General features: G+C 64.0%; 93 protein-coding genes and 1 pseudogene (2 of these 94 running past the window's edge). 52 read left to right on the top strand and 42 right to left on the bottom strand.

Annotated features, from left to right (window positions below; translation table 11 throughout):
• Positions 1 to 1,034 carry the 5' portion of an amidohydrolase family protein gene (locus BN60_RS18360; RefSeq protein WP_020697584.1) on the bottom strand. 109 nt of this gene lie to the left of the window's left edge, so only the first 1,034 of its 1,143 coding nucleotides appear in the window; it begins with the start codon at positions 1,032 to 1,034; its stop codon lies off the left edge, out of view.
• Between the two features lie 96 nt (positions 1,035 to 1,130).
• Positions 1,131 to 1,676, bottom strand: a complete 546-nt coding sequence (locus BN60_RS18355; protein WP_020697583.1) for a GNAT family N-acetyltransferase — start codon at positions 1,674 to 1,676, stop codon at positions 1,131 to 1,133.
• 64 nt (positions 1,677 to 1,740) lie between these two features.
• Between BN60_RS18355 and BN60_RS18350 the strand changes: the two genes are divergently transcribed.
• The 3 genes from BN60_RS18350 to BN60_RS18340 all read left to right on the top strand — a co-directional run bounded on the left by BN60_RS18350 (position 1,741) and on the right by BN60_RS18340 (position 6,611).
• On the top strand, positions 1,741 to 3,372 hold the full coding sequence (locus tag BN60_RS18350; RefSeq protein ID WP_020697582.1) for a GMC family oxidoreductase: 1,632 nt from the start codon (positions 1,741 to 1,743) through the stop codon (positions 3,370 to 3,372).
• A gap of 3 nt (positions 3,373 to 3,375) precedes the next feature.
• Positions 3,376 to 4,956, top strand: a complete 1,581-nt coding sequence (locus tag BN60_RS18345) for an ABC transporter substrate-binding protein (RefSeq protein ID WP_020697581.1) — start codon at positions 3,376 to 3,378, stop codon at positions 4,954 to 4,956.
• 80 nt (positions 4,957 to 5,036) lie between these two features.
• Positions 5,037 to 6,611, top strand: a complete 1,575-nt coding sequence (locus tag BN60_RS18340) for an ABC transporter substrate-binding protein (RefSeq protein ID WP_043284077.1) — start codon at positions 5,037 to 5,039, stop codon at positions 6,609 to 6,611.
• 6 nt (positions 6,612 to 6,617) lie between these two features.
• Here the strand turns inward: BN60_RS18340 and BN60_RS18335 are convergent, their stop codons facing one another.
• The 3 genes from BN60_RS18335 to BN60_RS18325 all read right to left on the bottom strand — a co-directional run bounded on the left by BN60_RS18335 (position 6,618) and on the right by BN60_RS18325 (position 9,517).
• Positions 6,618 to 8,111, bottom strand: coding sequence for a CoA-acylating methylmalonate-semialdehyde dehydrogenase (locus BN60_RS18335; RefSeq protein ID WP_020697579.1), 1,494 nt, complete (start codon positions 8,109 to 8,111; stop codon positions 6,618 to 6,620).
• Between the two features lie 75 nt (positions 8,112 to 8,186).
• Positions 8,187 to 9,119 (bottom strand): cation diffusion facilitator family transporter, encoded by a 933-nt coding sequence (locus BN60_RS18330; protein ID WP_020697578.1) that lies wholly within the window; start codon positions 9,117 to 9,119, stop codon positions 8,187 to 8,189.
• Between the two features lie 137 nt (positions 9,120 to 9,256).
• Positions 9,257 to 9,517, bottom strand: coding sequence for a hypothetical protein (locus BN60_RS18325; RefSeq protein WP_020697577.1), 261 nt, complete (start codon positions 9,515 to 9,517; stop codon positions 9,257 to 9,259).
• A 193-nt stretch (positions 9,518 to 9,710) separates the two neighbouring features.
• Between BN60_RS18325 and BN60_RS18320 the strand changes: the two genes are divergently transcribed.
• The gene (locus tag BN60_RS18320; protein ID WP_215905917.1) at positions 9,711 to 10,685 is read left to right on the top strand and encodes a serine hydrolase domain-containing protein; all 975 of its coding nucleotides are present in this window, start codon (positions 9,711 to 9,713) and stop codon (positions 10,683 to 10,685) included.
• 4 nt (positions 10,686 to 10,689) lie between these two features.
• On the opposite strand, the gene BN60_RS18315 is transcribed toward BN60_RS18320, so the two are convergent.
• On the bottom strand, positions 10,690 to 12,375 hold the full coding sequence (locus BN60_RS18315; protein WP_020697575.1) for an N-acyl-D-amino-acid deacylase family protein: 1,686 nt from the start codon (positions 12,373 to 12,375) through the stop codon (positions 10,690 to 10,692).
• A gap of 69 nt (positions 12,376 to 12,444) precedes the next feature.
• Between BN60_RS18315 and BN60_RS18310 the strand changes: the two genes are divergently transcribed.
• The gene (locus tag BN60_RS18310) at positions 12,445 to 13,416 is read left to right on the top strand and encodes a Bug family tripartite tricarboxylate transporter substrate binding protein (RefSeq protein WP_043286114.1); all 972 of its coding nucleotides are present in this window, start codon (positions 12,445 to 12,447) and stop codon (positions 13,414 to 13,416) included.
• Positions 13,417 to 13,419: 3 nt separating this feature from the next.
• Here BN60_RS18310 and BN60_RS18305 read toward each other — a convergent pair whose 3' ends face one another.
• Positions 13,420 to 13,752: an EthD family reductase gene (locus BN60_RS18305; RefSeq protein ID WP_020697573.1), complete on the bottom strand. Its 333-nt coding sequence runs from the start codon at positions 13,750 to 13,752 to the stop codon at positions 13,420 to 13,422.
• 35 nt (positions 13,753 to 13,787) lie between these two features.
• Here BN60_RS18305 and BN60_RS18300 point away from each other — a divergent pair, with 35 nt between their 5' ends.
• Entirely contained in the window at positions 13,788 to 14,573 is a 786-nt protein-coding gene (locus BN60_RS18300; RefSeq protein WP_020697572.1) for a dienelactone hydrolase family protein, read from the top strand.
• A 78-nt stretch (positions 14,574 to 14,651) separates the two neighbouring features.
• On the opposite strand, the gene BN60_RS18295 is transcribed toward BN60_RS18300, so the two are convergent.
• The gene (locus tag BN60_RS18295) at positions 14,652 to 15,545 is read right to left on the bottom strand and encodes a LysR family transcriptional regulator (RefSeq protein ID WP_020697571.1); all 894 of its coding nucleotides are present in this window, start codon (positions 15,543 to 15,545) and stop codon (positions 14,652 to 14,654) included.
• Positions 15,546 to 15,641: 96 nt separating this feature from the next.
• On the opposite strand from BN60_RS18295, the gene BN60_RS18290 reads away from it, so the two are divergent.
• Positions 15,642 to 16,511 carry a pirin family protein gene (locus BN60_RS18290; protein ID WP_020697570.1) on the top strand — a complete coding sequence of 290 codons (870 nt, stop codon included), beginning with the start codon at positions 15,642 to 15,644 and terminating at the stop codon, positions 16,509 to 16,511.
• Positions 16,512 to 16,560: 49 nt separating this feature from the next.
• Positions 16,561 to 17,160, top strand: a complete 600-nt coding sequence (wrbA, locus tag BN60_RS18285) for an NAD(P)H:quinone oxidoreductase (RefSeq protein WP_020697569.1) — start codon at positions 16,561 to 16,563, stop codon at positions 17,158 to 17,160.
• Positions 17,161 to 17,241: 81 nt separating this feature from the next.
• On the opposite strand, the gene BN60_RS18280 is transcribed toward wrbA, so the two are convergent.
• The gene (locus BN60_RS18280; protein WP_020697568.1) at positions 17,242 to 18,378 is read right to left on the bottom strand and encodes an alpha/beta hydrolase; all 1,137 of its coding nucleotides are present in this window, start codon (positions 18,376 to 18,378) and stop codon (positions 17,242 to 17,244) included.
• A gap of 195 nt (positions 18,379 to 18,573) precedes the next feature.
• Here BN60_RS18280 and BN60_RS18275 point away from each other — a divergent pair, with 195 nt between their 5' ends.
• The 5 genes from BN60_RS18275 to BN60_RS18255 all read left to right on the top strand — a co-directional run bounded on the left by BN60_RS18275 (position 18,574) and on the right by BN60_RS18255 (position 23,921).
• Complete coding sequence (locus BN60_RS18275; RefSeq protein ID WP_020697567.1) at positions 18,574 to 18,996, top strand: VOC family protein; 423 nt, start codon at positions 18,574 to 18,576, stop codon at positions 18,994 to 18,996.
• 54 nt (positions 18,997 to 19,050) lie between these two features.
• Positions 19,051 to 19,407 carry an ArsR/SmtB family transcription factor gene (locus BN60_RS18270; protein WP_020697566.1) on the top strand — a complete coding sequence of 119 codons (357 nt, stop codon included), beginning with the start codon at positions 19,051 to 19,053 and terminating at the stop codon, positions 19,405 to 19,407.
• A complete protein-coding gene (locus BN60_RS18265; protein ID WP_020697565.1) occupies positions 19,404 to 19,946 on the top strand; it encodes an SRPBCC family protein in 543 nt (180 codons plus the stop codon). Before BN60_RS18270 ends, BN60_RS18265 begins: the two co-directional genes overlap by 4 nt.
• Before the next feature lie 113 nt (positions 19,947 to 20,059).
• On the top strand, positions 20,060 to 21,229 hold the full coding sequence (locus BN60_RS18260) for a helix-turn-helix transcriptional regulator (protein ID WP_020697564.1): 1,170 nt from the start codon (positions 20,060 to 20,062) through the stop codon (positions 21,227 to 21,229).
• A gap of 94 nt (positions 21,230 to 21,323) precedes the next feature.
• Positions 21,324 to 23,921 carry an autotransporter outer membrane beta-barrel domain-containing protein gene (locus tag BN60_RS18255; protein WP_051150154.1) on the top strand — a complete coding sequence of 866 codons (2,598 nt, stop codon included), beginning with the start codon at positions 21,324 to 21,326 and terminating at the stop codon, positions 23,919 to 23,921.
• Between the two features lie 24 nt (positions 23,922 to 23,945).
• On the opposite strand, the gene BN60_RS18250 is transcribed toward BN60_RS18255, so the two are convergent.
• On the bottom strand, positions 23,946 to 24,404 hold the full coding sequence (locus BN60_RS18250; RefSeq protein ID WP_148283475.1) for a hypothetical protein: 459 nt from the start codon (positions 24,402 to 24,404) through the stop codon (positions 23,946 to 23,948).
• A 36-nt stretch (positions 24,405 to 24,440) separates the two neighbouring features.
• Here BN60_RS18250 and BN60_RS18245 point away from each other — a divergent pair, with 36 nt between their 5' ends.
• Positions 24,441 to 25,553, top strand: coding sequence for an FUSC family protein (locus BN60_RS18245; RefSeq protein WP_043284074.1), 1,113 nt, complete (start codon positions 24,441 to 24,443; stop codon positions 25,551 to 25,553).
• On the opposite strand, the gene BN60_RS18240 is transcribed toward BN60_RS18245, so the two are convergent.
• From BN60_RS18240 to BN60_RS18205, 8 genes are read right to left on the bottom strand one after another with little or no spacing between them, the layout of a single operon-like run.
• The gene (locus BN60_RS18240; RefSeq protein WP_020697560.1) at positions 25,547 to 26,713 is read right to left on the bottom strand and encodes an acyl-CoA dehydrogenase family protein; all 1,167 of its coding nucleotides are present in this window, start codon (positions 26,711 to 26,713) and stop codon (positions 25,547 to 25,549) included. The two genes, BN60_RS18245 and BN60_RS18240, sit on opposite strands and share 7 nt — an antisense overlap.
• Before the next feature lie 4 nt (positions 26,714 to 26,717).
• Positions 26,718 to 27,512, bottom strand: coding sequence for a 3-oxoadipate enol-lactonase (gene pcaD, locus BN60_RS18235; RefSeq protein ID WP_020697559.1), 795 nt, complete (start codon positions 27,510 to 27,512; stop codon positions 26,718 to 26,720).
• 9 nt (positions 27,513 to 27,521) lie between these two features.
• Positions 27,522 to 28,292 carry a glucose 1-dehydrogenase gene (locus tag BN60_RS18230; RefSeq protein ID WP_020697558.1) on the bottom strand — a complete coding sequence of 257 codons (771 nt, stop codon included), beginning with the start codon at positions 28,290 to 28,292 and terminating at the stop codon, positions 27,522 to 27,524.
• Positions 28,289 to 29,203 carry a DMT family transporter gene (locus BN60_RS18225; RefSeq protein WP_020697557.1) on the bottom strand — a complete coding sequence of 305 codons (915 nt, stop codon included), beginning with the start codon at positions 29,201 to 29,203 and terminating at the stop codon, positions 28,289 to 28,291. The genes BN60_RS18230 and BN60_RS18225 overlap by 4 nt, the downstream gene beginning before the upstream one ends.
• 55 nt (positions 29,204 to 29,258) lie before the next feature.
• A complete protein-coding gene (locus tag BN60_RS18220) occupies positions 29,259 to 30,395 on the bottom strand; it encodes an ABC transporter permease (protein ID WP_020697556.1) in 1,137 nt (378 codons plus the stop codon).
• Between the two features lie 2 nt (positions 30,396 to 30,397).
• Positions 30,398 to 31,330, bottom strand: a complete 933-nt coding sequence (locus BN60_RS18215; protein WP_020697555.1) for an ABC transporter ATP-binding protein — start codon at positions 31,328 to 31,330, stop codon at positions 30,398 to 30,400.
• Positions 31,327 to 32,328, bottom strand: a complete 1,002-nt coding sequence (locus BN60_RS31670) for an HlyD family secretion protein (RefSeq protein WP_020697554.1) — start codon at positions 32,326 to 32,328, stop codon at positions 31,327 to 31,329. Before BN60_RS31670 ends, BN60_RS18215 begins: the two co-directional genes overlap by 4 nt.
• 2 nt (positions 32,329 to 32,330) lie before the next feature.
• On the bottom strand, positions 32,331 to 32,960 hold the full coding sequence (locus BN60_RS18205; protein ID WP_020697553.1) for a TetR/AcrR family transcriptional regulator: 630 nt from the start codon (positions 32,958 to 32,960) through the stop codon (positions 32,331 to 32,333).
• 90 nt (positions 32,961 to 33,050) lie between these two features.
• On the opposite strand from BN60_RS18205, the gene BN60_RS18200 reads away from it, so the two are divergent.
• Positions 33,051 to 33,662 (top strand): VOC family protein, encoded by a 612-nt coding sequence (locus tag BN60_RS18200; RefSeq protein ID WP_020697552.1) that lies wholly within the window; start codon positions 33,051 to 33,053, stop codon positions 33,660 to 33,662.
• A gap of 7 nt (positions 33,663 to 33,669) precedes the next feature.
• Here the strand turns inward: BN60_RS18200 and BN60_RS18195 are convergent, their stop codons facing one another.
• Entirely contained in the window at positions 33,670 to 34,038 is a 369-nt protein-coding gene (locus BN60_RS18195; protein ID WP_020697551.1) for a YidH family protein, read from the bottom strand.
• Between the two features lie 74 nt (positions 34,039 to 34,112).
• The gene (locus BN60_RS18190) at positions 34,113 to 35,336 is read right to left on the bottom strand and encodes an acyl-CoA dehydrogenase family protein (RefSeq protein ID WP_020697550.1); all 1,224 of its coding nucleotides are present in this window, start codon (positions 35,334 to 35,336) and stop codon (positions 34,113 to 34,115) included.
• A 190-nt stretch (positions 35,337 to 35,526) separates the two neighbouring features.
• On the opposite strand from BN60_RS18190, the gene BN60_RS18185 reads away from it, so the two are divergent.
• From BN60_RS18185 to BN60_RS18170, 3 genes are all read left to right on the top strand, one after another.
• A complete protein-coding gene (locus tag BN60_RS18185) occupies positions 35,527 to 36,978 on the top strand; it encodes a thioredoxin family protein (protein WP_202949824.1) in 1,452 nt (483 codons plus the stop codon).
• Between the two features lie 12 nt (positions 36,979 to 36,990).
• Positions 36,991 to 37,503, top strand: coding sequence for a UGSC family (seleno)protein (locus tag BN60_RS31665; RefSeq protein ID WP_273701382.1), 513 nt, complete (start codon positions 36,991 to 36,993; stop codon positions 37,501 to 37,503).
• A gap of 105 nt (positions 37,504 to 37,608) precedes the next feature.
• Positions 37,609 to 39,456, top strand: a complete 1,848-nt coding sequence (locus BN60_RS18170; RefSeq protein WP_020697546.1) for an AMP-binding protein — start codon at positions 37,609 to 37,611, stop codon at positions 39,454 to 39,456.
• Positions 39,457 to 39,471: 15 nt separating this feature from the next.
• On the opposite strand, the gene BN60_RS18165 is transcribed toward BN60_RS18170, so the two are convergent.
• Positions 39,472 to 40,242 (bottom strand): acetoacetate decarboxylase family protein, encoded by a 771-nt coding sequence (locus BN60_RS18165; protein WP_020697545.1) that lies wholly within the window; start codon positions 40,240 to 40,242, stop codon positions 39,472 to 39,474.
• Between the two features lie 2 nt (positions 40,243 to 40,244).
• On the bottom strand, positions 40,245 to 41,354 hold the full coding sequence (locus BN60_RS18160) for an LLM class flavin-dependent oxidoreductase (RefSeq protein ID WP_020697544.1): 1,110 nt from the start codon (positions 41,352 to 41,354) through the stop codon (positions 40,245 to 40,247).
• 84 nt (positions 41,355 to 41,438) lie between these two features.
• On the opposite strand from BN60_RS18160, the gene BN60_RS18155 reads away from it, so the two are divergent.
• Positions 41,439 to 42,317, top strand: coding sequence for an SDR family NAD(P)-dependent oxidoreductase (locus BN60_RS18155; RefSeq protein WP_020697543.1), 879 nt, complete (start codon positions 41,439 to 41,441; stop codon positions 42,315 to 42,317).
• The gene (locus BN60_RS18150; protein WP_020697542.1) at positions 42,314 to 43,459 is read left to right on the top strand and encodes a DSD1 family PLP-dependent enzyme; all 1,146 of its coding nucleotides are present in this window, start codon (positions 42,314 to 42,316) and stop codon (positions 43,457 to 43,459) included. The genes BN60_RS18155 and BN60_RS18150 overlap by 4 nt, the downstream gene beginning before the upstream one ends.
• A gap of 31 nt (positions 43,460 to 43,490) precedes the next feature.
• Here the strand turns inward: BN60_RS18150 and BN60_RS18145 are convergent, their stop codons facing one another.
• The 4 genes from BN60_RS18145 to BN60_RS18120 all read right to left on the bottom strand — a co-directional run bounded on the left by BN60_RS18145 (position 43,491) and on the right by BN60_RS18120 (position 48,211).
• Positions 43,491 to 44,090, bottom strand: coding sequence for a hypothetical protein (locus BN60_RS18145; protein ID WP_148283474.1), 600 nt, complete (start codon positions 44,088 to 44,090; stop codon positions 43,491 to 43,493).
• A 493-nt stretch (positions 44,091 to 44,583) separates the two neighbouring features.
• Positions 44,584 to 45,645 carry a hypothetical protein gene (locus BN60_RS18135; protein WP_043284068.1) on the bottom strand — a complete coding sequence of 354 codons (1,062 nt, stop codon included), beginning with the start codon at positions 45,643 to 45,645 and terminating at the stop codon, positions 44,584 to 44,586.
• A 269-nt stretch (positions 45,646 to 45,914) separates the two neighbouring features.
• Positions 45,915 to 47,087 (bottom strand): MFS transporter, encoded by a 1,173-nt coding sequence (locus tag BN60_RS18130; protein ID WP_020697539.1) that lies wholly within the window; start codon positions 47,085 to 47,087, stop codon positions 45,915 to 45,917.
• Complete coding sequence (locus tag BN60_RS18120) at positions 47,087 to 48,211, bottom strand: CaiB/BaiF CoA transferase family protein (RefSeq protein WP_020697538.1); 1,125 nt, start codon at positions 48,209 to 48,211, stop codon at positions 47,087 to 47,089. The genes BN60_RS18130 and BN60_RS18120 overlap by 1 nt, the downstream gene beginning before the upstream one ends.
• 97 nt (positions 48,212 to 48,308) lie before the next feature.
• Here BN60_RS18120 and BN60_RS18115 point away from each other — a divergent pair, with 97 nt between their 5' ends.
• The 6 genes from BN60_RS18115 to BN60_RS18090 all read left to right on the top strand — a co-directional run bounded on the left by BN60_RS18115 (position 48,309) and on the right by BN60_RS18090 (position 55,038).
• Positions 48,309 to 49,511 carry a CaiB/BaiF CoA transferase family protein gene (locus tag BN60_RS18115; protein ID WP_020697537.1) on the top strand — a complete coding sequence of 401 codons (1,203 nt, stop codon included), beginning with the start codon at positions 48,309 to 48,311 and terminating at the stop codon, positions 49,509 to 49,511.
• Positions 49,512 to 49,536: 25 nt separating this feature from the next.
• Positions 49,537 to 50,253: an FkbM family methyltransferase gene (locus BN60_RS18110; protein WP_020697536.1), complete on the top strand. Its 717-nt coding sequence runs from the start codon at positions 49,537 to 49,539 to the stop codon at positions 50,251 to 50,253.
• A gap of 208 nt (positions 50,254 to 50,461) precedes the next feature.
• Positions 50,462 to 51,658, top strand: coding sequence for an acyl-CoA dehydrogenase family protein (locus tag BN60_RS18105; protein ID WP_020697535.1), 1,197 nt, complete (start codon positions 50,462 to 50,464; stop codon positions 51,656 to 51,658).
• Positions 51,658 to 52,854: an acyl-CoA dehydrogenase family protein gene (locus tag BN60_RS18100; RefSeq protein WP_020697534.1), complete on the top strand. Its 1,197-nt coding sequence runs from the start codon at positions 51,658 to 51,660 to the stop codon at positions 52,852 to 52,854. The genes BN60_RS18105 and BN60_RS18100 overlap by 1 nt, the downstream gene beginning before the upstream one ends.
• Positions 52,855 to 52,883: 29 nt before the next feature.
• The gene (locus BN60_RS18095) at positions 52,884 to 54,026 is read left to right on the top strand and encodes an acyl-CoA dehydrogenase family protein (protein ID WP_020697533.1); all 1,143 of its coding nucleotides are present in this window, start codon (positions 52,884 to 52,886) and stop codon (positions 54,024 to 54,026) included.
• Positions 54,027 to 54,078: 52 nt separating this feature from the next.
• Positions 54,079 to 55,038, top strand: coding sequence for an AEC family transporter (locus BN60_RS18090; protein ID WP_020697532.1), 960 nt, complete (start codon positions 54,079 to 54,081; stop codon positions 55,036 to 55,038).
• A gap of 19 nt (positions 55,039 to 55,057) precedes the next feature.
• Here BN60_RS18090 and BN60_RS29120 read toward each other — a convergent pair whose 3' ends face one another.
• The 5 genes and pseudogenes from BN60_RS29120 to BN60_RS18060 all read right to left on the bottom strand — a co-directional run bounded on the left by BN60_RS29120 (position 55,058) and on the right by BN60_RS18060 (position 62,077).
• On the bottom strand, positions 55,058 to 55,561 hold the full coding sequence (locus tag BN60_RS29120) for a DUF992 domain-containing protein (RefSeq protein WP_020697531.1): 504 nt from the start codon (positions 55,559 to 55,561) through the stop codon (positions 55,058 to 55,060).
• 143 nt (positions 55,562 to 55,704) lie between these two features.
• The gene (locus tag BN60_RS18080) at positions 55,705 to 56,427 is read right to left on the bottom strand and encodes a sulfite exporter TauE/SafE family protein (RefSeq protein ID WP_043286093.1); all 723 of its coding nucleotides are present in this window, start codon (positions 56,425 to 56,427) and stop codon (positions 55,705 to 55,707) included.
• Between the two features lie 28 nt (positions 56,428 to 56,455).
• Positions 56,456 to 60,189, bottom strand: a pseudogene (gene metH, locus BN60_RS18075) (methionine synthase).
• Positions 60,186 to 61,100, bottom strand: coding sequence for a methylenetetrahydrofolate reductase [NAD(P)H] (metF, locus tag BN60_RS18065; RefSeq protein ID WP_020697527.1), 915 nt, complete (start codon positions 61,098 to 61,100; stop codon positions 60,186 to 60,188). Before metF ends, metH begins: the two are co-directional and overlap by 4 nt.
• Positions 61,097 to 62,077 carry an ArsR/SmtB family transcription factor gene (locus tag BN60_RS18060; protein ID WP_020697526.1) on the bottom strand — a complete coding sequence of 327 codons (981 nt, stop codon included), beginning with the start codon at positions 62,075 to 62,077 and terminating at the stop codon, positions 61,097 to 61,099. The genes metF and BN60_RS18060 overlap by 4 nt, the downstream gene beginning before the upstream one ends.
• A 247-nt stretch (positions 62,078 to 62,324) precedes the next feature.
• Between BN60_RS18060 and BN60_RS18055 the strand changes: the two genes are divergently transcribed.
• The 4 genes from BN60_RS18055 (at position 62,325) to BN60_RS18040 (ending at position 65,564) form a co-directional block, all read left to right on the top strand.
• The gene (locus BN60_RS18055; protein ID WP_020697525.1) at positions 62,325 to 63,110 is read left to right on the top strand and encodes an MlaA family lipoprotein; all 786 of its coding nucleotides are present in this window, start codon (positions 62,325 to 62,327) and stop codon (positions 63,108 to 63,110) included.
• An 81-nt stretch (positions 63,111 to 63,191) separates the two neighbouring features.
• Entirely contained in the window at positions 63,192 to 63,779 is a 588-nt protein-coding gene (locus BN60_RS18050; RefSeq protein WP_020697524.1) for an MlaC/ttg2D family ABC transporter substrate-binding protein, read from the top strand.
• A gap of 120 nt (positions 63,780 to 63,899) precedes the next feature.
• Positions 63,900 to 64,721: a serine O-acetyltransferase gene (gene cysE / locus BN60_RS18045; protein ID WP_043286079.1), complete on the top strand. Its 822-nt coding sequence runs from the start codon at positions 63,900 to 63,902 to the stop codon at positions 64,719 to 64,721.
• Between the two features lie 18 nt (positions 64,722 to 64,739).
• Positions 64,740 to 65,564, top strand: a complete 825-nt coding sequence (locus BN60_RS18040) for a sugar phosphate isomerase/epimerase family protein (RefSeq protein ID WP_043284062.1) — start codon at positions 64,740 to 64,742, stop codon at positions 65,562 to 65,564.
• Here the strand turns inward: BN60_RS18040 and ettA are convergent.
• The gene (gene ettA, locus BN60_RS18035; RefSeq protein ID WP_020697521.1) at positions 65,561 to 67,237 is read right to left on the bottom strand and encodes an energy-dependent translational throttle protein EttA; all 1,677 of its coding nucleotides are present in this window, start codon (positions 67,235 to 67,237) and stop codon (positions 65,561 to 65,563) included. The genes BN60_RS18040 and ettA overlap by 4 nt on opposite strands.
• 98 nt (positions 67,238 to 67,335) lie before the next feature.
• On the opposite strand from ettA, the gene BN60_RS18030 reads away from it, so the two are divergent.
• Entirely contained in the window at positions 67,336 to 70,773 is a 3,438-nt protein-coding gene (locus BN60_RS18030; protein ID WP_020697520.1) for a NahK/ErcS family hybrid sensor histidine kinase/response regulator, read from the top strand.
• Here BN60_RS18030 and BN60_RS18025 read toward each other — a convergent pair.
• Entirely contained in the window at positions 70,763 to 71,410 is a 648-nt protein-coding gene (locus tag BN60_RS18025; protein WP_020697519.1) for a response regulator, read from the bottom strand. The genes BN60_RS18030 and BN60_RS18025 overlap by 11 nt on opposite strands.
• 159 nt (positions 71,411 to 71,569) lie before the next feature.
• On the opposite strand from BN60_RS18025, the gene BN60_RS18020 reads away from it, so the two are divergent.
• A complete protein-coding gene (locus BN60_RS18020; RefSeq protein ID WP_020697518.1) occupies positions 71,570 to 73,237 on the top strand; it encodes an MFS transporter in 1,668 nt (555 codons plus the stop codon).
• Positions 73,238 to 73,328: 91 nt separating this feature from the next.
• On the top strand, positions 73,329 to 73,868 hold the full coding sequence (ppa, locus tag BN60_RS18015; protein WP_020697517.1) for an inorganic diphosphatase: 540 nt from the start codon (positions 73,329 to 73,331) through the stop codon (positions 73,866 to 73,868).
• A gap of 87 nt (positions 73,869 to 73,955) precedes the next feature.
• Here ppa and BN60_RS18010 read toward each other — a convergent pair whose 3' ends face one another.
• On the bottom strand, positions 73,956 to 75,422 hold the full coding sequence (locus tag BN60_RS18010) for a ketol-acid reductoisomerase (protein WP_043284059.1): 1,467 nt from the start codon (positions 75,420 to 75,422) through the stop codon (positions 73,956 to 73,958).
• A gap of 144 nt (positions 75,423 to 75,566) precedes the next feature.
• Here BN60_RS18010 and BN60_RS18005 point away from each other — a divergent pair, with 144 nt between their 5' ends.
• Positions 75,567 to 76,379: an IclR family transcriptional regulator gene (locus BN60_RS18005; RefSeq protein WP_020697515.1), complete on the top strand. Its 813-nt coding sequence runs from the start codon at positions 75,567 to 75,569 to the stop codon at positions 76,377 to 76,379.
• 47 nt (positions 76,380 to 76,426) lie between these two features.
• Here BN60_RS18005 and BN60_RS18000 read toward each other — a convergent pair whose 3' ends face one another.
• The 3 genes from BN60_RS18000 to BN60_RS17990 form a co-directional block, all read right to left on the bottom strand.
• A complete protein-coding gene (locus BN60_RS18000) occupies positions 76,427 to 76,612 on the bottom strand; it encodes a hypothetical protein (protein ID WP_148283473.1) in 186 nt (61 codons plus the stop codon).
• A 199-nt stretch (positions 76,613 to 76,811) separates the two neighbouring features.
• Positions 76,812 to 77,507 (bottom strand): response regulator, encoded by a 696-nt coding sequence (locus tag BN60_RS17995; protein WP_020697513.1) that lies wholly within the window; start codon positions 77,505 to 77,507, stop codon positions 76,812 to 76,814.
• Positions 77,508 to 77,518: 11 nt separating this feature from the next.
• A complete protein-coding gene (locus BN60_RS17990; RefSeq protein WP_148283472.1) occupies positions 77,519 to 78,979 on the bottom strand; it encodes a sensor histidine kinase in 1,461 nt (486 codons plus the stop codon).
• 262 nt (positions 78,980 to 79,241) lie between these two features.
• Here BN60_RS17990 and BN60_RS31195 point away from each other — a divergent pair, with 262 nt between their 5' ends.
• The 4 genes from BN60_RS31195 to BN60_RS17970 all read left to right on the top strand — a co-directional run bounded on the left by BN60_RS31195 (position 79,242) and on the right by BN60_RS17970 (position 92,751).
• Complete coding sequence (locus tag BN60_RS31195; protein WP_020697511.1) at positions 79,242 to 87,470, top strand: peroxidase family protein; 8,229 nt, start codon at positions 79,242 to 79,244, stop codon at positions 87,468 to 87,470.
• 87 nt (positions 87,471 to 87,557) lie between these two features.
• Complete coding sequence (locus tag BN60_RS17980; RefSeq protein WP_020697510.1) at positions 87,558 to 89,309, top strand: type I secretion system permease/ATPase; 1,752 nt, start codon at positions 87,558 to 87,560, stop codon at positions 89,307 to 89,309.
• Positions 89,306 to 91,435, top strand: a complete 2,130-nt coding sequence (locus BN60_RS17975; RefSeq protein WP_020697509.1) for a cadherin-like domain-containing protein — start codon at positions 89,306 to 89,308, stop codon at positions 91,433 to 91,435. Before BN60_RS17980 ends, BN60_RS17975 begins: the two co-directional genes overlap by 4 nt.
• A complete protein-coding gene (locus BN60_RS17970) occupies positions 91,432 to 92,751 on the top strand; it encodes an HlyD family type I secretion periplasmic adaptor subunit (RefSeq protein ID WP_020697508.1) in 1,320 nt (439 codons plus the stop codon). The genes BN60_RS17975 and BN60_RS17970 overlap by 4 nt, the downstream gene beginning before the upstream one ends.
• A gap of 171 nt (positions 92,752 to 92,922) precedes the next feature.
• On the opposite strand, the gene BN60_RS30515 is transcribed toward BN60_RS17970, so the two are convergent.
• Entirely contained in the window at positions 92,923 to 93,162 is a 240-nt protein-coding gene (locus BN60_RS30515; RefSeq protein WP_148283471.1) for a hypothetical protein, read from the bottom strand.
• Positions 93,163 to 93,763: 601 nt separating this feature from the next.
• On the opposite strand from BN60_RS30515, the gene BN60_RS17965 reads away from it, so the two are divergent.
• From BN60_RS17965 to BN60_RS17910, 12 genes are all read left to right on the top strand, one after another.
• Positions 93,764 to 95,416 carry a tetratricopeptide repeat protein gene (locus BN60_RS17965; RefSeq protein WP_020697506.1) on the top strand — a complete coding sequence of 551 codons (1,653 nt, stop codon included), beginning with the start codon at positions 93,764 to 93,766 and terminating at the stop codon, positions 95,414 to 95,416.
• A gap of 148 nt (positions 95,417 to 95,564) precedes the next feature.
• A complete protein-coding gene (locus BN60_RS17960; RefSeq protein WP_020697505.1) occupies positions 95,565 to 96,548 on the top strand; it encodes a Bug family tripartite tricarboxylate transporter substrate binding protein in 984 nt (327 codons plus the stop codon).
• Between the two features lie 174 nt (positions 96,549 to 96,722).
• Entirely contained in the window at positions 96,723 to 98,855 is a 2,133-nt protein-coding gene (locus BN60_RS17955) for a VTT domain-containing protein (protein ID WP_020697504.1), read from the top strand.
• Complete coding sequence (locus BN60_RS17950) at positions 98,852 to 99,544, top strand: endonuclease/exonuclease/phosphatase family protein (protein WP_020697503.1); 693 nt, start codon at positions 98,852 to 98,854, stop codon at positions 99,542 to 99,544. The genes BN60_RS17955 and BN60_RS17950 overlap by 4 nt, the downstream gene beginning before the upstream one ends.
• Positions 99,545 to 99,608: 64 nt before the next feature.
• Positions 99,609 to 100,481 (top strand): YihY/virulence factor BrkB family protein, encoded by an 873-nt coding sequence (locus BN60_RS17945; RefSeq protein WP_020697502.1) that lies wholly within the window; start codon positions 99,609 to 99,611, stop codon positions 100,479 to 100,481.
• Positions 100,482 to 100,524: 43 nt separating this feature from the next.
• Positions 100,525 to 102,429: an AsmA family protein gene (locus tag BN60_RS17940; protein ID WP_020697501.1), complete on the top strand. Its 1,905-nt coding sequence runs from the start codon at positions 100,525 to 100,527 to the stop codon at positions 102,427 to 102,429.
• A 151-nt stretch (positions 102,430 to 102,580) separates the two neighbouring features.
• Complete coding sequence (locus tag BN60_RS17935; RefSeq protein WP_020697500.1) at positions 102,581 to 103,717, top strand: aromatic ring-hydroxylating oxygenase subunit alpha; 1,137 nt, start codon at positions 102,581 to 102,583, stop codon at positions 103,715 to 103,717.
• A gap of 47 nt (positions 103,718 to 103,764) precedes the next feature.
• Positions 103,765 to 104,529, top strand: coding sequence for a hypothetical protein (locus BN60_RS17930; protein WP_148283470.1), 765 nt, complete (start codon positions 103,765 to 103,767; stop codon positions 104,527 to 104,529).
• A gap of 213 nt (positions 104,530 to 104,742) precedes the next feature.
• Complete coding sequence (locus BN60_RS17925; protein ID WP_020697498.1) at positions 104,743 to 105,756, top strand: TRAP transporter substrate-binding protein; 1,014 nt, start codon at positions 104,743 to 104,745, stop codon at positions 105,754 to 105,756.
• Positions 105,757 to 105,823: 67 nt separating this feature from the next.
• Entirely contained in the window at positions 105,824 to 107,689 is a 1,866-nt protein-coding gene (locus tag BN60_RS17920; protein ID WP_020697497.1) for a TRAP transporter large permease, read from the top strand.
• A 356-nt stretch (positions 107,690 to 108,045) separates the two neighbouring features.
• Positions 108,046 to 109,683 (top strand): tetratricopeptide repeat protein, encoded by a 1,638-nt coding sequence (locus BN60_RS17915; protein ID WP_051150152.1) that lies wholly within the window; start codon positions 108,046 to 108,048, stop codon positions 109,681 to 109,683.
• Positions 109,680 to 110,105, top strand: coding sequence for a hypothetical protein (locus BN60_RS17910; protein WP_148283469.1), 426 nt, complete (start codon positions 109,680 to 109,682; stop codon positions 110,103 to 110,105). Before BN60_RS17915 ends, BN60_RS17910 begins: the two co-directional genes overlap by 4 nt.
• Before the next feature lie 19 nt (positions 110,106 to 110,124).
• Here BN60_RS17910 and BN60_RS17905 read toward each other — a convergent pair whose 3' ends face one another.
• Positions 110,125 to 111,738: a GMC family oxidoreductase gene (locus BN60_RS17905; RefSeq protein WP_020697494.1), complete on the bottom strand. Its 1,614-nt coding sequence runs from the start codon at positions 111,736 to 111,738 to the stop codon at positions 110,125 to 110,127.
• A 78-nt stretch (positions 111,739 to 111,816) separates the two neighbouring features.
• Between BN60_RS17905 and BN60_RS17900 the strand changes: the two genes are divergently transcribed.
• Positions 111,817 to 112,890, top strand: a complete 1,074-nt coding sequence (locus BN60_RS17900) for a M23 family metallopeptidase (RefSeq protein WP_202949823.1) — start codon at positions 111,817 to 111,819, stop codon at positions 112,888 to 112,890.
• 30 nt (positions 112,891 to 112,920) lie between these two features.
• On the opposite strand, the gene BN60_RS30510 is transcribed toward BN60_RS17900, so the two are convergent.
• Positions 112,921 to 113,331, bottom strand: coding sequence for a hypothetical protein (locus BN60_RS30510; RefSeq protein WP_148283468.1), 411 nt, complete (start codon positions 113,329 to 113,331; stop codon positions 112,921 to 112,923).
• Positions 113,332 to 113,704: 373 nt separating this feature from the next.
• Between BN60_RS30510 and BN60_RS17890 the strand changes: the two genes are divergently transcribed.
• Positions 113,705 to 113,920, top strand: coding sequence for a hypothetical protein (locus BN60_RS17890; protein ID WP_148283467.1), 216 nt, complete (start codon positions 113,705 to 113,707; stop codon positions 113,918 to 113,920).
• 94 nt (positions 113,921 to 114,014) lie between these two features.
• Here BN60_RS17890 and BN60_RS17885 read toward each other — a convergent pair whose 3' ends face one another.
• Entirely contained in the window at positions 114,015 to 114,929 is a 915-nt protein-coding gene (locus BN60_RS17885) for a hypothetical protein (protein WP_020697490.1), read from the bottom strand.
• A 323-nt stretch (positions 114,930 to 115,252) separates the two neighbouring features.
• Positions 115,253 to 115,343, bottom strand: the 3' end of a protein-coding gene (locus tag BN60_RS17880) for a GntR family transcriptional regulator (RefSeq protein WP_020697488.1). The gene runs 578 nt beyond the window's last position; only the last 91 of its 669 coding nucleotides appear in the window; its start codon lies beyond the right edge, outside the window; its stop codon occupies positions 115,253 to 115,255.

Raw genomic sequence — 115,343 nt, 5'->3', positions numbered from 1 at the left:
CACACGCCGTCGCCGTGGGGGTAATCGGAGCCCCACATCAGGCTCTCCGCGCCCATGTCGTCGATCAGCTTCGCGCCGATACGGTCGAACTGGAAGGTGGCCTTGCACTGGCGACGCCAGTAGTCGCTGGGCTTCATCTTCAGTCCGAGGTCGGTGAAGCGGTCCTCCCATTCGAAGTCCATGCGGTCGAGCGCATAGGGAATCCAGCCGCAGCCGCTTTCGCCGAAGGCGATGCGGACATGGGGGTAACGCTCCAGAACGTTGGCCGCGATGATGGCAGCCAGGATGTTCACCAGATTCATCTGAAAGCCGGAGACGACGGTGAAGAACACCGAGCGTCCGACACGGCCGGGGTGCTTGCTGATCGTGTCGGGCGGCACGGCGGGGAAAGTGTGGAAGTGCAGCGGCAACTGCACGTCGTTGACGGCCTTCCACAACGGCTCCCACATCGGATGCCACATCGGCTCCATGTCCCAGGAGCAGGAGAGCTCCAGCCCGCGCAGTCCCATCTTGGCGGCGCGATGGACTTCCTTCACGGCGGCGTCGATGTCGCCATAGGGCAGGCAGGCGAGGCCGATATGCCGGTCGGGATAGTGGCTGCAGAAGTCCTTCAGCCAGTCGTTGTAGATGCGCAGCATCTCGTTCGACGCATCCTTGTCGTTCAGGCGGCTCGATGCGCCGAGGATGCCGTAGATCACTTCGGCGTCGACGCCGTCGCGATCGAGATCCTTGATGCGCAGGTGCGGATCGGACACGCGGCGAATGTCCTTGGCGCCGTCGGCGTAGAGGCCGGTCTCGGCCATGATGTCGACGCGATGATGCTTGCCGGGCACGTACTTGGCGCCCGCCGGGCCGACGCCGTTCTTGAAGCCGAAGGTCGCGCCGTTTTTGGCCGTCCACTTCGGGCCGTCGTCGGTCTCCACGACGTACGGCATGCGATCCTTCATGTCGCGCGGCGCCATTGACGTGAAAAGGTCGGGCGGCATCCAGGGCAGGTCGAGGTGGCAATCGGCCGATATGCGCTTGTACTGCATGGCGTTGACTCCCTTTGGGCTTCCTTGGGCTTTGCTGATCGAATTATGCGCCACCTAATTTGCTGGGCAACGGTCGATCGTTTCGCGTATCGGCAGTTATCGGATGGCGGGATTGCCGATGCGGTAGAGGACATGAGGGCGGAGCGCGTCGCCCTCCGGCACTGTCGAGTCCTCGAAATCGTCTGCCGGCGATCGCCTCATGCCGAGCTTTTCCATCAATCGGCGCGACGGTTCGTTGATGGTCGAGGTGTAGGCGATCACTTCCTTGGCACCCAGAGCCGCCCAGGCATGGGCAAGGCAGGCAGATGCCGCTTCGAAGGCATAACCGCGCCGCCAGTTGGCGCGACCGAGGATCCAGCCGATTTCCATGTCCGGCGAACCCGGCACTTCGGGGCCGGGCCTGGAGAGGCCGAGGCCGCCGATCAGGCAACCATCGTCGCGCCGCTCGACGGCAACGAAGCCGAACCCATGCCGGTCGAGATGCTCGTTGCAGCGGTCGATCAGCTCGTCCGATTGGGCGCGGGACAGGATCGACGGGAAGTAATAGCGCCGGACCTCGGCATCGGCATTGATTGCCGCGAAGGCCGCCCGATCGCGATCTTCCCAGGGGCGCAGCAGCAGTTGCGAAGTTTCCAGGCGCATTCAGATACAGCAGGCTTGTTGAAAATCGCGGAACAGTCTAGCCCTGACAGGCAAGGAGTGCTGGATGACTGCGGATACGGCCACTCGTCTCGAAGGGGATTTCGACTACATCGTCGTCGGCGCCGGCTCAGCCGGCTGCGTGATGGCGAACCGGCTTTCGGCCAATTCGAACTCGCGCGTTCTGCTGCTGGAAGCCGGCGGCAAGGACAACTGGATCTGGTTCCACATCCCGGTAGGCTATCTCTACGCGATGGGCAATCCGCGAGCTGACTGGTTGTTCCAGACGGAGAAGGAGCCGGGGCTCAACGGCCGCGCGCTCAACTATCCGCGTGGCAAGGTGATCGGTGGCTGTTCGGCGATCAACGGCATGATCTCCATGCGTGGCCAGGCACAGGACTACGACCACTGGCGGCAGCTTGGCCTCACCGGCTGGGGCTGGGACGATGTTGCGCCGATTTTCAAGCGGCTCGATGGGCATTTTCTCGGCGACACCGAACATCATGGCGGCAGCGGCGAATGGCGCGTCGAACAGATGCGCGTGAAGTGGGACGTGCTGGATGCCGTCACCAAGGCAGCGACGGAAATGGGCGTGCCGACGACGCAGGACTTCAACACCGGCGACAACGAAGGCGTCGGTTACTTCCACGTCAATCAGAAGCGCGGGCTGCGCATGTCGGTCGCGACCGCCTTCCTGAAGCCTGTGCTCAGTCGTCCGAACCTGCGGCTGGAAACAGGCGTGCTGGTCGAGAGGATCGTCTTCGAGGGCAAACGCGCCGTCGGCGTGCAGTTCCGCCAGAACGGAAAGCTCGTCGAGGCGCGCGCCAGGGGCGAGGTCGTGCTTTCGGCGGGCGCCATCGGCTCGCCGCAGATCCTGCAGCTCTCGGGCGTTGGCGCGCCCGACTGGCTGACGGCGCTGGGCCTGCCGACGCTGCACGAAAGGCCCGGTGTCGGCCGCAACCTTCAGGACCATCTGCAGCAGCGCGCCATCTTCAAAGTGACGGGCGTCAAGACGCTGAACGGGACCTATCATTCGCTGATCGGCCGGGCCCTCATGGGCATGGAGTATGCATTGTTCCGTTCGGGCCCGCTCACGATGGCGCCCTCCCAACTCGGCATCTTCACGAAATCTTCGCCCGATCACGAACGTGCCAACATCGAGTTCCATGTGCAGCCGCTGTCGCTCGACAAGTTCGGTGAGCCGCTCCATCGCTTTCCCGCGATCACCGTCAGCGCCTGCAACCTGCGGCCGACATCGCGCGGCACGGTGCGCCTGCGTTCGGGCGATCCGGCAGCCAAGCCGGTTATCGCGCCGAACTATCTGTCGACGCCGGAGGATCGGCGCGTGGCCGCCGATGCGATCCGCGTCACGCGCCGCCTCATGAAGCAACCGGCGATGCAGGCCTACCGGCCCGAAGAGTATCTGCCGGGGGCGAGCGTCGGTGACGACGAGGCCTCGCTTGCCAAGGCGGCCGGCGACATCGGCACTACGATCTTCCATCCTGTCGGAACGGCGAAGATGGGCTTGCCTTCTGATCCGATGACGGTAGTGGATAACAGGTTGCGGGTCATCGGCCTCGAAAGACTGCGGGTGGTCGATGCATCGGTGATGCCGACGATCACCTCAGGCAACACCAACACACCAACGATCATGATCGCCGATAAGGCGGCGCAAATGATGATTGAGGAAGGACGTTAGACTATGCGTAAACGGATACTCGGACTGTTCACGGCACTGGCGCTTTCGACGCCGGTCGTCGCCCCAGTGACGGCGATTGCCCAACAGCCCAAGACCCTCCGGGCGGTCATGCATTCGGATCTCAAGATCCTGGACCCGATCTGGACGACAGCGTTCATCGTGCGCAACCACGGTTACATGGTTTACGACACGCTGTTTGCGCTGGATGGGAACCTCAAGATCCAGCCGCAGATGGTCGATACTTGGAAGATGAGCGACGACAAGCTCACCTGGACCTTCACTCTGCGCGATGGGCTAGAGTTCCACGACGGCCAGCCGGTCACGTCCGACGACGTCATCGCTTCGCTGAAGCGCTGGGCTGCCCGCGATTCGCTGGGCCAGATCCTGTGGGCCAAGGTCGCCGAAGCCAAGGCTGTCGATCCCAAGACCTTTCAACTCGTGCTCAAGGCGCCGACCGGCATCGTGCTGCAGGCGCTGGCCAAGCCGTCGGGCAATCCGTTCATCATGCCGAAGCGGGTGGCGGAGACCGACCCCAGCAAGCAAATCGACGACTATACGGGTTCGGGTCCGTTCATCTTCAAGAAGGACGAATGGAAGCCCGGCGACAAGACGGTCTACGTCAAGAATCCCAAATACAAGCCGCGCGCCGAGCCGCCATCGGGCCTCGCTGGCGGCAAGATCGCCAAGGTCGATCGCGTCGAGTGGGTGGCGATGCCCGACCAGCAGACCGCGGTCAACGCGCTGCAGGCCGGTGAGATCGACATCATCGAGCAGCCTCAGCACGACCTCTATCCGATCCTGAAGAGCGACAAGAACATCCGGCTGGTCACCACCAACAAGTGGGGCAACCAGTACATCTACCGCTTCAACCAGCTCCATAAGCCGTTCGACAATCCCAAGAACCGGCAGGCGATGCTCTATGCGTTGAACCAGAAGGACTTTCTCGAAGGCGTGATCGGCGATCCCGACTACTACAAGCTCTGCAAGGCGCTGTTCGTCTGTGGCGGACCCTACGAGACGGCCGCCGGCTTCGAGGACAAGTACGGCAGCGACTTCGCCAAGGCCAAGGAACTCCTGAAGGAGGGCGGCTACGACGGCACGCCGGTCGTGCTGCTGCACTCGACCGATCTCTACGTGCTGACCAACATGGCGCCGATCGCTAAGTCGCTGATGGAGAAGGCCGGCCTCAAGGTCGACATGCAGTCGATGGATTGGCAGACCCTTGTCGCCCGCCGCGCCAAGAAGGACGCTCCGGACAAAGGCGGCTGGAACATCCTGATTACCTCGACCAGCAGCGTCGATTCGCTCGACCCGGTGAACTCGAGCTTCATCAGTACGAGCTGCGACAAGGCATGGTTCGGCTGGCCCTGCGACGAGGAGATCACGCGGCTGCGTCAGGCCTTCGCCGACGAGACCGACGAGGCCAAGCGCAAGGAACTCGTCGAGAAGATCCAGCTCCGCGCCGCCCAAGTGCCGACACACGCCGTGCTCGGCCAGTACACGGGCGCGATGGGAACCCGCAATAATATCAGCGGCAACGTCACTTCGCCGGTGCCGGTGTTCTGGAACGTCGAGAAGAAGTAGAGCCGCTCTTCCGGTAGTGCTTGCCAATACCCGCCTCCCTGGACAACGATGCACGTTGTCTGCAAATGGGGAGGCGGGTGATGCGCAAGCGTGTCCTTAGTTTAGCAGTAGCGTGCGTGATCGGCGTGGCGTCGGGCATTCTCGGGAGTGTTCAGGCGCAAACGACTTTGAGAGTGGTCAAACACTCCGACCTCAAGATCCTCGATCCGATCTGGACGACGGCCTACATCGTCCGCAACCACGGCTACATGATCTACGACACGCTGTTCGCGCTGGACGGCAATCTCGAGGTCAAGCCGCAGATGGTCGACACATGGAAGGTGAGCGACGATAAGCTCACCTGGACCTTCACCCTGCGCGACGGGCTCGAGTTTCACGACGGCACGCCGGTCACCTCGGCCGATGTCATTCCCTCGCTCAAGCGCTGGGCGGTGCGCGATCCGCTGGGCCAGATGCTCTGGGCCAAAGTGGTCGATGCCAAAGCCGTCGACCCCAAGACCTTCCAGATCGTGCTGAAGGCGCCGACCGGCATCATGCTGCAGGCGTTGGGCAAGCCGTCGGGCAATCCGTTCATCATGCCGAAGAAGGTCGCCGAGACCGATCCTGGCAAGCAGATCGACGATACCACCGGCTCCGGCCCCTTCATCTTCAAGAGGGAGGAATGGAAACCCGGCGACAAGACGGTTTACGTCAAGAATCCGAAGTACAAGCCCCGCGCCGAGCCGCCGTCGGGCCTCGCTGGCGGCAAGATCGCCAAAGTCGATCGCGTCGAATGGGTCGCGATGTCAGACCAGCAGACCGTGGTGAATGCTCTGATCAAGGGCGAAATCGACATGATCGAGAGCCCGCAGCACGATCTGTTCAAGGTCATGGAGGCCGATCCCAATATCAAGCTGGAGAACCTGAACAAGTGGGGCAATCAGTACATCTTCCGCTTCAACCAGCTCTTCAAGCCGTTCGACAACGCCAAGATCCGTCAGGCCGTCATCACCGCCTTCAACCAGAAGGACTTTCTCGACGGTGTGATCGGTGATCCCAAGTACTACAAGGTCTGCAAGGCGATGTTCATGTGCGACACGCCCTATGCCACCACCAAGGGCATGGAGGCGATGTACGACAGCAACTTCGTGAAGGCACGCGAGCTGTTGAAGGAAGGCGGCTATGACGGTACGCCGGTGGTTCTGATGCACTCGACGGACCTTTACGTGCTGACGAACCTGGCGCCGGTCGCCAAGTCGCTGATGGAGCGGGCCGGCCTCAAGGTCGACATGCAGTCGATGGATTGGCAGACCCTGGTCAGCCGTCGCGCCCGCAAGGATCCGCCGGACAAGGGCGGCTGGAACGCCTTTCTGACCTCGTCGGCTGCCGTCGACATCGTCGATCCGCTGGCCAACACCTACATCAACGCGGTGGGCGCGAATGCCTGGTTCGGCTGGCCGAAGGATGACGAGCTTCTACGGTTGCGCGCCGCCTTTGCCGACGAGACCGATCCGGCCAAGCAGAAGGAACTGGCCACTGCCATGCAGGTGCGCGTGTCGGAGAATCCGACGCACGGCTATGTCGGCCAATGGTACGCGCCGGTGGCGTTGCGCAAGAATGTGACCGGCAATCTCGTCTCGCCGGTCACGATCTTCTGGAACATCGAAAAGAAGTAACGAGGCCTATCGCGCCTTGAAGTTGAACTCCGCGCCCGACCGGATGCCGGTCGGCCAGCGGGCGGTCACGGTCTTGAGCTTGGTGTAGAAGCGCACGCCTTCCATGCCGTAGATGCCGTGATCGCCGAAGACCGAGGCCTTCCAGCCGCCGAAGCTGTGATAGGCCACCGGCACGGGGATCGGCACGTTGATGCCGACCATGCCGATCTTCACGTTGCTGGCGAAGGCGCGAGCGGCATCGCCGTCGCGCGTGAAGATCGCCGTGCCGTTGCCATAGGCGTGGTCGTTCACCAGCTTCACGGCGTCGTCGAAGGTCTTCGACCGCACGACCGAGAGCACGGGACCGAAGATCTCGTCCTTGTAGATCGTCATGTCGGGCGTCACCTGGTCGAACAGGCAGCCGCCCATGAAGTTGCCGTTCTCGTAGCCCTGCAGCTTCAGGCCACGGCCATCGACCACCAGCTTGGCGCCTTCCTTCACGCCCTGGTCGACATAGCCCATCACCTTGTCGCGATGCTGGCGCGTCACCAGCGGACCCATCTCCGACTGCGGATCGAGGCCGGGGCCGACCTTCAGCGCCTGGACGCGAGGCACCAGCTTCTCGATGAGCCGGTCGCCGACATCGCCCACCGCGACGGCCACCGAGATCGCCATGCAACGCTCGCCGGCGGCACCGTAGGCCGCCCCCATCAGGGCGTCGGCCGTCTGGTCGAGATCGGCATCGGGCATCACCACCATATGGTTCTTGGCGCCGCACAGGGCCTGCACGCGCTTATTCTGCTGCGTGCCGGTGTGATAGACATATTCGCCGATCGCGGTCGATCCTACGAACGAGATCGCCGGCACGTCGGGGTGCTTCAGGAGTGCGTCGACCGCGACCTTGTCGCCATTCAGCACCTGGAAGATGCCGGCCGGCGCGCCCGCCTCGGCGTAGAGTTCCGCCAGCAGCATCGGCGCGCTGGGGTCCTTCTCCGAGGGCTTCAGGATGAAGGCGTTGCCGGTGGCCACGGCCATGGCGCCCATCCAGCAGGGGATCATGATCGGGAAGTTGAACGGCGTGATACCCGCCACGACGCCGAGCGGCTGGCGGACCGACCAGGTATCCATGTCCGACGCGACCTGCTCGGAGAAGTCGCCGCGCAGATGATGGGCAATACCGCAGGCGAACTCCACGACCTCGAGGCCGCGTCCGACTTCGCCCTTGGCATCGTCGAAGGTCTTGCCGTGCTCGAGCGACAGGTGCCGAGCCAGATCGTCGATGCGCTTCTCGATTAGCCCCTTCAGGTTGAACATGACCCGCTGGCGGCGCATCGGCGGTGTTGCTGCCCAGGCGAGCTGCGCCTTCTTCGCGATCTGGACGGCGGCATCGATCTCGTCGACCGAGGCGAAGGCGACCTTGGCGGTTACTTCGCCGGTCGCCGGGTTCGTGATGTCGCCGGTGCGACCGCTCTTTCCTGCCACCAGCTTGTTGTCGACATAGTGCCCAATACTCACGACCATCTTTATCCTCCGCCAATTGGCGGGTTTTAGCATGGAACCGGCGTAACCAAGGATGAACTATCCTAGGGATAGACCCTAGGGATGGACCGTCTCGTGCGCGATACAGGCTTCCCGCTCGGTCTGGATCGTCGCGTGCTCGATCTTGAACCGATCATGCAGCAGCGCCGCAACGTCGCGTCGAACGGTTTCCGCGTCTGCGCCCTCGGTCAGGACGACATGGACCGAGAGGCTGACATCGTCGCTGCTCATCGACCAGACGTGGAGGTCGTGTACGCTGGCAACGCCCGGCGTACCGGCCATGGCGGCCCGTATCTCGCCTAGCTCGAGGTGACCGGGAACGCCTTCGAGCAGGATCTGCGTCGTGTCCTTCAACAGGGTCCAGGTGCGCGGCACCACCCAGAGACCGATGGCGATGGCGACGATGGGATCCACCCAGGTCCAGCCGGTCGCCATGATGATGAGCGCCGCCGCAACGACACCGGCGGAGCCCAGCATATCGGCCCAGACTTCGAGATAGGCGCCTTTGACGTTCAGGCTCCGGTCCTTGCCGGCGGACAGGAGGCGCATGGCGATGAGATTGACGACCAAACCCGCCACGGCGATCACCAGCATGCCGCCCGATTCGACGGGCTGTGCGACCATCAGGCGGCTGATTCCTTCCCAGAGCACGAAGGCCGCGACGGCAAACAGCAGAAGAGCGTTGAAGGCGGCGGCCAGAATCTCGAAACGGCGGTAGCCGAAAGTTCGGCGTTCGTCCGCCGGACGTTGGCCGATTTTCACGGCCGCGAGGGCGATCGCCAGGGCCGCGGCATCGGTGAACATGTGTGCTGCATCGGAGAGCAGGGCGAGGCTGTTGAACAGATAAGCGCCGACCAGCTCGACGATCAGAAAGGTGGCCGTGAGGGCGAGCGCGATGCCCAGCATCTTGCTGTTGGCGCCTGCGGCATGATTGTGGGAGTGACCGCCACTGCCGTGGCTGTGACCTGTATGATCGTGGCCTGCAGACATGGGGTTCCTGTGGCGCGACGCGGCAGTGTGATGGCTTGCCGACAGATTCGCAATCGCACGTCGAACGGGAGGCGGTGCAAGGCTTCGCTAGGCGCGCCCCCACTCGATGGCGGCCCGCAGGCGCTTCCATCCAGGGATCAGAAGCCGGCCTTGTCGATCAGGAAGGCCTTGAAGGTGATGATGTCGCTGGGCTTGCCGGTCTTTGCGCAATGGTCGGCAAATTCTTTGGGAGTAATGGCGACCATCTTGATGGTGTGCCGCCGGGCGCGCCACTCCGCCATCCGTGCGGCCTCGCGAATGTGCCAGTCCGAATAGCTCGAGGCAGGATAGTGTTTCACGGTACGCTGAAACACTTCATGATCGCTCGCCGTGACCTTGGCGAAGTACTGTATGGCCATGCCGGCGGGTCTCCTTAGGATTGCGGCCCGCGCGTTTGTACCCGTCAAAGAGATGATTTTCCATGCCCTTGCCGCCATGCGTCGCGTCGTTGTTCTGACGATTTTTGCTGCCGTCCTGAGTCTTTGTTTTGCCGTGGGCGGAGCAGCAGAGGCTCAGACCGTCCAGGATATCGAACAGGCTTGGCGCGGCTGGATGGCCAGGCAACAGCGCTCGACCGGCGGGTTGGTCGTGGTCCATGGTGGCCGGCCTGTGCATTCAGCCGAGATGGGCCGGCTGGCGGCCGGTACGCCGGTGCCGCTGGCAAGCCTCTCCAAGGCGGTGACCGGCGTCTGCATTGCCTCCCTGATCGATCGCGGTCGTCTCGATTTCGACACGCGCGTCGCCGAAGCGATGGCAAGGACCCTGACGCGCATCGGACCGCCTGCCGATCCGCGTCTGCTGCAGGTGACGATCGGCGAACTGCTCGCTCATCGTGCGGGCTTCGACGGCAAGAACGATGCGACCTCGGGGGCCTTAGCCACCTACTTGCGGACCCATACCGCACGGGAAACCGCCTTCGATGCCCAACTGAAATGGGTGATCGCCCAAAGGCTGCCCCTGCAACCCGGCACGAAATACGCCTACTCGAATGCAGCCTATCTGCTGCTGGGCGCGATCATCGAGGAAGCGACGGGCCAATCGTACGAAACCTTTTGCCGGCAAACCGTGCTGGTGCCGCTGGGCGCGCGCGACGCCGAACTCGATCCGGCATGGCGCATTCTCTCAAGCTACGGTGGCTGGCGCATGCCGCTGGCGGACTATGGCCGCTTCTACCAGGCCTTCGCCGTCGACAATCCCGCCATCGGTCCCGTGGCGCGGCGCTGGATGATGCAGCCGCCCTTCGCAGGCGAGGAGCGCGCCGCCACGCACTATGGACTGGGCACCTTCGTCCGGCCGACGCGGCAGGGCGGCGGCAATTTCTGGCACTGGGGCCGCTGGACCTACACGATGAACAACAGCTTCGACGGACCGTTGCGCATCTCCTATTCGACCTTCGCTGTCCGGCTCGGCGCCCTCGACGTCAACATGGTGGTCTATCTAGAGCCCGGCCTTCAGGCCGGGCCCGCGCATGGCGAACTCGACCGCCTCCTGGGCGACGCGGCGCGCGCCGTTACGCGCTGGCCGTAATCTACTAGGCCGCGAAGCGGCGCAGCACCTCGCCGGGCCGCGCCTTGGGATCGGCGCAGAAGCCCTTCTCGTCGGCGGCCCTGGTGCCGTTGATCCAAACGCCGTGCAAGCCCACGGCCGAGGCCGTGAGCCGAGCGGCGCCGGCCGGGAGGTCGTGGGCGCGACGCTTCGGTCCGCGTGCCACCGTCGCGGGATCGAACAGCATCAGGTCGGCGGCGTAGCCTTCGCGCAGGAGACCACGGCCTTCGATGCCGAACAGCTTCGCCGGCTGCCCCGTGAGGCGATGCACCGCCTGGGCCAGGTCGAGCACGCCGAGATCGCGGCTCCAATGGCCCATCAGATGCAGGCCGAACCCGGCATCGCAGAAGAAGGTGAGGTGGGCGCCGGCGTCGCTCAGCGAGATGTGCGTATTGGGATCGGCCAGGATCTTGCCGACGGCCGCATCGTCGTTGTGCAGGAGTTGCGCCACGAACATCGTGTCGAGCTTCTCCGACAGGGCGAAGTCGAGGATGAAATCCAGTGGCTCCTTGCCCGCCTGCTTGGCCAGCACATCGAGGGTCGCGCCTTCGAGAGCACGGTTCTCCGCCTTCGCCGTCTCGACGACGAAGAGCTTGTTCCATTCGCTGTTGAACAGCAGCCGGCCACGCTTTGCCTCCAGTTCGGCGCGCACCGAGGCACGCCAGGCCGGATCGCGGTAGATCTTCTCGAGTTCCGCGGGATCGTGGGCGGCCATTGCGGGTTTCCACGCCTGCATGCTCTCGAACAGGTAGGGGCTCTTGAAAGTGAAATCCATGCTGAGCGGACAGCACGACGTCTGCGCCACCAGTTGGTGCCCGCGGGCGCGTGCCTCGTTCACCTGGCGCAGCCAGTCGAAGGAGGCCGCCGGATTGGTGTTGGAATGGAAGAGCGCGGCGATCACGACCGGCCGCTTGGCCTCGGCGGCGATTTCTTCGAGATAGGGGATCGAGGTTTTGCTGCCCTTGGTCAGCATGTAGACGCCTTTGCCGCTTTCGCTCATGGCGCGGACCAGGGTGCGCAGCTCGCGATCGTCGGCGAGGCGCGAGGGCATGGGCGTCCCGCCCTCGCCGTTATGGGCTTCCGCCGTGCTGGAGGCGAAGCCGACCGCGCCGGCCTTCATAGCGTCGCGCACCAGATCGGCCATCTGGGCGACTTCGGTTTCGGTCGCCGCTCGTTCGGTTGCGTCGGCCCCCATCACGAAGGTGCGGATGGCCGAGTGGCCGGCGAAGCAGGCGACATTGGGACCGACGCCGTTCTTCTCCAGCATGTCGAGATACTGCGGAAAGCTCTCGAACTCCCAGCGGATGCCGGCGCGCAAGGCATCGAGCGACATGCCCTCGACATGGGTCAGGTGGCGCATCGTGAGGTCGCGGTCCTGCGGCTTGCAGGGCGCGATGGTGAAGCCGCAATTGCCGAGGACGGTCGTCGTGACGCCGAGCGCAGGGGAGGGATCGACGAACGGGTCCCAGGTGATCTGCGCATCGTAATGCGTATGGCCGTCGATGATGCCGGGCGCGAGGGCCAGCCCGCTCGCTTTCACCGTTTCCTTCTCCGCGCCGAGCTTGGGGCCGATGGCGGCGATCCTGCCGTTGGTGACGCCGACGTCACCGTGAACCGGCTTGGTGCCCGAGCCGTCGAAGATTTCAGCGTCCCTGATGACAAGGTCGAACATCTTGGTTTCCTCCACGGGGAACCCTAGTCTGGCGGCAATAAAATGGAACCGGAGGATTGCATGCCTGGCATGAAGCGTCGTGGATTCGTCGCTGGGACCACCGCCTTTGGGCTTGCGAGCGGGCTCACTCCCGCAATCGTCCGTGCGCAGGATTTTCCGACGAAGCAGGTCCGGGTCGTGGTGCCCTATCCGGCGGGCGGTGGCACGGACCTGGTGGCTCCCCTGATCGTTCCGCGTCTTGCCGATCGCTGGAAGCAGACCGTCATCATCGACAACAAGGGCGGCGCGAGCGGCATTCTGGGGAGTGAGATCGTCGCAAAGGCGGCCCCCGACGGCTACACGCTTCTGGTGATGACCAGCGCGCACACGATCAATCCCTACACGACGAAGACCCTGCCCTACGATACGGAGCGCGACTTCACGCCCGTGACGCCGTTGATCGAGGGCGCCATCGCGCTGGTCGGCTCGCCCAAGGCGGGCTTCGATGCGATGGAGAAATTCCTGACGGCGGCGCGCGCCAATCCCGGCAAGTACCAGTTCGGCAGCACCGAGAATACGACCCGCCTGATCGGCGAACTCTTCCGGCTACGCAGTGGGCTCAAGATCGAGAATGTCGCCTACAAGGGGGCAGCGCCAATGATGCAGGAACTTGCCGGCGGCCACATCCCGGTCGGCTTTACCAGCCCGCTCACGGTGATGTCGCATCACCGCGCCGGCACGCTGCGCATGTTGGCGGTCAGCACCGGCAAGCGGCTGGCAGCATTGCCCGATATTCCGACCATGGCCGAGGCAGGCGTGGCGGGCGTCGAGCAGGGGGCGTGGTTCTCGCTGTTCGGCCCCGGCAATATGCCGCCGGCATTGACGCAGCGCCTGCGCGACGATGTGGTCGCCGTGCTGGCCGAGCCGGAGACGCTGGCCAAGATTCGCGATCTTGCGAGCGAGCCGGGCGGCGAGGCGCCGGATGCCTTTGCGCAGCGTATCAAGAAGGAGTTGGTGGCCTGGGGCGAGATCGCCAAACAGGCGGGCATCGAGCCTGAGTGATCGTCAGCCGACGATCGTCTTCTCCTCGACGATATAGCTCTTGATGCGGCCGATGAACTTCGCGCCGTCGGCGTGCAGCGCTTCCATTTCGGGCGTATGCGACGCCGCCTCGAGGGCGGCGCGATCGGCGAACCACAGTTCGGCAATGCCATCGATCTCGATGACCGTCTCGCCGACGTCGGCCCGGCGGCGCACGCCCTCTATGTGGTTCTGCACGTAACGCAAGAGGCCAGGCACGGCGCGCGCCAGCGGTGCGTGGACGTCGACCCAATGCGCCACGAACTGCTCGTGGGTCCAGTCGTCGCGGCGTGTCAGCAGGCCGATTGTCTTGATCATGGATGGCGGTCCTCCTGTTGCCTAATACTAGTGCCATGATTCGGGCCATTGCGATTGCCGTTCTTGTGCTGTTCGGCGGCCACGCCTGGGCGCAGGGCGTGAGCTTCCCGAGTGTCGCGGTCGGCACCAGCCAGGCCGGACCGGAGGTGAAGGGCTGGATCTCCCGGCCGCCGGGCGATGGTCCGTTTCCCGCGATCATTCTGGCGCATAGCTGTGCCGGTGTCGGTCGGCATACCGACGGATGGGCGAAGTTGCTGGTGGGGTGGGGCTATTTCGTGCTGGTGCCGGCTTCGTTCAATCCGCGCGGCACCAAGGCGGTGTGCACGACGCCCGGCGTGGTGACGCCGAACATGCGTGTCGCCGACATCGCGGGTGCTCTCGACTATCTCGCGACGCGGCCCGATGTGGTGAAGGGCAAGGTCGGGATCATCGGCCACAGCCATGGCGGCTCGACGGTGATCCGGTCCGCACAGTCGAGCTTTGCGCTCGCCAAGCGTGGGCTCGTGGCCGGTGTCGCCTACTATCCGGGCTGTAACCCGCAGTTCGATGCCGGCATCGACATCCCGGTCCTGCTGCTGGCTGGCGACAAGGACGATTGGACGCCCTCGGACCGTTGTCGAAAGCTGGTCGGGAGTCTCGCCCGCGGCGATCTCGTCGAAGCTGTCTACTATCCCGAGGCCTACCACAGCTTCGATGCGAAGGCCGTGGATCGCACCGTGTCGGGTGCCGGCGGCAAGCCGCACCGGCTGGTCTACGACACCGTAGCCGCGCCAGACGCCGAAGCGCGGACCCGGGCGTTCCTGGCGAAGTACCTGCATTAGGCGGCATTCCCGAGTGCGGGGAGGATCGGTCAAAACCGATCCGGGTTCCGGCGTATCGGCACGATCCCGTCGGTATCGTCAGATCTGACTCTTGAACCGCTCGATCAACCATTGCGCGGCGGGGCCGGGCGGCGTGTCGGTGCGATACAGCGCTTTCAGCGGATAGATACTCTCCGACCATTCGGGCAGGTCGAGTTTGACCAGCCGGCCGGCGTCGAGGTCGCCTTGCACCATCGCCGCCGGCATGTTGCCCCAGCCGACACCCGCCAGCAGCAGGGCGTGCTTGGCGCCGAGGTCGGCGAGGCGCCAGCTCTTCGTGCTGATGACCCCGAAATCCTGTCCTTCGGTGAGCTTCGATCGGTCGGTCAGGACGAGCTGGATGTGGTTGCGCGCGGCACCGGGCGTCTGCGCGCCAAGGCGTGCCAGTGGATGAAACGGCGCCGCCACGGGGACGAACTCGACGTGACCGATGGTGATGCGTTCGAGGCCGGTCGTATCGACATGCAGCGGACCGCTGATGCCGACGACAGCCGCACGTTCGGAGACGAGCTGGGTGATCGCGCCCAGCGTTTCGACATGAAGTCGCAAGGGGACGGTCGGGAACGTGGCCTGAAATGCCTGGAGGGCGTCGACCAGGCGGCTGGTCGGCAGCATGACGTCGACGGCGACCGAGACCTCGGCCTCCAGGCCTTCGAGCAGGCCCTTCACCTTGGCCCGCAGCATGTCGACGCTGTGAGTTACGGTTCGCGCCTCAGCGACGATGGCGCGGCCGGCCTGGGTCAGCTCCGGCTTGCGCGTCGCCACGCGGTCGAACAGTGGCAGGCCGAGCTGGGCCTCGAGATTGTCGATCGCATAGGTGATGGCCGATGTGGCGCGGTTCAGCCGGCGGGCCGCCGCCGCGAAGCTTCCGGCGTCGACCACGGTGAGCAGGACCTGAAGCTGGCTGAGGGAGGGAAAGCCGGGCTCTGACATTTCTAAAATACTGAAAAGATCATTAAATATTATACAGATTTTAAGGTGAGAAGGTAGCCCCTACATAGGTCCTCGACAGGAAGGAGGGCGTCTCACATGAAAAACTCAAAGCGGACCGTCGCTTCGGTCCACGAGGCTTTCCGGGCCCTCGAAGGCGACGGATTCGAAGTCCGCCGGGCCATCCCGTCGACGGCCTACGAGGGCATCGGCCCCTTCATCTTTCTCGATCAGTTCGGCCCGATCGACGTCCGGCCGGGCGAGGCGAAGGGCGCGTCGGCGCACCCGCATGCCGGCATCGAGACGCTGACCCTGCTGCTGGAAGGCAGTCAGCGGCACAAGGACAGTCTCGGTAACACCAGCGCCATGCGCCCGGGCGAGGTCCAGTGGATGCGCGCCGGCCGCGGCGTGATCCACGACGAAGGTCCCGACGAGGCGATGCGCCGCGACGGCGGACATGTCCATGGTGTGCAGCTCTGGATCAACATGCCCAAGGGCGAGAAGCATGCGGCGCCATCGTACCGCCATGTGCGGGCGTCCGAGATTCCAACCCTGCAAAGCGGGGATGGGCGCGTGCGGACCCGCCTTGTTGCCGGAACGCTCGGCGATCTGGTCGGGCCGATCGCGACCTCGGGCAATCCCTTCGTCGTGCATGCGTCGCTGAAGGCCGGTGCCGAAACCGAACTCGAAACAGGCAACGTAGCGGAGCTTGCGGTCTACGTCATGGTCGGGGCCGTGCGCATCGGCGGCGACGGCAGGCGCATCGCCGCTGGCCAGCTGGCGCGGCTGACGGCCGGCCAGGTCGTAGCCCTTGTCGCGGCGGAAGACAGTGAAGTGTTGCTGATCGGCGGCGATCCGCTCGACGCGCCGATCCTGCGTCATGGACCGTTCGTCATGAACTCGATCGCCGACCTCGAGCGCGCGGTTCGCGACTATCACGCCGGCCGCATGGGCCGCATCGACACCTGAGTTTCTGCAACCCCCAACCCTCAACAGCGAAAGACGAGTGGAGAGTGTGATGACCAAGGTTCTTGTTCTCTATTATTCGAGCTATGGCCACATCGAGACGATGGCCAAGGCCGTGGCCGAGGGTGCCCGCGAGGCCGGCGCCCAGGTCGATATCAAGCGCGTTCCCGAGACCGCGCCGGAGGCGGTGGCCAAGGCCGCCCACTTCAAGCTCGACCAGGAAGCGCCGATCGCCAAGGTCGAGGACCTGGCCAACTACGATGCCGTGATCGTCGGCACGGGCACGCGCTTTGGCCGCATGTCCTCGCAGATGGCGAGCTTCCTCGACCAGGCCGGCAGCCTGTGGGCCAAGGGGGCGTTGCACGGCAAGGTGGGCGGGGCCTTCACCTCGACGGCGACGCAGCATGGCGGCCAGGAGACGACGCTGTTCTCCATCATCACCAACCTGCTGCACTTCGGCTTGGTGATCGTCGGCCTCGACTACGGCCACGCCGGCCAGATGACGCTCGACGAGATCACCGGCGGCAGCCCCTACGGCGCCACGACCATCACGGGCGGTACCGGACAGCGCCAGCCTTCGGAGAACGAGCTGGTCGGTGCGCGTTATCAGGGCCGCAAGGTCGCCGAGACGGCGAAGAAGCTCGCGGCATAGCGCTCGCCGGGCATTTCGAGAAAGGGAGGAAACAGCCGGCCACCTCGGGCCGGCTGTTTGCTATCTGGTCGCGGCCAGCGCTCAAGTCTTCAGGAAGGCCAGGAGGAGCCGGTTGACTTCGTCCGGCTGTTCCTGCTGCACCCAGTGTCCGGCACCTTCGATCAAGTGGATCGCTTTCATGTTGGTGCAGACGCTCTTCTGCATCTTCTCCAGGGCGCCGGGAGCCTGATAGTTGCCCCAGTCGCTCTTGCCCGAAATGAAGGTCGAGGGCTGATCGATGGTGCGGCCGGTGAAGATCTCGAGTTCCGGCGTGACGCGGCCGCTGGTCCGCGCGCGATACCAGTTCAGTCCACCCTGGAAGCCGGTGCGCTGATACTCGCCGCTGTAGACTTTGAGTTCGGCCTCCGTCAGCCATTTGTTGGCCGCGATCTCGGCCGCGCTCGGCATTTCCTTGGCGACCGACTCGGCCATGCCTTCGGCAAGATCCATGATGTAGTAGGTCGGCATCTTGGCCAGCTCTTCGGCGATCCAGCCCTTGAGTTCGTACGGCTTGTTCGCCTTCCAGTCGGCGCTCTTGTAGTGATAGTAGGCGCGCAGGAAGTCGTGCAGGCCCTGCTTGGCACGCCACTGGTTTTCGTTGGCCTCGCGCGTCGACTGATACCACTGGTAATGCTTGCGCGGCCGCGGCAGCGCCGCCAGTGCGGCATGGATGTCCGGCGCCTTTGCGGCCGGTGGCTTGCCGTCGGTGTCGAACGGTACCGCCGTAGGTCCTGCGAAGGGCGCACTCATCAACGCCATGCGCTTGAAGATGTCGGGCCGCGCCAGAGACGAGTAGGAGGCGACTGCCGAGCCGAAATCGTGGCCGACCGCAGCCTCGGCCGTGCGATGGCCCAGCGCATAGAGCACGCCGATAGCGTCGCGCAGCAGATTGGTGAAGCGAAAGCCGCTTTGATCGGCATCGTAGTCTGCGTCCCATCCGGTCGTGCGACCATAGCCGCGCAGGTCCGGCGCGATCGCGTGATAGCCAGCGGCACCGAGGGCCGGCAGCACCTTGCGCCAGCTGTAGGCAAGTTCGGGGAAGCCGTGGAACAGCATCACGGCCGGCCGGCCGCGCGGCTCGAAGCCGGCTTCCAGGATGTGGATGTCGAGGCCGTTGATGTCGGGAAGAATACGGCTGCGCACACCGGCGGGCAGGACGGAAGAGGGAAGCGGTTCCATGGTCTTTGTGTCCGAGGCTTGAACGAAAGGAACCGCGAGCCTACTTTGATGACGTCGAAAAAGGCAGGCCGGTGTGGTTTAGTCCGGCGCTTTCGTCCGCTCTGCGGGCGTCAGTCCTGACGGGAGCGTCGCTCCCTTGCCCCGCGACCTCGCGCCTGCGCACTCCCGCGTCGGCGAACAAGAGGAACGTGGACCATGCAGCAGCAGATTTCTCTGATCACCCTGGGCGTCGCCGATCTCGGTCGCTCCAAGCGTTTCTACGGCGAGGGTTTCGGCTGGAAGCCCGTGTTCGAGACACCGGGAATTGTCTTCTATCAAATGAATGGGTTGGTGCTCGGCCTCTGGCCGACATCGGACCTCGAAGGAGACATGCAACGTCCCGGTTTGGTGCGGCCCGGCGCCTTTGCCTTGGCACACAACGTTCCCGCCAAAAAAGACGTGCAGCCCGTGCTCGATCGGCTGGCGGCCGCCGGCGGGCGGATTCTGCGGCCGGCCGATGAGCCGCCGCACGGCGGTTTCCGCGGCTATGTCGCCGATCCCGACGATCACGCCTGGGAGATCGCCTGGAACCCATCCTGGGCGATCGCAGAGGACGGAAGGATCACCTTCCGCATCTGAGCTTTAATCAACTGAATGGTTGAATATTGAGAGTGGTGTATTATATTCAACTCAATGGTTGAATATAATACACCCGCCCTGGATCGCGTGTTTCATGCGCTCGCCGATCCAACCCGTCGCGCGATGCTGCGTCAGCTGGCTGACGGTGAGCACAGCGTGGGCGAACTGGCGCGGCCATTCGACATGTCCTTCGCAGCTGCGGCCAAGCACGTGAAGGTGCTGGAAGAGGCCGGGCTTCTCAGCCGAACCATCGAAGGCCGCACCCATCGCTGCCGCATCGAGGCGGGGCCTCTGGCCCAAGCCGACCGCTGGATCGCTTACTACCAGCGCTTCTGGACGGCCCGCCTCGACGATCTCGAAACCGCGATGCTGCGTCACGCGCATCAGAAGAAGAGGAGGAGTCGCAAATGACGGCTGCACCCGACGGCTACGGCCGGATCATCGCGCCTGCCGAAGTGCGCTTCGAGCGGCTGTTGCCGGGGCCGATCGAGACGGTCTGGGCATTTCTGACGGACGAGAAGAAGCGCGGCGAATGGCTGGCGCCCGGACCGATGGAACTCAAGGTCGGCGGCAAGGTCAAACTTGCCTTCAAGCATGCCGATCTCTCGCCCCATCAAGCGCCGGCGCCGGAGAAGTACAAGAGCCTCGACTCCAAGGGACACGAGAGCCACCACGAGATCACGCAGATCGATCCGCCGCGCCTGCTGGCGATGACCTGGCCGGAGAGCTCGGAAGTGATCTTCGAGCTGAAGCCGCAAGGCAGCCAGGTCCTGCTGACGGTGACGCATCGCCGGCTGGCAAGCCGAGAGGAGATGCTCGACGTCAGCGGCGGCTGGCATACGCATCTCGACATACTGGTCGAACGCGCCAATGGGCGGACGCCGCCTGCCTTTTGGATCGTCTTCGGCGACATCGAGCAGGAATACGAGAGGCGCTACCCCAAAGACTGAATTGTCGTCCCAGGTTGCCCATATTCGCTCTGTGCGGCTGCGCTCTCGCGAATATAATCAACGAGCGCGAGAGCCGACGGTCGCAAGGCCCGGTAGTTGGAGGCGTTTTTTCCTTGGCGGCGACGGACAACTCGAAACTGTTGGAGGCCATCGGCACTCTTTACGACTGCGTTGCCGAGCCTGATCGCTGGCAAGCCGCTCTGGGCCAGATCACGGAGATGACGGACAGCGTCCTCACCATGCTGGCCGTCATGGATCCAGCGAGGAAGACGGCGCGCTTCTCGGCGGTTGACGGCGATCCGATCGTGCTCGAGCCGCTCGTTTCGACCTATGCGGCTCACGTGCCGTTCTATTCGATCCTGCCCAAGTTCGAACTCGACGTTCCGCTCGACTTCGATGCGCTGTGCAATCTGTACGGTCCCGATGGTCGTGACGTCTGGTACGCAAGCCGCACCTACACGGAATGGATGCAGCCCAATCGCTTTCGTACGGGCTTCAATCTTGCTGTGATGAAGCGTAACGAGTTTGTTGGCGCGCTTACCACCATCACCCACGACGACATGCCGGCGACGCCGGCTAGCAAAGCGCGGCTGGCGCAGCTCGCGCCGCACATCCGGCGCGCCGTCAGCATCACGGACCTGTTCGAGGTGGAGCGGCGCAGATCCCGGATCTTCCAGGAAGTGATCGACAATCTGGCGCATCCCGTCCTCATCGTGACGGGCGACATGCGCCTCCTCTACGCCAATACGGCGGCCGAGGTCCTCCTGCGGGACGAAGCGTTCATCCGGCAGACCGAAGGCCGGCTGACCATTGCCTATGCGCAGGCACAGGCGTCGATAGCGCACGCCGTGGAACTCGGGAACCGCGACGAGGTTCTCCTTGGAACGGTCGGAATCGGCGTCCCGCTCGTCAAGACAGACCGACCGTCGATCGTCCATGTGCTGCCGCTGGCGCAACGCCATCACGCGGTCATGTCTCCCCAGGCGACAGCCGCGATCTTCATTGCGACGCCCGGGACCAATCCCATCCCGGCCATCGAGGCGATCGCGGCCCTGTTCGGGCTGACGGCTGCGGAAAAGCGGGTCGCTGCCCTCGCAGCCGAAGGCATGACGCGCAACGAGATCGCCAGGGCAAGCGGCGTCTCGGATCATACCGTGAAGACGCAGCTCGGCGTCGTCTACGACAAGACAGGCACCCGCGACCAGCGGCAGCTGCAGTTGCTGATGCGTGAACTCACGCCCCCGATCCGGACGGGCCAGCCGGAGGGATACGACGAGGCCTGACCGGCTTCTGGCCGCGCATCACCCTATCGGGCGATGCCTGCGGCATCGGCCATCCGATATTGCCTCCCGCCGGTTTGTTGTCGGGAGAGTGCAAGTGTCGGTCAATCGTTGGAAGCTACGTCTCTCGGTGTCCGCATTGGCGCTCATGGCCACGACGGCCCCGCTATCGGCGCAGAGCGTCTGGACCGGAGCGATCGACAACGACTGGTTCAAGGCCGGGAACTGGGCGCCGGCGATCCTTCCCACCGGCCCCACATGGGTCAATTCCGATACGCCGGGCCCCATCATCGACGGCGGGCCGGCAGTGTCTCTGACGGGCCTTACGGTCATTGCCCGCGACGTCGGCACGACAGGCAGCCTGATCGTTCGTAACTTCGGCTCCCTTACCACCGAATCCGCCAGGATCGCCTTTTCGCCCGGTTCGGCCGGGACGGTGACCGTCGACTCGGCGGGCTGGCACGTAGACACCAGCCTGGTTGTCGCCAGCGCCGCCAGCGGCGCCTTGAGGGTCGTCAACGGCGGTACCGTGTCGACCGGTACCTATCTCACGATCGGCGATCAGGAAATTGCCACCGGCGTCGTGACCGTCGACGGATTGGGGTCGACCTTGCTTGTGGGGCAGGCGCTCGAGGTCGGATGGTCCGGCAAGGGCACGCTCGATATTCGCAACGGCGGTGTCGTGATCAGTGGCGTCGGACGGATCGCTTCGGGTGAAGGTTCGTCCGGCACCGTGACGATCGATGGCGCCGGTTCGACCTGGACCAGCAGCGACGTCGTCACGATCGGCAACTTCGGCAACGGCATCGTGACGGTTCGCAACGGCGGGGCACTCTCCGCGGCGGGCAGCTTCGCCATTGCCGTGGATGCCCAGTCTACGGGCGCCCTCAATATCGGTGCGGCCGCGGGCGATGCGGCCGCGGCGCCCGGGACGGTGGCGGCAGCGATCATCCAGTTCGGTGCGGGGGATGGCAGGGTCATCTTCAATCACACCAGTGCAGGCTACGCCTTTGCGCCGGTCATGATCGGCGACGGCAGGATCGATCAGATCGCCGGCACGACGATCCTGACCGGGAACTCCGGCGGGTTCACCGGAAACACCAGGGTAAGCGGCGGGCAGCTCATCGTGAACGGCTCGCTCGCCGGGTCGAACATCACCGTGTCGGGTGGTGTGCTGGGAGGTACGGGAACACTCGGCGATGTCGGCATCCATCCCGGCGGCACGGTGGCGCCCGGCTTTGCATCGATCGGCACGCTGACCGCCGGCAACTTCGGCCAGGCGCCCGGTTCGGTCTATCAGGTCGAGCTTGCCTCCAACGGGACGGGCGACCGCATCAACGTGACCGGCGTCGGCCAACTCATCGACGGCGCGGCACTGCAGGTCGTCAAGGCGGACGGCGGACCCTACGTGCTCGGCACGCGCTACACGGTGCTGACGGCGAACGGCGGTCTCTCCGGGACTTACGTACTCACGGGCGACACCCAGCTGACGGCGTTCGTGGGCTTCGTCGCGGCCTACGATCCCAACAATGTCTATGTCGACGTGCTGCAGACTCGCTCCTTCACGGCGGCCGCCCAGACATCGAACCAGCTCAATACAGCGGCCGGTCTCGGGACGCTGCCGACATCGGGTTCGCTTTCGTCGGCCATCCTCGCCCTTCCGAGCGATGCCGTGGCCCAGTATGCCTTCGATCAGCTCTCGGGCGAGGTCCATGCCTCGATCAAGAGCGTCCTGATCTCCGACAGCCAGTTCGTGCGCGACGCCGCATTCGGCCGCCTGCGCAGTACATCCGGCAACCCGGGGACGGCGCTGGCATCGACAGCGGGTCAGACCGAGTGCGAGGCGGCGACGTCGTGCGCCACCATCGATCGCGTGACTTTCTGGACACGCGCCTTTGGGTCCTGGGGGCGCTGGAACAGCAATGGTAATGCCGCCGCTCTGTGGCGCGATACGGGTGGCTTCTATCTGGGCGCCGATGTTCCGGTCATGGAGGACAAAGCGCGCGCAGGCCTTCTTGTCGGCTACAGCCGATCGAGCTTTCAGGTCAGCGACCGCAACTCTTCCGGCACCAGCGACAACTTTCATCTCGGCCTCTATGGCGGCACGCAATGGGGCGATCTCGCTGTTCGCCTGGGCGTTGCCCATACGTGGCATGCGCTCTCGACCAGCCGCTCTGTTGTCTTCCCCGGCTTCGCCGACACGGCCAAGGGCAGCTACACGGCCGGTACCACCCAGGTGTTCGGCGAGCTGGGCTATGGCCTGCGGATGGGCGGGGCTTCCTTCGAGCCTTTCGCCAATGCGGGTTATGTTAGCCTGCGGACCGACGGTTTTAGCGAGACGGGCGGAGCAGCCGCTTTGACGAGTTGGGGATCGGTCAGCAGCGCCACCTTCACCACGCTGGGAATACGTGCGTCGACCGGCTTTACGTTGGGTAGTGTCGAGGCCACCGCAAAGGCCAGTGCCGGCTGGCGGCATGCCTTCGGCGACACGACCCCCGCCGCGCTCTTCGCCTTTGCGGGCGGCGGAACATTCACCATACTGGGCGTGCCGATCGCACAAGACGCTGCCGTCGTTGACGCGGGCTTCGACTTCCGCCTCGCCCCCAATGCCACGCTCGGGATCTCCTATGGCGGGCAGTTCGGCGCCGGCGCGCTCGATCAATCCGTCCGCGGCAACCTCAGCATAAAGTTCTGACCGACATGGGGCGCCAGTCGCGTCTTACGGGGTGGCGATCTGGTGCTCGTACTGCGGTTCGTCGCTGTAGATGACTTGACTGCGCGCATGCGTCTCGCGCTCCAGGCACGCCCGGTAGTCGGTGGTGGTCGGCGCCAGGCCATAGGACATGCAAGCGTCACGTGAATCGGCTGTCATGCGTGCCAGCGAATAGGCCAGTTCCGGTTTGCCCCATTCGAGTGCACGTGTAGCCCGCGACAGGCAATACTCATAGCCGGCCGACGAAGACCCAATGCCTTGCCCCAAGCAGATGCGATCCGCCTGACTTTGGGCCGAAGCAGGTGGCGTCGACGGCACAATCGAAACCGCCAACGCGACGAGAAGGGTGCTGCCGAGGGCGAGGCCCGCCCAGTGGTGGGTGCGAGTCATGGACTCCTCCACGCTGATGAATTGAAAGTGGTCCTTAAGGAACGCGCCGGCAAGGGGGCGGTTGCCCTTGTCCACTTTCCGCCGCATTCGTGACGTGGTTCCTTGTCGGGAATGAATTTGTCCCGCCTTGAGGTCCTTCGGCGCTGGTTGCGCGCCCGTACGCGCGCCTATCGTGTGCAACTGGCGCTCACCCTGCGGATGACCCTGGCCGCGATCCTGAGCCTCCTCCTGGCCCAGGCGCTCGACCTGCCGCTGCCGCTCTGGACGGTGCTGACGGCCATGATCGTGACGCAGATGAGTGTCGGTCGTTCCCTCAAGGCTTCGATCGACTACATGCTGGGCACGGTTGCCGGCACGATCTACGGCGGCGCACTGGCCATCCTGATTCCGCATCAAAGCGAATGGTCGCTCCTCCTCGTTCTCTTCCTGGCGGTGGCGCCGCTGGCGCTGCTGGCCGCACTCAAGCGCAATCTCAACGCCGTGCCGGTCGCGTCGATCATCATCGTGCTGATGCCGGCCATCGCTCATACGAGTGGCCCCCTCGCCACCGCCGTCTATCGCGTACTCGAAGTATCGCTGGGTGTGATCGTGGGGTTTTTGGTGTCCTTCCTCGTCCTGCCGGCAGGCGGCCACCGGCTGGCCCGACAGGAGGCGGCCCGCGTGCTCGACCTGCTGGCCAGGGTGCTTGGGCGTCTGCTGCCGGGGCCGATGGCTGACACCGAAGCCGAGGAACTGCGGCGGCTCTACGACCGCATCGGTCAGGCACTCAGCGACTTGACAGTGAGTGCCGATGAGGGCGAGCGAGAACGCGCCGCCCGACTTTCTGGTGAACCCGATGTTCGCCCGTTGCGCCAGACGCTGGCGCGCCTGCGTCACGACGTGGTTACCGTCCGCCGCATCGTGCGCGGCGATCCATTGCCCGAACCCCTGCAGGCCCGGCTCACGCCCAAGCTTGTCGAGGTCGGCCGCGCCGGCGGCGAATATCTCCGGGCTGCAAGCATCGAGCTGCTGGCCCGCCGCCCGGCGCCTTCCGCCGATCGCCTGGAGGCGGCGTTCGTCGCCGCCGCCGCGGAGATCGCCGCCCTGCGCGGCGAGGGGCTGACACGTGGCCTGTCCGACGACATGGTTGGCCGCTTCTTTGCGCTGAGTTTTGCGCTCGAGCAGTTGCGGCAGAACCTGCGCGAGCTCGGCCGCGAGATCGAGCGCTCGGCCCGCGTTCAGTAGCTCTTGGGCAGGCCCAGCACGCGCTCGGCGACATAGCAGAGGATGAGCTGTTCGCTCACCGGCGCGATGCGCGCGATCATGACTTCGCGCAGGAAGCGTTCGACGTGGAATTCCTTGGCGTAGCCGTAGCCGCCGTGCGTCAGGATCGCCCGTTCGCAGGCGTCGTAGGCCGCACGCGCGCCGAGATACTTGGCCGAGTTCGCCTCGGCACCGCAATCCTTGCCGTTGTCGTAGAGCCAGGCGGCCTTGAAGGCCATCAGGTTGGCGGCTTCGAGGGCCATCCAGCTCTCGGCCAGCGGGTGCTGGATCGCCTGGTTCTTGCCGATGGGCCGGCCGAACACGACACGCTCCTTGGCATACTGCGTCGCCCGCGCCAGGGCGGCCTTGCCGATGCCGATCGCCTCCGCGCCGATCAGCACGCGCTCGGGGTTCAGCCCGTGCAGGAGGTAATGGAAGCCTTTGCCTTCCTCGCCGATGCGGTCTTCCAGCGGCACCTTCAGGCCGTCGATGAACACCTGGTTGGTGTCGATCGCCTTGCGGCCCATCTTGTCGATTTCGGTGACTTCGACCTTCGAGCGGTCGAGGTCAGTGTAGAAGAGCGACAGCCCGTCGGTCGGTTTCTTGCACTTCTCCTTGGGCGTGGTGCGCGCGATCAGCAGCATCTTGTCGGCGACCGAGGCGGTCGTCGTGAAGGTCTTCTTGCCGTGCACGATGTAGCCGTTGCCGTCGCGTTCGGCCTTGGTGTCGAGCGCCGTGGTGTTGAGCCCGGCGTCGGGCTCGGTGACCGCGAAGCAGCCCTTGACCTTGCCCGCGATGATATCCGGGAGGATGCGCTTCTTCTGCTCCTCCGTGCCGAACACCACGATCGGGTTCGGCCCGAAGATGTTGAGATGGATCGCCGATGCGCCTTGCAGCGCCGCGCCCGACTCCGCCACCGTCTGCATGACCAGCGCCGCTTCGGTGATGCCGAGGCCGGAGCCGCCATATTCCTCCGGCATGGCGATGCCCAGCCAGCCGGCATCGGCCATCGCCTTGTAGAAGTCGTTGGGGAAGCCGCCTTCCTTGTCCTTCTTCAGCCAGTACTTGTCGTCGAACTGGGCACAGAGCTTGGCCACGCTGTCCTTGATGGCGAGCTGGTCTTCGGTGAAGGCGAATTCCATGGTGTTACCTGTTGAGTCCTAGCCACTGCATCATGATCGGGTTGAACTGTTCCGGCCGCTCGACATTCGGCAGATGGCGCGCCTTGGCGATGTCTTCGTAACGCGCGCCCGGGATCTTGGACGCGATCAGCCTGTTGCGGTCCGGCGGCGTCGCTTGATCGTCGTCGCCGCAGACGACAAGCGTCGGCACCTTGATGGTGGCGAGCCGGTCGAGATAGTCGAAGTTCTGGATGGCCGCCGCGCAGCCCAGGAAGCCTGCGCTCGACGTGCCACAGATCGTCGAATGGATTTCCTTCCAGCGCTGCGGGTTCGCGCCTTTGAACTCGGCCGTGAACCAGCGCTCCATGTTGCCGTCGGCCAGCAGCGCTGTACCGCCCTTGCGAACCGCTGCCTTGCGTTGATCCCAGAGGCCTGCCGAGTCGTCGGGCGAGGAAGGATGTGTGTCGCAGAGCATCAGCGACTTCAGCCGGTCGGGGTAGGCCAGTGCAAAGCCCTGGCCGATCATGCCGCCGATCGACAGGCCGATGTAATGCACCCTGGCGATCCCCAGGAAATCGAGCGCGGCTTTCACGTCGGCCGCCAGCGCGTCCATCGTGTAGTCGCCGTCGACCGGCTGGCTGCCGCCGTGGCCGCGCATATCCAGCCGCAGGACGCGATAGCCGGCGGCCAGCAGCGGCACGAGCTGCTCGTTCCACATGCCGCCATCGGCCGCCAGCGAATGGGTGAAGCAGACCACCGGCGCGTTCTGGGGGCCAGCGAGGTCGAAGTAGATCTTGTGGCCGTTAAGGGAGAGGAGCATGGCCCTTCCTCACATCGCCGAGATGCCGCCGTCGATCACGACTTCTGAGCCGGTCATGAAGCTCGATTCGTCGGAGGCGAGGAAGACGAGCGCCCAGCCCACTTCCTCGGGCCGGCCGAGGCGGCCGATCGGGACCTGCTTGCCGAGCTTTTGCTGCATCAGGTCCTGGCCGAAGCGGTCGCGATACTTGTCGAGGATCGGTGTGTCGATGAAGGTGGGATGGACCGAATTGCAGCGGATGTTGTAGCCCGACTTGGCGCAATGCAGCGCCACCGACTTGCTGAGGAGGCGCACGCCGGCCTTGGCCGAGTTGTAGGCCGCCATGTTGGCGCCGGCGATGATGCCGGAGATCGACGAGATGTTGATGATCGAGCCGCCGAGCCGGCCGGTATGCTTCTTGATCTCGGCGACGCCGTGCTTGCAGCCGAGGAAGACGCCGTCGAGGTCGATGGCATGGACCTTGCGCCACTCCGCAAGTTCGATCTCCTCGACGGTCTTGCTGAGGCCGATGCCGGCGGAGTTCACCAGCACGTGCAGGGCACCGAACTTGTCGACGGTTTCCCGGATCGCGGCCTTCCAGTTGTCTTCGCTCGTGACGTCGAGCTTCACGAAATGACCCGAGGAGCCCAGCTTGTCGGCCATGGCCTTACCGCGGTCCTGGGCGATATCGGCAACGACGACCTTGGCGCCTTCCTGCACCATCAGCGCGGCGGCGTTGGCGCCGAGACCCGATGCGGCACCCGTGATCAAAGCCACCTTGCCGGCCAGACGATCCGTCATTTCTTCTTTCCTCCCGAAACAGCTTCCCGATGAGCGATGTAGGTCGTGGCGGCCACGATGATCGCGGCGCCGACGAAGGTCCAGACGTCGGAGGTCTTGCCCCAGACTGCCACGTCCATCAAGGCAGCCCAGACGATGCCCAGGAAGGTGATGGGTTGCAGGGCGGAAATGTCGAGGAGGCGGTAGGCCCAGGTGAGGAAGAAGTAGCCCATGGTGCCGAAGAAGCCGGCGGCCAGGAACAGCAGGAGCTGGGTCAGGGTCGGCGTCTGCCAGAACCACAGCCCGAAGGGCGCAAAGCAGATCGTGGCGATCATCGTTTGCCAGAAGACGACCAGGGCGGGACTGTCGCGGCCCGACACCGCCTTGGCGACGAGGTTCGAGCCGGCGATCAGCGGCACCGCCCCCAGCATCAGCCATATGCCGGCGTTGGCATCGGCCAGACCGGGGCGGACGATGACGAGCATCCCGAGGAAGCCGATGGCGACGGCCGTCCAGCGGCGGGCATGGACCTTCTCGCCGAGAAAGAGCACGGCGCCCAGTGTCACGAAGATCGGACCGGTGAAGCCCAGCGCCGCCATGGTGGCGAGCGGCAGCCAGACGACGGCCTCGTACCACAGGGCGTAGCCGGAGGTATGGAACACGCCGCGAAAGCAGTGCAGCTTGAAATCACGCGTCGCCAGACCTGCGATACCGCCGTACCACAGCATCGCCGGCGCAATGACGACGACACCGGCCAGCCAGCGTCCCCACGAGACGAGGAGCGGCGGCAGTTCGGTCGCCAGCTCCTTCACCGAGGTGTTGAGCAGCGTGAAGAAGATGCCGGACACCACGGCCACGACGAAGCCACGGACCGTGCGCGACGGGATGAACCGAGATAGCGAGTCGGGAGCGTCGACGACGGGAGCAGACATCGGGCAACCGGCTTGCCTGCGCCGCGAACGCCGGTCAACCCACAGGTTTTGCAGGTCAGTCCAGCGTTACCCGGTAGCGGCTGATCGCCAGGATCGAGACCAGCAACAGCATGGCCAGCAGGGCGGCGAGCTCGGTCGCGATGTCGTCGAAGCCGGCGCCCTTCAACATGACTCCCCGAACGACCCGCATGAAATGAGTGGCGGGCAGCGCCTCGCCGATCCATTGCGCCCAGACCGGCATGCCGCGGAAGGGAAACACGAAGCCCGACAGTAGGATCGACGGTAGCATCATGAAGAACGAAGCCTGCATGGCCTGGAGCTGGTTCTGCGTCAGCGTCGAGATGGTGAAGCCGATGGCCAGGTTCACGGTGATGAAGAGCGCCGTTCCGATCGAGAGCAGGGCGACGCTGCCCTCGATCGCCACGTCGAAGAGCAGGCGCGAAACGATCAGGATGACGGCAACCTGCACCGCGCCGATCACGATGTAGGGCACGATCTTGCCGACCATGACCTCGAGCGGCCGCACCGGCATGGCGAGCAGGTTCTCCATGGTGCCGCGCTCGCGTTCGCGGGTGACGGCGAGCGCCGTCATCATCACCATGGTCATGGTGAGGATCACGGCAAGTAGGCCGGGCACGACGTTGAGCCGCGACTTGCCCTCCGGATTGTACCGGCGCTGCACCACCAGCTCGACCGCGTCGGGCTTGGTGCGCAGGCTGCTCAGCGGACCGACGAAATCGTGGGCGGACAGTGCCTGGTTGATTGCACGCCCGGCGGCGGCCAGCGGGTTGGCCGTAGCCAGAGGATCGGTCGCGTCGGCGTCGATCAGGACCTGCGCGCGCTCGCCGCGGACCAGCCGGCGCGTGAAGTCCGAGGGGATGGTTACGACGAATTGCACGTCGCCCTGTTGCAGGAGCGCGCTTGCCTCGTCGTTGCTTTTCGGCCGGTGTGTGAATTTCATGTAGCCGGTGTTGGCGAGCGCCGACAGAACGGTGCGCGTGATCTGGCTCTGGTCGGCAGCGATGACGGCGGTCGGCAGGCGGTGCGGGTCGGTGTCGATTGCGTAGCCGAACAACAGGAGCTGCATGATCGGCATGCCGAACATCATCGCGAAAGTGAGGCGGTCGCGGCGGAGCTGGAGCACCTCCTTCACGATGATGGCCGCAAGCCGCTTCCAGGCGCCGCGCCACATGATCAGGCCTTTGCACCAGGTGCGTTGTCGCGTGCCTGTCCCATGAGGTGGATGAAAATGTCCTCCAGTGTCGGTTCGGCCTCCTGCCAGACGAGGTTGGGATCGCTACGGAAGGGTTCTATGGCATGTTTGAGATCGACGCGGTCGGGGCCGCAGACATGGAGCGTCGTCCCGAACGCGGCCGCGGCGGTCACGCCCGGTTCGTCACGCAACTTGAGGGCAAGCCGATCCGCGCCCGGCCCGGTCGCTATGTACGCGAACAGCCCGGATTGCCGGATAATGTCCTCGGCCGTGCCGCGCGCCATCAGTTCGCCATAGGCGATGTAGGCGATCTCGTGACAGCGCTCGGCTTCGTCCATGTAGTGCGTCGACACCAGCACCGTCATGCCTTCGGCGGCATAGGTGTGAATTTCGTCCCAGAACGCGCGGCGCGCCTTGGGATCAACCCCAGCGGTCGGTTCGTCGAGCAGCAGCAGCTTGGGCTCGTGCAAGACGCAGGCCGCGAGGGCCAGGCGTTGCTTCCAGCCGCCGGACAGCGATCCGGCCAGTTGGCTCTGGCGTGTCGTCAGCCCCAACTGTTCCAGCGATTGGTCGACGCGGGCTTTCAGCCGGTCGAGCCCATAGACGCGACCGACGAATTCGAGGTTTTCGCGAATGGTGAGATCCTCGTAGAGACCGAAGCGCTGGGTCATGTAGCCGGTCAGGCGCTTGATCGCCTCGCGGTCGTGAACGAGGTCGTGACCCAGGCACGTGCCGCCTCCGGCGTCGGGGGTCAGCAGACCGCAGATCATGCGCAGGGTCGTGGTCTTGCCCGAACCGTTCGGTCCGAGGAAGCCGCAGATGCGGCCCCGTTCGACGGCGAGACTGAAGCGATCGACGACGGTGCGCTTGCCGTAGCGCTTCACCAGATCGTGGACGTCGATCGCCAGTGTCATGGCGCCGTTCCGAATGACTCGACGGCGACGGGAAGGCCGGGCTGCAGGGGCATCGCCGGCTTCGTGGGGCGCGCTTCGACCAGGAACACGAGCTTGGTCCGGGCGCTTTGGGAATAGATGACGGGTGGTGTGTACTCGGCGCGCGGCGAAACATAGATAATCGTGGCCTTGAGGCCGGATGGGCAGGAATCGCAGGTAAAGGACACCTCGTTGCCGGGGCGGGCCCGCGCCACATCCTCTTCGGGTACAAAGAAGCGCAGTTTCACCCGGAAGTCCGGCAGCAGGGAGATGACAGGCGATCCGGCCGGCACCCATTCGCCGACGTTGAAGAAGGTGTTCTCGACCAGCGCATCCTCGGGCGCGACGGGCATCAGATCGTCGAGCTTCTTCTTCGCCTGGTCGACGTTGGCCTGGTTTTGGACAACCAGCGCTCTGGCGGCATCGATCTCGTCGGGGCGTGCGGCGAGGTCGCCGACCTTCTCCTGCGCGGCGAGCGACGCGGCACGCGAACGGAGCTGGCGCACCTGGGCGTCGGCCTGGTCGTAGGCCTGGCGCGTCGTGTAGGCGCGTTCGAGAAGCTGTGCCTGACGCTTGAGCTCGATCTCGGCCAGGGCCAGCGACGCTTCGACCTCTCGGCGTTGGCCCCGGACGACGTCCTGCTCTTCCTGCCGCTTGCCGGTCAGCATGTTCTCGTAGCGCGCCGTAGCTTCGGCGAGTGCTGCTTCGGCACGTGCGACCTCGGCCCTGGCGACCACGGGGTCGATCACGAACAGCCGGTCGCCTTTCTTCACGCTGCTGCCGCGGTCGACCGGCCGTTCGAGCAGCCGTCCGGCGATGGGCGGCGCGATCAGGCTGGTCTCGCCTTCGACATAGCCGAGATAGGTCGATGTGTCGGAGCCGATGCCAAGGAGAGCAAGCATGCGCTCGCCCCAGACGACATAGGACACGAGCATGGCGGCGAGCAGTACTGCGATCACGACGAAGGGCGCGCGTTTCATGATCAAGCCTCCGGAGCGGGGCGCAACGCGTGCAACATCAGGTCGGCATGATGGCGGGCCATCGCCCGCACATCGAGTTTCTCCGCGCCAATCGGCTCGAACACCGTGCGCCACAGGCCGGCGAGCAACAGGGCTCCCATCAGAGAACGCACCGTCATCGCCGGGTCGACCTTGCGAAACTCGCCTTGCGCGATGCCACGCGAGATCAACCCTTCGAGAAGGGGCAGGCCGCGGCCGATCACTTCCTTGAGGTAGAAATGGCCGATCTCGGGGAAGGCGCGGGATTCGGCGATCACCAGCTTGGCGATCGAGGCCGCGGACGTGTCCTCGATGCGTCCGGCCATGAACTCCAGGATGCGAGGCAGCAGGTCGGCCACGGGGCCGCGATGGGCGGCCAGCATCGTTTCCACCGTCATGAGGTTGGCCGTGATGGCTTGCCGGATGACGCCCTGGAAGAGGGAGAGCTTGTCGTCGAAGTAGAGATAGATCGCCGCCTTGCTGAGGCCGGCCCGTCGGGCGACATCGTCCAGCCGCGTCCCTGCGAAGCCCGTTTCGACGAATTGGGCGAGGGCGGCATTCAATATTTCCTGCGGCCGTTCGGCCGGGGCGCGACGCTGCTTGACCGGCTTCATTTAACTAACTTACCAGTCAGTTAGTTGAAATGCAAGAGGGTGCCGCTCCGGCGGACGGCAGCCTAGACTGATTGTCTGGAGGGACCTCCCATGGACACAATGCTCGAAACGTCGTCGCGCGCGCGCCGCACGCTCGATCCGAAGCCGGCGACTCCCATCCTGTTCGCCCACTTCGTGCTGCGCTCCTCGAACATCCAGCCGATGATCGATTGGTATTCGACGGTGCTGAACATGCACGTGGTCCAGCGCACCGACTATATCTGCTTCCTGACCTACGACGACGAGCATCACCGGCTGGGCATCGTGAACCTCGCGGGCCTCACGGCGCCCGATGCGAAGACGGCCGGCCTCGCCCACGTCGCCTACACCATGGTCGATATCGGGGCGCTGCTTTCGACCTATCGTCGTGTGAAGGGGCTCGGCATCGAACCATCGCGCTGCATTCATCACGGCCCGACCGTGTCGATCTACTATCGCGATCCCGACGGCAATGGCGTCGAACTGCAGGTCGACCGTTACGCGACGAAGGAAGCGACGGCGGCCTATTTCCAGACGGCCGAATTCAAGAAGAATCCGATCGGCGTCGCCTTCGATCCGGAGGCGCTGGTTCAGGCCTACGAGGCCGGCGCGCCCGAAAGTGAATTGCTCACCATGCCCGAAGGACCGCCGGCGGCGCCGCAATCGCCGCCCACGCCGAATTGAGCCCGGTCTAGAACAGCCAGGCGAGGGCGGTTCCGCCCATGAGGATGAAGAGGATCGCCGTGCCCACGACGAGGCGGTTGGCTGGGCGATAGCTGCCGCTTTCGATCATCCGGCCGACATGCAGATAGTGCCCGATCGCGCCGCAAAGCATCGCGATGCCCAGGATGACGAGTCCGATCCCCAGCTTCTCGACATGGCGGTTGGTGATCTGGCGCACTTCCGGCACGACCTGATGGATTTCCACGAGAAAGAGGCTGAAGCGGTTGATCGCGACGCCGAGCGTCATCACGGCGATCGATGTCCGTATCCAGGCGAGGAACGTCCGCTCGTTGGCAAGGTGATCGCTGACATGTCGGTTGCTCGGCGCATTTTCCACGGCAGTCCCTCCGGACAACAAAAAGGGCGCGACCCCGAAGGATCGCGCCCCGTTTGTCTCCGTCAAGCGACGGCTTAGTTGTACTTCGAGATCTCGAGGCGGCCGACCTGGTCGCGATGAACCTCGTCCGGACCGTCGGCCAGGCGCAGCGTGCGCTGGTGGGCGTACATGCTGGCCAGCTTGAAGACCTGGCTGACGCCGCCGGCGCCGTGGAGCTGCAGGCAGCGGTCCACCACCTTGGAGGTGATGTTCGGCACCGCCACCTTGATCATCGCGATCTGCTGGCGGGCTTCCTTGTTGCCGTACTTGTCCATCGCCCAAGCGGCCTTGAGGACCAGCAGGCGGGCCATGTCGATCTCCATGCGCATGTCGGCGACATGGGCCTTGGTGACGCCCATCTCCGAGATGCGCTGGCCGAAGGCGACGCGGCTCTTGGCGCGCTTGATCGCCATTTCGAGCGCACGCTCGGCAACGCCGATGGCGCGCATGCAGTGATGGATACGGCCCGGACCGAGGCGGCCCTGGGCGATCTCGAAGCCGCGGCCTTCACCCAGCAGGATGGCCGACTTCGGCACGCGCACGTTGTCGTAGACCACTTCGGCGTGGCCGTGCGGGGCATCGTCGTAGCCGAACACGTGCAGCATCTTGACGATCTTGATGCCCTTGGCGTCGCGCGGCACGACGATCATCGACTGCTGGCGGTAGGCCGGCGCGTTGGGATCGCTCTTGCCCATCAGGATGATGACCTGGCAGCGCGGATCGCCCATGCCCGACGACCACCACTTGCGGCCGTTGATGACATAGTCGTTGCCGTCGCTCTCGATGCGGCACTCGACGTTGCGGGCGTCGGACGAGGCCACCGCCGGTTCGGTCATGGCGAAGCAGGAACGGATCTCGCCGTTCAGCAGCGGCTTCAGCCACTTCTCCTTGTGCTCCTTCGAGCCGTAGCGGGCGAACACTTCCATGTTGCCGGTGTCGGGCGCGGAGCAGTTGGTCGATTCCGACGCGATCGAGGAGCGGCCCAGGACTTCGCAGATCGGCGCGTATTCCAGGTTGGAAAGGCCCATCGTGCCGTGGGTATCGCCGGAATCGCGGTCGGCCGGCAGGAACATGTTCCATAGGCCGCGCTTCTTCGCCTCAGCCTTGCATTCCTCGATGATCGGCGGGAGCTGCCAGCGATCCTTGGCCTTCTCCATCTGCTCTTCGTAGACGGGCTCGGCCGGATAGATGACCTCGTCCATGAACTTGTTGAGCTTCTCCAGAAGCGCCTTGGTGCGATCCGAATATTCGAAATCCATCGCTCTTTCTCCCTTTGTGCTGCGGCGCACTCTGGCCGAAAACGCCGCCAATGTGAACGGGCATTCAGGTCGGAGACCCCGCCCACGACGCCGCAGTTGTCGCGGTTTCGGATTGCGGACGACGCCGATTCTCACCGCGAGTGCATGACGTCTCAGACCGGCTAATATCCGCCCCTGAGGGAGAATGCCGGTGAACCTTGTCGGGATGAACGAGGGCTTCGTGCTGGTCGCCAAGCGCGACTGCCAGACTTGCGAGCTGGTGCAGCCGGTGGTGCGCGAACTGGCCGCCGGGGCGCGGCCGCTTGCAGTCTACAGCCAGGACGATCCGACCTTCCCCGAAGGCGTGGCCGGCGTGCGCGACGACCGGGCGCTGGAAGTCTCCTTCCGGCTGGGCATCGAAACCGTGCCGACCCTGATCCGCATCGAAGCGGGCCGCGAGGTCGAGCGTGTGGTCGGCTGGCAGCGCGACGAGTGGCGGGCTCTCACCGGCGTCAATTCGCTGGGTGAGGGGTTGCCGGCGTGGCGGCCGGGCTGCGGCTCCAAATCGGTCGAACCCGGCATCGTCGACGAACTCGAGATCAAGTACGGCGACGTGCCGTTCCAGGCGCGGCGCGTGGTGGTCGGCGAGCACGAGGACGAATTCGAGGCCATGTACTCGCGCGGCTGGTCGGACGGATTGCCGACGGTGCCGCCGACGCGGCTGCGCGTGCATCGCATGCTGAAGGGCACCAGCCGCGATCCCAAGGAAGTACTGGGCCTGCTGCCGCCCGACTTGCAGCCGATCACGGTCGAGAAGGTTGCCATCAATGCTGTCATGGCAGGCTGCGCGCCGGAGTACATGCCGGTGGTGATCGGCGCGGTCGAAGCTGCCCTGTCCGAGCCCTTCAACATGCATGGCGTGCTGGCGACCACCATGTTCTGCGGGCCCATCGTGATCGTGAACGGGCCGATCGCCCGGGCCATCGGCATGAACGGCCGCGGCAACGCGCTGGGCCAGGGCAACCGGGCCAATGCCACTATCGGCCGCGCGTTGCAGCTCTGCGTGCGCAATGTCGGCGGTGGCCGACCGCAGGGTGTGGACCGCTCGACCCTGGGAACGCCGGGCAAGTACACCTTCTGTTTCGCCGAGGACGAGGCGGGTTCGTACTGGGAGTCGCTGTCGGTCGAACGCGGCTTCGCCAGGGGCAGCAATACCGTGACCCTGTTCGCGGGCGACGGGGTGCATGGCGTCGTCGATCAGCAATCGCGCACGCCGGAGTCGCTGGCGCGCACCTTTGCCCTTAGCCTGCGCGGCGTAAATCATTGGAAGCTGGCCCAGGGCGCCGATGCCATCCTGGTGGTGAGCCCCGAACACGAGCGCACCTTCAAGGCCGCGGGCTGGGACAAGGCGCGACTGCGCCAGGAACTCGACTCGCTGCTCGAACTGCCGGCGGAAGAGATTGTCCGCGGTGCAGGCGGTATCGCCGAAGGTATACCGGCCGCGGCGCTGGGCGAGCGCAAGACCATTCCGAAGTTCCGCAAGGGCGGACTGCTGATCGTGCGCGCCGGTGGCGATGCCGGCATGTTCTCGGCCGTGATTGCCGGCTGGGGCGCCTCGGGGCCGGTCGGCAGCACGCCGGTCACCGTTGCCATCAAGGATTGAGGAGGAAACAGGATGGAACTGCTCGACCCGACATCGGAAATTTCGCCCATACGGCGTGCACGCAAGGCGCCGCCCGACAAGATCTCCGGCTTGACCGTGGGCCTTCTCGATATCTCCAAGCCGCGCGGCAACATCTTCCTCGACCGCATCGAACAGCGGCTGACGGAAAAAGGCGTGGCGGTGAAACGCTACAAGAAGCCCACCTTTACGCGGCCTGCGCCCAACGACCTCTCGCAGAAGATCGCCAGCGAGGTCGATCTGGTGATCGAAGGCCTCGCTGATTGAGGGTCCTGCACATCGTGCAGTCTGCACGACATCAAGACCCTCGACGACAAAGGTATTCCCGGCGGCTACGTCGCTTCTTCCGTGTTCGTTGAAGCAAGCGAGGCGCAGGCCCAGTCGCTCGGCTTCGAGCCCGGCGTCGTCTACGTCCCGCATCCCATCCAGGACCGCACCGACGACGAGATGCGGGCCCTGGCCGACCAGGCGTTCGAGCAGGTGCTGGCGCTGATCCAGCGCGAATAGCGAGCCGCTTGCCCGTCCGGGCGACGATGCCTCTTGCTGATGGCGCCATCGCATCCCTAAATCGTCTTTAATGACGATTTAGGGAGAAGCGTGTTGGACAGCATTATGCAAGCACCGTTCAAGCCCATCGACTTTCTCAGCCGCGACGTGAAGGTGGAGCGACGGGCCGACGGCACGATCGTGCTGCAGTCGAACCATAAGCTGAAGCCCTACGAGAAGCACGTACCCGCTTTCCTTGCCCGCTGGGCGGCCGAGGCGCCGGATCGGGTTTGGCTGGCGCAGCGTCGCGGTCCCGATCGGGAGTGGCTGAAGGTCACCTATGCCGAAGCCAAGAAGCAGGTCGATGCGGTGACGCAGGCGCTGCTCGATCGCGGTTTCGGGCCGGATAAGCCGGTGATGATCCTGTCGTCGAACTCCATCGAGTTCGCGTTGCTGACCATGGCAGCGATGCAGGCGCGGACGCCGGTCGCGCCGGTGTCGCCGGCCTATTCGGTGATGAGCCAGGATCACGCCAAGCTCCGTTACGTCTTCGATCTGATCAAGCCGGGCCTGATCTTCGTGCAGAACGGAGAAATCTATGCCCGCGCGCTGGCCGCCCTCGATCTCGAGGGCGTGCTGCTGGTTCATGTCGACAAGGCGCCGCCCAAGATGCAGTCGCTGCCGTGGAGCGAACTGGTCGCCACCCGGCCAACCGCGGCCGTGGCGGCGTCGATCGAGCGGATCGAGCCAAAGACGACAGGCAAGTTCCTATTTACGTCGGGCAGCACCGGCATGCCCAAGGCCGTCATCAACACCCAGGAGATGATGTGCGCCAATCTGGCGATGGGCCAGATGTCGCGCACCCGAAAGGCCAGCGATCCGCCGGCCGTGATGCTCGACTGGCTGCCGTGGAACCACACGATGGGCGGCAACGCGACCTTCCAGGGCAATCTGGCCGACGGCGGCACTACCTATATCGACGACGGCAAGCCGTTGCCCGGCCTGTTCGAGGAGACGTTACGCAATCTCCGCGAGGTTTCGCCGACGTATTTCGCCAACGTGCCGGCGGGCTACGCGATGCTGGCGACGGCGCTGGAGAACGACGACGCATTGGCCAAACGCTTCTTCAAGAACCTGAACTCTCTCGCCTATGGCGGCGCCACCCTGCCGGACGACCTCTATCAGCGCATGGAAGCGCTGGCCGTAAAATATACTGGCTATCGGCTGCCCTTCGTCACCGGCTGGGGGTCGACCGAGACGTCGCCGACCGCAACCACGGTGCATTGGGCCTCGGAACGCGTCGGCCTGGTCGGGCTGCCGTTTCCCGGTGTGCAGCTCAAGATGGTGCCGACCGGCGAGGAGGGCCGCTACGAACTGCGCCTCAAGAGCGTGATCGTGACGCCGGGCTACCACAAGCAGCCCGACCTCACGGCGCAGATGCTCGATGAGGAGGGCTTCTACAAGATCGGCGATGCAGGCCGCTTCGTCGATGCCCGCGATCCGAGTCTCGGCCTAATTTTCGATGGCCGCGTGGTCGAGGACTTCAAGCTGATGAGCGGCACCTTCGTTCTGGTCGGGACCCTGCGCACGGCAGCGATCGCTGCGGCCTCGCCGGTGCTGCAGGATGCCGTGGTCTGCGGTCAGGACCGCGAGTATGTCGGCCTGCTGGGTTTCCCCAACATCGCCGCCTGCCGTCAACTCGCGGCAGATTCGGAAGCCCGGCTCACCACGGCCGAGCTGCTGGCGCATCCCGCCGTGGTCGGCACCCTGAAGGCGGGGCTTGGGAAGATGAACGCTGAAGCCGGCGGCTCCTCGATGCAGGCCAAGCGCGTCCTGCTGATGGCCGAGCCGCCCTCGGTCGACGGCAACGAGATGACCGACAAGGGCTATATCAACCAGCGGGCAACGCTTGAGCGCCGCAAGGCGCTGGTCGAAAAGCTCTATGCCGGCGGCGAAGGCGTGATCGTGATCTAGGAATTGGCCGGCCGACTATTCGTCGGCCCGCGATTCCCGGATGCGGCGCGTGCCCTGGAACACCGGCTTCAGCGGATCCATCACGAAGCGGATCCGCGGCAGGTCGGTGTCGACGGTGCAGCAGGTGCCGATGATCGGCTCGGCGAGCGTTACGTCGGGCGCATGCCAGGCCGCGGCCTCGAAGGTCGAGACCTGCGGCTTGCCGCGCTCGGCCTTGTAGAAGGTGTACTTGGGGTCGACCTGGATCAGCATCGGCTGGGTTTGGCCGTCGAGCGGCGCGTTCGCTGCCGTCACCCAGTTGATGTACTGCACGTCGCTGCCGGCCACCGGCTGCGGATCGACCAGGGCGCAGTCGAGGACCGTCCGGCCGTCCTTCTTCGCCGTGCCGATGATGCGGTCGTGGCGGCGCAGGAATTTAACTTCGCCGACCTCGACCGGGAAACCCCAGCGCGTGCGCAGCGCCTCTGCCGCGGCCGGGCTGCTCGCAATCGCCCCCAGCAGGAAGCCGCGGGGATGGGCGCCAGCCCGGCTGCCGAGACGCAGCACCGCGAGATTGAACGGGCCGACCGGGCTCTCCGGATATTTCGTGACGGCGAGAGCCACGTAGGAGGGCAACGCGGGGTGCATCGCCTTCGGCAGCAGACTTTCTGTCGTCGTGCGCGGCACCTCGATCAGGAGCTGTATCATCTCGGCCTTGGGCAAGGTCCAGGCCTCAGTGTCGAGATTGGCGAGCGTCGGCAGGCGGGCGGGCGACTGCGTGATGTCGAGCGATCCGTAGAGGGGCATGATTACTCTCCCGCCGCGGCGGCCACATGGCCGGGTTTCTTGGCGAAGTGCGGCATCACTTCCTTGGCGAACAGACGCAGGCTCGCCATCACCTGATCCTGCGGCACGACTTCGTTGGCGTTCAGGATGAAGTTGATGCAGTCGACGCCGAGCGATTCCCATTTCTTGACGGCGCGGATGATGCGGGCCGGATCGCCATAGGCCATGCCTTCGGTCTGCTGTTCGCTGGCATCGGGGCCGGTGGCGGCGCGTCGCAGCGCCGGCAGCAGGCCGAGCGACTGGTACGACGGCGAGGAATAGACCTCGCGCGTCGAGATGAGCTGCGTGGCGAGATAGTTGAAGGTATTGCCGAGCTTCTTGCCCATCTCGACGCCGGTCTTCTCGTCCTCGTGACAGAACAGAAAGTTGGTGGTGGCGACCTGCTCGTTCACGAAGGCGCCGACCGGCTCGCAGCTCTGGATGCGGCGGCGATACTCCTTGATCTTCTTCTCCTGCTCCTCGAAGCCCGCGAAGGAGAGGCCCAGGCTGCCCAATCCGCGGTCGGCGGCGTCGATCTCGGTGCCGGGACTGGTCACGGCGACCCACATCGGCGGATGCGGCTTCTGGTAGGGCTTGGGCAGAATGGTGCGCTCCGGCATCGACCAGAACTCGCCCTGATACGAGAAGGTTTCCTGCATCCACATCTTGGGCAGGCAGCGTACGAACTCGTCCCAGCTCTTCTTGGTCGTGTCGGGGTTGGCGCCAAAGCCGCCCAGCTCGGTCCAGGTCGCGGACCGTCCGGTGCCGACATGCAGGCGGCCACCCGACAGCAGGTCGAGCGTGGCCGTGCGCTCGGCGATCTTGATGGGATGGTTGAACTCCGGCACGCAGACCACGATGCCGTGTCCGACCTGGATGCGTTTGGTCAGCACGGCGCAGGCGGTCAGGAACAGCTCCGGCGCGGAGCAGTGCGAATACTCTTCGAGGAAGTGGTGCTCGACCGCCCAGACATGGTCGAAGCCCAGCTCGTCGGCCAGCTTCACCTGTTCAAGGCAGTTGTTGTAGACGGTGCGCTCTTTCTCCGGCGTCCAGGGACGCGGAATCGAGATCTCGTAGAACAGGCCGAACTTCATCGTGTCCTCCCGCGCATTTGCGAAACGCTAGGCTTGCCCGGCGACGTGTGCAACACCACCATGGCATCGGAGGGCGAAACGGGAATGAAACGACTGGCAGGCAAGGTTGCGATCGTCACCGGCGGCGCGAGCGGCATGGGCCGCGCGACCGTGATGCGTTTTCTGGGCGAAGGCGCGAAGGTGGTCGTCGCCGATCTCAACGAAGCCAACGGCCAGGAGACTCTCGCTGTCGCAAGGGCGCAGGGCCACGGCGATACGATTGCCTTCGTGCGCTGCGACGTCGCCAAGGAAGCCGACGTGGCGGCGACGGTGGCCGAGGCGGAAAAGCGTTTCGGCCGGCTCGATATTGCCTATCTCAATGCCGGTGTCGGTGGCGCGTTCGGGCCGATTGCCGAAACCAGCGTCGAGGACTGGGACTACACGTTCGCCGTCCTGACGCGATCCGTGTTCCTCGGCATGAAGCATGCGTCGCTGGCGATGAAGAAGCATGGGAATGGCGGCGTAATCCTGGTTACGGCGTCGATTGCCGGCATGATTGGCGGTGGCGGCAGCCATGCCTATTCGGCGGCCAAGGCGGCCTGCATCAGCCTGATCGACAATGTGGCGGCGGAACTCGGCCCGGACCGCATCCGGGTGGTCGGCATTGCGCCGGGTGTGATATCCACGCCGCTTGTTCATCGCGGGCGCCCGGAGAAGTACGAGAAGCAGTTCGGCCAGCAGCCCTGGCCGGACCGGGGCGAACCCGAGCATATCGCCGATGTCGCAACCTTCCTGTGTTCCGACGAGGCGCGTTTCATCACCGGCGAGACCATCAAGGTGGATGGCGGTCTGCTGGCCCAGGGCATCGCGCTCTGGGGCACCGGCAAGGACGCCACCTTCATGAAAAGCGCCGGCGTCAATCGCGGCACGACCGGCGATGCCATGGTCGTCCGCACTCTTCAGCCTGGAGACAATCGGAAATGAGCGAAGCGCAACGACTGCACGGACACCTGATCGGCCAGCAGGGCTCGCGACGCTCGCTGAATACGCCCGCGCTGGTGCTCGACCTCGAAATGCTCGACCGCAACATTGCGGAGATGGCGTCCTTCGCCAACGCGCACAATGTGAAGTTGCGTCCGCATTCCAAGACCCACAAGTCGGCCGACATCGCTCGCCGCCAGATCGCGGCCGGCGCGCTGGGCGTTTGCTGCGCCAAGCTGGGCGAGGCCGAGGCGCTGGGCGAGGCGGGCATCCAGAGCCTGCACATCACGTCGCCCGTGGTGACGCCGCAGGCGATCGACCGGCTGATGAAGCTGAACGGCGAAGTATCCGACCTCATGGTGGTGGTCGATCACCCCGCCAATGTCGAGGCACTTGCAAACGCCGCGGCCAAAGCCGGCAAGCCGCTGGCGGTCATCGTCGATATCGATCCCGGCATTCATCGCACCGGCGTGGCCAGCCCCGACGCCGCCGTCGAACTCGTGCAGCAGATCGCAAAGCACAAGTCGCTGAAGTATGCCGGCGTGCAGTTCTATTGCGGCCGCCATCAGCACATCGTCGACTTCGCCCAGCGCAAGGCCGAAATCGAGGAGCGCACGGAATACCTGAAGGGCATCCTCGCCAAGCTGGAGGCGGCGAAGCTCAAGCCGGCGATCATCACGGGGTCGGGCACCGGCACGCATTACATCGATGCCAAGCTCGGCGTCTTTACGGAGCTGCAGGTCGGTTCCTACGTCTTCATGGATCACGACTACAACGTCTGCGACCTGCGCGGCCTCGACAGGCCGACCTTCGAACAGGCGCTGCAGATCGACGCCCGCGTGGTCAGCGCCAACAAGCCGGGCATGGCCACGGTCGATGCCGGCTTGAAAGCCATGGCGACCGAGAAGGGCCCGCCGATGATCCTGAAGGGCGCCGTCGATGGCGCCACGACCCGCTTCATGGGTGACGAGCATCTCGCGGTAATCGCGCCCGAAGGCCAGGCCGCGCCGGCGCTGGCCGAGCAGGTCATCCTGACTCCGCCGCACTGCGACCCGACGGTCAATCTCTACGAGAGCTACCACGTCGTGAAGGGCGACACGCTCGTCGATATCTGGCCGGTGACGGGGCGCGGCCGCTCGCGCTAGACAGGTGGGGTATTGCTGATCGGCGGCCAGTTTAGGCCGCTATGCGCTTTTTGACCGATGCGCGTTTGGCTCGTGGCTTTCTCGGTTGCTTATCCTTGGGCTCAAAATATAGGCTGATTGGAATGTGCTTCACTTTGAAAAGTCGACCAGTCGCGCTGTGAACATGTTGGGATCGCCGCATCAACGGCTGTCCCTCAACAAGATTAATTTCTACATCAGGCCTCTGTTCCTTCAGGTGCTCAGTCCACGTCTTCATCACCTCGTCGGCGCGAGGACCTCTGCAGAAAATAATTAATCCCCCATCTTCTTGGCCGGGTAGGCCAGTCGAGTAGCGTGTGTCGAGTTGTTGAAAGCCCTTGAATAGCCAATCGTAGGAATTGTGGATTTTTGCCTCGCCAATCCACAAGAATTGGTCACGACACTCGACCACAATATCTCCATGACCGCCGTAGTCTTTGTCATGCGATGCCTCAAAGCCCATCGCTTTCATGTCGGTTATAATGTCAGTGGTGAGCGCGTCTTCGCCACGATTTTGGCGGTGCTGTCGTGTTTTTGTATGTTCCTGTCCAATCCATTCAATTGCTTCTTCAACGCAAGACACGCGTTCCGAATGCGTTGTCGCCATGACCATGTTTAGGCGAATTCTATCCGAAGGCTTTTGTGCGAATAGAAGTCTTAGTTCGTGCAGGTTTTGAGGAACGGCTTGACTCACTGATCGAACCGCTCTGATGTTACGAAGAATGGCACTATTCGCTTCTCGAATTCAGGAACCAACTCCCCTGTCTCCGGGTGAATGAGTTCTCCAGTAGCTTTTGCTTCGGCGAAAGTTCGTGCATCTAGTTCGTGCTCGCTTTGGTCTTCGTCTACTAGCAAGGCGTGCACGTCTAATGCCGCAACGGTAGAGTTTACCAAGACGTTCAAGGCAGTAAGCAACTCACTGTCAACTCGTCTCTTTTTCGCCGCTCGACACATGCTTCGGAAGGTAAGCATTCGCCTTTCTTGCGGAGGAAGGGAGGCTATGTGGTCGACAATCTGAAGGCAAAGCTCAAGTATCGCGTCATCTCGCCAACGCGTTGTTAGCTCTTCCTTGATCTGCCGGACGCTCATTGGGTCCTGTGCGCGAGCTACTTCTTCTTCTGAGAGAGAAAGTACTCGATCCGAGAGTTAACATACGAGAAATCGTCAACGCCGATACACTTCCGAATCTCAGCTTCCCATAGTACCGGGAGAGGAGAGCCAGCTATTGTCGTTGTTGTATGCAGGCTCAGTTCGGGTGCTGAGCTGCCGCCACTTGCAAGAGGGCGCCTCCAGATTATGCTCAACCGGTGCGGCTCGATGGGAGTGCTTAGAGCCGCCTTGCCGCCCTTGTGATAGGCTTCCTCGCGCAAACACAAAGATTTGCGCCGCATCTTTTCGTGCTTTAGCGATGCCGTTGACGTTCCAAATGCGAGTTCTACTACGACGCCTTCTGAACGGGCTCGATACATCGCATTAATCAAAGGAAACAGATTGATGGGTTGCGAAAGGATATTCTGGCCGACGATCTTCGAGAAGCAGTGGACGATCTGCGTGTGGGCAGCGACCCCGCTATCCTTGGAGGCTCCCAACGGATGATCGATCAACACAACGGCGCGTGGCGATTTCCGTGAGATCGAAATCACATCAAAAGCCTCGTATCGAACATTCTTGATGCCGACGACCTCATCGTAATTGCCAAGAATACCCTTCGCTTCGTCTGGTATTTCATCAGTTGGAACTGATTCTCTCAGCTGCATGGCGCGAACGGATGCAAACACCGCGGAAACTGCTTCGTCACTTTCTTCGACGTAGACCAGCACAGGTTCTGCTGAGGTGTCGGTCAGTTCGTCTTCTGGTAAGGTTTCGGGAAAGCGTTTCGCGAACGACGTCTGCTTAATTTTAACGTTCTGAATAATCTCAACTGCAGAGTTCTTTTTCTCGTCGAGGTCATAGATTCTAACGAGCTTTTCTCCGTAGAGGATGTGCTCTCGCAAGGCTGCCTGAAGGCCAGCGATGGTGTTGGCATCCTGATAATCACCGCTGCATAGACGTTCGACGGTCCTGTCCCAACCTTGGCCTCTCGGCAGTTGTTGTTCTTTGAGGATCCGACTTGCAACTGACCAAGGTACTCTTTGCCGTAGGCTTTGAGCCAAGCCATGCATTTCCATTTTTCCTCCCACGCAACCGCTGTCTTATTTGGTTTTTGGCAGATTGTGGCATTTGAACTGCATTTTCAACTGGCGGGCGATCTTAGGTCGCGGCTTGCAATGGACTGGTTGTATTCGGGCGCGGTCATCTGCCAGTGGCACGCACCATTGAAGGGAGCCAGGACAATCACTTCCGCTCCTGCTTCAGCTCATGAACATTCCAGCATGAAGTCTCTTCGCTGTGGCGTTCAGCGCGTAACGTCTGCCTATTCAATGGAGAGTGAGGACGATTAAGCGGCGACCAACAGTCCGCCCTTCCATGTGCGGGCCAGCAGCAGCAGCGCCACCATGCCGAGGGCGCTGACGGCTGTCATGCCGAGGAAGGCGTGCTGGCCGTATTCCGAATAGAGCAGGCCGGAGAACTGGAACACCAGTGCCTGCGTCGCGCCGGTCCCCAGCGCGTAATAGAGGCTCTGGCCGATGGCGGCGCCGTGCGGCGGCAGGGCGCGCTGCAGGAAGGCCATGGCGCCGAGATGACAGGCGGCGAAGGTGCAGGAGTGCAGAGCCTGCAGCAGGACGAGCGCCCATAGCTCGGTCGTGAAGGCCATGGCGGTCCAGCGCACCATGCCGGCGCCGAGCCCGAGCGCGATCAGGCCGCAGACGCCGAGCCGCTGCAGCAGCCAGCCGCCGAACAGCATCAGCACGATTTCGATGGCCACGCTCTCGGCCCAGAGGAGGCTGATGGTGACGTCGTCGATGCCGGCGCCGCGCCAGGTCAGCGTGCCGAAGCTGTAGAGCACGGAGTGGCTGGCCTGGCAGAGACCGCAGGCCATCAGGAAGAGAAGGAACGGTCGCTGGCGCAACAGCTCGCCGACCCGAACCGGGGCGTGGCCACGAGCCGCCACGGCCGCCTTCGGCTCGGCCGCGGGCAGCAGCAAAGCAAAGGGCGCGAGGAAGACGATGCTGGCCAGGCCGACATAGAGCACCCAGGGCGGTCCGTAGCGGTCGACGGCAATGCCGCACATGAACGTGCCGGCGATGAAGGCCACCGAGCTCCACATGCGCACGCGCGCATAGTCGAGCCCATGTTTACGGGTCTCGGTAACCAGCACGCCGTCGTAGAGCGGCATGGGCGGCGACCACAGGAAGCCCCAGATCATGGTGACGACGAAGATCGCCAGGAACGAGGTGGAGAGTTCGTAGACGCCGACCATGACGACGGTGACAAGGCCCAGGGTCACCATCACGCCGCGGGTGCCGCCCAGCCTGTGGGCGATCCAGCCGACGGAGAGCGTGGCGATGACGGCTACGATCTGGCGCGACATGAACAGCGTGCCGATCTCGGTGTCGGTGACGCCGCGGTCGCGCAGCCACACCGGCCAGTAGCTCATAAAGGCGCCGGCGGCGAAGAAGTAGGCGCCGCCATAGGCCGCGAGCCTGAGGCCCGTCAGCCATTTGGACATCAGATGGCGAACTCGCGCCGGATCGCGTCGCTGTGCTGGCCGAGCGTCGGTACCTCGCCCAGCCGGTCGGGTTCGCCGGTGTAGGAAGCGGCAAGGGCGGGAATCGAGACGTCGCCGCCGCTGGACGAGAACCCCGTGCGGCGAAGCTGCGGATGCTTGGAGAGGTCCGAGATGGTGCTGACCCTCGCCCAGGCGATCTGTGCCGCATCGAGCCGGGCGGCCAGGCCCGCGAAATCCTGCGTGCCGAAGCTCTGCTGCACGATGGCGTTGGTGGCGTCGCGCCGGGCGTTGCGCGTCTTGTTGGTGGCGTAGTCGGGATCTTTCTCGAGGCCGGGCCGGTCGAGCACGCCATGGCAGAGCCGCTCGAACTCGCGGTCGTTCTGGATCGAGATCAGCACCGGCACCTTGTCGGCCGTCTGGTAGACACCGTAGGGCGCGATGAAGGGATGCGTGAGCCCGAGCCGCGGCCATTCGTAGGCCGAATAGTCCATGGCGAGCAGCGGCACGGTCATCCACTCCGCCATCGACGAGAAGAGCGATACCGAGATGGCGCGGCCCTCGCCGGTCTTGTGGCGCGCCAGGAGCGCTTCAAGGACGGCAGCGTGCGCATACATGCCGGTGCCGATGTCGGTCGCCGAAATGCCGACCCGACCCGGTCCCTCTTCGGTCCCTGTAATCGAGGCGAGCCCGCTCTCGGCCTGGACCAGCAGGTCATAGGCGCGGCGGTCCTTGTAGGGACCGTGATCGCCATAGCCCGAGACGTCGACGGTGATCAGCTTCTTGTGCGCCGTTCGCATCGCGGCAGAACCAAAGCCCGCGCGTTCGGCCGCACCGGGCGCCAGGTTCTGGATCAGTACGTCGGCCTTGGCGATCAGCCGGTGCAGCAAGGCAAGGTCGTCCTTCTGCTTGAAGTCGAGGGTGAGAGACTGCTTGCCGCGGTTCAGCCAGACGAAGTAGCTCGACAGCCCGTGCACATAGCCGTCGTAGGCGCGCGCGAAATCGCCCTCGGGCCGTTCGATCTTGATCACCCGCGCGCCGGCATCCGCCAGGCGAGCCGAGCAATAGGGGGCAGCGACCGCCTGCTCCACGCTCACAACAAGCAGACCGTCCAGCGCTCCAGGCATTGCTCACCTTCTCTTTGTTCAGGGCCGGCAACATGCCTCAGCCGGCTCGGGTATGCCATAGTGCGTCGTTCATGGAACGAGGAGTGAGGACGAGGAAATGCCGGGACCGTTGCAGGGCGTGCGTGTGATCGATCTGACGGCCGTGTTGTTGGGGCCGTTCGCCACGCAACACCTGGCCGACATGGGCGCCGACGTGATCAAGGTCGAACCGCCGGAAGGCGACCTGCTGCGCGCCTCGGGCGGCAGCCTCGGGCGCGACACGGGCATGGGCCCGATCTACATGGCGGCCAACCGCAACAAGCGGTCGATCTGCCTCGACCTCAAGAAGCCGGCCGCCTGCGCGGTTCTGAAGGACATGGTCAAGACGGCCGACCTCTTCATTCACAACAGCCGGCCGCAGGCGATCGAGCGTCTGGGGCTGGGCTACGAGGATCTGAAGAAGATCAATCCGTCGATCATCTACGCCTACTCACTCGGCTATGCCCGCAAGGGGCCTTACGGGCACAAGCCCGCCTTCGACGATCTGGTGCAGGGCGTGAGTGGCGCGGCTTCGCTGCAAAGCAGGGTCGACGGCCTGCCCCCGCGCTTCATGCCGAGCCTGATCGCCGACAAGACGACGGGTCTTCACCTCTGCATCGCAGTCCTCGGTGCGCTCTATCACCGCCAGGCGACGGGCGAGGGACAGATGATCGAAGTGCCGATGCTCGAAACCCTGGCGTCGTTCTGGCTGACCGAGCATCTGTTCGGCGCGACCTGGAAGCCCGAACGCGGCGGCATGGGCTACGACCGCATCATCAACAAGTTCCGCCATCCGTTCCCGACCAAGAACGGCTACATCTGCGCGCTGCCGTATACCGACCAGCACTGGGTTACCTTCTTCGAGCTGGCCGGGCGGCCCGATCTCGCCAAGGAAAAGCGCTTCATCGACCGCATGGAACGCGCCAAGCACTTCAGCGAACTTTACCAGATACTCGACTCCCTCCTGAAGGATCGCACGACCGAGGAGTGGCTGGAGATGTTCGACAAGGCGGACATTCCCGCCATGCCGGTGCGCACGCTGGAGGAGCTGCTGGAAGACCCGCATCTGAAGGCGACGGGCTTCTTCACGGAACGTGAACATCCGACGGAAGGCCCGATCACCACCTTTGCGAGCCCGCTCGACTTCGAGAAGACCAAGGTTGAGTTCCGTCGCCATGCGCCTCGGATCGGTGGCGATGGCGTCGAGGTGTTGCGCGAGGCCGGCCTGAGCGATGCCGACATCGAAAAGCTCAAGGCCGACAAGGCGCTGATCGTCCCGTAGCGCCGGCAGCTGGCGTCAGGTCGAGATGATCACCTCCCTTGTAAAGCGGCTGATAGCGCTGACGCCCTATCGGATATCGCGTCGGCGCGAGAACCGCTTCGACGCGACTCATAGCTGTCTCCCGCATCTGCGCGAGCTGGGCTATGCGCCGCGCCTGATCATCGATGGAGGTGCTCACCTCGGCGCGTTTGCCGAGGCGGCACATGCCGCCTTTCCCGGAGCCGAAATTCACCTCATCGAGCCGCAGCCGGCCTGTCGCGCGCCGCTCGAAGCGTTGGCACGCCAGCGTGGTTGGTTTCTGCATGCCTGCGCGCTGAGCGATCACACGGGCACGGTTCGCATGGCCTGCGACGTGAAGCCAAATACGGGGGCTTATGTCACGACGGCGGGGGAAGCGACGGTAGACGTCCCCGCCGCTACGATCGATTCGCTGCTCGGCGCACGTCTCAGTCCCGAACATCACGCCCTGCTCAAGCTCGACCTGCAGGGGCATGAGTTGCGGGCATTGCGCGGTGCAGAGACGTCGCTGTCCAAGATCGACGTCGCGTTGATAGAGGTCTCGTTCTTCCAGCCGGGCGCGCCGACGATTCCGGAGATCGTCGGTTTCTTCGACGAGAAGGGCTTTGACCTTTTCGATATCGTCGGGTTGGCAGGGCGCACGCGCGATGGCCGTTTGCGGCAGGGCGATTTCGTCTTCGTGCGGCGCGGCAGCTTGCTGTCGGCCGACAATTCTTGGGTCTAGGAGCAGCCTTTGTGGCAGGCACAGCGCAGGAAATGGGGCGGCAGGTGTTGAGCGTTGAGATTTGCCCGTGCTGTTGACGCTCGGAAAATCCACGTAAAGATGTTCCGCTTCGCGGCGGAATCAGCCGCTATCCGGTTGCGTTTTGCTTGTCCGGACGGGGCTCGCCGCTAAACTCCGGCCAAATCAAATTCCGCCCCGGGAGGGCCAGATGGACCTCGCTTTCACGCCTGAAGAACAGAAATTTGCCGACGAAGTTCGTGCCTTTGTCCGAGCCAATCTGCCGGCCGACGTGCGCGACAAGGTGAAGAACGGCAAGCACCTGATCCGCGACGACTACATGCGCTGGCAGCAGGCGCTCGGGAAGAAGGGCTGGCTGGTCTATACGTGGCCGAAGAAGCATGGCGGGCCCGGCTTCACGCCGGCCCAGCGCTATATCTTCGAGAACATCTGCGCCGAGGAGTACGCGCCGGGCATCATCCCGTTCGGCACCAAGATGGTCGGTCCGGTGATCTACACCTTCGGCAGCGAAGAGCAGAAGGCGAAGTACCTGCCGGCGATCCGCGAAAGCACCGTGTGGTGGTGTCAGGGTTACTCCGAGCCCGGCTCGGGCTCCGACCTCGCGAGCCTGCGCACCAAGGCGGAGAAGAACGGCGACCATTACATCGTGAACGGGTCGAAGACCTGGAACACGATGGGCCACTGGGCCGACTGGATCTTCTGTCTCGTCCGCACCGATCCCAAGTCCAAGCCGCAGGAAGGTATCTCCTTCCTGCTGATCGACATGAAGACGCCGGGCATCACCGTGAAGCCCATCATCATGGCCGACGGCGGTCACGAGGTGAACGAAGTCTTCTTCGACAATGTGAAGGTTCCGGTCGAGAACCTGGTGGGCAAGGAGAACGAGGGCTGGACCTGCGCCAAGTTCCTGTTGGCTAACGAGCGGCTGGGCATTGCCGCCGTGCCGCAGTCCAAGCGCGGCGTCGAGGCGCTGAAGGACATTGCCCGCGCCGAACAGGAAGGCGGCAAGCCGCTGATCGAGAACCAGAGCTTCGCCGAGAAGATCGCCGATCTCGAGATCCAGGTGACGGCGCTGGAGTTCACCGAGCTGCGCGTGCTGTCGCAGATGGCGCACGGCGGGCAGCCCGGCCCCGAAGTGTCGGGCCTCAAGATTCGCGGTTCGGAGATCCAGCAGCGAATCACGGAGCTCACCATGGAAGCGGTCGGCGAATATGCTGCGCCGTATCTTCCGGGCCTGCTGTGGCAGGGCACGAACGAGGAGCCGGTCGGGCCGAGCTATGCCCATCTCGCGGCGCCGCGTTACTTCAACACCCGCAAGACCACGATCTACGGCGGCAGTAACGAGATTCAGAAAGGGATCATCAGCAAAATGGTATTGGGGCTGTAATGGATCTGGCACTCAAGCCCGAGCACAAGGCGTTCGCCGACGAAGTCCGCGCTTTTGCGCGCGCGAACCTTTCCCCGGCGACGCGCGAGAAGACCTTCTCCGGCAAGCACTACAGCCGCGACGACCATATGGTCTGGCAGCAGGCGCTGGGGAAGAAGGGCTGGCTCGCCTACACGTGGCCGAAGAAGTATGGCGGCCCGGGCTGGGACGTGACGCAGCGCTTCCTGTTTGAGAACGTGCTGGCCGAGGAAGGGGCGCCGCGCATCCTGCCGTTCGGACCGAAGATGGTCGGGCCCGTGATCTATACCTTCGGCACCGAGGAGCAGAAGGAACGCTTCCTGCCGGGCATCCGTTCGTCCGAAGTGTCGTGGTGCCAGGGCTACTCCGAGCCGGGCGCCGGTTCCGACCTCGCCAACCTGCGCACGCGGGCGGTGCGCGAGGGCGACCATTACATCGTGAATGGCCAGAAGACCTGGACGTCGTTCGCCCATTGGGGCGACTGGATCTTCTGCCTGGTGCGCACCAATCCGGACGCCAAGCCGCAGGAGGGCATCTCCTTCCTGCTGATCGACATGAAGACGCCGGGCGTCACGGTGCGGCCGATCATCATGACCGACGGCGCCCACCACGTGAACGACGTGTTCCTCGACAACGTGAAGGTTCCCGTCGAGAACTTGATCGGCAAGGAGAACGAAGGCTGGACCTGCGCCAAGTTCCTGCTGGCGAACGAGCGGCTCGGCATTGCCGAGGTGCCGGCGTCCAAGCGCGGCGTCTCGGTGCTGCGTCAGATCGCCCGCAGTGAGCCGCAGGACGGCGGTACGCTGGCCGACGATCCGGCGTTCACGGCGCAGATCGCGGATATTGACCTGCAGGTGCAGGCGCTGGAAATGAGCGAGCTGCGCGTACTCTCGACGATGGCCCAGGGCGGCGCGCCCGGCCCCGAGGTCTCGACGCTGAAGGTTCGCGGTTCGGAAATCCAGCAGCGCATCGCCGAGCTCACGATGGAAGCGGTGGGCGAGTATGCCCAGCCTTACCAGCCGGGCATGTTGTTCCAGGACACGAACGAAACGCCGATCGGCCCCGATCATGCGCCGCCCGCGGCCCCGCGCTATTTCAACATGCGCAAGACCAGCATCTACGGTGGCAGTACCGAGATTCAGAAGAACATCGTGTCGAAGATGGTCCTCGGGCTATAAGTCCGAGGAAGAATTCCGGAGGAGCTAAAATGGACCTGTCCCTTTCCGACGAACAGAAGCAGTTGAAGGACGCCGCGGAGCGCTTCGTTCGTGACAAGTACACGTTCGAGAATCGGCGCAAGATCGCGGCTACCGAGCGCGGCTGGCTGCCGGAAAACTGGGCGCAGTTCGCCGAGCTGGGTTGGCTCGGCATGTCGTTCTCCGAGGAGGACGGCGGATACGGCGGCGGCCCGATCGAGACCATGATCGTGATGGAGGAGTTCGGGAAGGGCCTCGTGCTCGAACCGTTCCTGCCGACGGTGGTCCTGGGCGGCGGCATGATCGCCAGCGCCGGATCGAAGGCCCAGAAGGAAGCGCTGCTGGCGCCGATGATTGAGGGCAAGAAACAGTTCGCCTTCGCTTGGCTGGAGCGCCAGTCGCGCTACAACCTGACCGACGTGTCGTTGAAGGCGACCAAGGAAGGTTCCGGCTGGTCTCTCTCGGGCCACAAGGGCGTCGTCTATAATGCGCCGTCGGCCGACCATATCATCGTGCTCGCCCGTACCGCGGGCTCGGCGCGCGAGCCGAAGGGCCTGACGCTCTTCGTCGTCGACGCGAAGGCCAAGGGCATCAGCCGCCGCGACTATCCCACCCAGGATGCGCTGCGTGCCTCCGAACTCACCTTCGACAAGGTCTCGGTCGGCGCCGACGCCGTGCTGGGCAAGGTCGACGAGGCGTTCCCGGTCGTCGAAGGGGCGGTCGATCGCGCCATCGTCGCGCTCTGCGCCGAGGCGACGGGCTGCATGGACGCCATCAACGCGGCCACGCTGGAATACATTAAGACCCGCAAGCAGTTCGGCGTGCCGATCGGCAAGTTCCAGGTCCTGCAGCATCGCATGGTCGATTGCTTCACCAACGCCCAGGAAGCGCGCTCGATGACGCTGATGGCGTCGCTCAAGATCGACGACAAGGATCCGACGGTCCGTGCCAAGGCGGCATCTGGCGCCAAGGTGCAGATCGGCAAGTCGGGCAAGTTCTGCGGCCAGAGCGCGGTGCAGATGCACGGCGGCATGGGCGTCACCGACGAGCTCTCGGTCAGCCACTATTTCAAGCGCCTGACCATGATCGACCTGATGTTCGGCAACCAGCAGCATCACCTGACCCGCTACAGCAACCTCGCCATGGCGGCGTGATCAAAGACTGCGCCGGAGGCGCGCCAGAAGGCTGGCGCGCCTCCAGCAATCCATGAGTGCCATCGTTGACATCATCGTGCCGGTCTTCGGCATGGTGCTGGTCGGCTGGTTGATCGGCCGCAGCAGCCTCCTCAGTCCCGAGGGCTTGCGCGGGTTCACCGCCGTCACGTTCTACGCCCTGTTTCCGGCGTTGCTTTTCCGATCCATGGCGAAGGTGCGGATCGAGACGCTCGAGCCCGCGATCCTGGCTGCCTTCTTCGGCGGTGTGTTGCTGCTTTATGCGGCGATGCTGCTGCTCGGCCGGCTGCAGGGACTGAGCCTCGGCGACCGTGCCATGTTCGCGCTGTCGGGCACTTTCTCGAACGGCGTCGGTATCGGCATCCCCTTCATCACCTACGCCTTCGGCGAGAAGGGGCTTGTGCCTCTGCTGATGATCATCAGCGTGCACTCGCTGATCCTGCTCACTTTCTCCTGTTTCCTCATGGAAATGGATGGGCACCCGGGCGAGTCGCGAGGACACCTGGCCGCGCGCCTCGGCAGGGCGGCCTTTTCCATGGTCAAGCACCCGGTCATCCCGGTGATCTTCGCCGGCCTGATCTGGGGCGAGATCACGACCCATACGGGCCTTGCCACGCCGGCCGTCGTCGACCGCATCCTGGCCGCGCTTGCGGCGGCGGCGCCGCCTTGCGGCCTCATCATGGTCGGCGCGTCGCTCGCGCATGTCGGGCTGAAAGGCCATTGGCAGCCGGCCGCCGTCGCGGCGGCGCTCAAGCTCGCCGTCCTGCCGCTGCTGGTCTGGTTGATCGGGCGCTATGTCTTTCCGCTCGATCCGCTCTGGTTGATGGTGGCGACGTTGAATGCCGCTCTGCCGGCCGGAGCCAACGTCTATCTGATCGCCCAGATGTACAATGTCGGCGTTGGCCGGGCGACCAACGCCGTCGTTATTTCCACGGCAGCCAGCGTGTTCACGCTGTCGATCGCGTTGCTGCTGCTCGGGGTGCAGACGCGCTAGGGGAACTCCCTGCTCTTGCCTACTTGAGCTTGAGCGACATTTCGGCGATGCCGGTCGCGAGGTTGTAGCCCGCATCCTTCACGATGCCCGAGGCGACCATGCCGATCTCGGCGTTGGGGCCGCCAAAGATCCAGTTGCCGCCGGCCTGGCCGCCGGCCGCGACGGTGCCCTGCTCGCCGACATAGGTGCCGCTCAACTGGTTCGCCTTCCGGTCGGATCCCAGCGAGTAGACACGCCACACGGTGTGCACGGCCTTGGTGTAGCCGATGTCGATGCCGACCTTGTTGATCGTGCCGCTGTATTCGGCCGACTGGCCGTTCCTGTCGAGGAAGACGCATTCCATGGTCTTGCTCGAGGCCAGGACGTAGCCCGTGCCGCCGGCCACGTTGCAGCTGAGCGCGCCGATGTAGATCCGGGAGTTGGCGTTGGTTGTGTTGAGTTGCTGGGGGGACGACTGCTGCATGCAGGCGCCGGCGGTCAATGCGAGAGTCACCGCCGTGGCGGCTGTTACGAGTCTGTTCATGAGGTCTCCTTACGGCCGGGACTATGGCACAGAACCCCGCTGCAATGCTGCTCGCATCGGCGCTAGTCGATGGGGATATACAACCGGGCTTCAGGAGTTGGCGGAAAGTCCCACCCGCCGAAGGGGTGTCGGCCTCTCGGGACCTAACGGAAGGCCGATGCCAGGAGCACCAGCCCCGCCACGGCCATGACGATATCGAGCAGGCGCTGGAAGACCCTGGTGCTCAGCCGTTCGACGACCATGCGGGCGATGTAGGTGCCGGCCATGACGGACGATCCCGAGATCAGGCCCTTGATCAGGATGTCCGTGGGCAGTGCGCCGAAGTGCTGGAAGGTGGCGGCCTTGCTGATGTAGAGCGCCAGCGATCCCGCGGCTTCCGTCGCGATGAACGCGCCCTTCACCAGCCCGTGCGCGGCGAAGGCCGGAACGCTAAGTGGTCCGGTCGAGACGACGATGCCGGTGAGGAAGCCGATGACGGCGCCCGCCAGGGCCATGCCTCCATATCCCAGGACCATGTTGCGGGCGGCGAGCCAGTGGCGGCCCGGAACCATCGCAAGGAAGAAGAAGCCCAGGGCCAGGTCGACGGTCTGTTCCGGCAGCACCAGCAGAGTGCGGGCGCCAAGTGCGGCGGCCGGAATGCCGCCCAGCGCATAGGCGGCGCAGGCACGCCAATCGATCTCGCGCCACCAGGCGGTGATCTTGGCGAAGTTCGACATCAACGCCACGACCGTCATGATCGGCACGGCCTCGCGCGGCCCGAAGGCGAACACCAGAACCGGCAGCAGGATGACCGTCGCGCCGGTGCCGACGATACCGCTGACGATCCCTGCGATCAGTCCGACCGCAAGGACGAGGGCATAGGTCAGCATGCCGGCGGCATGCTCCCGGCCGCGATCAGTACCCGATGTTCGGCCTCAGCCATTTCTGCGCCTGTTCGATCGTGACACCGCGGCGCTTGGCATAGTCCTCGACCTGGTCGGCACCGATACGGGCGACGCCGAAATACTGTGCCTCGGGATGGGCAAAGTAATAGCCAGAGACCGCCGAGATCGGGATCATGGCGAAGCTCTCGGTCAGGGTCATACCGGCATTCTGACCCGCATTCAGTAGACGGAAGAGCTCGGGCTTCTGGCTGTGGTCGGGGCAGGCGGGATAGCCTGGCGCCGGCCGGATGCCGCGGTACTTCTCGCGTACCAGGTCGTCGTTGCTGAGGGCTTCGTCGGGCGCGTAGCCCCACAGCGTCTTGCGCACGCGCTCGTGCAGACGCTCCGCGAAGGCTTCGGCGAGACGATCGGCCAGCGCCTTCAGCAGGATGTCGGAATAGTCGTCGTGGTCGGCCCGGAAGCGGGCGAGGTGTTCTTCGATCCCATGGCCCGCCGTGACGGCAAAGCCACCGATCCAGTCGGCTTCAGGCGAGATGAAATCGGCAAGGCACATGTTGGCGCGGCCCGACCGCTTCTCGATCTGCTGACGCAGGAAGTAGAGACGCGACAGCTCCTTGGTCCGGCTTTCGTCGGTGTAGAGCACGACATCGTCGCCGTCCCGGCGGCACGGCCAGAAGGTGACGACACCCTTGGCGGTCAGCCATTTCTCGCGAACGATGCGGTCCAGCATCTTGCGGGCGTCGGCATAGAGCTTCTTGGCGCTTTCGCCCACCACCTTGTCTTCGAGGATCGACGGATAGGTGCCGGCCAGCTCCCAGGCGCGGAAGAACGGTGTCCAGTCGATGCGTTCGATCAGCTCGTGCAATGGGTACTCGGCGAAGACACGCGTGCCGGTGATCGCAGGCTTGGGCGGCGTGTAGGCCGACCAGTCGATCTGGTAGCTGTTGGCGCGCGCCGCTTCGAGCGTCGCCACCTTGTCCTTCTGCTTGTCGCCGCGTTCCACGCGAATCGCTTCGTATTCGGCGGCGACCTTCTGGGCGAACTCATTTGCCTGGTCGCCCGATTCGGAAACCAGCGCCTGGCAGACGCCGACTGCACGCGAGGCGTCGAGCACATGCACCGTCGTGCCCTCGTAACGCGGCGCGATACGCAGTGCCGTATGGACCTTCGACGTCGTGGCGCCACCGATCAGCAGCGGCACCTTGAAGCCTTGACGGGTCATTTCCTCGGCCACGGTCACCATCTCGTCGAGCGACGGCGTGATCAGGCCGGAGAGTCCGATCATGTCGGCCTTGTTGTCGTTGGCCGACTTCAGGATTTCCTGGAACGGCACCATGACGCCGAGGTCGATGACCTCGAAGTTGTTGCACTGGAGGACCACGCCCACGATGTTCTTGCCGATGTCGTGGACGTCGCCCTTGACCGTCGCCATGACGATCTTGCCCTTGGAGCGAGCGCCCTCGGACTTCTCCGCCTCGATATAGGGCAGGAGATGCGCCACGGCCTTCTTCATCACGCGGGCGCTCTTCACGACCTGCGGCAGGAACATCTTGCCGGCCCCGAAGAGGTCGCCGACGACATTCATGCCGGCCATCAGCGGGCCTTCGATTACCTCGATCGGCCGCGCGATCTGCAGACGCGCCTCCTCCGTGTCCGCGACGACGAACTGGTCCATGCCCTTGACCAGTGCATGCTCCAGTCGCTTCTCGACCGGCCAGCTACGCCATTCCGCGTCCTGCGTCTCGACGACCTCGCCGGTGCCCTTGTACTTGGGCGCCAGCTCGAGAAGCCGCTCGGTCGCATTGGGATTGCGGTTGAGAATCACGTCCTCACAAGCATCGCGCAGTTCCTGTGGGATCTGGTCGTAGACCTCCAACTGGCCGGCGTTGACGATACCCATGTCCATGCCTGCCTGGATGGCATAGTAGAGGAACACGGAGTGCATCGCCTTGCGCACCGGCTCGTTGCCGCGGAAGGCGAAGGAGAGGTTGGAGACGCCGCCGGAGATCTTGGCGGCCGGGCAGCGCTTCTTGATCTCGCGCGTGGCCTCGATGAAGTCGACGCCGTAATTGTTGTGTTCCTCGATGCCGGTGGCGACCGCGAAGATATTGGGGTCGAAGATGATGTCCTCGGCCGGGAAGCCGACCTGGTTCACCAGGATGTCGTAGGCGCGGGCGCAGATCTCGACCTTGCGCTCCTTGGTGTCGGCCTGGCCCTTCTCGTCGAACGCCATGACGACGACCGCGGCGCCGTAGCGGCGCACCTTGCGGGCCTGGGCGATGAAGGGTTCGATGCCTTCCTTCATGGAGATCGAGTTCACGATCGGCTTGCCGGCGACGCACTTCAGGCCGGCCTCGATCACGCTCCACTTGGAGCTGTCGATCATGATCGGCACCTTGGCGATATCGGGCTCCGAAGCGATCAGCTTCAGGTAGGTGTCCATCGCCTTCTCGGCATCGAGCAGGCCTTCGTCCATGTTGACGTCGATAATCTGCGCGCCGCTTTCGACCTGCTGGCGGGCGACCTCGACGGCCGCGTTGTAGTCGCCTTCCAGGATCAGCTTCTTGAACTTGGCCGATCCGGTGACGTTGGTGCGCTCACCAATGTTGATGAAGGTCGCGCGCGGCCCAACCGGGGCCTCGATATCGTTGTCTCGGGTGTTATCTTGGGACATCAGAAGAAACTCGCTGCTTCCATTCCGGAGAGACGTAGCGCCGGCGGCAACACTTGCCATGTGCGCGGCTTCACGCCTTTGACCGCCTCGGCGATCGCCTTGATGTGACCGGGCGTCGTGCCGCAGCAGCCGCCGACCACGTTCAGCCAGCCGTTCTCGGCCCAGCCGCGAACCAGCTTGCCGGTCATCTCCGGCGGTTCGTCGTAGGCGCCCAGCTCGTTGGGCAGGCCGGCATTGGGGTAGACGCAGAGCATGCTGTCGACCTGCGGGTTCAGCGCCTGCACATAGGGGTGGAGTTCGGTGGCGCCGAAGCTGCAGTTCAGGCCCATGGTGATCGGCTTGGCATGCCGCACCGAGTGCCAGAAGGCCTCGACCGTCTGGCCCGAGAGGTTGCGGCCCGCAAGGTCGGTCAGGGTCATGGAGACCATGACCGGCAGCACTTCGCCGCGCGCTTCGCCGGCTTCGTCGGCCGCCACGAGGGCCGCCTTGGCGTTCAGCGTGTCGAATACGGTCTCGACCAGGATGAAATCGACGCCGCCGTCGAGCAGGCCGTCGATCTGCTCGCGGTACATGTTCTTCACCTCGTCGAAGGTCACGGCGCGATAGCCGGGGTCGTTGACGTTGGGCGAGACGGAGAGAGTCTTGTTGGTCGGGCCGAGGGCGCCCGCGACGAAGCGCGGCTTTGCCGGATCGCGAGCGGTCGCGGCATCGGCGCAGGCGCGCGTCAGCCTGGCGGCTGCAAGATTGATCTCGCGCGCCATGCCGCTGATGCCGTAGTCCGACAGGCTGATCGAATTGGCATTGAAGGTGTTGGTCGCCACGATATCGGCGCCGGCATCGAGATAGGCGTTGCAGATCTCGGAGATGACGTCCGGACGCGTCAGGTTCAGAAGGTCGTTGTTGCCCTTCTGGTCGTGGTTGCCGAGCTTATCCTTGAACTGGGGGCCGCCGCGATAGCCTGCCTCGTCCAGACGATAGCTCTGGATCATCGAGCCATAGGGCCCATCCTTGATCAGAATGCGTTCGCTGCCGATCTCGCGCAGCTGTTCGGCTTTCTCTGCCCGTGTCATCGCGGACGTACTCCCAGCAGATGGCAGATCGCAAAGGTGAGATCCGCACGGTTCAACGTGTAGAAATGGAACTGCTCGACGCCTTCGCCCTGCAAGCGGCGGCAGAGATCGCCCGCCACCGTGGCGGCGATCATGCGGCGCGTCTCGAGATCGTCTTCGAGCCCATCGAACAGGTTGGCGAGCCAGGCCGGCACCTTCGAGCCGCAGAGGCCCGCCATCTTGGTGATGCCCTGAAAGTTCGTGACCGGCATGATGCCCGGCACGATCGGCACATGGATGCCGGCCGCCGCGGCGTTGTCGCGGAAGCGCAGGAAGTCGTCGGCCTCGAAGAAGAACTGAGTGATGCACCGATCGGCGCCGGCATCGACCTTGCGCTTCAGGTTCTCAAGGTCGGCCTTGGCGTCGGCCGAATCCGGATGCTTTTCGGGATAGCCCGCGACGCTGATCTGGAACGGTCCGATCTTCTTCAGGCCCGTGACCAGAGCGGCGGCGTTTTCATAGCCGCCCGGATGGACGCTGTACTTGCCGCCCATGCCGCCCGGCGGATCGCCGCGCAGCGCCACGATGTGGCGGATGCCGGCATCCCAATAGGCACGGGCGACATCGTCGATCTCGCCCTGGGTCGCGGCGACGCAAGTGAGATGGGCGGCGGCATCGATGCCGGTTTCGGACTTCAGGCGGGCAACGGTTTCATGCGTGCGCTGACGCGTCGATCCGCCCGCACCGTAGGTTACCGAGAAGAAGGCGGGGTGAAGCGGCGTCAGCCGGCTCACCGTCTCCCAGAGCGTGCGCTCCGCCGCCTCGGTCCGGGGCGGAGAGAATTCGAAGGAGACTGCCAGACGCTGCGGTGCCCGCGCAGGAAATTCGGCAACATTGGCGCTCGTGCTGAGCGGACCCGTGTCGGGGCTCATCGGGAAACTCCATGGGCAGGAAGAATGGCGGGCTGTGCGGCGGTGCGGGCCGGCAACTCGCGCTCGCCGCGCCAGATGCCGGTCATCAAGCGCCGGCCGGGGAAGTGGATCGGCTCCAGCGGGTTGAGGCCGGCGCTGCGCAGCCAGCCCTGTACCTGGTTGTCGGCAAAGCCGAGATGGACATGGGCATGCTCGCGCTTCAACTCGACGAGGTCGTGCGGCGAGAAATCGACCACCAGCACCGTCCCGCCCGGACGCACGACGCGCGCGGCCTCGGAAAGGGCAGCGGCAGGATCGTCGGCATAGTGCAGCACGTGGTGAATGGTCACGACATCGAAGCTGTCGGCCTCGAAGGGCAGGGCATACATGTCGCCCTGGCGGATGTCGGCATTGTCGATGCCGGCGCGCGCGAGGTTGGCGCGGGCCAGCGCCAGCATTTCGCGCGACTGGTCGACGCCAACGGCCTGTTCGACCTTGGGCGCCAGCACTTCGAGCAACCGGCCGGTGCCGGTGCCGATATCGAGGAGGCGGCGGGCGCTGAGCGGCAGGTGATGGGCGAGGGCGCGCTCGATCTCCCGGTCCGCGACATGCAGGGCACGCAGCTCGTCCCAGCGCTGGGCGTTATCGCGGAAGAAGCGCACGGCAGCGGTCTGGCGGCGCTGCTGCAGCGCATCGAGACGGGCGCGGTCGGCGGCAATTCGGGGGTGCTTCGGATCGAGGCGGCGGACGAACTCATGGACCAGGGCGGCGTCCTCGCCACTCGGCGCCAGCCGGAAGCGCGTGAACTGGGCTTCCCGGAAACGCTCCAGCAGGCCGGCTTCGACCAGGAGCTTCAGGTGGCGAGAGACACGCGGCTGGCTCTGCCCCAACACATGCACATAGTCGCTGACCGTCAGATCCTCGCGGGCCGCCAACGCCAGAATGCGCAGCCGCGTGTCCTCGGCGGCTGCACGCAGCAGGGCAAGCAAATGGTCCATAGAATGAAGAATATAAGCATATCTTTATGTGTGCAACATCAAAAAGCATTGATTGTATCGGGGTGGAAACTGTGGCGCGGGCGTCACGATACAACTGTGTCTTTTGGGGGGCCTTCAAAGCGTAGCGAGCGTGTGCAACACTGTTTAACAGTGCGCTCCCTGGGCCGCCCGCTTCCGAGGGCCGGTGCCTCGGGGCTAACGGAATGAATTCTGGGTTGTGTGTATGATCGACGGTGTGAGGAGAGCCATGGCCGCAAGCATCCGCCGATCGGTTGTTGCGTTTGCGCTGTGCGGCGGTCTCGTCGGGGGCTGTGCGAGCGGCGATACTGGCGCAACCGAGGTCTGGGACCCGATAGAAACACCCAATCGCTTCATCTTCTCCATCAATCGCGCCGTCGACATCATTGCGTTGCGGCCGCTTGCAGTGATGTATCGCGATCTCGTGCCAGAGCGGGCGCAGACGTCGGTCCGCAATGCACTCGACAATCTCGGCGAGCCGGTTACCGCCATCAACGAGGTTTTCCAGGGCGATCCGAGCCGTGCTGCGACCACCGTGGCGCGCTTCCTGGTGAACTCGACGATCGGTCTGGCCGGTCTCTTCGATGTCGCCAGCAGCTTCGGCCTGGAGCGTACCAAGGAAGATGCCGGCAAGACGATCGGCATGTGGGCCGGCGTGGAACCCGAGAATGGCGGCTTCTATCTCGTGCTGCCGGTCGTTGGCCCGTCCAACGCACGTGACGGAACCGGCATGATGATGGACTACCTCGTCGATCCGTTCCGTATCCTCACGTTCAATCTTGCTGGCAACAACTGGGATGCCTGGCAGGCGGCGCGCTATGGCGCCAACGTCGTCGACTATCGCTCGCGCACGATCTTTGCGCTGGATGATCTTGAAAGGAACAGTCTCGATTACTACGCGGCCCTTCGTTCGGCCTACACTCAGAATCGCGCAGATGCGATCCGCCAGAAGCGCGAGAAGACCGATACCAAGAGCGAATTGGAGCGCCGCGAAAATCTGTCGCTGGTCAAATAACGGGCCGGTCGGACGCTGGTGCGCTGAAGCCGCGCCTGGGCTAAGACTTCTTCCCCCCTCATTCCTTCCATGGAGCGAACGGTGCCACTGCTCGCCTGTCGTCGTGACGTCCTTCGCCTTGCCGCCGCTGCCGTCGTTGCCGGCGTGGCTTGGCCTGCCCTCGCAGCCGACCCCGTGCAGCTCGTGCAGGGCACGGCCCAGCAAGTGATCGACATTGTGAAGACCAAGACTGGCGCCGCTCGGCAAGCGGCGATCCTGCAAGTGCTGCAGACCAAGTTCGATCTGCCGGCCATGGGCCGTTTTGCACTCGGCACGCACTGGAACCAGGCCACCGAGGATCAGCGCGCGCGCTTCCTCAAGGCTGTCGCCACCGCCGAAGCCCGTGCCTACAGCGAGCGCTTTGGCCAGTATGGCGGGCAGACCTTGACGATCGGCAAGGTGACGCCGCGCGCCAATGGCGTGTCGATCGTTGACAGCCGGCTGAGCCAGACCAGTGGCCAGCCGATCAAGCTCGAATGGGAAGTCCGCAACGACCGGATCACCGACGTGAAGGTCGAGGGCGTCAGCATGGTCATGACTAGACGTTCGGATTTCAATTCCTACATCCAGAACCACGGCGGCAAGGTGGATGCCCTGGTTCAGGAGCTGGAAGCCCGGGCCGCCCGCTGATCCCCGGAGAGGTGGGGTCGAATTTGCGTCTGTAGTGTGTTCGACGTAGTCTTTCCGCAGGGGGGCGTAATCGATCGCTTTGCAGACCATCGGGACGGTCGCGAAGCGAAGGAGAGCGCCATGGACAGCGCAGTTGCCAAGAATGCGGCCGTCAATCCGACGGAGCTGAGGACGGTCGATCCGGTCTGGGGACGGATCCGCGAGGCCGCCGCGGCGGTTGCCGCCGCAGAGCCGGTTCTGGCCGGTACGCTCCACGCCACGATTTTGAGCCAGCCCAAGTTCGAGAATGCGCTGAGCTATCATCTGGCCCGGCTCACGGGCACGACCGAGGTGCCGGCAGCGCTGATCCGCCAGACTTTCGACGAGGCGTTAACGGCCGATCAGGGCATCGGGCTCGCCGCGCGCGCCGACATCATGGCCGTCGCCGAGCGTGACCCCGCCTGCACGTCCCATCTCGATCCGCTGCTCTGGTTCAAGGGTTACCATGCCCTGCAGACCTATCGGGTAGCGCATTGGCTCTGGGGGCAGGGCCGCCAGGCGCTTGCGCACTATCTTCAGAGTCGCGCCAGTGCGCTCTTCGCACTCGACATCCATCCCGGCGCCGTGATCGGCAAGGGCATTTTCATCGATCACGGTACCGGCGTGGTGATCGGCGAGACCGCCGTCGTGGAGGATGGCGTCTCCATGCTGCATGGCGTGACTTTGGGCGGTACGGGCAAGGAGCGCGGCGACCGCCACCCCAAGGTCCGCCGCGGCGTGTTGCTGGGCGCCGGTGCCAAGGTGCTGGGTAATATCGAGATCGGCGCCTGCGCCAAGATCGCGGCAGGCAGCGTCGTGCTCGATCCCGTGCCGGCCGGCTGCACGGCGGCCGGCGTGCCCGCGCGCATCATCGGTTGCGTCGACGTGCCGGAGCCGGCGCTGGAGATGGACCAGCGGATCTGATCCGACTTGGGGAGCAAGGTGGCGCATAGCTTCGCGGGCCTCGCGCTCCATCTCTGGACAATCGATACCACGCCGCTCGAAGCGGCTCTCCGGGCCGCCAAGGCCGCGGGCTTCGATGCCGTCGAGCTGCGCCGGGTCGACTTCAAGCGCTGCCACGATCGCGGCCTGCCGACTGACGCCGTCCTCGCGCTGGTGCGGGACAGCGGCCTGAAGGTCAGTGCCGTCGGCGCGGAGTATGGCTGGACCTTCGCCGCAACGGACGAGCGCGAGCGTCTGTTCGCGTCCCTGGAGGAAGCCTGCGAAAACGCGGTCGCCCTTGGTTGTGCGACCGTGATGAGCGGCATTGGCCCTGGGACTGCGCCGTTCGACGAAGGCGTGGCGAATGTCCGACGCGCCGGCGAGATCGCGGCGCGCCACGGCCTTCGGCTGGCGCTCGAATATCAGTTCCAGCACCCGATCGTGCGCAACCTCGACATCCTGCGGGATCTCATCGCACGCGCCGGCCAGTCGAGCGTGGGATTGCTGCTCGATGCCTATCATCTGCAACGTGGCGGTCGGCCTGGACGGGGCTTCGACGAGGTGCCGGGTTCGGAGATCTTCTACGTGCAGTTCAGCGACGTTCCCGATGCGCCGCCCAATGGCGTGCCGCCGACTGATCGATTGCCGCCCGGTAAAGGTATCGTGCGCTGGAGTGACCTCTTCCAGTCACTCGCAGCCAAGGGTTACGGCGGCTATCTGAGCTACGAAGCGCCCAATCCTGCACATTGGGCGCGCGATGCAGCCGACGTAGCGGGCGAGGGCGTCGAGGCCACTCGCCATGCTCTTGGGAGAGCCTTCGTCTAGCTGCGCACCAGCGGCTTGTACTTGATGCGGTGCGGCTGGTCGGCATCCGTGCCGAAGCGGCGGTGCCTGTCGGCCTCGTAGTCCTGGTAGTTGCCCTCGAACCACTCGACATGGCTGTCGCCTTCGAAGGCCAGCATGTGGGTGGCGATACGATCCAGGAACCAGCGATCATGGGAGATGATGACGGCGCAGCCGGCATAGTCGACCAGCGCCTCTTCGAGCGCGCGCAGGGTATCGACGTCGAGATCGTTGGTCGGTTCGTCGAGCAGCAGCACGTTGGCGCCTGACTTCAGCATCTTGGCGAGGTTGACGCGGTTGCGTTCGCCGCCCGAGAGCTGGCCCACCTTCTTCTGCTGGTCCGCGCCCTTGAAGTTGAACGAGCCGCAATAGGCGCGGCTGGAAATCTCGCGGTTGCCCAGCTTGATGATGTCGAGGCCGCCCGAGAGTTCCTCCCACACCGTCTTGTTGGGATCGAGCGTCTCGCGGCTCTGGTCGACATAGCCCAGCTTCACCGTCGGGCCGACCGAGAAGGTGCCGCTGTCGGGCTTGTCCTGGCCGGTGATCATCTTGAACAACGTGGTCTTGCCCGCGCCGTTGGGGCCGATCACGCCCACGATGCCACCCGGCGGCAGGTTGAAGGAGAGGTTGTCGATCAGCAGCCGGTCGCCGAAGCCCTTGGAGATGCCTTCGGCCGTGATGACGTGATCGCCGAGCCGCGGGCCAGCCGGAATGACGATCTGCGCCGTGTCGAGCGTCGCCTTCTGCTCCTCCTCGACCATCTGGTTATAGGCCGCGATACGCGCCTTGCTCTTGGAGCGCCGCGCCGACGGGCTGGTGCCCATCCATTCCAGCTCGCGCTGCATGGTGCGGCGGCGGGCGTCGGCGGTCTTTTCTTCCAGCTCGAGGCGCTTGTCCTTCTGCTTCAGCCAGGAGGAGTAGTTGCCTTCCCAGGGAATGCCACTGCCGCGGTCCAGTTCGAGGATCCAGCCGGCGACATTGTCGAGGAAGTAGCGGTCGTGGGTCACGGCCACGACGGTGCCGGGGAACTCCGCAAGATGGCGCTCCAGCCAGGCCACCGACTCGGCGTCGAGATGGTTGGTCGGCTCGTCGAGCAGCAGCATGTCGGGCTTGGAGAGCAGCAGGCGGCACAGGGCGACGCGGCGGCGCTCGCCGCCCGACAGCTTGTCGACGGCGGCGTCCGACGGCGGGCAGCGCAGCGCGTCCATGGCGATCTCGACGGTGCGGCCGAGGTCCCAGCCATTGCCGGCGTCGATCTTCTCCTGCAGGTCGGCCTGCTCGGCGATCAGCTTGTCCATGTCGGCGTCGGGGTCGGAGAAGGCGTTCGACACCTCCTCGAAGCGCGCCAGCATCCTGGCCATGTCGCCGGCGCCGTCCATGACGTTGCCCAGCACGTCCTTGTTGGGGTCGAGCTGCGGCTCCTGCTCGAGGAAGCCGATCTTGACGCCTTCGGCAGCCCAGGCCTCGCCGGTGAAATTGTCGTCCTGGCCGGCCATGATCCGCAGCAGGCTCGACTTGCCCGAGCCATTAAGACCCAGCACGCCGATCTTGGCGCCGGGCAGGAATGACAGCCAGATATCCTTCAACACCTGCTTGCCGCCCGGATAGGTCTTGTTCAGACCCTTCATGACGTAGATGTACTGATACGCAGCCATTGGGGCGCTCCTGACGGACAAACGGGACGGACAGGGAAGGCGAGCCTTGTAGCGGCCCGGCAGTTTCTGTTCAATGATACCGGGGGAAACGCGCACGCATGCTGGCAGAACCGACCGTTCTGGCCCTGTCCTTGGCCTATCTCGGCCTGCTGTTCGCCGTGGCCTATTTCGGCGATCGGTATGCGCGCGACTGGTCGGCAAGCTCGGTCGCCCCCGCCGTCTACGGGCTGTCGCTGGCGATCTACTGCACTTCCTGGACTTTCTACGGCGCGGTCGGTCGGGCGGCGACCTCGGGCATCGACTTCATCCTGATCTATACCGGCCCGGCCTTGGTCGTGACCCTGGGCTATCCGCTGCTGCGCAAGATGGTGCGCCTGGCCAAGCAGCACAATGTGACCTCTATTGCCGACTTTCTGGCCTCGCGCTACGGCAAGAGCCGGGCCGTCGGCGTCACCGCCACGCTGTTCGCCACGATCGGCGTGCTGCCCTACATCGCGCTGCAGCTCCAGGCGGTCTCCTCTTCGTTCCGCACGATTGCGGCGTCTGAATCCTGGGTCGACGGGCAACCCGGCGGCGTGGTCCATACCGATACGTCGTTGATCGTGGCGGCGTTGATGGCGCTGTTCACCATCCTGTTCGGCGTCCGCAACGTGCAGGCCTCCGAGCAGCACCGCGGCATGATGGTGGCCATCGCGTTCGAATCGGTGGTGAAGCTGCTGGCGCTGCTGACGGTCGGGCCGTTCGTGCTGTGGTTCCTGTTCGACGGTGCAGCCGACATGATGAGCCGGCTTGCCGAGCAGCCGGCGCTGGCGGAGCAGGTCACGCGCGAGGGCTCGCCGCTCACCTGGATCGTGACCTCGATCCTCTCCGCCATGGCCTTCCTCTGCCTGCCGCGGCAGTTCCATGTCGCCGTCGTCGAGCACGGGCATCCGGCGAGCCTGCGCACGGCCCGCTGGCTGTTTCCGGTCTATCTCGTCCTGATCAATCTCTTCGTCGTGCCGATTGCGGCGGGCGGCCTGCTGCTGCTCGGGCCGCAGATCAGTCCCGACCTCTATGTGCTGAAGCTTCCGCTCGTTCATGGCGAAAGCTGGCTTTCGGCGTTCGTCTTTATCGGCGGCCTGTCGGCGGCGACCTCGATGGTCATCGTGGCCTGCATGGCGCTCTCGGGCATGATCGGCAACGAGCTGGTCATGCCTTACCTGCTGAGGCGGCGGGCCGGCGAGGCGCGGGAGATGGGGCCGCTCGTCGTCTTTGTGCGCCGCGCCGCGGTCGTGCTGATCCTGATGGCGGGCTACGCCTACGAGCGCATCATCTCAGGCTACCTGCCGCTCGCCTCGATCGGGCTGATTTCCTTCTGCGCCGTCGCCAACTTTGCACCCGGTCTGATCCTCGGCCTCTACTGGCGGCGGGCACATCGCTTCGGCGTGGTTGCAGGCCTGGCCGGAGGCTTCGTCGTCTGGCTCTACGCGCTTCTGCTGCCAACGCTCAAGCAGGAGACGGGCCGTGGTCTCGAAGTGCCGCTCAAGACCTATCTGCCGCCCTTCCTCGCCGACCTCGATCCGGTGAGTCAGGGCTTCATCGTCGGCATCCTGGTCAATACGGCCTTGCTGGTCGTGGTATCGCTGCTGGCCCGTCCGATTGCCCGCGACCGCGTCCAGGCGGATGCCTTCGTCCTGGGCGCGGACATCGTGGGCGAGCCCGAAGCGCCGGCGCTGCGGACGCCGGCCGATGCGGCGCGCATCGAAGAGCTGCGCCAGCTTCTAGCGAGGTTCGTCGGTGTCGAGCGTGCGGCCCGCGCGCTCGCCGGCGAACAACTGTCGATCGAGGCGGCACTGACCCGTACGGAGCGCGTGTTGTCGGGAACGTTGGGTGCCGCATCGGCGCGCGTCATCGTTGCGGCGTTCAGCCGACGCGGCCGGCTGTTGCCGCGCAGCGCCCGCGCCATCATCGACGAGGCGTCGGAGGCGATCCGGTACAACTACGAAATCCTGCGCAACACGCTCGACCATGTCGGCATGGGCATTGCCGCCTTCGATCGCGAAGGTCGGCTCGAAATCTACAATGACCGCTTCACCGCGCTCCTGTCGCTCGACGACGATGCGGTTGCCGTCGGCGCCGCCCCGCGAGAGTTCGGCGCGACCGCCGAGGTCGTAGCGCTGCTCAGTCGCCCGGAGACGCCGCAGACGCATGAGATCGTCACGCGCGAGGGCCGCGTGATCGAGCTTCGGCTCGATCCGCTCCCCGGCGACGGCTTCGTCGCCACCTGCAACGACGTGACGGCGCGTGTGCGTACCGCCGAGGCCCTGCGCGACAGCGACCGGCAACTTCGCCAATCCAAGGAGACGCTCGAACAGCGCGTCATCGAACGCACCGCCGAACTGGAGGCCAGCCGCGCCGAAGCCGAGGCCGCAAACCTCGGCAAGACGCGCTTCATCGCCGCCGCCAGCCACGACCTGTTGCAACCCCTGCACGCCGCACGCCTGTTCACGGCGGCGCTGATCGATCGCGCGCCGGAGAACGACCTCAGCGGCAAGATCGATGCGAGCCTGGGCGCCGTCGAATCGCTGCTCGATGCGCTTCTCGACATCTCCAAGCTCGATGCCGGTGCCTTCAAGCCGGAAAGACGCGCCTTCGCTTTGCAGCCGCTGTTTGAATCGCTCGCAACTGCCTTTGCGCCGTTGGCTGCCCGTCACGGTGTCGAATTGGTGGTGGTGCCAACTCGTGCCTTCGTCGATACCGATCCGGCTTTTCTGCGCCGTATCTTGCAGAACTTCCTGTCCAATGCGCTGCGCTACGGTCAGGTCGAAGGCCGGCCGGCACGCGTGCTGTTGGGCTGCCGCCGCGTTGGCGAGGAGCTACGCATCGAAGTGCGCGACAACGGGCCGGGTATCGATCCCGACAAGCAGACGATCATCTTCGACGAATTCGTGCGCCTTCATCCCGAGGACGACGAGCCGCGGGAGGAGCGGGGCCTGGGTTTGGGCCTCGCCATCGTCGACCGTATTGCCCGCATGCTCGGCCTGTCGGTCAGGCTGGCATCCGCTCCGGGAGAGGGCTCGACCTTCTCCATCACCGTACCGCGCGTCGCCGCCGTCGTGGCCGCGCCCTTGCCGCCGCCGGTACCTCAACCGGCCCTCTCGATCGAACGCGAGAGCTTCGTCCTCTGCCTCGACAACGAGGCGAGCGTGCGCGAGGCCATGGCCATGCTTCTCGGCGGCTGGGGCTGTCGCGTCGTGACGGCGGCGACGCAGGCCGAAGCGCTGGCGGCGGTGGCGAAAGCCGGGCGGTTGCCGGATCTGGTGCTGGCCGATCTTCATCTCGACGAGGGACCGGATGGGCTTGAGGTCGTCGAAGCGATGCGGGCCGCCTGGGGCCGGATGGTACCGGCGGCACTGGTGACGGCCGACCGCGAACCCACCCTGCGTCTGCGCGCGCGGCTGCGACAGGTCGAGCTGCTGCACAAGCCGGTGAAGCCGGCATCGCTCCGGGCGCTGCTGCGGCTGCGCAGATCGGCTGCCGGTCGTCTTACGGCTTGAGCGTCTCGGCGGCGGTTGGAAGCGCGAGGCCTCTCGCCTCGATGACCGCCTGGGTGCGCGAACGCACCCCCAGTTTGCGCAGGATCACCGTCACATGCGCCTTCACCGTGGCCTCGCCAACGCTCAGCTTGTAGGCGATCACCTTGTTCTGGTCGCCCTGGACCATAAGTGCCAGCACGCGCCATTGCTGGGGGGTGAGCTGCGCGGCGCGCTGGGCAAAGGTATCGCCCGCCACGGCCTCGGGTGGCGTGAAGATCTCGCCATCGAGGACAGCGCGCACGATGCCGGCGATCTCCTCGAGCGAGGCTGATTTGTCGATGTACGCCGAAGCGCCGAGTTCATAGGCACGCCGCACCACCGCTGCCTCGCGCTGTGCTGATACCACGACGATCGGCACGGTCGGATGTTCCGAGCGCAAGCGGGCAAGGCCGGTAAGGCCGTCCATTCCGGGCATGTCGAGGTCGAGCAGCACGGCGTCGGTGTCCGGTTCCTTGTTCAAGGCAACCTGCACCTGGCCGAGCGTGCCTGCCCTGCTGAAATGCGCACCGGTAAAGGACTGAGCAAGGGCGGAAACCAGCGCATCGCGGACCATTGGATGGTCATCGGCGATCAGGAAGGACAGCGTTTCCTCAACCATTGGTTTCTACTTTGTGCGCTGCCGCATTCATGCTGCGTCGCACTATTTTGGCGGGCCTTGGACCTTGGTCGAATTGCAGCACACAACCACTGCGAATTACACCGGAATCAAGATGGGGTCCGTGTACGGATACCTATCGCACATTGGGGAGTAACGCACATGGCCGTAGCAGCACTGGCCGACGATCGCCGTCGACCCATGACGCGCGAGGAGAGGAAGGTCATCGTCGCCTCCTCCGTCGGTACTGTCTTCGAGTGGTATGATTTCTATCTCGCGGGCGCGTTGGCCGCGAACATCAGTGCCGCCTTCTTCTCGGGCGTCAACCCGACCGCGGCCTTCATCTTCACTCTGCTGGGCTTCGCTGCCGGCTTCGCGGTCCGCCCCTTCGGCGCGCTGTTCTTCGGCAGCCTGGGCGACCTGATCGGCCGCAAATACACCTTCCTCGTCACGATGACCTTGATGGGCATTGCGACTTTCGTGGTCGGTATTCTGCCGACCTATGCCTCGATCGGCATTGCAGCGCCCGTACTGTTCATCGCCTGCCGCCTGCTTCAGGGCTTGGCGCTGGGCGGTGAGTACGGTGGCGCCGCGACCTACGTCGCCGAGCACGCACCGCAGGATCGTCGCGGCTTCTACACATCGTGGATTCAGACCACTGCCACGGTCGGTCTGTTTCTGTCGCTGCTCGTGATCCTGGGGCTGCGCCTGTCGATGTCGCCTCAGGCATTTGCGGAGTGGGGCTGGCGTATCCCGTTCCTGCTGTCGATCATCCTGCTGGGCGTTTCGATCTGGATCCGCCTGCAGCTGCAGGAGTCGCCTGCCTTCACGCGCATCAAGAGCGAGGGCAAGGGCTCCAAGACGCCGCTGCGCGAAGCCTTCGGCACCTGGAAGAACGCCAAGATCGCGATTTTCGCCCTGCTCGGCGGTACCGCCGGCCAGGCGGTGGTTTGGTATACGGGCCAGTTCTACGCCCTGTTCTTCCTCACCCAGACGCTGAAGCTCGACGCGACGACGTCCAACATCGTCATCGCCGCTTCGCTGGCGATCGGCACGCCGTTCTTCATCTTCTTCGGTTGGCTGTCGGACAAGATCGGGCGCAAGCCGATCATCCTCGCGGGATGCCTGCTCGCGGTCGTCACCTACTTCCCGTTGTTCGGCGCCCTCACCAAGGCAGTGAACCCGCAACTCGAGCAGGCACTGCAGAAGTCGCCGGTGACGGTCGTCGCCGATCCGAACGAGTGCTCGTTCCAGTTCAACCCGACCGGAACGGCGAGCTTCACGACGTCGTGCGACATCGCCAAGTCGTTCCTGGCGCGCAACGCGGTGAACTACCACAACGAGAAAGCGGCTCCCGGCACGCCGGCGCAAATCAAGATCGGCGACAAGGTCATCACCTCCTTCGACAAGAAGGCGGCGGGAGCCGAGGGCGCTGCCAAGGAGAAGGCCTTCAACGAGCAGGCGACCGCGGCCATCCGCGCCGCCGGCTATCCGGCCACGGCGGACAAGGCCAAGATCAACATGGTAGCTGTCATCGCCATCCTGACGGTCCTGGTGATCTATGTGACGATGGTCTACGGCCCGATCGCGGCCATGCTGGTCGAGCTCTTCCCGACCCGCATCCGCTACTCTGGCATGTCGCTGCCGTACCATATCGGCAACGGCTGGTTCGGCGGCTTCCTGCCTCCGACCGCCTTCGCCATCGTGGCGGCCACCGGCGATATCTATTCCGGCCTCTGGTATCCGATCATCGTGGCCGGGATGACCTTCGTCATCGGCCTGTTGTTCGTGCCTGAGACCAAGGATCGCAACATCTACGCGGACGATTGATCGTCCGAGGACAACATGAAAGAACCGGCGGCTTCTCAGAAGCCGCCGGTTTCTTTTTGTGCTTTTGGCGGCCAACGTTCAGGATTGCTGCATGAACCTCGACGCCATCGCGATCGGCCAGAACCCGCCGGAAGACGTCAACACCATCGTCGAAGTGCCGATTGGTGGGGAGCCCATCAAGTACGAGATGGACAAGGAAGCGGGCACCCTGGTCGTTGATCGCTTCCTCTACACCCCCATGCGCTATCCGGGGAATTACGGCTTCGTGCCGCACACGCTGTCCGATGACGGCGACCCGATCGACGTGCTGGTGGCCAATACGCGGCCGATCATTCCCGGCGCTGTGATCAATGTGCGACCGATTGGTGTGCTGCGCATGGAGGATGACGGCGGCGGAGACGAGAAGATCATCGCCGTGCCGGCGCCCAAGCTCACGAAGCGCTACGTCCACATCAAGACCTATACCGACCTGCCCGAGATCACCCGCCAGCAGATCGAGCATTTCTTCATCCACTACAAGGATCTCGAACCCGGCAAATGGGTGAAGCTGCTGGGGTGGGGCGACGTCCATGAAGCCCGCCAGCTCATCACCGAGGCGATCGAGCGCGCGAAGAAAGCGAAGAAGAAATAGCCTGATCCTCCCTGAACGAAACGGACAGGGAGGTCATGGTCCTTGGTGCCGGCCGAGCTGACGTTCTTCCGGCCTGAAATGGTCGATCTAGCCGAGCACCGCGATCTCTACGGGCGGCCGCAGGGCCAGGCAGACCGACAGGGCCTGATGCAGGTCGCTGTCGAGAAAGTCACGAAAGAGAGCGGGGGCAGGGCCGGAACTGGCGCCATGATCCATGGTCGGCAGCACGGTTTGCGTGACGGCGTAGTCGAAGCGCGGCGCCCATTTGCGGGCGCCAAGCCGTGCCGTGGTGGAGCAGTTGTCGACCATGTAGGCGACGTCGCGATAGTCCATGTACGGGTTGAGCGAATCCACCGCTTCGATGATCGATTCGTTCACGATCTCCGAATAGGGGTGTCCCTTCTCACGCAGCAGATCGGCCTGCGCCATCATGGTCGCAACGTAGATGCCGGCAGTCACCGGATTCACGCCGGCTTCGCGGTTGGTCTTGGGGTGGCGCGCCACTTGCCACATCTCGGTATCGGCAATCTCGTGCATGGGAAAGCGTTCAAGGCGGCGCGCGGCGCTGACGACACTGCGGACCTCGTTGCCGCTTTCGACCTCGTCGTAGATCTCATGCAGCAGGTCGGCCGCGGGGCCGTAGCTGGCGATGTAGGCTTTCTCGAAGAGCTTCTGGTCCTGCGGGTTCAGCGACTGGTAGACGCTCAGGAGACCGCCCTGGGAGATCTTCTTGCTGATGGCAGCCGTCACGCTGCGGGCGGACTCTAGGAACGCATCGTCCGCTTCCATTCCCTGCGAGCGGAACCAGCGGTAGAGGCTTTCGGAGATGCCGTGCACGGCCCCAAGCAGGATGCCGCGCTCCCCCATGATGTCGGATTTATACTCCTGGGTGAGCGTCGTTTCGAAGGTGCAGGGGGAGCCGATGGCGACCGCCCAGGCCAAGGCCTGGTCGGTGGCGCGACCGTCGATGTCCTGATGAACGGCGAAGCTGCAGTTGATGCCGGCGCCGTTCACGTCACGGCCCTGCTCGTAGAGGCGGCGGACTGATCGTCCCATGCCCTTGGGACAGACGCCGATCACGTTGATGTTTGGCGGGAAGGATTTTCCGGCGCTGTCGAGATGGGCCAGGAGGAAGCCATGCGAGAGGCCGAGTGTCGCCCCCGGCCGCAGGGCGGCGATGATCTTGTCGTAGTTCTCTACTTGGGCTGCGTCGGAGATCAGCAGCAGCACCAGATCCGACTGGGCGATGACGTCGTACATCTCTCCCAAGGTTCCGTTCGCTGTGGTGAAGCCCACAGCCTCCGCCGCCGACCACGAGGGCGAGCCGGCCCGCAGGCCGACCTTCACCCTGATGGCGCTGCCTTCGAGGGATTCGCGGAAGTTCTGTGCCTGGGCGGGAGCCTGTGAAGACCATCCGATCACTCCGATCTGCCCGACGCCTTTCAGCGCCTCCGGCAAGCGTGCGAACAGATGGCGGCCGCCACGCACGATCCATTCCTCCGTATCGCCGAGCTTGATCTGTTCCTTCTCGAACACCGCTGATCTGAAAGACATGCCTTGCCTCAATGCCGTTGAGTAATGGAGGAGTGGTCCATATAATGGACCATAAACTCGTAACTTTTTGATGTTTGACTCAGAATATCAAAACAGTGAAGAAGATATTTGCATATGATATTCCATATAGTGGACCACTGAAGCATGAAGCGCGTGAGATCGATCAAGACGGGGACGGCGGAAACGTCGGGTGGCGGAACGCAAAGCATCGAGCGTGCAGTTGGACTGCTGCTCGAGGTTGGACGCGCCGATCAGCACGGCGCGCGGTTGACCGATCTCGTGACGAGTTCCGGACTCGCCAAGCCGACGGCGCGTAGAGTCTTGGGGGCGCTCGTTCGAGCCGGGCTGCTCGATCAGGACGAGGCAAGCCGACGCTACCACCTCGGCGCCGAGAGCTACGTGCTCGGCATGCTCGCGGCCCGGCGGTTCGGCATCCACGCCCGGGCGATCGACGGGCTCACCCGCCTCAGCCAGACCACAGGGGACACCGCCTTCCTTTCCGTGCGGCGCGACCTGCACATCGTCTGCCTTCACCGGGAGGAGGGGCCGTTCCCAATCCGCAGCCACGTCCTGCAGGCGGGTGATCGGCATCCGCTGGGTATTGGTGCGGGCAGTCTCGCTGTCCTGGCGGCCTTGCCGGACGACGAGGTCGAGCGCGCGATCGCTGCCAACACGGCGATCATCCTGGAAAAGTATCCGGCCTATTCAGCCGGGCTTCTTCAAAGTGCCGTGACACGGACCCGAAAGGACGGATATGCCCTCAATCCGGGCCTGCTGATGAAGGGTTCCTGGGGCATCGGTGTTGCCGTGCGCGACCCGCAGGGGCGGCCGGTCTATGCCATATCGCTTGCTGCAATCGAGGACCGCCTTGATGAGGTGCGCCGCCGAGAACTGATACCGATGCTGAAACGTGAGGCCGAAAAGCTGGAGCATTTGCTGCGGGACGCTCCGGCCTGAGAAAGCGACGGGCGGCGGTTGATGTTGGAACCGTGCACCGTCGAGGTTCACTCGGAAGGGAACGCCGACCACTCGACGAGTTCGATGGCTCCGACGCCCAGCAGGATCAGGCCGCCGCCGACAGCCAGCAGGAGGCCGATCCATCGCCAGTCCGGCGTCAGCTGGGTGATATTGTCCCGCCAGGCTTCAGTTCTGGTGCGACGAACGAGAAGAATGGCGCCCGCTGAACTCATTGCGAGACCGCCAGCGAAAGCAAGAAGCAGCATCTTTCGACACTATCGGATCAAGCTTACGAGCGGCTTGATTCAGACGGGTCCGTTTGCGTTTGGGAGGTTTATCCCTGAGGTCGGGGAGGGGCTCGATAGCCCCCCGCAGGGGCGGTCGGATCGCTCAAAGGTCGGAATCGTCGAAACCGTGTGGAGTGCGATGCTGTCAGTTTCCGCTCGGAGAGCGATTCTCTGCAATTCTCGACGCATCGTTGGCGGGGACATTGACCGGCTTTCTCACGAGCAGAGCCGCCTCGAGCCTGTTGCGGACGTGGAGCTTCTGGAAGACGCTCGTCATGTAATGTTTGACCGTCTTGTCGCTTAGATTGAGCCTGATCCCAATCTCCTTGTTGCTGAGGCCCTGGGTTACCAGGGCGAGAACTTCGCCCTCCCGGTGGCTCAGATCGTCGATGGCTTTGCCTCTCGTTGCCGTCTTGGTGTGATCGAAGTCGGACAGAAGCATCGCGCCGAGAGAGGGCGAGATGTAACGATCGCCCTGGGCAACGATCAGAAGGGCCTGGACGAGATCGGTCCCGCTTACGCCTTTGACGACATAGCCGCGAGCCCCCAGTCGAAGCGCCTTGAGGACATCCGGCTTGTCGACCGACACCGTCAGCATGATGACCTTGGTCTTGGGACATTCCGCCACGATCGATTCCAGGGCGTCCAATCCGCCTCCCGGGATGCTCACGTCGAGTATCAGGAGATCGGGGCTTTCATTGCGAGCGACCGAAATCGCGTCCGATGCGGACGCCCCCTGGCCGACAACGTCAAGATCGGGTCGTGCGCTGAGAATATGGATAACGCCGGCTCGGAACAGCGGATGATCGTCGATGATGGCGATGCGAATTCCAGTATCCATGGTGCTGTTCCTCACGCCCCAATCGGCAGATAGGCTGTCAGACGCGTGCCTGCCCCGGGCGCGCTGCTGACCGTCAGATGGCCGCCAAAGCTCTCCAGGCGATTGCGAAGGCCGATGAGGCCGAGGGCGGGGCGTTTCCTTTCGCTGGCGCCTTTCTCGATGCCCGGTCCGCGATCGGCCACCTCGACGACGATGAAATTCTCGGACCAGCTGAGGGTGACGGCCTGGCCCTGGCCGCCGGCATGCCGGTAGGCGTTGCTGAGGCCTTCCTGGACGAACCTGCACAGACACAGTTTCGTCGGGTGGGAGAGGTCGATCGGCCTGCTTGCGAACTCGCAGGCGACAGTTGTCGAGGTACGGCGCTCATGTTCCGAAGCAACGACCATCAGTGCCTGCGTGAGACTGAGTTTCTCAATCTCAGGAAGCGCCAGACCGCTGGAGATATTGCGGATTTCAGCCATGGCGTCTTCCAGAACACCCCGCAAGATCTGCCGCTCGCTCGCTTGTCCACCACCGTCCATTGCACTCGGAAACTTCAGCAACGCCAGTGCGAGCAACTGGGCCGGGCCGTCGTGCAGGTCCGCGCCTAAACGGCGAAGTTGTAGTTCTGTGGCTTCCGCGGCGCGCCGCGACGCCCCCTGTACCCGTTGCCCCAACTCTTCATTCTGCTGCAGAAGTGCCGAAAGTTCGCTGATTCTGTTTGCCAGCGCCGTACGCTGGGTTTCTATAGTTTTGCTTCCATTCGCTACGATCGTGTAGAGCCCGGCTATGATCGTGAAGCTGACTATTGCCGTGACGAGCCAACTGTTTATCTGGCTTCTGACAAGCTCGCGATTGAGCTCCGACGTAAGTTCGTAGAATTCCGCGACAGCTATGATTTCATTGGTCGCACTGTGGCGAATCGGGACGTAAATCTCAAGCAAGGGCTCCTTCCCGACCATGCTGGTCCCGTGATCGTCGCCGTAATGACGGGCGTCAAACTGGGCTTCGACATAGCCCTCCCAGGCGCGTGTAAGCAGGGGGGTCAGGGGGAACTTTTGGCCAATGAGTGCCTTGTCCGTGGCGTAGAGGATGACGCCGGTACGCGTCCAGACCTTGGCGGCGACCACGCGAAGGCGGGCCGCATCCTTACCGATCACGGTATCGAGGGCGGCCTTGTTTTCGGCTGAAAGGTCCGGCCGCGACCCCAGCTCTTGCAGGTAAGGCGCGACGACGCTTTCCATATAGAGCGCGGTCCGTGCTGCCGTGTGAGCCTTGACCCCCGATTCGATCTTCTGGGCGACCCAAAATCCCAACACACCCAGGCCGGCCAGGACCAGGGCTGAACTGGCCAGCGTAAATTGCCGAGCCAGGCTGAGCGCAGGCCACCACGAGCGGAAACCGGCCATCCGCGTCTCCAGAAGAGAATTTGTCAGAATGCTCAATTCTTTCAGCCATTCGTGATGCGACGGCGTTGCGCCGGAGAACTGCATTCTCTCGCATAACGCGTGCTTCGACTGCTGACTTTGGTCGACCCAACTCCGGAGGACTCCAACCTAGCGGATGGCTCCCGCGAGGTACTCAGACCAAGGTCCTAAGACCTTGGTCCATTCGACCACGGCCCTCGGTCCTGCAGATCCTGAGACCTTGTCCCCTACAGGGCCCACTGCCCCACACGTAGCCTTCGCACATCCATCAAAGGGCATACCGCGCGAAATGGGCGGGATGTCGCCAGAACACGGGGCGAGGCACGTCATGGTCACATATATCAAGAGCGATCTGGACTTCATCCTGGCCCAGATCAAGATCGCCGAATTGCATGCGGCAGGTCAGCCGTTGTTCGGGCCGGGCGGCCTCATCCCCACCTACAATCTCTCGTGGGGCCTGCGCACGGTCGACGGCAGCTACAACAACCTGTTGCACCCGACATGGGGGGCGGCCGATCACCCGTTCCCGTCGATCCTGGCTCCGGAATATCGCCCGGCGCAGGGCGGCCTGCTGGATCCGGATGGCCCGGGCCCGGCGCCGGCGTTCCCGACGCAGCCGAACTACAATCCGTCGAACAACCCGAACTCCGTCGTCGTCGATTCTAGCCTGCGTACGATCTCGAACCTCATCGTCGATCAGACGCTGGACAACACCGCGGCGATCATGGTCGCACTGTCGCGTGCCGGTGTCGAAACCGCCACGGAGCAGTTGACGATCGCGCAGACGATCAAGACTGAATACCAGGTCGTGAAGCCCTACCTCCAAGATGCCGAGGAGGCGCACCTGGCGAACACGGCCGCGCAGCGGACCCTGGTCGCGGCTCAGCAAGCATTCGATACAGATCCGACGCCTGAAAATCAGACTGCCTTGGATGCGGCGACTGCAGCAGCAGCCACGACCCAGGCGGCCTCCGATGCCGCGGATGTCGCGCTGGCCGCCAACCGCGTGACTTTGGACGGGATGCTCGCCGCCAACGGGATCGAGATGGACGGCGACAATATCAAGCTGACGAACGTCGCGCCGGACGAAGGCCTCTCGGCGTCGTTCAACTCCTGGTTCACGCTGTTTGGACAGTTCTTCGATCACGGCCTCGATCTCGTTGGCAAGGGCGGCAGCGGCACCGTGTTCATTCCGCTGCAGGCGGATGATCCGCTTTACGATCCGACCAGCCCCACGAACTTCATGGTGCTGACGCGCGCTACGACCGGTCCGGGCGCGGACAATGTGTGGGGCACGTCGGATGACGTGAAGCCCATCAACTCGACGACGTCGTTCGTCGACCAGAACCAGACCTATACTTCACATCCCTCGCACCAGGTCTTCCTGCGCGAGTACACGCTCGTTGACGGAAGGCCGGAATCGACCGGCAAGCTGCTCGACGGCGCCAATGGGGGATTGCCGACCTGGGGCGAAGTGAAGGCCCAAGCCCGCGAGATGCTGGGCATCGACCTGACCGACTACCATGTCGGCAACCTGCCGCTGCTGGCGACCGACGCCTACGGTAACTTCATTCCCAATCCGACGACCGGATTCCCGCAGGTCGTCATGGTCGGGCCGCCGCAGACCCTCGCGTCGGGCACGCCTGGCAGCCCGTTGAGCCTGGTCAGCATTGCGCCGGATGGCCCGGATGCGGACAGCCTCCCCGAGGTGACGCATCTCGCCGTACGCACGGGGCATGCCTTCCTCGACGACATCGCGCACACGGCAGCGCCGACCGGCAAGCTGGCCGACGGCGACATCGAAATCGGCCTGGGCAATCTCAATCCCAATCAGTTCTACGACCAGGCGCTGCTCGATGCCCACTTCATCACCGGCGACGGCCGCGGCAACGAGAACATTGGTCTCACGGCGGTCCATCACGTCTTCCACTCGGAACACAACCGGCTGATGGACCACACGATGCTCGTCACGCTACAGACGCGCGACGTCGCATTCATCAACGAATGGCTCGACACCGATCTGACGGCCGCACAAGTAAATGCCATGCCGACCGACGATGCGGGTTTGATGGCACTCGCGGCGACATTGAACTGGGACGGCGAGCGGCTCTTCCAGGCCGCGAAATTCGGCACCGAGATGCAGTACCAGCATCTCGTGTTCGAGGAGTTCGCGCGCAAGATCCAGCCGAACATCAACGTGTTCCTGGTCCCCGACGGATTCGACGTGACCCTCGACCCGACCATCGTGGCGGAGTTCGCGCACGTCGTGTATCGGTTCGGCCACTCGATGCTGACCGAGACGATCGATCGCTTCGATCCGGCGTTCGTCGACGGCAGCATCGGTCTCATCGAGGGCTTCCTCAACCCGATCGAGTTCGCCTCGCTCGGCGCCGAAGAGATGGCGGGCTCGATCGTCCGCGGCATGACCCGCCAGGTCGGCAACGAGATCGACGAATTCGTCACCAGCGCACTCCGCAACAATCTGTTGGGCCTGCCCCTCGACCTCGCGACCATCAACCTGGCGCGCGGCCGCGATACCGGCGTGCCTGGATTGAATGCCGCGCGTCGCGAATTCTATGAACTCTCCAACGAGAACGCCTTCCTCAAGCCCTATGAGAGCTGGATCGATTTTGCGGGCCACCTGAAGAACGAAGCCTCGATCATCAACTTCATCGCTGCTTACGGGACGCACTCGCTGATCACCTCGCAGACGACGGTGGAAGGCAAGCGTGACGCCGCGTTGACCATCATCCTCGGCCAATCTGTCGGTGGCTTCGAGGTGCCGGCCGACGCGGAAGCGTTCCTGAATGGCCAAGGCGCCTATGCCTCCAATCTTGGCGGCCTCGAGCTCGTCGATCTGTGGATCGGCGGCCTTGCCGAGCAGATCATGCCGTTCGGCGGCATGCTGGGGTCGACCTTCAACTTCGTTTTCGAAGGCATGATGGAGAACCTGCAGAGCGGCGACCGCTTCTACTACCTGCAGCGGCTCGACGGTCTGCACCTCTTCGGCGAAATGGAGAATAACTCCTTCGCCGCGATGATCATGCGCAACACGGACGCCAAGCACCTGCCGTCGGACGTGTTCTCGACCCCGGGCCTCATCCTCGAAGTCGATCAGACCAAGCAGTTCAACGACCTCGACGGCAACGGCACGCTGGAAAGCGACGACCCGACCGGCGGCGGCTTGCTGACGCGCATCGTCGTTCGCGACAATCCGGCGACCGTTGGAGCCGATACCAACTACCTGCGCTACACGGGCGGCGACCACGTTCTGCTCGGCGGTACCGAGGAGGACGATACGCTCATCGCCGGCATCGGCGACGACACGCTCTACGGCGACGGCGGCAACGACCGTCTCGAAGGCGGCCTGGGCAACGACATCTTCAACGCCGGTGCCGGTGACGACATCATCACCGACATGGGCGGCGACGACAACGTGAAGGCCGGCGACGGCAACGACGTTGTTCACGCCGGTGGCGGCCTCGACCTCGTCATGGGCGGTCGTGGCCAGGACTTCATCTTCCTCGGCACCGACATGGGGTCGGAGGTGTTCGCCGGCGAAGGGAACGACTTCATCTATGGCAACAAGAACGCCGAACGCATCCTCGGTAACGAAGGCGACGACTGGATCGAAACCGGCACCTTCGACGGCGCGCCGGGCGACAACTTCGACGAAATCTTCGCACACGACAATATCGACGGTCACGACGTCTTCCGCGGCGACGGTGGCTTCGACGAGTTCATCGGCGAAGGCGGCGATGACATCATGGTCGGCAGCCCCGGCCGTGGAAAGATGGCTGGTATGTCGGGGTTCGACTGGGCGACCTACTTCGACAGCACCACCGCCGTGAATGCGGACCTCTCGCGTCCGATCATCTTCGACGAGGCGCCGACGCTCCCGGCGAACGCCGCGCTCGACGAATACCAGTCGATGGAAGGGCTTTCGGGCTCGAGGTTCAACGACATCCTGGGCGGCTCCAATGTAGTGGCGGCGGACCGCTTGCCGGTCGGGCAAGGCGGCGACGGTGCCGAGGGCTATCGCGGCAGCCAGCTCACCAAGGAGAGCCTCGCGCTCATCGCCGGCCTCCAGCAGGTGCTCGGCCTGACCAATGCGCAGGTTGCGGCTCTTGTCGCTGGCGCCGTGGTCTACAATGCCGGCGACATCATCCTCGGCGGTGACGGTAGCGACAGGATTCAAGGCAACGCCGGCGACGACATCATCGACGGCGACAAGTATCTCGAGGTGTCGATCGGTGTGTACGAAAACACGCCGGCTGGTCTTGGGACAGGTCCGCTGATCGCGACCTATCAGAGCATGACCGAGCTCTCGTCGCTGATGTTCAATGGCACCTACAATCCGGGTCAACTGAAGATCATCCGGGAGATCCTGACCGATACGACGGCCGGTGATACCGACGTAGCTGTGTTCCAAGGCAGCCGCGGCGAATACACGTTCTCCGCGACAGCCGACGGGCAGCTGATCGTCACGCATGCCGTGGAAGACTCGCTCGACGGGTCGGATCGCCTGCGTGGCATCGAGCAGGTGGAGTTCCTCGGCGGTGGGGCGCTCAATATCCGCGTCGGCACTGCCGGCAACGACGTGATCACCGGCACGGCGCAGGACGATCTCATTCTGGGTCTGGGTGGTAACGACATCCTCAACGGCGGCGACGGCAACGACATCCTTGTCGGCGGGCCCAATGGGCCGGCAACGAGCGGGCAGTATGCCGACAACTTCAACAGCCAGAGCCTCGGCAACACGAACGGGACCACGAACTGGGGGCCGGACTGGGTCGAGGCGGACGACATCGCCGGTGCAAACGGCGGTGTTGCGAATGGTCAGATTCGCATCGACGACGCCAACAACAATACGCTTCGCGTCATCGGTGGTGCCACAAGTGACGGTGCGCAGATCACGCGAGTGGTGGACCTGTCCGCCGCCAACACGGCAACCATCACCTTCACTTCGAACGCCGATGGTCTCGACGGTACGTACAACACGGCGACGCAGACCGGCACGGGCGAATATGTCCAGGTGCAGTTCGCTGCCGACGGCGTGAACTTTGTCGCCCTGGATGGTTACACCGGCGATGGCGGCAGCGTCGACCGCTCCTACACCGTCAACGGGCCGTTTTCGGCGACGGCCGCGATCCGCTTCGTCGGCTCCGCGATCAACCAGACGACCGAGGGCCTGTCGATCGACAACCTGGCGATCTCGTTCTCTGCGGTCGAGACGCTCAACGGTGGCAACGGCGACGACACCTATTCGTTCACCTTCGGCGATGGCAACGACATCATCAACGAAGGGGCGAATGGTGGTGCAGCCGATCGCATCTCGATCCTCTCGAACGTGATCGATCCAGTGTCCGGCCTGCCGGTGATCAGCAGCCTGAATGCAGCCGACACGAACACGGGTACCCAGAACGGCAACCTGGCGATCAGCTATGAAGGTCAGCAGGTCACCGTGAACGGGCACTTCAGCGGGACGAACACCCAGACAGGCGTAGAGCTGATCAACTTCAACGGCGCCACGTTCAACGGCTACCTGCTCGAAGGCGACTACTTCATCAACCGCGCCGATCCGGCAAATCGCGACGACGGTGGCGTCAATCTGGCGACCAACGCCACCACGAACGCGCGCAACAATTTCGTAGCGGGCGAAGACGGTACGAATGACGAGATCATCGGCGGCGCGCTGAACGATCTCATCTTCGGCGGCACGGGTGACAACAACCTGTCCGGCGGTGACGGCGACGACCTGCTCGTCGGCGGCTCCGGCAACGGCGACAACGACCTGCTCGACGGCGGTGCCGGCGTCGATACCATGGTCGGTCTCAACGGTAACGATACCTACGTTGTCGACGATGCGGCCGACGTGATCGTCGAAGCGGCCGGCGCGAATACCGGCACGGACACGGTCAATACCGAACTGGTGGCGCTCTCGCTCGCGACGTACGCGAATGTCGAGAACCTGACCTACACCGGTGTCGACGCCGATCAGTTCGTCGGCACGGGCAATGCGTTGAACAACACGATCACCGGCGGCGACCTCAACGACACGCTGAGCGGTCTCGGCGGCAATGACACCCTGGTCGGCGGGTTGGGTGCGGATGCGATGACCGGTGGCGACGGCGACGACGTCTACTTCGTCGACGATGCCGGCGACAGCGTGACGGAGGCCGCTCTCGCGACCAGCGGTACGGATAGGGTCGAAGCCTCGATCTCTTATGTCCTCGGGGCCAATGTCGAGAACCTCGACCTTAACGACGGCGCGGTCGACGGCACAGGCAACGCGCTCGCCAACGTGATCAACGGCAACGGCGCGGCCAACCTGCTCCTCGGTGGCGGCGGCGCCGACACCATCAATGGCGGCGACGGCGCTGACATCATCGACGGCGGCGAAGGCGACGATACGCTGAATGGCGGGACGGGGGGCGACGCCGACACCATCATCGGCGGTGCCGGCAACGACACGATCGATGTCGGCAATGGCAACGACGTGCTGGTCTACAATGCCAGCGGGTTCGGCGCGGACATCGTCACCAACTTCGACGCCACGGGCGGCACGGCCGCCACGCAGGACCTCATCAACATCAGCGCGTTGGGGGTCACGGCCGCCAACTTCGCCACTCGAGTCATCATTCAAGACATCGAGGATGGAGCCACGGACGACACGTTGATCACGGTCAACGATGCCGGTGGGAACGCGCTGGGCACGATCCGGGTCGAGGAGTTGGAGTTCACCAACATCACCGCCACGGACTTCATCCTGTCCACGGCCGGCAACGTGATCACCGGCAACGGCATCGGTCTGACGCATAACGGTTCGGCGGGCGACGACACGATCAACGCGCTGGGCGGTAACGACACCGTCAATGCCGGCGACGGCAACGATACGATCGTGGGTGGAACGGGCAACGATACGGTCAACGGCGATGCCGGCGACGACACCTTCGTGTGGAGCGCCAACAATGCCACGGCCACGTCGCTGACGAACTCCGACGGTCGCGACATCGTCAATGGCGGCACGGAAGGGGCTGCGGGCGACACCTTCGTGATCAACGGCAACGGGGCGATCGCCGAGACCTACCGCATCTATACGCGGGCAGCCTGGGACGCACTTGCCGGCAACAACGGCAATAGCCTCAATGCGGCCACGGAGATCGTCATCACGCGCGGGCCGAACACCGACTTCGCGAACTCGGTGATCGCCGAGCTGCGCGAAGTCGAGGAGATCCGCATCAACAGCGTCGACCCCAACGCACCTGGGGGCACGGCCGGAGGCGATACCTTCCAGGTCATCGGCGACTTCTCCGGAACCAGCCTGCGGCTCAACACGATCACCATCGACGGCAATGCCGGTGACGACACGATCGACATCTCATCGCTCGGTTCAGCGCACCGCATCGTCTTCAAGTCCAATGGCGGCAACGACATCATCATCGGTGCGCTGCGCGCAGAGGACGTGATCGAGCTGACTGACGGCGCGGATCTGTCGACCTATGTTCTGACGGACAACGGGAACGGCACCAAGACCTTCTCGAACGGGACCCATTCGGTCACCTTCACGGGCGTGGTGCCGCCGCAGTTCATCTCGGACGGGCCCGACGAAGAGCCGGTGGACGAGGAGCCGACCGACGGCGAAACGCCTTCGGGTGCGGTTAAGAACGGTACTGCCGGGGACGACGTCCTCGTCGGGACGGACGGCGCCGACGACATCGTCGGCAAGGCCGGAGATGACGTTGCCATCGGCGGTGCGGGTGCCGACGTCATCGTGGCTGGCGAAGGTGCGGACCTCGTCCGCGGCGGCGAGGGTCGGGACATGATTTTCGCCGGCGCCGGCGACGACCAGGCCTTCGGCGGCGAGCATGCGGACGTGATCTACGGCGATGCTGGGGCCGACCGTCTGTTCGGCGACGGCGGCGCAGACATGATCGTTGCCGGTGCTGGCGACGACACCGTGTTCGGCGGGGCGGGCGACGACCTGATCGTGGCCGAGATCGGCGACGGCAACGACGTCTACTTCGGCGACGACAGCGACGGCGGCACGGGAGGCGACACGCTCGACGTCTCCGCGGCGACCGTGGCCGTCTCCGTCAACCTCGGAACCGGTGCCGGGAGCAAGGGCAGCGCCTCGAGCAGCCAGACCGGCAACGACACGATCTGGAGCATCGAGAACGTCAACACCGGCTCGGGCAACGACACCATCATCGCGAGCAACTCCGCCAACATCATGAACGGCGGAGCGGGGAACGATACCTTCAAGTTCCAGTCGGTGACGGCGGCGGACGGCGACACCATCCTGTTCTTCGAGCCCGGCGACCGGGTCGATCTGTCCGGCATCGATGCCAACATCGGGGCTGGCGGCGACCAGGCATTCACCCTGGTTAGCAACGGACAGTTGACCGCGGCGGGCCAGCTGGCGGTGACCTATGAAACGCGGGCCGATGGGGAGTTCACCATCCTCCAGGGCAATGTCGACGGCGACACAGCCGCCGACTTCAAGATCCAGATCGAAGGTCACCACACCATGAACAACTCGAATGTGACCGGCTAAGGGGGCGAGGGGACGGGGAGCGGAGTGGGCGGATGCCCACTCCCAACTCGTCCAAGCCGCCAAGACAACCGACGGGGCAGGGCGCGTATGGCTAAATCCAAAGAGTTAACTCCGGCAAAGCGAAAGAACCTCGCGGAACTCACGCGAGGATTTCGTGCCATTGTCCTGTTTCTGTTTCTGATATCGGGTCTCATCAACCTGCTCGCGTTGACCGGCTCGCTGTACATGATGCAGATCTACGATCGGGCCTTGACCAGTGGAAGCATTCCCACGCTTCTCGTCCTGTCGGCCCTCGCCATTGGCCTCTACATGTTCCAGGGCGGCTTCGACGTCGTCCGCTCGCAGATCCTCGTCCGCGTCGGTGCGCGCCTCGACAAGAAGATCGCACCACTGGCGCATCGCGTCGCTATCGACATGCCGCGCTTCGGCTTCTCGACGTCGGAAGCGCTGGAGCGTGGAAGGGATGTCGATACGGTCCGCGGGTTTCTTGGCAGCCAGGGGCCGGCAGCACTGTTCGATCTGCCGTGGATGCCGATCTATCTGGCGTTCATCTACTTCCTCCACCCCTTGCTGGGCGCGCTGACTTTCGCCGGCGCCTTCGTGCTGACGGTTCTCACCATCGTCAGCGAGATCATGACCAAACGGCTGCATGGCTCCACGCGTAAGGCGGCCGTGGCCCGCAACACCATCGCGGATTCCAATGCGCGCAACGCCGAGGTCATAAGAGCCATGGGCTTCGCTGGCCGGGCGGTCGACCGATTCAACGATGCCAATGGCGAACACCTGGAACTGCAGACAAAGGCCAACGACATCGGCGGTACGTTCGCGGCCATATCTCGGGTTCTGCGGATGCTGCTGCAGTCCGCGCTTCTGGGGCTGGGCGCCTACCTCACGATCAAGGGCGAGCTGACCGCCGGCGCGATCATCGCCTGTTCGGTGGCGGCAGCGCGGGCATTGGCGCCGGTGGATCAGGCGATCGGCAACTGGAAGGGCTTTGTCGCAGCGCGGACCGCATATGAGCGGCTGCGCGAGACGGTGATCGCCTTGGCAGCGGTGGATCCGCCGATGCAATTGCCGGCGCCGAAGCAAAGCCTTGTCGTCGACAAGATCACGGTCGCGGCTCCAGGTACGGGACAGGTCGTCCTGAGCGAGATCAAGTTCGAGCTCCTCGCTGGCCAGGCGGTGGGGATCATCGGACCCAGTGCCGGCGGCAAGACGACGATGGCGCGCGCTCTGACCGGCATTTGGCCGGTCCTGCGCGGCAATGTGCGTCTGGATGGAGCCGATCTCTCGCAGTGGCGCGAGGACGAGATCGGCAAGCATATCGGCTATCTGCCACAGGACGTCGGCCTGATGGACGCGACGATCGAAGAGAATATCTGTCGCTTCGAGCCCGAGCCCGACTACAGGAAGGTCATCACCGCGGCGCAGGCGGCCGGCGTGCATGACATGATCGTGAAGATGCCCGAAGGCTACCGGACCCAGCTTGGCCCGCAGGGTATGGCCTTGTCGGCGGGGCAGAGGCAACGCGTCGCTCTGGCGCGTGCGCTGTACGACAATCCCTTTGTGGTCGTCATGGACGAACCCAACTCGAACCTCGATGGCGAAGGCGAGGAAGCGCTGACGCAGGCGATTCGTGGCATCAAGGAGCGGGGCGGCATCGCAATTGTCATCGCTCACAGGCCCAGCGCTCTCGTTGCCGTCGATCTTGTCGCCATCGTGCAGGCAGGTCGCCTGACGGCATTTGGCAAGAAGGAGGAGATCATGACTCCGACCGGTCAGCCCAATACGAGGCCCGCGGTGGCAATGGTTCAACCCCCGTTGAGGCGGCCGGCATGATCAAGGTCCAGGCCACGAGGGAGGTTCAGCAGCCGACCCAGCCTTCGCGCGAGACCTATGTTCTCGCCGAGAACACCAAGCCCAGTCTGCTTCCTCACGCCTTCTTCGTCTTCCTGGCGGGCGTGGCGGTCTATCTGAAAAGCTTCCTGCCCACCGAACTTGCCGCGGCGCCGCAGCCCAAGCGGCGGCCGACCGAAGAGACCGACAAGTCAGGTAGTACGGGCGGGGACTCAGAAGAGCTGGGTGCGAGTGCGGCTAACGAAGGGAAGCAGGAGCCCGAAAGCGACTCCGAGAAGGTCGTGCCGCTGACACCCAAGAAGCTGTTGCCACAGGAAGCGGTCAACAATTTCCTGGCCAACGACTCGCGTCCCATCGATTTCTCCCGGGCAGGATCGCTCGGGCGGCCGGATCAGGGAAGCGCCAGCAACGACAACCAGCGCGGAGGGCCGCCGTCGGTTGCCAAGGCGCCAGTCGATGAAGTCGCGCGTCGCGGCGGCGGAGGTGGTGGTGGCGACGGTAACGACGAGGGCGGGCGACGGCACGATGACCCTCGGTTCAACCCTCCAAACCGCAGCAATCCCGACCCGGTGGCCAACCGGGCGCCGAAACTCGCCGGTCCTGTCCGGTTGCAGGACCTCGTTGGCTGCAGTGCCTACTTAATTCCGCTGCTTGCCTTGCTCGCAGGTGCTACCGACGCAGATGGCGACACCCTGAAGCCAATCCAGCTCGAAGCATCGACGGGCACTCTCACGCCCGTGGAAGGCGGCGGCTGGATGTTCACGCCGGAGCGGGGCTGGCTTGGCGAGGTCGCGCTGAAATACCAGATCAGCGATGGTACGACGTCGATCGAGCAGGAGGCCTTCTTCAACGTCGTGGAGGCGCCGCCGATCTTTGGGACCGAGGGCGACGACAATCTACTCGGGACGCGCTGCGGCGAGCTGATCGATGGCCGCGGCGGCGATGACAACATCGACGCCCGCGAAGGCAATGACGCGATCCTGGCGGGCGACGGCCACGATCACGTCGTCGCAGGGGCTGGCGATGACGTCATCTATGGCGGCGCGGGCGATGACGTCGTCCTGGCCGGACCCGGAAACGATGTCGTCTTCGGCGGTTCCGGTAACGACCGTCTCTTTGGCGAGGATGGTGACGATACGATACATGGCGAGCAAGGCGACGACCGCATTTCCGGTGGCGCCGGCGGCGACATCCTGATCGGGGGTGACGGCGACGATAAGATCCACGGAGGTGCCGGCGACGACACTCTCGATGGCGGCGAGGGGAACGACGAACTGCACGGCGGCGAGGAGCAGGACGTCCTGATCGGCGGGCCCGGCGATGACACGATGCACGGTGATGCGGGCAACGACACTCTGTACGGCAGCGATGGCAACGACGAACTGCATGGCGGCGGAGATCAAGACACTTTGCTGGCAGGCGACGGAAGCGATCAGCTCTTCGGCGGCGATGGCGACGATTTCCTTTCCGATGGAGTTGGGGTCGACGAGGTTCGGGGCGGCGATGGCGACGATCACGTCGTGGCGGCAGCCGATGGCAACGAGGATTCCTTTTCCGGCGATGCCGGCGAAGATACGATCGACTACTCGTCCGCCTTCCTGGACATCGTCGTCGACGTCGGAGCGGGCACAGCCGAAGGAACCGATATCGGGCGCGACCTGATCGAGGGGTTCGAGAGGATCATCGGCGGGCAGGGCGACGATCATCTGACCGCCGCAAATATGTCGGCCATTATGACCGGAGGGGAGGGCGACGACACGTTCGAATTCCAACGGTCGGACGATGACGATCACCAGCCTGATCTGGTCCGAAAGATCACCGACTTCACAGTCGGAGATCGCATCATCGCCGCGCGTTACGAGATTCGCTATCGCGACGGCGAGGATATGGCCGACGAGGTAGAAGACCTCTTCGACGACATCTATCTCTCGGAGAATACCGATCAGTATCCGATTCGCTTCCGGTTCGAGCAACTCGACGACAAGGAGCGCACGTTTGTCGATGTGCACGACAGGGAAGACTCGGAGGATTTCTACTCAATCGAACTTGATGGCCGCCACGAACTGCAGTTCACGGTCGCCGTCTCCATACCAGAGCATGTGTCATGAAGGCTGCCCAGAAGCACGAAACCAGAGAGGCCAGCGCCTCGTTCCCGATTTGGTCGCGAGTCGCTTTTGGCTTTGCCCTTGCCGCCACGCTGGTCCTGGGTTGCGGGGGGTGGGCCGCGGTGGCCCGCCTCGAAGGGGCTGTGGTGACGACAGGTACGGTCAAGGTCGACCAGAACCTCAAGGAAGTGCAGCACAGGGATGGCGGAATCGTAAAGGGCTTGGCCGTGCGCCAGGGCGATCTCGTCGAGGAAGGCCAGATCCTGGCGACGCTCGACGATGTGCAGATCAAGGCCGAGCTGCTGATCGTCAAGTCGCAGCTCGCCGAATCGCTCGGCCGCAGGGCACGTCTCATTGCAGAACGGGACAATCTCGAGTCGATTGCGTTTCCGGAGGAGCTGGGCTCCCTCTCGAGCGCCGCGGATCTGATCGTCCACGGTGAGACACGCCTTTTCACCGGCAACAAGGTCGGTCGTGACAGCCAGAAAGAGCAGCTCGAGTTGAGCATCAGCCAGACCGGCGAGGAGATCAACGGGATGGAGTCCAGGCTCGCGGCCAAGGTCGAGGAGATCAGGCTCGTGAAGGCCGAACGGGAAAAGCTCCTCGAGCTGTTCGAGAAGAAACTCGTCGACTACACGCGCCTGTATTCGGCCCACAAGGACTGGGCCAGGATCCCGGGAGAGAAGGGCGAAATCGAAGCGAGCATCGCCCGCGCCAAGGTGCGCGCCAGCGAGATCAGGGTCCAGATCATCGCCATCGACCAGAACGCCACGACGGAAGCGCAGCGCGAGCTGCGCACTGTCGACGCCAGGATCGGCGAGCTGACCGAACGCAAGCTGGCAATCGAGGATCGTCTTCTGCGCACAGCGATCCGCGCACCCATCGGCGGCTACGTCAACGAGCTGTTCATCCACACGATCGGCGGCGTGATCACGCCGGCCGCGAAGATCGCGACCATCGTTCCGAAGAATGCCGAACTGCTCTTTGAGGTCAGAATCCTGCCGGCGGACATCGATCAGGTGAGAGAGGGCCAACAGGCGCGCCTCCGGTTGACCGCGTTCAACCGCAATACGACGCCGGAAATGAAGGGAAGGGTGTCCATGGTCTCGCCGGCCTCGGCGCGCGATCCGTCGACCGGCCAGGAGTACTACGTTGCCAATGTGCAGCTTGCCGAGGACGCCGTGGCTCAACTGAACGGAATGAGATTGGTACCAGGTATGCCGGCCGAGGTGTTCGTTTCGACCGATGAGCGGACGGCCGCTTCCTACCTCGTCAAACCCTTCACCGATCAGATGAGCCGGGCGTTCCGTGAGCGTTGATTGCGCGGCGCGGCTGTCATGCCGCCCTGTTTCAATGCGTCGGAAGTGAGCCTGCAGGCACCGAACGGCGCCGGCCTGCCGAAGCTCTGAAGTCGCCACTGGGTTGTACTGTCCGTGCGGCCCAAAAGTCGGCGCGCAGCTGCGTGACGCAATGTTCAGCGATGCTTTCTTCTAGTGCAGCGCACGCGGAGGCGTCTCACTGGGACGCGGGATTTCTGTCGATGAGGGGCAGCGGGCATAGTCCTTCTCTTTGATCGAGCGTTCGATATCTTTGTAGATTCGCTGGATCAACTCACCATCGGAAGTGAGCGGCGTCGTGCTTGGGCCTTTGGGGAATGCGACGCGCACTGTCGTCAAGAGGTTGAAGAATTCGTTCCCTACGTAAGCTGCATGCTTTGCAGAAGCGGCCATAACAGGAGTCCCTCCCTTTGTCTTTTTCAACCTGGACGCGCTGTCTTCTCAGCTAAGCGGAACTTATGAAATCGGAAAGGGATGCGCTTTAGGTTTTGATCGACCAGCTGTGACCATTCAGTGGTAGGAGTGCCATATCGTTCTCTCCGCATGAGCTTGGATGCATTGCCACTTGGTTAGATGAGTCGTGGCGTTCAATCGCCGTCGATTACAGCGGCTATCGCGAGCGTGCGTCGAGTGGAAGTTCGCGAACGTCTGGGATCTCGAGGCTGTCCTTGCCGCACCGCCATTCATCAGGAATGTCAGGGCGAGGAATCGAAAGCGGCGTCCCCTTCGGGCGGTAGCGTTGTGGAGCGCGACCTGAATCTCACTCCATGACAAAGAAATGCGCGAGGAGCAGGAGAAGAAGACAGAGTCGCGAGCCTCCGAGGGCTGCGGGGACGAGTTCTCACCGTGACGGGAGAGGGGGCGCTCGTCTTGCAGTCGCCGCCTCCCGACCAGCGATGCGGCCGCATCGAGCCAAAAGGCGTTGCGTGGTTGCGGTCTGCCTGCTCCTGCAGGCACCATACGGGCGAGCTACAGCGGGGGGGGGGAATGAGCGATGGACGACTATTTCGATCTCGGCGCCTATGGGCGCGTCATTACGACTTCCTCGCCGCACGCACAGCGCTGGTTCGATCGCGGCCTGAACTGGCTTTACGGCTTCAACCATGCCGAGGCCATCGCGTGCTTCGGCAAGGCGCTGGAGAGCGATCCGGATTGCGCTATGGCGCATTGGGGCGTCTCTTACGCGGCCGGGCCGAACTACAATCTCCCCTGGGTCCTCTACGACCCGGCGGGCAAGGCACAGGCTCTGCGCGAGTCCTACGATGCCTTGCAGCGCGCGCTTGTCGCTGCGGCAAACGCGACTCCGGTCGAGCAGGCGCTGATCCGCGCCCTCCAGGCGCGCTATCCGCAACGCGACGCGATCGAGGATCAGGCGCCTTGGGACAAGGCCTTCACCGTCGAGATGCGCAAGCTGTTCCGTGCCTGGCCCGACGACCTCGAGGTGCGCTCGGTCTTCGCCGAGGCGATCATGAACGAGATGCCGTGGCAGATGTGGGATCTCCGGACCGGCCGTGCAACGGAAGGTGCCGGGACGGACGAGGCGGTGGAGGTGCTGGAGAGCGCTTTGCGCGACCTCCCGGCGAGCTGGGACCATCCGGGCTTGTTGCACCTCTATATCCACCTGATGGAGATGTCGCCCTTTCCGCAGCGGGCGTTGCGTGCCGCCGACCGCCTGCGCGACCTGGTGCCCGATTCCGGCCACCTGATCCATATGCCGACGCACATCGACGTATTGTGCGGCAACTACCGCGACGTCGTCGTGTACAACCAGAAGGCCGTTGTGGCCGATGCGAAGTTCCTGGCGCGCGAAGGCGCCATGAACTTCTACACGCTCTACCGCTGCCATGATCATCACTTCGTGGTCTACGGCGCCATGTTCCTCGGCCAGTACACGCCCGCGCTCAAGGCTGCGCAGGAGCTGATCGACACCATGCCCGAAGAGGTGCTGCACATGCCCTCGCCGCCGATGGCCGACTTCGTTGAGAGCTATCTCTCGGTGAAGCAGCATGTGCTGGTACGCTTCGGCAAGTGGCGCGAGATCATCGCCCAGGAGCTGCCGAAGGATCCGGACCTCTACTGCTCGACCACAGCGATGATGCTCTACGCCAAAGGAGTGGCGCATTCGGTGCTGGGCGAGATCGATGCGGCCGAACGGGCCCGCGCTGCCTTCCGTGCCGCGCGGGCGCGCGTGCCGGAGTCGCGGCGGCTGAACAACAACACGATGATCGACCTGCTGGCGATCGCCGACGAGATGCTGTCCGGCGAACTCGAATACCGCCGCGGCAACTTCGATCTCGCCTTTGCTCACCTGCGCCGCGCTGTCGTGCTCGACGACTCGCTGCCCTACGACGAACCGTGGGGCTGGATGCAGCCGACACGTCACGCGCTCGGGGCGCTGCTGCTGGAGCAAGGCCATCTCGCCGAGGCGGAGGCGGTCTATCGCGCCGATCTCGGCTTCGACGGCAAGACCAACCGCGCCTGTTGGCATCCCGAAAATGTCTGGAGCCTGCACGGACTGCACGAATGTCTGACCCGGCGCGGCGAAACAGTGGAAGCGCCGCTCATCAAGTCCCGCCTCGACTTGGCGCTCGCCCGCGCCGAAGTGCCCGTACGGGCCTCGTGTCTTTGCAGAAGGGAAGCAGCATAACGGCCATCTAGCGAAACGCGCGGAGATGCTGGAGTTTCGCAATTGCCTCGATGCGCCACGCTGCCGCTTGCTTGTGTCAGAGGCTCTGAACTAGGGTCCCGCCCGATTTTGGGGCCCCACGAGGTCTCGCGGACAAAAGGAGACGATATTGAATCCGACGCGGCGCCGCATCATCGCGGCCGGCGCGGGCGTCCTTGCGACACCCGCCTTGTTCACCACTTCATCGGCGCAGGGCACTTTTCCGTCGAAGCAGATCCGCATTGTCGTGCCCTATCCGGCCGGCGGTCAGACTGACGGTATCGCGCGCTCCTTTGGCGAATATCTTTCGCGCAAGCTCGGCCAGACGGTCATCGTCGACAACAAGGGCGGCGCCAGCGGCGCCATCGGCGCGGCAGAGGTCAAGCGCGCGGCACCCGACGGTCACACGATCCTCTGCACGATCTCCTCGTCGCTGATCCAGAACCGCGTCACCATGAAGGACCTGCCTTACGACCCGGAGAAGGACTTCACCTACCTGACGATGACGACCAGCCTCGGCGGGCCGGTGGTGGCGGCCGAGAAGACCGGCGCGACCAACCTCAAGCAGTTCGTCGAATATGCAAAGAAGGTCGACAAGCTGAACTGGGGCTCCTATGGCCCCGGCTCGACCCCGCATGTGCTGATCGAGACGATGGCCCGGCAGTACGGGCTGAAGTTCGAGGTGGTGCAGTATCGCGGCGAAGCCGCGATGTGGGCCGACGTGGCCTCTCAAGCGCTCGATGGCGCGTCGGGAAGCCCCGCCGCGGCGGCGCCGGTGATCACGTCCGGGAAGGGCAAGATCATCGCCGTCGTGGGCGACCGCCTGCCGGCCTATCCCGATGTGCCGAGCATGATCGAGCAGGGCGCCGTCGGTAAGTCCTACGAGACGCGCGCATTTGCCGCCTTCGCCGTCCCGTCGGCGACGCCGAAGGACATCGTCAAGAAGCTCTCCGACACGCTGATCGAGGCGGGCACCGACGAGAAAGTGAAGCAGCTTCTCGCCAACTACATGATCGTCGGGCCGCTCAGCTTCGAGGCCACCAACGCCCGCTTCAAGCGCGACACCGAGATCATGCTGGCGGTGCTGAAGGAAATCGGCCTCAAGCCCGAATAGCCGGACGGGTTTGCTCTGACGCACGGTTCCCAGGGCGGCACGGACCGCCCTGGGAATTCGTGCAGGATCAAACACAGAAATTCCGAACAGTCGGCAGGAAAATTCCGCCAGCAGGCGGAAGCAGCATTTCTAGTCCTGCAGGGATCATTGTGTGTTTCCGGGCGTTGGGTGGGAATGAACTCGCCCGTCCTCCAACCGGGCTGCACGGTATGGCGGATAGAGCATGCCCGGAGGGCTGCCGTCCTGGTCGATGGCGCCGCCTTCTTTGCGGCCGTACGCGGGGCCTTCCTCAAGGCCCGCCGCAGCATCCTGATCGTCGGGTGGGATATCGACAGCCGGACCGAGCTTCAGGGAGACGCGCCGCCGTCCGACGGTCATCCCGTCAATCTGGCGGCCTTTTTGACCGATCTGGTGACGGAGCGGCCGGAGTTGCAGGTGCATCTGCTGCTCTGGGATTATTCCCTGCTCTACGCCCACGAGCGCGAGCTGCTGCCGCGGCTTTCCCTGCAATGGCAGATGCCGCCGCAAGTCACTTTCTGCCTGGACTCAACCGTTCCCTTCGGCTCATCGCAGCACCAGAAGCTCGTCATCGTCGACGATGCGCTCGCTTTCTCGGGCGGGCTCGATCTCACCATCCGGCGTTGGGATACGCAGGATCACGACCTCGACAATTCTCTGCGGGCCGATCCCGCCGGCGAGCCCTATCGGCCGTTCCACGATGTCCAGATGATGGTGGATGGCGAGGCGGCGCGCGCACTTGCGTTGCTGGCCTGGCAGCGCTGGTGTCATGCCAAAGGGGGCGATGCGGCTATCGAACCGATGGGAGATCCTTGGCCGGATGGCTTTCCACCGGAGTTCACCGACGTCCCGGTCGGCATAGCCCGCACCCAGCCGCGCTACAATGGCGAGGCGGGCGTGCACGAGATCGAGGCATTGTTCCTCCACTCGATCGGCCAGGCCGAGCGTTCGATCTACATCGAGAACCAGTTCACGACATCGCCCCGTATCGCGCTCCGCATCGCGCGGCAGCTCGAGCGCCATCCGCAGCTTGAGGTCGTGATCGTGGCGCCTCGCAGTCACGATTCAATCGTCGAACGGCGCACCATGCGCAATGGCCGCATACGGTTTTGGCGCATCGTGAAGCGGGCGGGCGGTGACCGCGTGCGCCTCGTCTATCCGTCGGTCGAGTGCGATGGCCGCGCCACCCACACCATGATCCACTCCAAGATCATGGTGATCGACGACGTCTTCCTGCGCGTCGGGTCGGCCAACATGAACAACCGATCGATGGGGGCCGACACCGAGTGCGATCTTGCGATCGAAGCAGAGACGGCGGCGCAGCGCGCTGCCATTACGCATGTCCGAGACCGTCTGCTGGGCGAGCATTGTGGCGTGTCCGCCGAACAGGTCGCCGCGGCCCTGACCGAGCATGGCTCACTCGTGCGTGCGGTCGATACGTTGTCCGCCGGCGGCCATCGCCTCCGGCCGATCGACGATGGCGTGCCGGACCGCAGCCCGCTGGCTGTACTTGCCGAGCGTGTCGCCGATCCACCTCGGCCATTGCGACTGGGACGTCTCGTCGGTCGCTTCTTGCCGCGTCTTCTGCTGCATGGTGGTGGTGGCCGGTTCGTTCCCCGCGGTCCGGCCTTGCCATTGATCCTCGTCATGGTGCTTGTCGTTGCCTTGACGCTGGCCTGGCAGGTCAGTGGCCTGTCTGGATTGGCGGACCCGGAAGAGGTGGGTGCGCTTCTTGAGGCAGGTGGCGATGCGCCATGGGCGTTCCTCTTCGTCGTCGCCGCCTTTGTCTTGGGCGGTGCCGTGGCCTTTCCCGTCACTGTCATGATCTTGGCGACCGCCGCGGTGTTCGGCCCGTGGCTCGGCATGCTCTATGCCACCTTGGGGGTGGCGACGAGTGCGCTCGCCATGTACGCCGTCGGTGCCCGATTTGGTCAGGAGACGCTGCACGAACTACTGGGCACGCGCTGGGAGAAACTGCAGAAGCGCCTCCGCCGGCGCGGTTTGCTGGCGATGGTTGCGATTCGCGTCGTGCCGGTAGCGCCCTTCACCCTGGTCAACCTCGCAGCCGGGGCGAGTTCCATCCGGCCAATCGATTTTGCTCTCGGCACTCTGATCGGCATGGGGCCGGGGCTTGTCGCTCTTTGCCTGCTCGGCGACCGCATCGTGAGCGTCTTCCACCATCCGGTTCCCGGCGAGATTGCCCTGTTCGCACTCTGCGCAGCGGCCTGGATCGGCCTTGCATTCGCCGCCCAAGCCGTCGTGACGCGCCTGGGAGGCGATGTCCGTTGAACCGCGTCCGTGTGATGACCTGGAACATCCATGGCGCGCTCGGTCGTAACCCGCGCTTCGATCTCGACCGCGTTGTCGCGCTTGTGAGGCGTCACGAGCCGGACATCGTTGCCTTGCAGGAAATCGACTCGCGTCGCGCGCGTGAGGCGCATGTCGGCGACCCTTTCGATGTGCTGCAGCAGTCCCTTGGCACCCATGGCATCGGTGCTCGCACGGTCGTCACGGCCGACGGCGCCTACGGTCAGGCGCTGATCAGCCGCTGGCCCTTGATCGATACCGAAATCCGGGACCTCTCTTATCCGGAGTGCGAGCCGCGCCGCGCCATCTGCAGCGATGTCGCCACACCCTTCGGGCCGCTGCGCGTGATTGCCACGCATCTGGGGCTGAGCCTGCGCGAGCGCCGGAGCCAGGCGATCGCTCTGCTCGCTCTGCTGGGCACGCTTGACCGACCGACCGTGGCGCTGGGCGACTTCAACGACTGGTTCTGGGCGGGATCGGTACGTCGCACTCTCGCCCGTGTATTGCCGGGCTTCAGCCGCCACAGGACATTTCCCGCGCGCTGGCCGCTCTTCCAGCTCGACGGTGTTTACCTTTCGTCGAAGCAGGCGCTGCTGGGCAGCCACACAGATCCTGAGGCACGCGCGATTTCCGACCATCTGCCTGTCGTGGCCGATATTGTCGTCTCCTGAAGGCAGCCGGTTGCGAGGCCGCGCGTTGAGGGACACTGAGAAGGCAGGCCGCGGAGATAGGACGATGTCGGGGCGCGATGCCTGGCGTGTAATGAAGGGTACGGTCGAAGGCTACATCGCCGACGACGCCTTCAGTCGCGGCGCTTCCATTGCCTACTTCACCTTGTTCTCGATGGCGCCGGTCCTTTTGGTAGTCATCGCGGTGGCCGGCATGGTGTTCGGCCGCGATGCCGCCCAGGGGGCTGTCGTCGATCAACTGAGCGGGTTGATGGGGCGCGATACCGCTGCAGCCCTCCAGGCGATGATCCACAGTGCGAGCGATCGTCTTTCCGGGGCCCTGGCGACGCTTATCGGCCTGGGGGCGATCCTGCTGGCGGTCAGCGGCGTCTTCGGCGAGGTGCAGGCCTCGCTCAACGCCGTCTGGAAAGCCTCGCCCCGCGGCACGACCCTGTCGCGCCTGGTTCGCGCGCGGCTGGCCAGTCTCGGCCTCGTTATCGCGTTGGGCTTCGTGCTCATGGTCTCGCTGGTGCTGAGCGCGCTGCTGACGGCGTTTGGCGCCTTTCTCAAGGCACACCTGCCGGCCGCAGGGCTCGCCCTGGAAGTAATCGACCTCATGCTCTCGTTCGTCCTGATCGCCGGCATCTTCACCGTGATGTACAAGGTCCTGCCCGACCGTCACTTGCGCTGGTGCGACGTGCTGCCTGGTGCCGCCTTCGCCGCTCTCCTGTTCGAGGGCGGGAAGTACCTGATTGCTCTCTACATCGGCAAAACCGAGATTGCCTCATCCTTTGGTGGTGCCGGCGCGATCATCGTGATGCTGCTCTGGATCTTCTATTCGGCGCAGATCTTCCTGCTGGGCGCCGAGTTCGCGCACGCCTGGTCGAAGCCATCCGCGAGCCCTCGGGAACCGCAGCGAGATCAGCCACACGCGATCTGAGGCAACCCGGCGCTGCCAGTCTCGTTTCGTCGTCATGAGGCGTATGGTCAGGATACTGGCCTGGTCGGCCGGCATTCTCGCAACCTTGGTCGTGATCGCGGCCGGGGCGCTCTATTTTCTGGTTACGTCGCAATGGCTGCGCGATCAGGTGGAGGGTCATGCCAGCGACTATACCGGCCGCAAGACGACGGTCGCGAAGGTGACGTTCGACTGGGGGGCCACGACCAGCGTTCGGCTCGACGGCGTGGAAGTCGCCAATACCGAGTGGGGGAAGGCACCTCACATGCTGAAGGTCGAGCAGATCGACTTCGACATTCGCCTGTGGCCGTTGCTCAAGGGTGACATCGTGCTTCCGCGGCTCGTGCTGCGTAAGCCGGACATCCAGGTCGAGGTCGGTGACAAGGAACAGCTCAACTGGAGCATGGGCGAAGCGCCGGTGGCGACAGGTGCTGCCAAGGCGCTTGAGCCTGACAACCGTTACGAGACGCCCTTGATCGGCCGGCTCGAGATCACCGACGGCAAGCTCGGCTATCGGGATAGCAAGCGTAAGCTTGAGCTCGACGGAACGGTGTCCAGTGCAACAGGCAAGGCGGCCGACCAGGTACAGGCCGAGCTCCAGCTCAAGGGCAAGCTCGAAGGCCAGCCGCTCAGTCTGCAGTTCGTCGGTGGATCGGTGCTGGCTTTGCGGGACACCGAGCAACCCTATCCGCTCGACGTCGACATCGTCTTCGGCGCTACGAAGCTCAAGGCCAAGGGGACAGTACACGACCCGTTCAAGTGGACCGGGGCCGACGTCGACCTCACTTTGTCCGGGCCCAATCTATCGGAAATCTACCCGCTGCTCGGCATCCCCGGCCCTCCAACGCCGCCTTATGTGATCAGTGGCAAGCTGGAGCGCGACCCCGGCGTCTGGAAGTTCGTGAAGTCGAGATGGCGGGTCGGCGAGAGCGACCTTACGGGCGAAGTGATGATCGACGAGCGGCGCAAGCCTGAATTCCTGACGGCAAAGCTCGTTTCGCAGAAGCTGGTCTTCGAGGATCTCGCGCCGCTGGTGGGTGCAGCTCCGGCCCGCAAGACCAACGTCTCGGCCAAACAAGCGCAGACCCAGCGACAGCTCGAGGCCAGCGGCGCGCTGTTTCCTGATGTGCCGCTGCACACGGAGAAGCTCCGCGCCATGAATATGGATGTAACGCTCGATGCTCGACGTGTCCTCGCGCCCCCATGGTTGCCTGTCCAGAGCCTGGCCTTCCGGGTGCTGATCCAGGATGGCAACGCCATTGTGAAGCCGCTCACCTTGCAAGTCCTCGGTGGAGGCACGATCGCTGGTGAACTGGGCATCGATGCGCGTTCCGACAATCCGCGTGTCCGGGCTGCGCTCGGTCTCACCAATCTCGAACTGAAGAATTTCTTCCGCGAGTCGCGGTACTTCGACGCCACGCAGGGCAAGGTGCAGGGCCGCGTCGTGCTGGCGGGCAACGGCCGGTCGCTTGCGCAGGTTATGGGATCGGCCGATGGCCATATGGCTTTCGCCCTGGGCGGCGGTTCGGTCAGCAGTTTGATGGTGAGCCTCGCCGGCCTGCAAATCTTCGACGCGCTGATCCTCTACGTGACCGGCGACAACCGCATCCCGATCAAATGCGCAATTGGCCGATTGAACTTCCAGCATGGCAATGTCGCCTTCGACCGCACGCTGCTCGATACTCAGAAATCGGTTCTCTATGTAAAGGGCCAGGCATCGCTTCAAAGTCAGGCCATCAAGGCCGAGGTCGATGCAGCTCCCAAGAGTTTCGACCTGCTCGATCTGCATGGGACCGTCGCGATAGAAGGCAAGCTGCGCGAGCCCCGGATCTCGCTCGGTCGCGTCTTCCCGCTGCCAACGCCTGTGTTCGGAAATGCCAAAGACGTGCCCTGCGCCGACCTCACGCGGCAGCTGCTGACGGCTCAGTGACACCTGTCTTGGCGGCGACACCGGAAGGACCTCGCCCGTTTCGTCATAACGCCCATGTCTTGAGCTGCGATTGCAGTTCCCGGCCCGCGAATCATTCTGATACTTTCAGTTCGAGCCTTGGGCATATCGAGTCTGCACAGCGAGAGGAAGAATGAGCGCGCTCCTCAACGATGTCGAACTGGTCGATCGCATTCTGGCGCATGTCGATGGCAATTCGACCGACAAGGGCACGTCGGTATGGCGTGAGCCCGCTGCGAACTATTCCTCTCCCGAACGCTTTGCGGTCGAGATGGAGGTGCTGCGCCGCGTACCGATGGTTTTCTGCCCTTCAGCGGCGTTGCCGGAGGCGGGGTCCTACATCGCGCGCACCACGGTCGGCACGCCGCTTCTGGTGGTTCGGGGCACGGATGGCATCGTTCGAGGATTCCGCAATGCCTGCCGTCATCGCGGCATGAAGCTCGAAGAAGGCGAAGGCTGCAAACGCGCATTCGCCTGCCCTTATCATGCTTGGACCTATGGCCTCGACGGCGCGCTGCGCCATGTTCCCGGCGAAGACGGCTTTCCGGACCTGGTCAAGGAAGAGCATGGGCTCGTGCCCGTCGCGGTGCAGGAGAAGGGTGGCCTTGTCTTTGTGACCCAGGGGACGCCGCTGTCGGATGGGGCGTTGCCCGACACGCCGGATCTTCTGCCGCCCGACTACGTCGTCTTCAACAAGATCGAATTCGACGATCCTGCCAACTGGAAGCTGATCGGCGAGACCTCCATGGAGGGCTATCATATCAAGGCCCTCCACAATCAATCCTTCTATCCCTACGGCTACGACAATCTGAATATCGTCGAGCTTCACGGCCGCAATTCGCGGATCGTCTTTCCGTTCAGGCGCATCGAGAAGCTGCGGCAGTTGCCGCGCGAAGAATGGAATGTTCAAGGGCGCATCACCGATGTGCACCAGCTCTTCCCCAATACGCACCTCAGCTTTCTGTCCAGCCACGTGCTGCTCACCATTCTGGAGCCGGTAAGCCCGTCGCAGACGCATTGGGTGGTCTATCAACTCGCGCCACGAATCAAGAACGGGAAGCCGCTCGATATTGCCGAGGCTAGGCGCGATGCCAATTTCGTGCAGGACTCCGGTTTGACGGAAGACCGGCGCGCGGCCTGCGCCATCCAGGCCGGACTGGCGTCGGGTGCCAACACCCATTTCACGTTCGGCCATTACGAGCAGGCCATCGGCCATTTTCACCGACACCTGGCGGAGCATATCGAGAAGCTGGAGGCGCACCAGGAGTAGGCGAGGGCTCCTCGCCAAGAGTGTCTGCCTTGGATCTGGAATCACCGATGACATCACTTCAGCAGGCATGGGCAACCTTACCGGCCAGGCTCGGGATGTTGGAGCCGGTGCAGTTCTCGTCCTGCCAGTGGGCGCTCATTGAACGAATGCATGTGAACTTCAATGATCGCGAGGCGCACACTCACTTGCCGATGCCGATTGCCCGCTTTCCTGAAGCTGCAAGCAAGGCGATCCATGAATATGCGCGGCGCTTGGGCGACGTGAGAACCGAATATGTCGATGACGATTGGCTTCAGAAGAATTTTGTCGACGGTACGCCCAACACGATGGCGAACTATGTGCGTCGCTATAATAACGACGTTGACGAAATGATGAGCGTCCTCGTCCCCCCGGCCCGCTATCGCAAGGGGCACTACGCCTACGGCAAGTTCACGGTCCCCGAACCGCACGGTCTGCACACCGACCATAGTGCTGAGGATCCCGACAGCGAGGGAGAACCGATCTGCATTGCCAGGATCGAAACGCTGGGCACGCACTATGTCGCCGGCGACTACAGGACGCATGATCCTGGCACGCAGAGCATGCTCAAGGCTTTGCGGTACTGGATTCCCGTGCCCGAGGGCGAGCCGGAAGCCATTCTCGACGAACTGCTGAAGCAGGAGACGCTCAGGACCATTCCGGTGAACCATGTCGTGCTGATGGTCGCTGGCAACAGTTCGGAGAATGCTCAGATTACGCAACATATCGCCGCGAGACCACCTGACGGCGGGCTGCATTCGGCCTTCTTCCAAAGGCACTATAAGCTCACCTAGTACCGGCCGCGTTTGGACTAGCGCCGGGACAGCAGACCTGCGAACAGGGTGTTTCTGCACGCGGGCGCAACCGCGCTTCCGAAGGCGTTGGCAAAATTCTGTAAGTCGAACTGAAATCATAGTATCCCGCTCGGCCTCCCGACCGTCCGGGAGCGTTGGAATTTGCACGTCGGCGAATTCCATAGGGTGGAACGAGAAGGACCGGAGGAAAGTATGAAAGTATCTCGCAGGACGCTGCTCGGGACGTCTGCCTTTGCCACCGCCGTGGTTGCTGCCCCGTGGGTGGCGCGCGCCCAGAGTGCGGAGTTCTCTTACAAATACGCGAACAACCTGCCTGTCGCGCATCCGATGAACGTCAGAGCAAAGGAGATGGCGGACGCGATCAAGGCTGAGACCAACGGCCGGGTCGAGATCCAGATTTTCCCGTCGAACCAGCTCGGGTCGGACACCGACATGCTCAGTCAGCTTCGCTCGGGGGGCATCGAGTTCTTCACGCTGTCCGGGCTGATCCTGTCCACCCTGGTTCCGGTCGCCTCGATCAACGGGATCGGCTTTGCCTTCCCGGACTATCCGTCGGTCTGGAAGGCGATGGATGGCGAGCTGGGCCAGTATGTCCGCAACCAGATCGCAAAGGCCAATCTCGTCGCCATGGAGAAGATCTGGGACAACGGCTTCCGCCAGACCACGTCGTCGACCAAGCCGATCCAGGGCCCGGAAGACCTTAAGGGCTTCAAGATCCGCGTGCCGGTCTCGCCGCTGTGGACGTCGATGTACAAGGCGTTCGATGCCGCACCGGCCAGCATCAACTTCTCCGAGGTCTACACGGCTCTGCAGACCAAGGTCGTCGACGGCCAGGAGAATCCGCTGGCGATCATCGCGACCGCGAAGCTCTACGAGGTTCAGAAGTACTGCTCGCTCACCAACCACATGTGGGACGGCTTCTGGTTCCTGGCGAACCGCCGCGCCTGGGAGCGGCTGCCGGAGAACCTCCGCACGGTGGTCGCCAAGCATGTAAATGCCGCCGGCCTCAAGGAGCGCGAAGACGTGGCGCAGCTGAATGCTGGCCTGCAGAAGGAGCTGACCGACAAGGGCATGGTCATCAACCAGCCCAAGGCGGAAGCCTTCCGCGACAAGCTGCGGACCGCCGGCTTCTACGCGGAGTGGAAGGGCAAGTACGGCGACGAAGCTTGGTCTGTCCTGGAGAAGTACACCGGCAAGCTGAGCTGAGTGCAACGCGCCCCGATCGACGCGATCGGGGCGTTTCCTCAATCTGCAGATCCGTTTGGGGCTCGCCATGACCGCGCCGGCTGAACACCTCGACCTGTCGGAGTCGCTTGGCAGCCCCGCTTCGGGCAGCCGGTGGAAGTGGCTCGAGCCGATCAACGCGATCGCGGCCCTGCTGATGCTCGCCATCGTCCTGCTTCTGCTCGCCGGCGTCACCTCCCGTTACCTGTTCAATTTTCCCGTCGTCTGGATCGACGAGGTCTGCTCGATCAGTTTCATCTGGGTCGCGATGCTGGGTTCGGCGATGGCGCTCGACCGCAGCGAGCATCTGCGCCTGACCTTGTTCGTAAATCTCTTTTCCGAGAAGCGCCGGAACTTCATCGACGCGCTAGGGCTCGTCGTCGTCGCGGCCGTGCTGGCCTCGCTGCTGCCGCATGCCGTCGAATACACGATGGACGAATGGTTCATCACCACGCCCGCGCTTGGCATCCCCAACAGCTTCCGCGTCGCCGCCATCCCCTTCGGCATCGTCCTGATGCTCGTGCTTGTGGTTCGCTATGCGCTTCGCTCCCCGGATCTGCGGCAACTGCTGCTGGCCCTTGTCATCGTCGGCGCAATAGCAGGCCTTCTGTGGCATTTCTCGCCGCAACTGGTGAGGGCCGGGAACGCCAAGCTGCTGCTCTTCCTCGTCCTGTTCGTTTCCGTCAGTCTGGCGTGCGGTGTGCCCATCGCGTTCTGCTTCGGCATCGGCACGATCAGTTACCTGGCATTCGGCACGACGGCCCCGCTTTCGGTCGTCGTGGGCCGCATGGACGAGGGCATGTCCAGCATCATCCTGCTGTCGGTGCCCGTGTTTCTCCTGCTCGGGTGCATTCTCGATGCCACGGGCATGGGCAAGGCCATCGTCGACTTCCTCGCCTCGTGGCTCGGCCATATCCGGGCCGGCATGTCCTATGTGCTGCTGGGCTCGCTCTTCGTCGTGTCCGGCATTTCCGGATCCAAGGTCTCCGACATGGCGACCGTTGCGCCGGCGCTGTTTCCGGAGATGAAGCGCCGGGGCAACAAGCCCCGCGAAATGATCGCGCTGCTGGCGACGGGAGCCGCCATGGCGGACACGGTGCCGCCCAGCATCGTCCTCATTGTCCTCGGCTCGGTGGCCGGAGTCTCGATCGCGGCGCTGTTCACCAGCGGCTTTGCCATCGCGATGGTCCTGCTCCTGGGCCTGGCCGTCCTGGCCCGCTGGAAGGCCCGCAACGAGGACATGTCCGGGGTCCAGCGGCCCAGCCTGCGCCTCATCGGCCGCACGGCGCTGATCGCCGCCCCGGCGCTGGTCCTGCCGTTCCTGATCCGCAGCACGGTGTCGGGAGGCGTCGCCACGGCCACGGAAGTTTCGACGATTGCCGTTCTGTATGCGGCGTTCATCGGCGTTGTGCTTTACGGCGGCATCAGCCTGAAGCGATCCTATGCCATGCTTGTGGAAACGGCGGCCCTGACCGGCGCCATTCTGCTGATCCTCGGAACGGCCTCGGCCATGGCATGGGCGATCACGCAGGCCGGCATTGCCCGCGACGTCACCCAGTTCATGGCATCGATGCCGGGCGGTTACGTCGTCTTCATGATTTTCAGCATCCTGGTTTTCCTGGTCCTGGGCTGCGTTCTGGAGGGGCTGCCGGCGATCGTTCTGATGGCCCCGCTGATGTTTCCGATCGCCAAGAGCCTGGGGGTCAACGACATTCACTATGCAATGACCATCGTGACCGCGATGAACATCGGGCTGATGACCCCGCCCATCGGCATCGGCTTCTATCTGGCCTGCCGTATCGGCAACGTGTCACCGGACGAAGCTATCGGCGCGATCTGGTCGTACTTGCTGGCGCTGATGGCTGGTTTGGCGGTCATCGCGGCGGTGCCCTGGTTCTCGGTGGCCTTCCTTTAGGGTGCGAGCCGTTTTGAGCCTGCCCATAAATACACTGTCGCCAGTGTGATTTTTCTTCGGCCTGGCCATCCGTCACTCAAATGTGTGCGGCGGATCGTGGGGGATCCCACTAGGGTTGCTTCCAGAGAAATCCAGCTCAAGAGACTGGATGGTAAGCTGCGATCCCAGCGGATCGGCAGTCAGGTGTAGAAGCGTCAAGCACCAGTACATTCCGGCGACCGCGCTTGGGATTGATTGCAAGATCCTCTCGGCCTTTCCGGAACTCTTCCTGAGTTACCCTTTTTCTTCCGCGTTCAGAGCGTTGTCGTCACCAACTTGGGCGGCCCCAGCGGTCGCTGACTACGACGGAGGAATTCATGACTGGGACTCACCGTGGTGATTCGCACTCTGTTGTTGCACGCGCGGGCAAGTCGTTCCGCATAGCGTTGGCTGCTGCTGTCCTCGCTTCGGGCGCCGAACTCATCGATCAGGCGACCGCACAGACGAACCCCGAACGGCTCGGCACGGTGAGCTTCGAGACGTCGTGCAGTCCGGAGGCCCAGAAGCTCTTCGACAAGGCGATGCTGTATCAGCACTCGTTCTGGTACCGGGCGTCGCAGCGGACATTCGAGGAGGTCCTGAAGAAGGATCCCGACTGCGGCATCGCCTACTGGGGTATTGCGCTCAGCTTGCTCTGGAATCCCCATGTGCCGCCACCGGCGAAGAACCTTGCCGACGGCGCGGCGGTTCTGACAAAGGGCAAGACCGTCGGCGCGAAGACTCAGCGCGAACGGGACTATCTGGATGCGCTTTGGGTCATGTACGCCGATTACGACAAGGTCGATCACCGCACGCGCATCGTGGCCTATTCCAAGGCGATGGAGCAGCTCGCACAGCGCTATCGCGACGACGACGAGGCGCAGATTCACTACGCACTTGCGCTGAACACCTCGGCTTCACCGGCGGACAAGACTTACGCCAACCAGCTCAAGGGCGGCGCGTTGCTGGAGCCCATTTTCCAGCGCAAGCCGGACCATCCAGGCGTGGCTCACTACCTGATCCACCTCTACGACTATCCGCCCATCGCTGAAAAAGGCCTCGATGCGGCGCGCCGATACGCACAGATTGCGCCCGCCGCGGCACACGCCCAGCACATGCCCTCGCATATCTTCACGCGTCTTGGCCTTTGGGACGATTCGATCAGGTCGAACGCCGAGTCGGCGCGTGTCGCGAAGGAGGATGGCGAGGCCGGCGATCAGCTCCACGCCATGGACTACCTCGTCTATGCCAATCTGCAGCTGGGTCAGGACCGCAAGGCCAAGGCCGTAATCGACGAGATGGTTACGGTCAAAGGCGCCGACGCCTACTTCCCCGCCGGTTATGCGCTGGCCGCTTCGCCAGCGCGGTACGCCATCGAGCGCGGCGACTGGAAGGAAGCGGCTGTGCTGCCGGTGCGTGCCGGAGCGCCACCGCATGTACAGGCGATCAGCTACTGGGCGCGGGCGCTGGGTGCCGCGCGCACCGGCGATCCGGCGAGCGCCAAAGCCGATATCGCCAAGCTGGCGGAACTGCGGGACAAGCTGCGCGAAGCCAAGGATGCCTACTGGGCCGAGCAGGTCGACATCCAGTGCCAGGTGGCGACGGCCTGGGTGCTCTACGCCGAAGGCAAGTACGACGAGGCGTTGAAGGCGATGAGTGCCGCGGCGGATGCGGAGGACCGTTCGGAGAAGCATCCGGTGACGCCGGGTGTTCCCAAGCCCGCGCGTGAACTGTACGGCGTGATGCTGCTGGAGCGCGGAAACGCCGGCGACGCGCTGGTCGCCTTCGAGGCGACGCTCAAGAAGGAACCCAATCGCCTCGCCGCGTACGCGGGCGCGGCAAAGGCCGCAGAGATGAGCGGCGACAAGGCCAAGGCACGACAACACTTCGCCAAAGTGACGACGATTGCCGCGGGTGCCGATGAAGACCGGGCGGAGATTGCCGATGCCCGCCAGTTCCTGGTCAAGAATCCATGATGGCCAGGCTTCCATCACCAAGGCACGCCGCGAGCACTTTGCTGCTCGCGGCCGGGCTGGTTGGGCTTGGGGCAACGGCGCATGGCGAGTCGCTTCAGATCACCGGCTACATCGGCGTCCTCGGCGAATGGGAGCTGACGGGCAGCATTACGGCCGCCGGCTCTGACCGTACGAAAGAATTCGTGGGGCCGATCAAGATGCTGCATGTCGGCTACTGTACCCAGGACGGGCCGGAGGAAAGGACCGGCGAACTGCGTGTCCGACTCTCGGGACATTCGGCTTCGCGCCTGACGGCCACTCTGATCGTCAACGGCGTCGAGTGTTCCTACAGCGGCCGCCAATCGGATTCATATACCGGCATGCTCAAATGCCCGGATCGGCGCGCTGTTCCGCTCACCCTCTGGCTGAAGCCCGAGAGCTAGGAAGCGACCACGCTGACGCTCAAGCGGCGGCCAGAACCATTCCAGCGCACTTTTCGCCGATCATGATCGTGGGCGCATTGGTATTGCCGCTCGTCAGGGTCGGCATGATGGAGGCATCGGCAATGCGCAGCCCCGTCATCCCGTGAACCCGCAATTCGGAATCGACCACGGCCATCGGATCCGTGCCCATCTTGCAGGTGCCGACCGGGTGATAGGTCGTTTCTGCATTCATCCTCACCCAATCCAGCAGTTCGTCGTCCTTCTGAAGGTGCGCACCCGGAGCGATCTCCTCGCCCGTCACCTCCTTCAGCGGCGAGGTCGACATCAGTTCGCGGCCCTTGCGCAGGACGGCCAGCACGCCGCGGCGATCGTGGTCGGTCGACAGGAAGTTGAAGCGGATTGCCGGCGGCTCGGTCGGATCGGCGGACTTGATGTGGATCGAGCCCGTGCTTTCGGAGCGCAGCACGTTCACGTTCATGGTGATGCCCTTCCTCTTCGAGACGCGCCGCTCGTGTCCGACCATCTCGTAGAGGAACGGCGCGATCGAGATCGTTGCATCGGGCGTTTCGAGGCCGACCCGCGTGCGAAAATAGAGCCGGATCGGCACCGAGGTCGAGGCAAGGAAGCCCTCGCGGAACAGGGCATACTTCAGCGCCTCGCGTGCCAGCCGCCAGCCGCGCGCATTGTCGTTGAAGGTGAGGTTCTTGCCCGTGATGGCGAACTTCATGCGAGGGGAATAGTGGTCGCGCAGGTTCTCGCCGACGCCACGCAGTTTGTGCGTCGGAGTGATGCCGAGGGCGCGCAGCCTGTCCGCCTGGCCGATGCCGGAGAGCTCGAGGAGTTTCGGCGAGTTGATCGAGCCGCCCGAGACGATGACCTCGCGCGTGGCCCTGGCTTCTCGCGTCACGCCACCGACGGAGTAGCGGACGCCGACACAGCGTTTGCCTTCCAGGATGAGCGACTCGGCCATCGCACCCTGATCGATCGTGAGATTGGCGCGCGCACGGGCCGGGTCGAGATAGCAGAAGGCCGTGCTTTGGCGGCGACCCTTTGCGATCGTCACCTGTGACATGCCGATGCCTTCCTGCGTCGCGCCGTTCTGATCCGGATTGTAGGGCAGTCCGATCTGCTCGGCCGCCGCGATCATCTTCTCCAGCAATGGCACCTTGTTGCGTGGCGTGTGGGTGACGCGCAGGACCCCGTCGCGGCCCCGAAATTCGTCCGAGCCGCCATCGAAGCGTTCCATCCGCTTGAAGATCGGCAGCACGTCTTGATAGCTCCAACCGCGATTGCCGAGCTGCGCCCAGTGATCGTAGTCCTGGGCCTGGCCGCGGATGTAGACCATGCCGTTGATCGAACTCGAGCCGCCCAGCATCTTGCCGCGCGGCACGTCGATGCGCCGGCCGCCCGAGCCTTCGTCGGGCTCGGACGAGTAGCACCAGTTGACAGCCGGATCGTCGATCATCTTGGCCACGCCGACGGGCACCCGCGACCAGAAGAAGTTCGATCCCTGGGTTCCCGCTTCAAGCAGGAGAACGCGATGCTTGCCGCTCTCCGTCAGCCGGCTGGCGACCACCGCTCCCGCCGATCCGGCACCGACGACGATGTAGTCATAGGTGGTGTCTTTCTGCATCGCGACTTCTCTCGTTCTTGCTTAAATGGCGCGTTTCCTGGCGAGAAAGGGAGCAGCCACCAGACGTCATGGCAAGACGTGGCGCGCGCCGATCCACCGTCGGTTTCGCCAGATGCGTTGTGTCGGCCAGATATTGGAGGTAGCAAATCGAGGGGCCGGGCCCCCGCAGGGAAGACTATGCTGAAGAGAGCGACAGCACTCCTGGTTCTCTTGTCTTCGCCGGCCGCGGCATTCGAACTGTCGTCGCCCGTCGCCTGTGAGATGGGAACCGAGTGCTTTGTCCAGCAGTATGCCGATCACGATCCGGGGGCCGGCGTACGCGACTATGCCTGCGGCGGGCAGAGTTACAACGGCCATGACGGGACCGATATCCGCCTGCGCAGCACTGCCGACGTCGATCGCGGGGTCGGCGTCGTTGCCGCCGCGGCTGGCACGGTCGTGTCGACGCGGGACGGCATGCCGGACCAGCTTGTCCAGTCGCCCGAAGATCGGTTGAGGATCGCCAACCGGGAATGCGGCAACGGCGTGCTGATCGATCATGGAAACGATTGGCAGACCCAGTATTGCCATCTGAGGCGCGGTTCGGTTGCGGTCAAGCGGGGCGACCCGGTCGAGACGGGGCAGAAGCTCGGTGAAATCGGCTATTCAGGTGATGCAGCTTTCCCCCATGTCCATTTAACGGTGCGCAAGGATGGGAAGGCGATCGATCCCTTCCAGCCTGATCCGACGGCTGCTTGTGGAGAGCCGAAGCAATCGCTGTGGTCTTCGACGGCTCGCAAAGCACTTGCCTATCGGCAGGGCGAGATCCTGGCGTTCGCCTTCTCGGGAGCACCCGTTCAACTGGAGCAGCTTGAAGCAGGCAAGCCGCATCCCACCGTTCCCACCTTGGCGTCTCCCGCACTCGTTGCCTATGTGTGGGCGATCAATTTGCAGAAGGATGACCAGATCACGGTTCGCGTGCTCGGCCCGGATGGCAATCCCCTCGGTCAGAACGGCACGACACTCGATCGAAACAAGGCGCAGTACATGCTGTTCGCTGGAGCGAAGCGGCCGCCGGCTGGATGGCCTCGAGGACCCTACAAGGCGATCGTCGAAGTCAGGCGGGATGGAAAAGCAAGGATCGGCAGGACCGAGACATTGACCTTGGAGTAGAGGCTATTCGATCTGGCATTCGCCTGTCGCTCAGCCGCTTTTTGTGAAGGTGAACTTGCAGGCACGACTGCCTACGCGCTCGCCGGTGCCTGTCGTGCCCGTGAACTTCGCGATGACTTCGAAGGAGATGGGCGTCGCCGTGGTGGCGAACTTCTGATTGAATTCGGCAGAGCCCGAGATGCCGCGCGCCGACAGGGAGGCGGTGCCGTCGGCCTTGATGCGCCCCTCCAAGGTCATCGACGGACTCTGTCCCTTTTCTCGGAACTGTCCGACAAAGTGACCATCCGTCACGCGGGCGCTATACCGCCACGTGTAGCCCCGAGCACCTTCCTGGGTCGCTTCGCAGACCTGCAGGACGGCCCATTGCCCCTCCAGTGATTGGGCGTGGAGCGTTCCCCAGGGAACGCAGGCGCCAACCATGGCCATCAACACAGTTCGCATGCGCGGCCCCTTCGCTTCGGCTTGTCCGCGGAAGGCCGGCTTCGCGCCGGTCCTCCTTGCCTTGTCCCCGATCTGCACGGACCGATCCACGCGAGTTTTGCGACCCACCGTACCGATCTGACATGCTCCTTAGGCTCGCGATGTTGGTCTAAGCATCGAAGGACGCAACCCGGCGCGGTCCCGGGCATTTCACTCTTTACCTTCGGTTGGCTTTTCCCCGGCCGTCGAAGGTTCGGAGTGTGCGTACAGGGGTCCGTTTCCTTCTCCCCGGAGCGGACCCCTGAGACGCCGACGGTCCAAGCACCCAGCTGAGAGCCACCCGAACCATCGATCGGGTCGGGCGTTGTGGTCGATGATGAACAGGACCAAATCATTGGCCCGAAAACTCTGCCGTGACGTGGCGCGGCAGCAGGCGAGCCGTCGCGAGTTCTGGGTGAAACTGGCAGGCCTCGATATCGACATGCGCGACGAGGCGATTGTCGCTGCCTTGGTGTGGGCGAGTGGCAGGAACTGGATCCGGGTCACTGGCCAGCCGGCGATTAGCGTCGTGTTGACCGAAGAGGGGCTGAAGATCGCCGGACGCCACTAGCAGGATCACTTAGGAAGTGCGCCCGCCGCCCCGGGGCGCAGAGGAGCCGCGGCCTGAAATGCCGCGGCTCGGTCGTTTCGGATCGCCTCTGGTTCTACCAGAAGCGGCGGGAGCCGAAGAGCGTGACCAGCGTGTTTTCATCGCGATGGCGCGCCCCCAGCGCAGCACCGGCACAGGCGGCTGCGCAGCCGATGGCGAGGGTGGCGGCCACGGCGAAGGCTGCGATCAGGGCGGCTTTGCGGGCAGCCTCGGCGGCAGCGCGCGCGCGTGCCTCGGCCGCCTTGAGGTCGGCAAAGGCGTCGTCGACCCGTCGCTCGGCATCCGCCTGACTGATGCCTGTCTGCTGCTGCACGAGCTGGGCGAGGTAGGTGCGGTCGCGAGGTTCGAGTTGGTCGTTGCGGAGGCCGGCGGCGAACGCGCGGGCCATGGGCGCCGCAAGATCGGCGCGCGAGGTGATCGCTGGGGCGGCTGGGCCGTTCGGGGTCGGATTGGGTGCCAGCACGCGATCAACAGCGTAGGTCGCGGGATCCAAGGCGAGGGAAGTGGCGGCTGGGTTGGACGCGCCGCCCGCAGCCACGGCCGTCACGGCCTGCGTTGCGCCTTTCGCAAGTGCGCCGACTCCGGCGACGCTGAGGCAAGCGCCGAGGACGACGCCGAGCGCCCAGACGGCGAAACCGTGCGCACCGTCACGGAAGTGCCGTTCGACTTCGACACCCTCGGCCCACGGCTTGCGCAAGCGGCCCGCCAGGTATCCACCGGCGGCAAAGGCGCCGACCATGACCAGCGCTGCATAGGTTCCGCTCAGCACTGCCATCGACTTGGCCGATAGGCCGGCATACGGGTAGGGCGATACCGCCGACAAGCCAAGGGCTGCGCCGAAGGTCAGGAGCACGACGGAGATTGCGGTCGCCGCCAACCCTCCCAGGACGACGGGCCCCCATTCGATGGGATGCGGCGGTGCGAGGGTTTCGGGAGCGACGACGGCGGCGGGAACAGTGACGGTTGCCATGATCGTGATCCTTCAGCGCAGGCCGACGAAGGAGAGGATGAACATCACGATCACGACGAGGCCGACGAGATAGATGATGGAGTTCATGGGGGTCCCTTGCATTCGTTGGTTCCCCGGCAACGGGCCCTAAACGGAAACGTTGCGCCCGCCGGCGCAACTTTGGAGAGGAGCCGACCGTTCTGGTCGCGGTTGGCGTTCTCTGATCAACGACTCGTCGTCAAGGTGGGTGGCGGCGGAAACTCTGCCCTTATAAATGCGGATCGGCGAAATCCGATGACAGCCCGAGTGCGATCTTCGATCAGATTAAGGGCGAGAAGCTGCTCTCATGAATCCCGGGTGAGCAGCTGCAAGGCCGTATCGCGCGTATCGAGAACCAGCTGGCGGGAAGTTCGTTCGGCTTCCGATGCATCGCCC

The organism is Reyranella massiliensis 521 (assembly GCF_000312425.1).
Taxonomy (GTDB): domain Bacteria; phylum Pseudomonadota; class Alphaproteobacteria; order Reyranellales; family Reyranellaceae; genus Reyranella; species Reyranella massiliensis.
This window is presented reverse-complemented; position numbering and strand designations above follow the sequence as displayed.

Bases quoted from the DNA above. Each gene is read 5' to 3' on its own strand.
- BN60_RS18355 (WP_020697583.1), bottom strand. From the start codon at position 1,676: ATGCGCCTGGAAACTTCGCAACTGCTGCTGCGCCCCTGGGAAGATCGC.
- BN60_RS18350 (WP_020697582.1), top strand. From the start codon at position 1,741: ATGACTGCGGATACGGCCACTCGTCTCGAAGGGGATTTCGACTACATC.
- BN60_RS18345 (WP_020697581.1), top strand. From the start codon at position 3,376: ATGCGTAAACGGATACTCGGACTGTTCACGGCACTGGCGCTTTCGACG.
- BN60_RS18340 (WP_043284077.1), top strand. From the start codon at position 5,037: ATGCGCAAGCGTGTCCTTAGTTTAGCAGTAGCGTGCGTGATCGGCGTG.
- BN60_RS18335 (WP_020697579.1), bottom strand. From the start codon at position 8,111: ATGGTCGTGAGTATTGGGCACTATGTCGACAACAAGCTGGTGGCAGGA.
- BN60_RS18330 (WP_020697578.1), bottom strand. From the start codon at position 9,119: ATGTCTGCAGGCCACGATCATACAGGTCACAGCCACGGCAGTGGCGGT.
- BN60_RS18325 (WP_020697577.1), bottom strand. From the start codon at position 9,517: ATGGCCATACAGTACTTCGCCAAGGTCACGGCGAGCGATCATGAAGTG.
- BN60_RS18320 (WP_215905917.1), top strand. From the start codon at position 9,711: ATGGCCAGGCAACAGCGCTCGACCGGCGGGTTGGTCGTGGTCCATGGT.
- BN60_RS18315 (WP_020697575.1), bottom strand. From the start codon at position 12,375: ATGTTCGACCTTGTCATCAGGGACGCTGAAATCTTCGACGGCTCGGGC.
- BN60_RS18310 (WP_043286114.1), top strand. From the start codon at position 12,445: ATGAAGCGTCGTGGATTCGTCGCTGGGACCACCGCCTTTGGGCTTGCG.
- BN60_RS18305 (WP_020697573.1), bottom strand. From the start codon at position 13,752: ATGATCAAGACAATCGGCCTGCTGACACGCCGCGACGACTGGACCCAC.
- BN60_RS18300 (WP_020697572.1), top strand. From the start codon at position 13,788: ATGATTCGGGCCATTGCGATTGCCGTTCTTGTGCTGTTCGGCGGCCAC.
- BN60_RS18295 (WP_020697571.1), bottom strand. From the start codon at position 15,545: ATGTCAGAGCCCGGCTTTCCCTCCCTCAGCCAGCTTCAGGTCCTGCTC.
- BN60_RS18290 (WP_020697570.1), top strand. From the start codon at position 15,642: ATGAAAAACTCAAAGCGGACCGTCGCTTCGGTCCACGAGGCTTTCCGG.
- wrbA (WP_020697569.1), top strand. From the start codon at position 16,561: ATGACCAAGGTTCTTGTTCTCTATTATTCGAGCTATGGCCACATCGAG.
- BN60_RS18280 (WP_020697568.1), bottom strand. From the start codon at position 18,378: ATGGAACCGCTTCCCTCTTCCGTCCTGCCCGCCGGTGTGCGCAGCCGT.
- BN60_RS18275 (WP_020697567.1), top strand. From the start codon at position 18,574: ATGCAGCAGCAGATTTCTCTGATCACCCTGGGCGTCGCCGATCTCGGT.
- BN60_RS18270 (WP_020697566.1), top strand. From the start codon at position 19,051: ATGGTTGAATATAATACACCCGCCCTGGATCGCGTGTTTCATGCGCTC.
- BN60_RS18265 (WP_020697565.1), top strand. From the start codon at position 19,404: ATGACGGCTGCACCCGACGGCTACGGCCGGATCATCGCGCCTGCCGAA.
- BN60_RS18245 (WP_043284074.1), top strand. From the start codon at position 24,441: ATGAATTTGTCCCGCCTTGAGGTCCTTCGGCGCTGGTTGCGCGCCCGT.
- BN60_RS18240 (WP_020697560.1), bottom strand. From the start codon at position 26,713: ATGGAATTCGCCTTCACCGAAGACCAGCTCGCCATCAAGGACAGCGTG.
- pcaD (WP_020697559.1), bottom strand. From the start codon at position 27,512: ATGCTCCTCTCCCTTAACGGCCACAAGATCTACTTCGACCTCGCTGGC.
- BN60_RS18230 (WP_020697558.1), bottom strand. From the start codon at position 28,292: ATGACGGATCGTCTGGCCGGCAAGGTGGCTTTGATCACGGGTGCCGCA.
- BN60_RS18225 (WP_020697557.1), bottom strand. From the start codon at position 29,203: ATGTCTGCTCCCGTCGTCGACGCTCCCGACTCGCTATCTCGGTTCATC.
- BN60_RS18220 (WP_020697556.1), bottom strand. From the start codon at position 30,395: ATGTGGCGCGGCGCCTGGAAGCGGCTTGCGGCCATCATCGTGAAGGAG.
- BN60_RS18215 (WP_020697555.1), bottom strand. From the start codon at position 31,330: ATGACACTGGCGATCGACGTCCACGATCTGGTGAAGCGCTACGGCAAG.
- BN60_RS31670 (WP_020697554.1), bottom strand. From the start codon at position 32,328: ATGAAACGCGCGCCCTTCGTCGTGATCGCAGTACTGCTCGCCGCCATG.
- BN60_RS18205 (WP_020697553.1), bottom strand. From the start codon at position 32,960: ATGAAGCCGGTCAAGCAGCGTCGCGCCCCGGCCGAACGGCCGCAGGAA.
- BN60_RS18200 (WP_020697552.1), top strand. From the start codon at position 33,051: ATGGACACAATGCTCGAAACGTCGTCGCGCGCGCGCCGCACGCTCGAT.
- BN60_RS18190 (WP_020697550.1), bottom strand. From the start codon at position 35,336: ATGGATTTCGAATATTCGGATCGCACCAAGGCGCTTCTGGAGAAGCTC.
- BN60_RS18170 (WP_020697546.1), top strand. From the start codon at position 37,609: ATGCAAGCACCGTTCAAGCCCATCGACTTTCTCAGCCGCGACGTGAAG.
- BN60_RS18165 (WP_020697545.1), bottom strand. From the start codon at position 40,242: ATGCCCCTCTACGGATCGCTCGACATCACGCAGTCGCCCGCCCGCCTG.
- BN60_RS18160 (WP_020697544.1), bottom strand. From the start codon at position 41,354: ATGAAGTTCGGCCTGTTCTACGAGATCTCGATTCCGCGTCCCTGGACG.
- BN60_RS18155 (WP_020697543.1), top strand. From the start codon at position 41,439: ATGAAACGACTGGCAGGCAAGGTTGCGATCGTCACCGGCGGCGCGAGC.
- BN60_RS18150 (WP_020697542.1), top strand. From the start codon at position 42,314: ATGAGCGAAGCGCAACGACTGCACGGACACCTGATCGGCCAGCAGGGC.
- BN60_RS18145 (WP_148283474.1), bottom strand. From the start codon at position 44,090: ATGGTCATGGCGACAACGCATTCGGAACGCGTGTCTTGCGTTGAAGAA.
- BN60_RS18135 (WP_043284068.1), bottom strand. From the start codon at position 45,645: ATGGAAATGCATGGCTTGGCTCAAAGCCTACGGCAAAGAGTACCTTGG.
- BN60_RS18130 (WP_020697539.1), bottom strand. From the start codon at position 47,087: ATGTCCAAATGGCTGACGGGCCTCAGGCTCGCGGCCTATGGCGGCGCC.
- BN60_RS18120 (WP_020697538.1), bottom strand. From the start codon at position 48,211: ATGCCTGGAGCGCTGGACGGTCTGCTTGTTGTGAGCGTGGAGCAGGCG.
- BN60_RS18115 (WP_020697537.1), top strand. From the start codon at position 48,309: ATGCCGGGACCGTTGCAGGGCGTGCGTGTGATCGATCTGACGGCCGTG.
- BN60_RS18110 (WP_020697536.1), top strand. From the start codon at position 49,537: ATGATCACCTCCCTTGTAAAGCGGCTGATAGCGCTGACGCCCTATCGG.
- BN60_RS18105 (WP_020697535.1), top strand. From the start codon at position 50,462: ATGGACCTCGCTTTCACGCCTGAAGAACAGAAATTTGCCGACGAAGTT.
- BN60_RS18100 (WP_020697534.1), top strand. From the start codon at position 51,658: ATGGATCTGGCACTCAAGCCCGAGCACAAGGCGTTCGCCGACGAAGTC.
- BN60_RS18095 (WP_020697533.1), top strand. From the start codon at position 52,884: ATGGACCTGTCCCTTTCCGACGAACAGAAGCAGTTGAAGGACGCCGCG.
- BN60_RS18090 (WP_020697532.1), top strand. From the start codon at position 54,079: ATGAGTGCCATCGTTGACATCATCGTGCCGGTCTTCGGCATGGTGCTG.
- BN60_RS29120 (WP_020697531.1), bottom strand. From the start codon at position 55,561: ATGAACAGACTCGTAACAGCCGCCACGGCGGTGACTCTCGCATTGACC.
- metF (WP_020697527.1), bottom strand. From the start codon at position 61,100: ATGAGCCCCGACACGGGTCCGCTCAGCACGAGCGCCAATGTTGCCGAA.
- BN60_RS18060 (WP_020697526.1), bottom strand. From the start codon at position 62,077: ATGGACCATTTGCTTGCCCTGCTGCGTGCAGCCGCCGAGGACACGCGG.
- BN60_RS18055 (WP_020697525.1), top strand. From the start codon at position 62,325: ATGGCCGCAAGCATCCGCCGATCGGTTGTTGCGTTTGCGCTGTGCGGC.
- cysE (WP_043286079.1), top strand. From the start codon at position 63,900: ATGGACAGCGCAGTTGCCAAGAATGCGGCCGTCAATCCGACGGAGCTG.
- ettA (WP_020697521.1), bottom strand. From the start codon at position 67,237: ATGGCTGCGTATCAGTACATCTACGTCATGAAGGGTCTGAACAAGACC.
- BN60_RS18030 (WP_020697520.1), top strand. From the start codon at position 67,336: ATGCTGGCAGAACCGACCGTTCTGGCCCTGTCCTTGGCCTATCTCGGC.
- BN60_RS18025 (WP_020697519.1), bottom strand. From the start codon at position 71,410: ATGGTTGAGGAAACGCTGTCCTTCCTGATCGCCGATGACCATCCAATG.
- BN60_RS18020 (WP_020697518.1), top strand. From the start codon at position 71,570: ATGGCCGTAGCAGCACTGGCCGACGATCGCCGTCGACCCATGACGCGC.
- ppa (WP_020697517.1), top strand. From the start codon at position 73,329: ATGAACCTCGACGCCATCGCGATCGGCCAGAACCCGCCGGAAGACGTC.
- BN60_RS18010 (WP_043284059.1), bottom strand. From the start codon at position 75,422: ATGTCTTTCAGATCAGCGGTGTTCGAGAAGGAACAGATCAAGCTCGGC.
- BN60_RS18005 (WP_020697515.1), top strand. From the start codon at position 75,567: ATGAAGCGCGTGAGATCGATCAAGACGGGGACGGCGGAAACGTCGGGT.
- BN60_RS18000 (WP_148283473.1), bottom strand. From the start codon at position 76,612: ATGAGTTCAGCGGGCGCCATTCTTCTCGTTCGTCGCACCAGAACTGAA.
- BN60_RS17995 (WP_020697513.1), bottom strand. From the start codon at position 77,507: ATGGATACTGGAATTCGCATCGCCATCATCGACGATCATCCGCTGTTC.
- BN60_RS17990 (WP_148283472.1), bottom strand. From the start codon at position 78,979: ATGCAGTTCTCCGGCGCAACGCCGTCGCATCACGAATGGCTGAAAGAA.
- BN60_RS31195 (WP_020697511.1), top strand. From the start codon at position 79,242: ATGGTCACATATATCAAGAGCGATCTGGACTTCATCCTGGCCCAGATC.
- BN60_RS17980 (WP_020697510.1), top strand. From the start codon at position 87,558: ATGGCTAAATCCAAAGAGTTAACTCCGGCAAAGCGAAAGAACCTCGCG.
- BN60_RS17975 (WP_020697509.1), top strand. From the start codon at position 89,306: ATGATCAAGGTCCAGGCCACGAGGGAGGTTCAGCAGCCGACCCAGCCT.
- BN60_RS17970 (WP_020697508.1), top strand. From the start codon at position 91,432: ATGAAGGCTGCCCAGAAGCACGAAACCAGAGAGGCCAGCGCCTCGTTC.
- BN60_RS30515 (WP_148283471.1), bottom strand. From the start codon at position 93,162: ATGGCCGCTTCTGCAAAGCATGCAGCTTACGTAGGGAACGAATTCTTC.
- BN60_RS17965 (WP_020697506.1), top strand. From the start codon at position 93,764: ATGGACGACTATTTCGATCTCGGCGCCTATGGGCGCGTCATTACGACT.
- BN60_RS17955 (WP_020697504.1), top strand. From the start codon at position 96,723: ATGAACTCGCCCGTCCTCCAACCGGGCTGCACGGTATGGCGGATAGAG.
- BN60_RS17945 (WP_020697502.1), top strand. From the start codon at position 99,609: ATGTCGGGGCGCGATGCCTGGCGTGTAATGAAGGGTACGGTCGAAGGC.
- BN60_RS17940 (WP_020697501.1), top strand. From the start codon at position 100,525: ATGGTCAGGATACTGGCCTGGTCGGCCGGCATTCTCGCAACCTTGGTC.
- BN60_RS17935 (WP_020697500.1), top strand. From the start codon at position 102,581: ATGAGCGCGCTCCTCAACGATGTCGAACTGGTCGATCGCATTCTGGCG.
- BN60_RS17930 (WP_148283470.1), top strand. From the start codon at position 103,765: ATGACATCACTTCAGCAGGCATGGGCAACCTTACCGGCCAGGCTCGGG.
- BN60_RS17925 (WP_020697498.1), top strand. From the start codon at position 104,743: ATGAAAGTATCTCGCAGGACGCTGCTCGGGACGTCTGCCTTTGCCACC.
- BN60_RS17920 (WP_020697497.1), top strand. From the start codon at position 105,824: ATGACCGCGCCGGCTGAACACCTCGACCTGTCGGAGTCGCTTGGCAGC.
- BN60_RS17915 (WP_051150152.1), top strand. From the start codon at position 108,046: ATGACTGGGACTCACCGTGGTGATTCGCACTCTGTTGTTGCACGCGCG.
- BN60_RS17910 (WP_148283469.1), top strand. From the start codon at position 109,680: ATGATGGCCAGGCTTCCATCACCAAGGCACGCCGCGAGCACTTTGCTG.
- BN60_RS17905 (WP_020697494.1), bottom strand. From the start codon at position 111,738: ATGCAGAAAGACACCACCTATGACTACATCGTCGTCGGTGCCGGATCG.
- BN60_RS30510 (WP_148283468.1), bottom strand. From the start codon at position 113,331: ATGCGAACTGTGTTGATGGCCATGGTTGGCGCCTGCGTTCCCTGGGGA.
- BN60_RS17885 (WP_020697490.1), bottom strand. From the start codon at position 114,929: ATGGCAACCGTCACTGTTCCCGCCGCCGTCGTCGCTCCCGAAACCCTC.